The following is a 114,154-nucleotide window of genomic DNA, read 5'->3' as shown; positions in this document are numbered from 1 at the left end:
TGGCGCTGCTGGAAACGTGCCAGCCGGTCGCTGCACTGGCGGCCGGATGGGAGCAGGCCCGCGCCTGTTTCGCTGCATTGGCCCGCGAGAACGAGCCGGCCGCGCCGACGCTGGAAGAAATCCTGCAGGACGCCTACGAAATCGCCTGGCAGCGATCCTTCCTCGCCAAGCTCGCCGCACCGCGGCCATCCGTGATCGCCATGCGCCCGGCGGTGCAGGCCGTGTTCTGCATCGACGTGCGCTCCGAAACCTTCCGGCGTGCGCTGGAGAACGTGGCGCCCGGCGTGGAGACGCTGGGCATGGCCGGATTTTTCGGCATGCCGATGGAGTATGTGCCGCTCGCCCGGGGCCAGGGTGGTCCCCGCTGCCCGGTGCTGCTGGCACCCAGCCTGACGGTGCACGAGACCGCCAAGGGCGCGACGGCGCAGCAGCAGGCCGACATCGCCACGCGGCGGCGGCGCCGGCTTCGCGCCATCGGCCAATGGCGCTGGTTCAAGCTGGCCGCGGTGTCGTCGTTCACCTTCGTCGAAGCGATGGGATGGAAATTCGCCGGCAAGCTCATCGCCGACAGCCTGGGCTTCACCCGGCTCGAATCGCACCCGGCGGAGCGCGGTATCGACGACGCGGCACTCGCGCGCCTGGCGCCGGACATCACGCCCTCGACCGCGAACGACCGCGCCACCGGCATGCCACTGGAAACCAGGATCGCGCTGGCAGAGGGCGCCCTGCGCGCCATGTCGCTGCGGCAGCAGTTCGCGCGCGTGGTCCTGTTCGTCGGGCACGGCGCCAGCTCGGTCAACAACCCGCATGCCAGCGGCCTGGATTGCGGGGCCTGCGGTGGGCACGCGGGCGACGCCAATGCGCGGGTGGCGGCTGCCGTGCTGAACGACCGCCAAGTGCGCCAGGCCCTGGCACGACGCGGCACGGTGATTCCCGACGAGACGCATTTCCTCGGCGCACTGCACGACACCACCACCGACCAGGTGACGATCTTCGACACCGACGGCTTGCCGGCGACGCATGCCGACGACCTGGCCCGACTGCAGGCAGCGCTGGCCGAGGCTGGCCGGCTGACCCGGCAGGAACGCGCCGCCATCCTGACCCTGCACGACCGGCGCCCGGTCGAGCGCCAGCTCCTGGCGCGCAGCAGGGACTGGAGCGAGGTGCGGCCGGAGTGGGGCCTGGCCGGCTGCGCGGCCTACATCATCGCCCCGCGCAGCCGCACCGCGGGCATCGACCTGGCGGGGCGTGCCTTCCTCAATTCCTACGACTGGCAGCGCGATGACGGCTTCAAGACCTTGGAATCCATCATGACCGCGCCGATGATCGTGGGCGCGTGGATCAGCCTGCAGTATTACGGCTCGACGGTGGACAACCGGGTCTTCGGAAGCGGCAACAAGGTGCTCCACAACGTGGTCGGCAAGCTGGGCGTGCTGGAGGGCAATGGCGGCGACCTGCGCACCGGCTTGCCATGGCAGTCGCTGCATGACGGCGAGCGCTACGTCCATGAGCCGCTGCGGCTGTCCGTCGTCATCGCCGCTCCGCTGGACGCCATCAACGCCATCGTCGCCAGGCATGAAGCCGTGCGGCATCTGTTCGACCACGGCTGGGCCCACCTGTTCGCCTTCGGCGACAAGCCGGGCTCCATGCATCGCTACACCGGCCATCTGACCTGGGAGGACGCGGCATGAACATCAAGGATCGGGAAGACATCGGGCTCTCCGGGAGTGCTGGCGTGCGCGACGCGGTGGATGCGCTGCGCCGCGGCGCCCTGATCGCCCTACCGACCGAGACGGTCTACGGACTGGGCGCGGACGCCGGCAACCCCGCCGCGGTCGCGAAGATCTTCGCGGCCAAGCAGCGCCCGGCCGACCATCCGCTCATCGTGCACCTGCATCAGGCCGCCCAGTTGGCGCGATGGGCACGGGACATTCCCGCGCTCGCCTGGAAGCTTGCCGAAGCCTTCTGGCCCGGGCCGCTCACGCTGGTGTTGCCCCGCGCCGCCACGGTGAGCGACGCCGTGACGGGTGGCCTGGATACGGTGGCGCTGCGCGTACCCGCGCACCCCCTGGCTCTGGACGTACTGGAAGCCTTCGGCGGGGGGATCGCCGCGCCCTCCGCCAACCGGCACAAGAAGATCAGTCCGACCACCGCCCGGCACGTCCGGGAAGAGCTTGGCGACGCGGTCGAGGTGCTGCTGGATGGCGGCCCTTGCCGTGTGGGCATCGAATCGACCATCGTCGATCTTTCCACCGGTCTGCCGCGGCTGCTCCGACCCGGTGCGATCACCGCGCAGGACCTGGAACGGGTGACCGGCAAACCGGTCGAGTCGCCCATCGACACGTCGATACGCAGCCCCGGCCGCATGAAGCTTCACTACGCCCCCAACGCCCGCGTGGTGCTGGCATCGATGGAACAGGTGCCCGAGCGCATCGCCGAATACGCCGCGCTCAGCGCTCGCGTGGGCGTGCTCTCCGCGCGGCGCGCCGAGAGCTGGCCGGCACAGGTGCCCTGGTTGTCCATGGGTCATTCTCCGGACCAGCAGGCGCAGCAGCTGTACCGGCGGCTGCGCGAAGCAGACGACATGGATCTCGCCGTGCTGATCGTGGTGCCGCCGGATGGCCGCGGACTGAACCATGCCCTGCGCGACCGGCTGTGGCGGGCGGCGGGACTCGGCCATGCACTCGCGTGACGAGGATGCCTTCCCGGACACCAGCCATCTCGCGCACCTGGAGAACGAGGCCGTTTTCATCCTGCGCGAGGCCGTGGCGCAGGCACGCAAGCCGGTGCTCCTGTTTTCCGGAGGCAAGGACTCCACCGTGCTCGCCCATCTCGCGCTGCGCGCCTTCCACCCCGCGCCGCCACCCCTGCCGCTGCTCCACGTCGACTCCACCTGGGAGTTTCGCGATGTGCTCGCATTCCGCGACAGCTTCGCGCGCAAGCATGGGTTCCAACTGCACGTACACGCCAATGAACAGGGCCGCGCCGCCGGCGTGAATCCCTTCGACCATGGCGATGCCTACACCACGGCCATGCGCACGGATGCGCTGAAGCAGGCGCTGGACGACGGCGGGTACGACGTGGTCTTCGGCGGGGCGCGCCGCGACGAGGAAAAATCCCGGGCAAAGGAACGCGTGTTCTCGCTGCGCGAGCGTGGGCACACGTGGAACCCTCGCCGGCAGCGGCCGGAGTTGTGGAACCTCTACAACACCCGGTTGGCCGAGGGGCAGTCGTTGCGCGTCTATCCGTTGTCCAACTGGACGGAAGCGGACGTCTGGCATTACGCCATGCTGAGGAAGGTCGAGCTGGTGCCTCTGTATTTCGCGGCCTGGCGACCGGTGGTTCAACGCGATGGCGTGCTCATCGTGGTGGACGAACCCGAGCGCATGCGCTTCCTGGCCGGCGAGACGACGAGTCGCCGCCGCGTGCGTTTCCGTACCCTGGGTTGCTGGCCGGTGACCGGCGCCATCGAATCGACTGCGGCGGATCGTGGGGCGGTGTTGGCCGAGACCCTTGCTTCATCTGCATCCGAACGCCAGGGTCGGCTGGCTGGCCAGGATCCGGGCGCAAGCCTGGAAAGGCAGAAGCGCGAGGGTTACTTCTGATGCCGCCGGATCGCGTCGTGATCGCCACCATGCACGGCAAGGAGGCGGTGATTGCCCCTCTGTTGCAGCGGGCCCTGGGTCTGCAGCCACTCTTGCCGGCCGGATTCGATACGGACCGGTTCGGCACCTTCAGCCGAGACATTCCCCGCCTCGATTCCCCGCATGCAACGGCAAGGGCCAAGATCGCGGCGGCCCTGGAGTGCGTGCCCGAGGCGCATGCCGGTGTTGCCAGCGAGGGCAGCTTCGGCCCCCATCCACAAATCCCGTTCGTGCCGATCGACAGCGAGCTGGTGATGCTTGTGGATCGTCGCGATGGCGTCGAAATCGTCGGAACGCATGTCACGCCGCGCACCAATTACGCCCAGCGCGTGGTGGCGGATGCGCGCCTGGCCGTCGCCTTCGCCGAAGGCATCGGCTTTCCCCGGCATGGGGTGATCGTGACGGCTGCGGTTGACGGCAAGTCCCACCCGTCGCTCTTGCTGCGCAAGGACAACCTGAGCCGGGCGCAATTGCTGGCCAATGTCGCCGATGCGATTGCCATCAGCGGCGCGGCCTGCGTGGAAACGGACATGCGCGCATGCCGCAACCCGACGCGGATGCGTGCGATCAAACGCGCGACCATCGATCTCGTGCGGCGCTACCGATCCTGTTGCCCGCAATGCGGACGACGCGGATTCGTGCCCACCGAACGCATCGCCGGCCTGCCGTGCGGGGCCTGTCACGCACCCACCGACATGATCCGTGGCGTGGTCGCGATCTGCGCGGGCTGTGGTCATCGCCGCGAGCAATCGTTCGAGGCGGCGTGGGCCGATCCCGGGCGCTGCGATTTCTGCAATCCGTGACCCGCCACCCGGAGGTCGATGATCCGGAACGTGGCCTCTGGTGATGGTTTCTCCCGCATCCGGCCTGCTCGTGCCGTGGCGGGGATCAGCGCAATTCCTTCCTGCATCGCCTCAGGCATCCCTGAGGACTGGCGTGAGTTCAGCCCCCTCACGACCACGCCGGCATGCCCACGCCCGGAGCGATCCGCTTTTCACGAGCATGTCGCGCGATCCACAGCGTGCACATCGGTTCCGCACAAATTCAATCCAAAACTCGCGGCCAACCGTATAGACACTCGCGTCGGGGCATTTCCCAGCGCGAAGCAGGACTCTCTGCCCGAGGGTCCCGAACCGGTTTGTCCCCCTATTGGAGATGCCAACATGAAAGTTTTCCCCCTGATCGTCGCCGCTTGCGCCTTGGCTGTTGCCGGTGCCGGCAGTGCCCGGGCCCAGGATTACAGCGCGCCAGGCTTCTACGGCGCGGTGGGCTACAGCGGTGTCGCACCCAGGAGCAACAACGGCGTGCTGGCGGGCGCCTTCCAGTCCAGCATCGGCGATGACTGGGAGCCGACCCTCACGCTGGGCTATCGCTTCGCGCCGAACTGGGGTGCCGAGCTGTGGCTGCCGCTCGTGAAGTTCGAGCACGACGTGAAGCTCGATGGCGCGAAGTCGGCCACCATCAAGCACATGCCGCTGCTGCTCACCGCCCAGTACCACTTCCTCGCCGACCAGGCGTGGCAGCCCTTCGTCGGCCTGGGCTATGGCTGGGTGAACGTGAGCGACGAGCGCACCACGGGCCCCATCGCGGGCACGAACCTGGACGTGAAGGACGGCAGCGGTGTCGTCGGGCAGCTGGGCCTGGATTTCCACGCCACGTCGAACGTGTTCGTGCGTGCCGATGCGAAGTACTTCAACTGGAGCAGCGACGTGAGGCTCAACGGGGCGGGCATCGGCAAGGCGAAGGTCGATCCCTGGATCTACGGCATAAGCGTCGGCTACAGCTTCTGACGGTTCCGCTGCACGAAACCGCTCGACCCTGCACGCGCGGTGCACGCGAACGCACGTGGGGCATGGCCCGCACGCCGACCATTTCGCCGGCCGACTCCGACGCGCTGGTCGCCCGCGTCGTGCCGGCGGGCCGTTCCGGCGCGTAAATCCGCAAGCTGCCGCCGTCGCGGCCCGACAGCGCACCCGCAACACCAGGTCGTCGTCGGCGAATCGACGCCGACCTGGTGCGGGCCCGTCTTCACGGGATGCAGAGCCTCGCCGGCCGATGATGCAATTTTGCAACGGAGGAGAACTGTCGATGAACGTGAAATTGAGTCTGCTTGCGGCTGCCTGTGCGCTGGCGCTGGCCGCCTGCAGCGACAACTCGTCCTCGCCGAAGGCACCCGAATCGGCTCCGACGCCGTCCGCCACCACGGCCCCGGGCGAGGCACCGGTGACGATGGCGCCCGCGCCGGCGGCGACCGCCGGCATGGCCGCAGCGCCCGCCGTGTCCGCGATGGACACCAGCAAGGGTGCTGCGGTGGTCACCGATTGCGCCACCGAGATCGAGGGTTCGGATGCGATGCAGTACAACGTGTCGTCCATCGTGGTGCCGTCGTCGTGCAAGGACTTCAAGATCACCCTCAAGCACACCGGCACCATGCCGGTCACTGCGATGGGCCATGACGTGGTGATCGCCAGGCAGTCGGACCTGCAGGCCGTGGATGCCGACGGCGTGGCCGCGGGCGCAGCCGCCGGTTACGTCAAGGAAGGCGACTCGCGCGTGATCGCGCACACCAAGCTGATCGGCGGTGGCGAAACCACCTCGGTGAGTTTCCCGGTCAGCAAGATCCAGAGTGGCGGCCCGTACGCGTTCTTCTGCAGTTTCCCGGGTCACTCGGCGCTGATGAAGGGCACGATCAGCGTGCAGTGACGTGTCTGCGCCGGGTTCCGTGCGAACCCGGCGCGGTCAGCTCGCAGGGACTTGCCGCCCGTTCGCCATGGCGGCGTCCAGCGTCAGCGCGACCTCGCGTTCCGGCACCGCGCCGACGATCTCCGCGCGGCCGATGCCGCGCCACAGGATCAGGCGCAACCGGCCGGCGGTGTTCTTCTTGTCCAGCCGCATCCACTGCAGCAACTGCTCCGTATCCATGTCCGGCGGGATCGCCAGCGGCAGGCCGAGTGCGTGCAGCAGGCGTTGCAGTCGCGCGGTGTCGCGCGGCTCGCTCATGCCGGAACGTTCGGACAATTGCGCGGCCAGCAGCATGCCGATCGCCACCGCCTCGCCGTGCAGCAGGCTGGCGTAGTGGCCCGCGGTTTCCAGCGCGTGGCCGAAGGTGTGGCCGAAATTGAGCAGTGCGCGTTCGCCTTGTTCGGTCTCGTCGCGGGCCACCACGCCGGCCTTGTATTGCACCTTGCGCGCGATGGCCTCCAGCACGGTGTCGACGTCGCGTGCGGCCAGCGCGTCGGCGTGCTGTTCCAGCCACGCGAAGAACGCCTCGTCGCCGATCGCCGCGCCCTTGACCACCTCCGCGAGGCCGGCGCGGTACTCGCGCGCGGGCAGGGTGGCGAGCGTGTCGATGTCGGCGATCACCGCGCGCGGCTGGTGGAAGGCGCCGGCCAGGTTCTTGCCCACCGGCAGGTTCACCCCGGTCTTGCCGCCGACCGAGGAGTCGACCATCGCCAGCAAGGTGGTCGGCATCTGGATGAAGTCGATGCCGCGCATCCAGCAGGCGGCACTGAAGCCGGCGAGGTCGCCGACCACGCCGCCGCCCAGTGCGATCACGCAGGCGTCGCGGGTGGCGCCGAGCTGGCCCAGCGCGTCCAGCACGCGGCCGACGTTGGCGAAGCTCTTGTGCACCTCGCCGTCGTCCAGCAGGAACGACGACCAGTGCAAACCCTCCAGCCCCGCCTCGACCCGCGGCAGGTACAGCGGCGCCACCGTGGTATTGCTGACCACCAGCGCATGGCGCCCGCGCAGCAACGGGCGCCAGCGCGCGGGATCGTCGAGCAGCCCGCTGCCGATCCATACCGGGTAGCTGCGCAGGCCGAGCGAGACGTTGATGCTGTGCAGGGGCGGCTTGTTCATGCGTGGTGCGGGGGACAGGAAAGAGGGGCGCGTTGCCAGTGCGCATCGATCAGGGCAATGCAGCGCTCGCTGGCGGCGCCGACACTGCCATGGTGGCCGGGCACGGCGAGGTCGGCAAGTTCGCGGTAGATCGGCTCGCGCACGCTGGCCATCGCCTGCAGGCGCGCGAGGCGGTCGGGCACGGCCAGCAGCGGGCGACGATGGTCGCGTTCGAGGCGTTCGAGTTGCTGCTCCACGCTGGCCTGCAGCCACACCACGAAACCGCGCTGGCTCAGCCAGCGGCGGTTGTCGCTCGCCAGCACGGCACCCGCGCCGGTCGCCAGCAGCATGCCGCAGCGCTGGCTCAGCGCGTCGAGCTGCGCGCTCTCGCGCTGGCGGAAGCCGGCTTCGCCCTCGACCTCGAACACGGTGCTCACGTCCACGCCGCAATGCTGCTCGACCTCCTGGTCGAGATCGATGAACGAGAGCCCATAATGCACGGCGAGCCGCCTGCCGACCGAGGTCTTGCCGGCACCGGTCGGACCGACGATGAACAGGTTGCACGACGGATTCATGGCTTGATGCTAACAGGCGCCGGAGGAGGGCTGCGGTGAGCGAAAGGGTACTGCTGGCCGGTTGTGGCGATCTCGGTCTGCGCGTGGCGCAGCGGCTGCGCGGGCGCGGTGACGAGGTATGGGCATTGCGCCGGCACCCGCCTGTGGCAGGAAGCCCGGACATCCGCTGGCTGCAGGCGGACCTCACCCGGCCGGACAGCCTCGCCGCCTTGCCGCGCGCATTCACGCAGCTGGTTTACCTGCCCACGCCGGACCACCGCGACGCGGCAGCCTATCGCGCGACTTTCGTCGACGGGCTGCGCCATCTGCTGGCCGCGCTCGACGATGGCAGGTTGCAGCGTGTGCTGCTGGTTTCCTCCAGCGCGGTGTACGGCGCGCACGACGGCGACTGGGTGGACGAGGACACGCCGCCCGCCCCACCCGGTTTCAACGGCGCCACCTTGCTCGAGGCGGAGCACTGGCTGGCCGCGCAACCGGTGTGCTCGGTGGTGCTGCGCCTGGCCGGGCTGTACGGGCCGGGGCGAACCCAGCTGTTCGAGCGCCTGCGCGCCGGCACGGTGCAGGTGCCGCGGGCCGCGCCGCACTGGGCCAATCGCATCCATGTGGACGATGCGGCCGCGGCGATCGCGCACCTGCTGGCGCTGCCCGATCCGCAGGCGTGCTATCTCGGCGTGGACGACACCCCGCTGCCGCTCGACGTGCTGCACGATCATCTGGCGCGACTGCTCGGCGTACCCCCGCCGGCCGCCGGCGCGCCGCCGCCGGGCATCGGCAGCAAGCGGCTGAGCAATGCGCGGCTGCGCGCCAGCGGCTTCGTGCCGCGCTGGCCGGATGCGCGCCTCGGCTACGCCGCGCTGCTCGACAGCTGATCTTCGTTCCACCCGCCATCCAGGAGAGCGCCATGACTGCATCCATCCCGCATCACCAGGTCAGCACCGGCAACGACATCCCCGGTTGCCGCATCGTGCGCTCGTTCGGCATCGTGCGCGGCATTACCGTGCGTTCGCGCAGCGTGGTCGGCAACCTCGGCGCCGCGTTGCAGACCATCGTCGGCGGCAATATCTCCATCTACACGGAACTGTGCGAGAAGGCGCGTGAGGAAGCCTTCGAACTGATGCTGCAGCATGCCGCCGCGATGGGCGCCAACGCCGTGGTGGCGATGCGCTACGACGCCAACGACGTGGCCCAGGGCGTCACCGAAGTGCTGGCCTATGGCACCGCCGTGCAGGTGCAGCCCGCCTGAGCGCATGACGCGGTGCGGCTTGTGCCGCGTCGTGCGTGCGGGCCAGACTCGGGCTTCGGGACAGGGAGCGCCGCGTGCCGCTTGCACGCCCGGACGGGAGGTTCACGCCATGTCAGTAGCCAAGGTCATCGAGATCAACGCGTCGTCGAAGCAGGGCATCGAGGATGCCGTGCAGCACGGGTTGCGCAAGGCCGGGGAGTCGGTGAAGAAGATCAAGGGAGCCTGGATCAACGAGATCAAGGTGGTCACCGCCGACGACGGCAGCGTCACCGAGTGGCGCGTCAACATGAAGGTCAACTTCGTCGTCGACTGAGGGCGCGCGGCGTCAGGGCGGCGCCTCGACGCTGCCCTGTCAGCCGTGCGTGAGTCCGGTCACGTGGCGGTCGTCGTCGTACTCCACCACCGTGTCGGCCAGCGCCGGCAGCGTCGCCAATGCGTGGCGGCTGAGGCGTTCGAAGTGCATCAGGAAGCGGCCCATGCTGGCCGCGTCCATCGCCAGCGGGGCGTGGCGTGCGACCAGTTCCTCCTCCTGCTCGCCGCGCCAGCGGCGCACGATGTCCCAGTTCGGTGCCTGCAGCACGATCAGCGCGTCGAACTTGCGCCATAGCGGCTGGTATCCGCGCAACTGCTTGTTGACCCAGCGCCGCCAGGCGCCGTCCGGGTCCTCGTCGCGTTCCAGTGCATTGATCGGCCGGGCCAGCGCCGTCAGCGGCTGCGGCCGGATGCCCAGCGCCCAACCTTCCACGATCACCAGCGCGGGTCGCTTGGTGATCCGCGGCCAGCGCGAGGGCGGCAGGCGCGTGTCGCGGCCCTTGTCGAAGCGCGGATGGGTCACCGCCAGCCGCGCGGAGGCGTGCGGCACCGCCGCCAGCACCGACAGCAGCAGCTCGATCTCGTGGGTGCCCGGCACGCCGCGCGAACGCAGCAGCGGGTGCACGTCGCGCGCCAGCGCCTCGCGCTCGCTGCGGGCGTAGTAGAAATCGTCCAGCGAGAGCACCTCGGTGTCCCAGCCGCGCGCCTTGGCCTGCGCCTTCATGACTCGCGCCAGGGTGCTCTTGCCGCTGCCCTGCAGGCCCGACAGGCCCAGGATGTAGGGCCTGCGCGAGCGCGCAATGCGCCCGGCGTACTGGTCCAGAAGATGTCCGGCCAGCGCCTCGTTCTGCTGCTGCGCCAGCGACATCATCGGCGGCGACTCCCGGCCTGGCCCGGGCCGGCACGCCGGCAGGCCGGCGCATGGCCATTGCCGCCATTTTCACCTTGCGTGGAGAAGCATCGCGCCGTTGCCGCCGGGGGCGGGATGCGGGGTGCGGGGATCATTGCACTATCATCGGACAGTTTCATTCGCTCCATGATGGCGCGCTTTGGCCACGACGCAAAAGGGAAGTTTCACACATCATGCTCAAACCTGAAATCCTGGACACTTTCATCCGGCTGCTGGACGAGGCCAAGGCCAGCGGCGACCCCGAACCCACGGCGATGAACCTGGCCACCGCGGAAAGCGCCGGCCGGGTTGCCTCGCGCATCGTGCTCCTGAAGGGCGTCGACGAGCGCGGCTTTCGCTTTTTCAGCAACTACCAGAGCGACAAGGGCGGCCAATTGGAGGCGCACGCGCAGGTCGCGCTGTGCTTCCACTGGAAACACGTGCGCCAGGGCGTGCAGGTGCGCGTCGAGGGAGTCGCGCGGAAACTGCAGGAGGAGGAGTCCGACGCCTACTTCGCCAGCCGCCCGCGCGGCAGCCAGATCGGCGCCTGGGCCTCGCTGCAGTCGCAGACCCTGCCCGACCGCGAGACCTTCGAGCGGCGCGTGCAGCACTACGAGGAGGAGTTCGCCGGGCGCAACGTCAGCCGGCCGCCGCACTGGGGCGGTTACCTGGTGGAGCCGGACATGATCGAGTTCTGGTATGGCGCCGAGTTCCGCCTGCACGAGCGCGTGCGCTGGAGCCGCCACGGGCAGACCTGGACGTCCCGGATGCTGTACCCGTGAGCGCGTCGGCGGTGGTGGTGGCGCAGCGCGAGTTCGTGGTCGACACCCGCGGCCGCGGCTTCCACGACATCACCGCCGAAGTCGCCGATGCGGTCGCGGCCAGCGCGGTGCGCATCGGCACCGCGCTGGTGTTCACGCCGCACACCAGTTGCTCGCTGCTGCTCGGCGAGAATGCCGACCCCGCCGTGCGCGCCGACCTCGAGCGCTGGTTCGCCCGCGCGGTGCCGGACGGCGATCCGCTCTTCCGGCATGACGCCGAAGGCCCCGACGACATGCCCGCGCACGTGCGCTCGATCCTCACCGGGGTCAGCCTCGGCGTGCCGGTGCGCAACGCCGCGCCGACGCTCGGCACCTGGCAGGGCATCTACCTGTGGGAACACCGCCACGCCGCGCACCGGCGCCGGGTGGTGGTGACCGTGACGGGCATGCCGACGGACTGATCTCGCTCAGAGCAGCCGCATCAGTTCCTTCATCAGCGGCAACCGGCGCACGCGCACGGCGCTGGCGCGGAACACGGCATTGGCCAGCGCGGGCGCGACGCTGGGCATCGCCAGGAAGCTCGCGCCACTGGGGTCGCGGTCGCCGGGCACGGTGATCACTTCCACCTCGCGCGGCAGCTCGGTCATGGTGGCCAGCGGGTAATCCTTGTAGCCGTGCTGCTGGACCTGGCCATCCTTGAAGGTGATCGCCGGGTGCAGCGCGAGCGACAAGGCGTCCAGCGTGGCGCCGGCGATCTGTCCTTCCAGGCCCAGCGGATTCACCACGCGACCCACGTCGACGGCGCAGGCCACGCGGCGGACCACCAGCGTCTGGCCTTGCAGAGCGACCTCGATGGCGTGCGCCACGTAGGCGCCGTCGACGTGCCAGCAGGCGAGGCCCAGGCCGTTGATGCTGTGCAGCCAGTTCTTCCACACGATGCGGTCGGCGACCAGTTGCAGCACGTTGCGAAGGCGGCCGACATCGAGCACGGCGTCGCCGCCCAACGGCAGCTGGCGCGGTTCGCCGAGGATGCGCAGCCGCGTCTTCAGCGGATCTTCGCGCAGCTGGTGGGCGATCTCGTCGATGAAGCTTTCCACCGCGAACGCGTTGCTGAGATGCGGCATGCCGCGGAACGGTCCCCGCGGCATCGCCGAGGCCTGCGCGTACCAGTCGCTGCGGTAGTTCGGCACCAGGCCGGCGGGCAACTGGTCGGCGCGCAGCTCGGAGCGCCACAGTCGATCTTCCGGCACGCCGCGCAGGCTCGCCGCCGAGGCGCTGACCATGCGCTGGTTCCAGCCGATCAGCCGGCGCTTGCGGTCGACGACGGCGTTTAGCTGGTGCACGCAGCCGGAGCGGTAGAAGTCGTGGCTGAAATCCTCGTCGCGGGTCCACAGCAGGCGTATCGGCTTGCCGACCGCCTGCGCCAGGATCACCGCCTCGGCGACGAAATCGTGGTCCAGCCGGCGACCGTAACCGCCGCCCACGCGCGGCACGCGGATGTCGATCTGCGCCGGCTGCAGCCCGGTCAGGCGCTGCACCACCGCCCAGGCTTTCTGCGGCGCCTGGGTCGGCACCACCAGGCTGGCGCGATCCTTGTCCAGCCGCACCAGGCAGTTCATCGGCTCGGCGGTGGCGTGGGCCAGCCAGGGCTGCACGTAGGTGGCCTGCAGGCGGCGCGCGGCTTTCTTGCCGGCGGCGTCGACGTCGCCGTCGTCGCGCACGCGCGTGGTCGGCGCATCGGTGCCGGCGAGCGTGGCCAGCGCCTGTTGCTCCAGCCCGCTGCTGCTTTCGCCGCCGCCTGCGCCGGGCTTCCATTCGAGCTTGAGCTTGGCGCGGCCCCGCAGTGCCGCCCAAGTGTCGGTGGCCAGCACGGCGACGGCCGGGGCGATCACCGTCATGCCGCGCGGCTGGCCCGGCTCGGGCTTGAGCTGGATCACCTTGACCACGCCGGGCTGCGCCAGCGCGTCGCCGGTGTCGATGCGCGCCAGCGTGCCGTCCGGCCACGGGCAGTGCACCAGCACGGCGACCAGTGCATCGCCGAGATGCTCGTCGATCGCGTAGCGCGCCTGGCCGGTGACGATGGCATGCGCGTCCACGTCGCCGGCGGGCCGGCCGATCAGCTGGTAGCTGCTGGCGGCCTTCACCGGCGGCGCCTGCGTGGGCAGCGCGACCTGGCTGGCGTCGGCGGCGAGACTGCCGTAGGTGGCCCGGCGCCCGTCGGGCGCGATCACGGTGCCCGCATCGCAGCGCAGCCGGCTGGCGGAAACGCCGAGCCGTCGCGCCGCCGCCTGCAACAGCAGCCAGCGCGCCAGCGCGCCGACCTGGCGCAGGTCGCGCCACGCGGCCGGGATGGAATTGCCGGTACCGCCCACCTGGTGGCCGTAGGTCCACTTCGGCCGGCCGTTGTCGTTGCTGACGCCCAGCCCCAACGCAACCACGCGGACCCGCTCCCAGTCGGCGTCGAGTTCGTCGGCGATGATCCGCGGCAAGGCCGTGGCCACGCCGGTGCCGGTATCCGGGTCGCGCGCACCGATCAGCACCAGGCCGTCGGCGTCGATGCGCACATAGGCGCCGAGGTCGTGGAAATCGTTGCCGAGCAGCGCTGGCGGCAACGGAGCGTCGGCGGCGTCGGCCAGGCGGATGCCGACCACCAGCGCACCGGCGGTACCGGCCAGCACCTGCAGGAATCGACGGCGATCGAGGCGGATCGTGGAGTTGCCGCGCTCGCTGCTCACGACTGGCCCGCCTTGCCGGCCGCCGCCCGCTTGATCGCGCGGCGCACGCGGGTCTGGCAGCCGCAGCGGCACAGATTGGGCAACTGGTCGATGTCGTCGTCGCTCGGCTTGGGCTTGCGCCGCAGCAGCGCCACGCCGGCGATCAGCCAGCCCGGCGTGCAGTAGCCGCAGCCGATCGCGTCCTCGTCGATGAAGGCCTGCTGCAGCGGATGCAGGCTGTCGCCGCCGCCGGCCAGCCCCTCCACCGTGGTGATCGACTTGCCGGCCAGTGTCTGCATCGGCACCGTGACCGCGGAAACCGCCGCGTCCGCCACCAGCACGAGGTCGGCGCCGTTCTCGCCGTGCGCGCCGCCGTACTTGGTGCCGGTCAGCCGCAACACGTCGCGCAGGTACCACAGCAGCGGCATCTGCGGGTCGCCGGTGTGCCGATAATGCTCGCCGTTGATCTGCACATCGATGCCCTCGCGTGCCTTCTCCGGCACGATGGCGCTGGCCGGTTCGGCCGGCAGGATGTGGGATTGGAGCATCGGGACTTCTCCGCGGATCGTCTGCCTATTGTGGCATTGCCGTGTGGCCGCAGCAGCCCCGCAGCCACATGCCGTTCATCGTCGACGGCGGCGAGCGGGTGCGCCGGGCCGGCGTCACGCGCCGCGGTGCTGCTCGCCCAGGCGGCGCCAGATGCCGTACACCGGGATGCCCGCGGCCATGATCAGCAGGCCCATGCCCGCGTTGCGCGGGTTGTCGAGCAGGGTGGCCACCACCACCGCGCCAACCGTCGCGATGAACAGCCACGGCAGCCACGGGTAGCCGGGCACGCGGAAGCCGGGGTTGGCCGGATCGTGCCGGCGATACCAGAACAGCGTGGCCACGCCCACCGCGCAGGCCAGCCAGTCGCCGAAGGTGGCGTAGTCCAGCAACTGGCCGTAGCCGCCCGAAAGGGCCAGCACGATGGCCCAGCCGGTCAGCAGCAGCAGCGCGGTGTTCGGCGTGCGCCAGCGCGGATGCAGCCGCGCCACCGCGCGGAAGAACAGCCCGTCCTCGCCCATCACCTGCAGCACCCGCGCACCGGCGACCAGGGTGATGTTGCAGAAGCCGAGGGTGGAGATCGCCACGCCCAGCGCGATCACCTTCGCGCCGACCGGGCCGGCCACCTGCTGCATCACGTCCGCCGCCGGCGCACTGCTGGCGGCGAGCCCGGCGTGACCGAGCACGGCGAGGTAGGCCACGTTGACCAGCGCGTAGGCGCCGATCACCAGCAGCATGCCCAGGGTCAGCGCGCGCGGCAGCGTGCGCTGCGGGTCGCGCACTTCACCGGCGAGGTTGTTGAGGTAGGTGAAGCCGGAGTACGCGAACAGCACCGGCAGCGCCGCGCCCATGAAGCCGACGCCGCTGCGCGCCGGATCGGCGGCCAGCACCTGGCCGTGGCCGGCGCCGGCGAGGAACAGGCCGCACACCACCAGCACCGCCACCGCCAGCAGCTTGAGCAGGGCGAACAGGTTCTGGATCTGCGCGCCGAGGCGGATGCCGAACAGGTTGATGCCGCCGACGAACACCAGCGCGCCGACGGTCAGCGGCAGCGCCCAGGCCGGCGACAGCCCGAACAGCGAAGCGGCGTAGCTGGCGAAGATCGTCGCCACCGCCGCGCTGGAGCCGGAGTAGATCACCAGCAGCATGGTCCAGCCGAACAGGAAGCCGGCCAGCGGCCCGAACGCCTCGCGCAGGTAGACGTAGGTGCCGCCCGCGTGTGGCCGGCGCGCGCCGAGCTCGGCGTAGCACAGCGCGCCGATCAGAGTGAGCACGCCGGCGGCCACCCACATCAGCAGCAGCGCCAGCCCCGACTCGGTGCGCTGCGCCACGATGCCGGGGTTGAGGAAGATCCCGCCGCCGATGATGCCGCCGACCACGATCAGCGCGGCGTCCCATGGGCGCAGGCTGCGCAGGTAGCTGCCGGAGGGATGGGCTGAGGGCATCGGTCGGGTCATGTGGATGGCGGCGCGACAGCATGGCGGCGCGCCGCGCGTTCGGCAAGGCGGCGGTGATCAGTCCGCGGCCGGAAACAACAGCTCGCCGCGCACGCCGATGACGCAGGCTCCGCCGATGGTGACGGCGCCGGTGGCTGCGTCGCGCGCCACATCGACCAGGCCGTCGCGACCCACCTCGCGCCCCTGGCTGGCGCGATAGTTCAGGCCATGGCCGTCACGATCGCCGCGCGCGCCGAGCCAGGCCATGATCGCCGCATTGGCGCTGCCGGTGACCGGGTCCTCCGGGATGCCGTCGGCGGGACAGAAGGCGCGCACCGCCATGGCCGCGACACCGGAACGTTCATGCCCGAACACACTGACGCCGACCGCGTCGTGCCGGAGGCACAGCGCCGCCAGCGCCGCCATGTCCGGCAGCAGCGCGCGCACCGGTGCCGCCTCGCCCAGGTTGCACAGGATCCAGTGCGGTCCGTTGTCGACCAGGACGACGTCGTCGCGCGCAAGTTCCACCCGCAATGCAGATGCGAGCTGCGCGCGCAGGGCATCATCGATCTCGCCCAACCGGGCCGGCGGCGCCTGCACGTGGATGATCCGTGCCGGGCCGTCGCCGACCACCTGCACCGGCAGCAGGCCGGCCTCGCACTGCTGGGTCAGTCTGCGCTTGCCGGCATCGACCAGCCCCGCCTCGATCGCTGCATACGCGCTGCCCACACTGGGGTGGCCGGCGAACGGCAACTCCTGGCGCGGCGTGAAGATGCGCACGCGGTAGTCCGCCTGCGGCTCGGTAGGCGGCAGCAGGAAACTGGTTTCGGAGAGGTTGGTCCAGCGCGCGATGCGCTGCATCGCTGCGCCATCCAGCCCCTCGGCGTCCACCACGACGGCCAGCGGGTTGCCGTTGAGTAGACGGTCGGCGAAAACGTCCAGTTGCAGGAAACGGCGTGCTGGCATGGCGGTTCCGGGGGAGGGAGTCGCCGGAAGATCGCATTGATGGCGTTCGCCGACAAGCCGGCGAACCGGCCCGCGCATTCGGCGCGGGCCGGGGCGTTCGCTCAGAAGCCCACGCGCAGGAACGTGTCGAAATTGGCCACGTCCAGGGTGCCGATGCCGGCGCCCGGGTTGTAACGGCCATTGCCGGCGTAGAACCAGTTGTCGCCGGCACTGATGCGGTTGAACGCCGACCACTTGCCGTAGCCGAAGAGGTTCTGCAGCAGGTACATGTGCGGGTTCCACAGGCCGATGCGATGGCCCGTGCTCTGCCGCAACAGCGCGGTGATGCCGTTCAACTGCGGTGCGACGAAGCTGGTGCCGCCGGAGCTGTACAAGCCGCCCTGGAACACCAGCAGGTAGCCGGTTTCCGGGTCCGCGTTGAGCGAGATGTCCGGCAGGTTGCGACCCTTGAAGTTGCCGGGCAGCTTCAGGTAGGTGTACGGGCCAGTGGCCGGATCGTTGTAGGTCAGCTCCTGGTTTTTCTCGCTGCGCTCCATGCCGCTGGTGAAGAGCTGGTACATCGGCTGGCGCCAGTAGACGCTGACGCCACCGCCGCCGCCGACCGAGAACACATAGTCACGGCTGGGCACGAACGGCAGCAGGTAATCCCAGCCCCACACGCTCTCCTGGTCGATCGACAGCACCACCTGGCCGGAGGAGTTGACGAACTTCACCGGCACCGTGGTGCCGCCGGCAGCGGTGATGTACGGATCCGACGCCGGGGCATCGACGGTGAGCGGTGCGCTGAACTCGCCCGGCCCGTCGCCGGTGCCGAGGGCGCGTACCGTGTCGTAGGCGCCGGAGTCGCCGCTGGCGGCGAACATCGACTGCCCCTGCGCGGCTGCCTCCAGGAAAATCTGGTGATAGGCACGCAGGTCGCCGACGTCGGTGGTGTCGGTGTTGCGCGCGCCGTCCACGTTCAGCGCCGCGAAGTTGAAGATCTCGCCCAGGCCCCAACTGGCCGAGATGCTGTCCGCCCGGTTGTCGGAGACCGCGCGGGCGAACGCGTCGACGAAGCCGGAGCCGGCGTTCGGCGCGTCGTAGACGATGATGTTGGCCTGCGGCGCCAGCCCGCCGGCCTGCTGCACGTCGAGCGTGGTCTCGTCCGCGCCGTTGGTGCCGCCGCCGCCATCGACATGCACCTGGGTGATGCGGTTCGGTTTGGTGTCGAGCCCGATCGCGGTCCAGTAATCCTCCGCGTCAGACGGGTCGAAGGTGGCCAGGGTGACGATCGCCAGGGTCGAACCCTTGCCGGTGATGCCGCGCCGGTACAGCGGGTTGATGTTGTACAGGTTGGCCACGTCGCCCACGGTGTACTGGCCAGGCACCCCGGTGGCGGTGGGATTGCCGGTCGCTGCCGCACGTGCCTGCGCCGACAGCGTGGTCGGCGGGTTGGCCAGCCGCAGGTTGGTCACCGGCAGCTTCGACGTGTGGTGCGGCACGTAATGCCACTCGTTGCTGAGGCCGCTGGCCAGGATCACGTTGTCGCCCAGGCCGACCGGCATCACCAGCGGACGCGCCGGGCGATGGAAGCGCTGGCCCGTCTTGCGCGACACGTAGTTGTGCACCGGCGTGCCGAACAGCTGGCTGAACTGGCCGATCGTGCCGCGCACACTGATTACCAGGTGGCTGTCCAGCAGCTCGCCCTGCAGCCCATGCTGGCTCAGGTAGCCCTGCACTTTGGCGATTTGCGCATCGGTGGCGCCGTAGCGCTCGGCAAACTGCGCCGTGGTGAGGAACTTCTGGAAGTTCGCGCTGCCGGGCGTGGCCGTCTGACGAACGTAGTTTTCAAGCTCGGCCTCGTGGCGCAATCGCAGCACGAGGCTGACGGTGACGCTCTGGTCGGTGGGTGCCAGGCCCTGGTCGGTGACGGCCTGCAAACCCGCGGCGGAGACCGAGGTGGCCACACCGGCCAGCATGGCCGCAAGGCTGATAGCGAGAACTTTCCTGCGCAATTTGAAGTGCATGAGTGCTTCTCCCTGGAGTGGACAGGGCTGGCTGGAAAGCGGATGCACTTTCGGCAGGCAACGAACGGAAGGTGGCGGCGCTTTGAAGCTCAGCCCTGCGTTTCACGTGCGAATTGCAACTTCCCCAGCGACGTCGTCAGTTCCCCCTGACGACCGGCGTTGCGCCGCTCGCGCGAGATTAGTACCAAGTGCCTGCCGAGATAAAGACGCCCGGGTGCCTTCGTCCGCAGGCCGGCCTGCGCTGCGCCCGGCCGGGTTTTGCCGCCGGTGGCCGGTGCGGCACAATGGCGGTTTTCCCGGTCTGCCCACAGCGAATCCATGGCCTCCATCAAGCAAGAAGACCTGATCCAGTCCGTCGCCGACGCGCTGCAGTACATCAGCTACTACCACCCGGTCGACTACATCAAGAGCCTGGCCGCCGCGTACGAGCGCGAGGAATCACCCGCCGCCAAGGACGCGATGGCGCAGATCCTGATCAACTCGCGCATGGCCGCCGAGGGCCACCGGCCGCTGTGCCAGGACACCGGCATCGTCACCGTGTTCCTCAAGGTGGGCATGAACGTGCGCTGGGACGACGCCACCATGTCGCTGGAGGACATGGCCAACGAAGGCGTGCGCCGCGCGTACATGGACCCGGACAACAAGCTGCGCGCCAGCGTGCTGGCGGACCCGGCCGGCAAGCGCATCAACACGAAGGACAACACGCCGTCGGTGGTCAACATGTCGATCGTGCCCGGCGACACCGTCGAGGTGATCGTGGCGGCCAAGGGCGGCGGCTCCGAGGCGAAGTCGAAGTTCGCCATGCTCAACCCGTCCGACTCGATCGTCGACTGGGTGCTGAAGACCGTGCCCACGATGGGCGCCGGCTGGTGCCCGCCGGGGATGCTCGGCATCGGCATCGGCGGCACCGCCGAGAAGGCGATGCTGATGGCGAAGGAGGCGCTGATGGAGGAAATCGACATCCAGGAACTGATCGCGCGCGGCCCCGCCAATCGCGCCGAGGAGCTGCGCATCGAGCTGTTCGAGAAGGTCAACGCGCTGGGCATCGGCGCGCAGGGGCTGGGCGGCCTCACCACCGTGCTCGACGTCAAGGTGAGGGATTTCCCGACCCACGCGGCGAACCTGCCGGTGGCGCTGATCCCGAACTGCGCCGCCACCCGCCACGCGCATTTCGTGCTGGACGGCTCCGGCCCGGTGATGCTCGACCCGCCGTCGCTGGAAGACTGGCCCAAGCTCACCTACGACGCCTCCAAGGGCCGCCGGGTGAACCTCGACACGGTGACGCGCGAAGACGTGGCCAGCTGGAAGCCGGGCGAGACGCTGCTGCTCAACGGCAAGCTGCTCACCGGCCGCGACGCCGCGCACAAGCGCATGGTCGAGATGCTCAACCGGGGCGAGCCGCTGCCGGTGGATTTCAACGGCCGCTTCATCTACTACGTCGGCCCGGTCGATCCGGTGCGCGAGGAAGTGGTCGGCCCGGCCGGCCCCACCACCGCCACGCGCATGGACAAGTTCACCGAACAGGTACTGGCGCAGACCGGCCTGCTCGGCATGGTCGGAAAGGCCGAGCGCGGCCCCGCCGCGATCGAGGCGATCAGGAAGCACCGCTCGGTGTACCTGATGGCGGTGGGCGGCGCCGCGTACCTTGTCTCCAAGGCGATCAAGGCCTCGCGCGTGGTCGGTTTCGCCGACCTGGGCATGGAGGCGATCTACGAATTCACCGTCGAGGACATGCCGGTCACCGTGGCGGTCGACTCGGGCGGCAGCTCGGTGCACCAGACCGGTCCGCGCGAATGGCAGGCGAGGATCGGCAAGATCCCCGTCTTCATGCAGTAAAAGCAGTGCGCGCAGCGCACGCGTTTGCCTCCTTCCCCTCCGGGGGAGGATTGAGGAGAGGGAGTTTCAGGATCACCTCAGCTCTCCATCGAAACCCCGAACACCCCGCAGGGCGGGCACTGCCCGCCGCCCCGCACGAGGCAAGGAAGGGCCGGAGGGTACTGCCCGCATACGGCAAACAGCAGTCTAGACGTCCAAACGAGTCGTCCTCGAAAAACCATTTGCAATTCCAATGTCGCAGCGCAACACTGACTGAACAACCATCCCCTGACAGCGAACCCCCGTGACCTCGCCAACCTCCGCGCCGCTGCCCGCCGACGCTCCCTGGATCGTGATGAAGTTCGGCGGCACCAGCGTCGCCACGCTGCCGCGCTGGCAGAACATTCGTGAGCTGGTCGCCAGCCGCCGCGCCGAAGGCGCGCGCGTGCTGGTCGTCGTTTCCGCGCTGACCGGCATCACCGACGCGTTGAAACAACTGTGCGGCGAGGGCGGGCAGGACAAGCGCAAGGCGGCGGCCGGCGCGATCGCGCAGCGCCACTACGACCTGCTGGAGCACATGCAGCTGGCCTTGCCGGACACGCTCGGCGAGCGGCTGGGCGAGCTGGCGCGGCTGGCCGAGGACGGCCCCGCGGCGCGCGGCGAGCTGGCCTGGCAGGCGCAGGTGCAGGCCCACGGCGAGCTGATGTCCAGCGCGCTCGGCGCCGCCTTCCTCAGCCACAGCGGCCTGCCCACGCAGTGGCTGGACGCGCGCGACTGCCTGGCGGCGGTCGCGTTGCCGAACCAGAACGAGCGCACCCGGCTGCTGTCGGCGATGGTCGAGGCGAAGCCCGACCCGGCCTTGAACGCGCGCCTGGCCGCGCTCGGCGAGGTGTTCATCACCCAGGGCTTCATCGCGCGCGAAACGCATGGCCGCACCGTGCTGCTCGGCCGGGGCGGCTCGGATACCTCGGCGGCGTACTTCGGCGCGCTGCTGAAGGCGGCGCGGGTGGAGATCTGGACCGACGTGGCCGGCATGTTCACCGCCAACCCGCGTCAGGTGCCCGGCGCGCGCCTGCTGCAGCGGCTGGATTACGAGGAGGCGCAGGAAATCGCCTCCACCGGCGCCAAGGTGCTGCACCCGCGCTGCCTGTCGCCGCTGCGCGAGCCGCGTGTGCCGCTGCTGATCAAGGACACCAACCGGCCCGAACTCGACGGCACCGTGATCGGCCCGGAGGTGCGCGCGCACGCGCCCAGCGTGAAGGCGATCAGCGCGCGCAAGGGCATCACCCTGGTCTCGATGGAGTCGGTCGGCATGTGGCAACAGGTCGGCTTCCTCGCTGACGTGTTCGCGCATTTCAAGCAGCACGGCCTGTCGGTGGACCTGATCGGTTCGGCCGAGACCAACGTCACCGTGTCGCTCGATCCCACCGAGAACCTGCTCGACTCCGACGCGATCGCCGCGCTGGCCAGCGACCTGGCCAAGGTGTGCCGGGTCAAGGTAATCGCGCCGTGCGCGGCGATCACCCTGGTCGGCCGCGGCATGCGCTCGCTGCTGCACACCTTGTCCGGCGTGCTGGCCGAGTTCGGCCAGCTGCGCGTGCACATGATTTCGCAGTCGTCGAACAACCTGAATCTCACCTTCGTGGTCGACGAGGAAGTGGTCGATGCGTTGCTGCCGCATCTGCACGACTTGCTGATCGGCGCCGGCGCCCTGCGCACGGACGACAGCGCGCTGTTCGGTCCCAGTTGGCAGATGCTGTATGGCGGCGGCGAAGTCGTTCCCGCCGTGCCGGCATGGTGGCGCCAGGCGCAGCGTCCGCGCCTGCTGGAACTGGCCGCCGAAGCCACGCCGCGTTACGTCTACCACCTGCCCACGGTGCGCCAGCAGGCGCGCGAGCTGAAGTCGCTGGTGGCGGTGGATCGGCTGCACTACGCGGTGAAGGCGAACACGCATCCGGCGATCCTGCGCGCGCTGGCGGCGGAGGGCTTCGCGTTCGAGTGCGTGTCGCCGGGTGAATTGGACGCGGTCGCCGCGGTGGTGCCGGAATCGGTGCCGCTGCTGTTCACGCCGAACTTCGCGCCGCGCGAGGATTACGTCCATGCGCTGGGCACCCGCGCCAGCGTCACGCTGGACGCGCTGCATCCGCTGCAGCACTGGGGTGAGCTGTTCCGCGGCCGCGAGATCGTGCTGCGGGTGGATCTGGGCCGCGGCCTGGGCCATCACGAGAAGGTGCGCACCGGCGGCAGCGCCAGCAAGTTCGGCCTGCCGCTGGATCAGTTGCCGACATTCCTGCAGCTGGCCGATGCGCATGGCGTGGCCGTGCGCGGCCTGCACGCGCATCTTGGCTCGGGCGTGCTCGACGCCGCGCATTGGGGCGAGGTGTATGCGCAGTTGGCCAGCCTGGCCGAGCGCATCGCCAGCGTGGTGTTCCTCAACATCGGCGGTGGCCTCGGCGTGCCGGCGCACCCGGGCGAGGCGCCGCTGGACATCGCCGCGCTCGACCGTGCGCTGCGCGAGGTCAAGGCGGCCTATCCGCAATACCGGTTGTGGATGGAGCCGGGCCGCTACCTGGTCGCCGACGCCGGTGTGTTGCTGACGCGGGTGACCCAGCTGAAGGACAAGGGCGGTTTCCGCTACCTCGGCGTGGACACCGGCATGAACAGCCTGATCCGCCCCGCGCTGTACGACGCCTGGCACAAGATCGTCAACCTCACCCGGCTTGGCGAACCGGCCACCGCGCTTTACCAGGTGGTCGGCCCGATCTGCGAGTCCGGCGACGTGCTGGGCACCGACCGCCGATTGCAGGAGGCGGCCGAGGGCGACGTGATCCTGATCGCGCAGGCCGGTGCCTACGGCAAGGTGATGTCCTCGCATTACAACCTGCGCGACGAGGCCGACGAGGTGGTGATCGACGACTGATCCGGAGCGCGCCTGTCCCGCTCTTTGGCCGGCGAAAGCCATCGAACGGGCACCGCCTGAAGCTAGAATCAGCCTGTTCGCTCCCGACGATGCGGGCGATGGAGAAAGATGTGAGCAACACCATGCAACCGCGCCTCACCCGGGTCTTCCGCTTCGTGCGTGCGAGCTACACCGACGGCGTGGCCGAGCTGGCGTATGCGTTCGACGACGGCGAGGAACTGGTCGAGACGATCCGCTTTCCGCAGGCGCCGGCGGTTCCCGCCGAGCGGCGCGCGGCGTTCGATGCGGCGCTGAAACTGCTGCACCTGGTCGCCGGCGTCAGCTACTACAAGGCCGGCGTGCCGCCGAAGATCGAGCTGGCCGATGGTCCGCTCGACGATGCCACCGCCGAACTGCTGGAACAGCTGTACCTGCACGGGCTGGCCGAGTTCGCCTATCGCAACGGGCTGGACCTGCGCGGGCGCATAAGTTTTCCGCGAAGCACAGCGTCTCCCTTTCTCCAGGAGGGAGAGGGTCGGGGTGAGAGCACGGTCCCGTCGGAAGCCTCCTCGCTCGGTCTGCCCAAACGCACCCTGGTGCCCATCGGCGGCGGCAAGGATTCGCTGGTGGCGGTGGAGGCGATCAAGTCCATCGGCGGCGAGGCGACTGCGGCATGGGTCGGCAGCTCCGCGCTGATCGCCGGCTGCGCCGAGCGGACCGGCCTGCCCACCCTGAACATCCAGCGCGAACTGGCGCCGGGCCTGTTCGAGCTGAACCGGCTCGGCGCGTGGAACGGGCACATCCCGGTGACCGCGGTGAATTCGGCGATCCTCGCCGTCGCCGCGGTCCTGTACGGCTACGATTCGATCGCGTTCGCCAACGAGCGTTCCGCCTCGGCTGCCACGCTGGAATACGACGGCCAGCAGGTGAACCACCAGTGGAGCAAGAGCCTCGCGTTCGAGACGCTGCTGGGCGACTGGCTGCACAGCCACGTCGCCGCCGACCTCGACTACTGCTCGCTGCTGCGGCCGTACTCGGAGCTGGCGATCACCCGCGCGTTCGCGAAGCTGACGCCGTACTTCGACGTGTTCTCCAGCTGCAACCGCAACTTCAAGCTGCTCGGCCCGAAGCCGGTGGACCGCTGGTGCGGGCAGTGCCCGAAGTGCCACTTCGTGTTCCTCGCGCTGGCGCCGTTCCTGCCCAAGCCGCGGCTGCTGGCGATCTTCGGCCGCAACCTGCTGGATGACGAAAACCAGGCCGCCGGCTTCGACGCGCTGCTGGAATACCAGGACCACAAGCCGTTCGAGTGCGTGGGCGAGGGCGCCGAGGCGCGCGCGGCGATGCATGCGCTGAGCCAGCGGCCGGAGTGGCAGGAAGATGCGCTGGTCGAACGCTTCCGCAGCGAAATCCTGCCGCAGCTCGACGCAACGCAGCTGGCGCTGGAACCGTGGCTGCAGCCGTCGCCCGAACACCGCGTGCCGGCACGCCTGCAGCCGGCGCTGGCGGCGATCGGTTGATGCGCTTCGACGAGCTTCGCGATCGCCGCGTCGCGATCTGGGGTTTCGGCCGCGAAGGTCACGCGGTGATCAAGGCGCTGCGTTCGCGGCTGCCGACGCAGGCACTGACCTTGTTCTGCAGCGCCGCCGAAGTCGAGGCGGCGCGTGCGTTCGACGCGGCGCTGGATATCGTCGTCGGCGAGCCGGATGCGGTGGCGCTGGCCCGCTTCGAGGTGGTGGTGAAGTCGCCCGGCATCTCCGCCTACAAGCCGGCGTTGCTGGCCGCGCAGGCGCAAGGCACGCGGTTCACTTCCGGTACCGCGCTTTGGTTTGGCGAGCATCCGGATGCGCGCGTGATCGCGGTCACCGGCACCAAGGGCAAGAGCACCACCAGCGCGCTGCTCGCGCACCTGGCGCGCGCACTCGGCGTGCGCACCGCGCTGGCCGGCAACATCGGCCTGCCGTTGCCGGAGCTGCTCGACCAGCACGCGGACCTGTGGGTGATCGAACTGTCCAGCTTCCAGACCGGTGAAGCCGGTCCGCTGGAACTGGGCGTGGTCACCAGCCTGTACGAGGAACACCTGGACTGGCACGGCTCGCGCGAGCGCTACGTGGCCGACAAACTGAAGCTGGCCGACGTGTCGCGCACGCTGCTGGTCAACGGCCTGCAGCCGAATCTGCTGCAGTACACCGCCGCGCATCCGCATCGCCTGGTGTTCGGCACGCCGGAAGGCTGGCACGTGCGCGATGGCATGGTCTGCCGCGGTGCGCAGCCGGTATTCGACAGCGTCGCGCTGGCGGCGCCCGGCCTGCACAACGCGCTCAACGCCTGCGCCGCGCTGGCCGCGCTGGAAACGATCGGCATGGACGCGCTCGCCGCCGCGCCGGCACTGGCCACCTTCCGCCCGCTGCCGCACCGGCTGCAGCCGCTGGGCGAACACGACGGCTGGCACTGGGTCAACGACTCGATCAGCACCACGCCGCTGGCCACGCTGGCTGCACTGGAAAGCCTGCATGGCCGCACAGTGACCGTGCTGGTCGGCGGCCACGACCGCGGCCTGGACTGGACGCCGTTCGTCGAGGCGATGCGCAGCGCGCCCGCGCACGCGATCGTCTGCATGGGCGCCAACGGCGCGCGCATCGAGGCGGCGCTGCGCGAGGCGGAAGTACGTTGTCCGATCCTGCCTGTCGACGACCTCGCCGGCGCCGTCGCCGAGGCGAAGACGCACACCCCGCGCGGTGGCGTGATCCTGCTCTCTCCGGGCGCGCCGAGCTTCGACCAGTTCAAGGACTACGCCGAACGCGGCCGTCGCTTCGCCGCGCTCGCCGGGTTCGATGTGGCCATCACCGGCATCGAAGGCCTGGGCATCGACTGAGCCGGTCCACCATCCGCGTGGCATGTCGCGAAGGGCACCGGTCGACTTGTCGCGTCTGCAGGTGTCTGCCATTCGACCCGCTGCGCATGTTTCATGGATGACCTGCGCGGGGGAAACCGATGCAGAGGGGCGGGAGCAGGGAATTCACGATGGCCGTCCGTGGCACGGCGGATGTGTACAAGGGCTGGCATTTCGGCCTGACTGGCCCGCGCTGATCGGCGAGCGGCGATTCGCCGAGTCGGTGTCGGGGCGCTCTGAAATACTGCCGAGGGCAGGTGACACCTGGGCGCAGTCATCCCCGCGAGTTGTTCGACAACGAGGCTGGACAAGCTGGGACAGTGTTTCGGTTCGACCCGAGAATGACCGAGGACATCGGATTCCCACTTTCGCGGGAATGACGGAAAAGCGGGGCTTCAGCGCGCGCAGCGCTTACGCGGCTCGTTCACGCGCTTCTTGTCGTCGAGCTTGATGTGCTGGCGCAGCCAGGCGGCGAACTCGGCTTCGGCCAGGCTGCCTTAGGCGAGGGCCAGGTAGCGCGGGTACAGTGCGAGATCGTCGGCATCGAGGGTACCGCCGTTGAGCAGGACGAAGGTTTCGCAGAACACGGCGACCGTGCGCTTGTTGCCGTCGACGAAAGGATGGTTGCGCGCCAGGCCGAACGCGAGGCTGGCCGCGAGGTCGGCGAGATCCGGCGGTGGATCATCATGGGCGTGGCCTTGCTGCGGTCGGGCGAGTGCGGAGTCCAGCCGGCTGTCGTCGCGCACGCCGGCACTGCCGCCATGTTCCGCCAGCTGGCGTTCGTGGGTGGCGATGGCGAGCGGCTTTTCGATCCAGATGATGACGGTCATCTGCTACTGCGCCAGTTTGTGCAGCAAGGTGCGCCGCTTGCGCACGCCCTCCTCCGCCACCTCCATCTGCCTGGCCAGGGCCGGGTCGTAGGTAGTGAGGCGGATGCCGTCGGGGGGTTCCAGCGCGAACAGCTCGTCGCCTTTCTCCAGCCGCAGGCGGGCCAGCAGTTCGCGCGGGAGGATGACACCGGCGGAGTTGCCGATGGTGGTGATCTTCAGTTTCATGGCGGCCTCCGGAATGGTTATAACGTATGTCATACGCTCGATTTCCCGGCTGCAGCGCGTGGCACGTTGCGGCGCAGCCGCATTGCCGCCAGCGCGCGAGAATACGGACTTGGCATGGCAGGCATCGTTGCCGACCTTGCCGTGACGTCCGCCATGCCATGCTCGGGTATTTTCCGCTCATTCCGTTCCTGATCTAAGGAGTCATCCCATGCAATACCGTCGCCTCGGCCGATCCGGCCTGCAGTTGTCCGCGTTGTCGTTCGGCGCCTGGGTCACCTTCGGCAGGCAGGTCGGGCGCAGCGAGGCGCGCGACATGCTGGCGCTGGCGCACGATCGCGGGGTGAACTACTTCGACAACGCCGAGACCTACAACAACGGCGTGGCCGAGCAGGTGATGGGCGACGTGCTGGCCGATCTGCGCTTTCCACGCGACAGCTACTGCGTATCCAGCAAGGTGTTCTTCGGTGCCGTGGACGAGCCGCTGCCGACCCAGCGCGGCTTGTCGCGCAAACACGTGATCGAGGCCTGCCACCAGGCCATGCAGCGCCTGCGCGTGGACTATCTGGACCTGTATTTCTGCCATCGTCCCGATCCGGACACGCCGGTCGACGAAACCGTGGCGGCGATGGATACGCTGATTCGCCAGGGCAAGGTGCTGTACTGGGGCACCAGCGAATGGCCGGCCGAGGCGATCGAAGAGGCCCATCGGGTGGCGCGCGAGAATCATTTCTACGCGCCGGTGATGGAGCAGCCCCAGTACAACCTGCTGCACCGCGAGCGAGTGGAGCGCGAATATGCGCCGCTGTACGAGAAGTACGGCATGGGCACCACGATCTGGTCGCCGCTGGCTTCGGGCCTGCTGAGCGGCAAGTACGACCGGGGCATCCCCGCCGACTCGCGGCTCGCGCAACCGGGCTACGAATGGTTGCGCAAGAGCGTGCTGGGCGAGGGCGACGAGCGCCTGGTGCAGGTGCGCGCGCTGCAGCCGATAGCCGACGAGCTGGGCACCAGCCTGGCGCAACTGGCGATCGCCTGGTGCCTGCTGAACCCGCACGTATCCACCGTGATGCTGGGTGCGAGCAAGCGCGAGCAGCTGGCGCAGAACCTGGACGCGCTGGAGCTGCTGCCGCGACTGGATGCGGCGCTCGCCGGGCGCATGCGGCAGGCGGTGGGTGGCTGACCCGTCGCGCGTGGAGTCCGCGAGGGTGGTTGACTCTCAAATGAGAATGATTATTATTTGAGTATCCGCCACCGCAGGAACTCCGATGCCCGTCCTCTCCTTGCGTCCATCCCCGTTTCCCCCTTCTGCCGTGCACCGCGGCGCGGCGCCGCGGCTCGCCACCGCCACGCGCCGGGTCGCCAGCGATCTGCTGCTGGCCGGCGGGCGCGAGCTGGTGATCCAGCATCAGGGCAGCGAGTACCACCTGCGCCTGACCCGCAACGACAAACTGATCCTGACCAAATAGCCATGGGCATGCGGCTGGATCGTGCCGCCCTGTTGCGGCGGATGGCGGCGCAGTTCGCCACAGGCAGGCGAACCGGCATCTGCGGCTCGGAGGAGGCCGCCGCCACGTGCAGGTCGTGGTTGTGCCTGTCCACTGCGCGATGGCTGGCCGGACTGCCGGCGCTGGGCAACGTGTTGTATGCGCCGAGTGCGATGCCCTGCATGTTGCGCGGCAGGCCGTTGCCGGGCTTGCTGGTCGAATCCGCCGATCTCGCGCCGTTGCTGCATACGCGCACCCTGGCGTTCGCCAGCGCAGTCACTGCCGATGGCCCGCGCGAGTGGATGGAATGCCGCGATGCGCACGAGTGCCTGCTCGCCCGGCTCTACCTGTTGCCGGATACCGACTATCTGGCCTGGGACGCCTTGTGCGCCGGTGCCGACATCGCGGCGGCCGGCGCTCGCGCGGACGCGTTCGCATCGCCGCCGGCCGCGGTGCGGGTGCTGCGTTTCCGATTGCGCCGCTTTGCCGCCGGCCTGAAATTGCTGGGCGCAGATGCCGTGGCGTCCGCTTCGCCGCTGGGGCGCGACGTGGCAGCGCGCATCGCCCGCGACGCGGCCACGCTCCGTTGAACCCGCCGGTCGTCGCCAGCGGCGGCGTCCGGCTGTCCGTGCACTGTCCGCGGACACTGCACCATCGCCACGGGTGCGTCGCAACACATTGAAAAAACGGTGTTTTCGCGGCATCGCCTCGATGGCATGCGGATTGCTCTGTCTCCTGCGTAGCCGCCCTGCACGCGGCCGGGAACGACACGATGATTCGCGACACATCGGCACAGGACAAACTGGTAGAGGTCAAACCCAATCGCAAGCGGCAGCTGATCCTCGCTGCCGTCGGCGTGCTCGTGATCGGCCTGCTCGCCTGGCTGGCGCCGGGGATCGGCCGGCTGTTCTCCGCCTCCGGTTCGGTGAGCGCCTCGCGGCTGTCGTTCGCCACCGTCGAGCGCGGCCCGTTCGTGCGCGACATCGCCGCCGAGGGCAAGGTGGTGGCCGCGGTCAGCCCCACCTTGTACGCGACCTCCGGCGGCGCGGTGACGCTGCAGGTGCACGCCGGCGACACGGTGAAGAAAGGCCAGGTGCTGGCCACCATCGACAGCCCCGAGCTGACCAACAAGCTGGCGCAGGAACAGAGCAACGCCGACGCGATGCAGGTCGACTACCTGCGTGCTCAGGTCGACGCGCGCAAGCAGCGCTCCGCCCTGCAGAAGGCGTACGACAACGCCAAGATCGACCTGCAGACCGCGCAGCGCGATCTCGCCCGCTACCAGAAGGCGTTCGCCCGCGGTGCCGTGCCCAGCATGGACGTCGACCGCGCCAAGGACACCCTGGACAAGGCCAACATCGCCCTGGAACACGCGCGCAGCGACCTGGGCATGGACAACGCCAGTCTCAACTTCGACATCCAGTCCAAGAAGCTGGCGCATGACCGCCAGCTGCTGCTGGTGGCCGACCTCAAGCGCCAGGTCGACGACCTCCACGTGAAGTCGCCGGTGGATGGCCAGGTCGGCCAGTTGTTCATCGCCGAAAAGGCCACCGTGGCCAAGGATGCGCAGCTGCTCAGCGTGGTCGACCTGTCCGCACTGCAGGTGGAGATGCAGGTGCCGGAGAGTTTCGCCCGCGACCTCGGCATCGGCATGACCGGCGAGATCAGCGGCAACGGCCACACCTGGAAGGGCATCGTCAGCGCGATCTCGCCCGAAGTGGTCAACGGCCAGGTCGCCGCGCGGCTGCGCTTCGACGGCACCACGCCGAACCAGCTGCGCCAGAACCAGCGCCTGTCGGTGCGCGTGCTGCTGGACAAGCGCGACAACGTGCTCACCGTGCAGCGCGGCTCCTTCGTCGACGAATCCGGCGGCAGCTACGCCTACCTGGTGCACGACGGCATCGCCACGAAGACCCCGATCCGCATCGGCGCCTCCAGCATCGACAAGGTGGAGATCCTCGAAGGCCTGAAGGAAGGCGACAAGATCGTGATCTCCGGCACCGACAGCTTCAAGGGCGCAGCCACCGTCGCGATAAGCAACTGACTATTTTCCTTCTCCCCCGGGAGACAAATCGGCAGGAGAGCCGATTTGCACGGCGAAAGCCGCCCGAAGGGTGAGGCACATGGATGTGCCGAATGAAGGTGCCCGAAGGGCGGATGAGGGTACGGGGCCTGCGCAGACTTTCTCGCGATAGCCGAACCCTCTCCCCAACCCCTCTCACCCGCAAGGGGACTCCCAAGGTCGCCGATGGGAGAGGGGCTCAAGATCACCACCACCGAGGAACCAGCATGCTCAAGATGACCCACCTGTCCAAGGTCTACCGCACCGAAGTGGTGGAGACCTATGCGCTGCGCGATTTCAACATCGACGTGAAGGAGGGCGAGTTCGTGGCCGTGACCGGGCCGTCCGGTTCGGGCAAGACCACCTTCCTGACCATCGCCGGCCTGCTGGAGACGTTCACCGGCGGCGAGTACCACCTCGACGGCGTGGAGGTCAGCAACCTCAACGACAACGCCCGCTCGAAGATCCGCAACGAGAAGATCGGCTTCATTTTCCAGGCGTTCAACCTGATCCCCGACCTCAACGTGTTCGACAACATCGAGGTGCCGCTGCGCTATCGCGGCATGAAGTCGGCCGAGCGCAAGCAGCGGATCATGGACTCGCTGGAACGCGTGGGCCTGGCCTCGCGCGCCAAGCACTACCCCGCCGAACTCTCCGGCGGCCAGCAGCAGCGCGTGGCGATCGCCCGCGCGCTGGCCGGCTCGCCGCGCCTGCTGCTGGCGGATGAGCCCACCGGCAACCTCGACACCCAGATGGCCCGCGGCGTGATGGAGCTGCTGGAGGAGATCCACCGCGACGGCGCCACCATCGTGATGGTCACGCATGATCCGGAGCTGGCCGCCCGCGCCCAGCGCAACGTGCACATCATCGACGGCCAGGTGGTGGATCTGGCCGAGGAGCCGCGCTTCCACGCGGTGAAGCAGGGGGCGGGAACCCGGGAATAGGGGAATCGGAAAGGCTCGCGTACCGCGTCGGCCTTGGCGAATCCCGCACCCGGCTCCAGGGAACCACATGTTCAGCTACTACCTCCAACTCGGACTGCGCAGCCTGCGCCGCAACCCCGCCCTCACCGCGCTGATGGTGATGGCGATCGGTTTCGGCGTGGCCGCGTCGATGATCACGTACTCCGTGTTCCGGGCCGTGTCCGGCAACCCGATACCTGGCAAGTCGGCGCAGCTGTTCACGCCGCAGGTGGACGGCTGGGGGCCGCAGCAGAACCTGAAGGGCGAGCCGGCCGAAGCACTGGCTTACATCGACGCGATGGCGCTGATGCGGGCGCACGAGGCGAAGCGCCAGACCCTGTTGTATCCGGTGCAACTCTCGGTGATGCCGGGCGGCAACCGCGACCTTCCCCTGAACGCCAACGGCTATGCCGTCACCGCCGACTTCTTCACCATGTTCGAGGTGCCGTTCCGCTTCGGCAGCGGCTGGAGTGCGCAGGACGACGACGCGCGAGCCAGCGCCGTCGTCATCAGCGGCGAACTCAACCGGAAGCTGTTCGGCGGCGCCAACAGCGTGGGGCGCACGTTCAACCTTGGCGGGCATGACTACCACGTGGTGGGCGTCACCAGCCACTGGAATCCGCGCCCGCGTTTCTACGACCTGTTCAGCACCAGCGGGTTTGCCGACGAGCCGGACATCTACATGGTGTTCAACCGTGCACTGGACTTGCAGATGCGCTCGGGCGGCCGCAACAGTTGCCGCGGTTCGATCACCTACACGAGCTGGCAGGGTTATCTGCAGAGCAACTGCGTGTGGATCACGCCGTGGGTGGAACTGGACAGCGCCGCCGAAGTCGCCGCCTATCGCCGTTTCCTCACCAACTATGCCGCCGACCAGCAGCGCGCCGGTCGCTTCGGCTGGGCCGCCAACGTGCGTCTGCGCGACGTGATGCAGTGGCTCGAATACGAACACGTGGTGCCGCCGGAAAGCCGCATCTCGCTGGCGGTGGCGCTGGGCTTTTTCCTGATCTGCCTGGTCAACACCATCGGCCTGCTGCTGGCGAAGTTCATGCGCCGCGCCGGCGAGATCGGCGTGCGCCGCGCCCTGGGCGCAACGCGGCGCGAGATCTACACCCAGTATCTGGTCGAGGCTGCCACGGTAGGCCTGGCCGGTGGCGTGCTGGGCTTGCTGCTCACGGCCGCGGGCGTGTCCGGCGTGGGCATCCTGTTCCAGCCGGAGATCGCCCGGCTGGCCCGGCTCGATCTCTCACTGGTGGGCCTGACGTTCGTCGTCGCCATCATCGCCACCGTGCTGGCGGCGTTCTACCCGGCGTGGCGCGCGGCACACGTGCAACCCGCCTGGCAACTGAAATCGAGCTGAGGAGAGCGCCATGAATTTTCAGGTCAGGCCCATCCTCACCGCGCTGCGCCAGCACAAGGCAGGCACCTTGCTGATCGCGCTGCAGATCGCGTTGACGCTGGCCATCGTGTGCAACGCGCTGTTCATCATCCACCAGCGACTGGGCAACCTCTCCGCGAGCAGCGGCGTGGACGAGGCCAACGTGTTCGTCATCACCAACATGTGGGCCGACATGGGCCAGTCGACGTCCCAGGTCGATGCGCAGGTGCGCGCGGACCTGATCGCGCTGCGGCAGTTGCCCGCCGTGCGCGACGCCACGCCGGCCAGCGGGTATCCGCTCAGGGGCGGCGGCTGGGACAACTTCGTCACCATGACGCCCGAGCAGGTCAAGCCGACCACGGATGCCGCGGTGTACACCGGCGACGAGCACTTCATCGACACGCTGGGCCTGAATCTCGTCGCGGGCCGCAACTTCCGCCCCGATGAGGTGATGGTGATGGGCACCCAGGAAGCCGTCACCCCGCCGACGGTGATCGTGAGCAAGGTGCTGGCCGACCGCCTGTTTCCCGACGGCGACGCGCTGGGCAAGAGTTTCTATGCGATGGGCGCCACGCCGACCACCATTGTCGGCATCGTCGATCCGCTGCACCGGCAGGGCGTGGACTCGTGGAGCAACGGCTATGCCGGCCAGGCGCTGATCTGGCCGTTGCGGGCGGATGATTCGCGCGGCGTGTTCTACATCGTGCGCGCCAGGCCCGGCCAGCTTGCCGACGCCATGCGCGAGGCGCCCAAGGCGCTGTACGCGCAGAATCGCCTGCGCATCATCGATTCGAAGGACGGCATCCAGGACTACGCCACCATCCGTCACAAGGTCTACGACCGCGACCGCGGCATGGCGATCCTGATGGGCATCATCAGCGTGGTGCTGCTGGCGATCACCGCGGCTGGCATCGTGGGCCTGACCAGCTTCTGGGTCGGCCAGCGCCGCAAGCAGATCGGCGTGCGCCGCGCCCTGGGTGCCCGGCAGCGCGACATCCTCGCCTATTTCCTCACCGAGAACTTCCTGATCAGCGTGTCGGGCACGGTGCTGGGCATCGTGCTGGGCTTCGCCTTCAACTTGTGGACGGTGACCCGCTTCGCGATGGACCGGATGTCGCTGGCCTACGTGGGCGCGGGCGTGCTGGTGCTGGTGCTGCTCGGCCAGGCCGCCACGCTGGCGCCGGCGCTGCGCGCCTCGCGCGTGTCGCCGGTGGAGGCGACGCGGAGCGTGTGATTTTTCCCTTCTCCCTCCGGGAGAGGGGGCCCTGAAGGGGTGGGTGAGAGTACGGGCGGAGCGAAGTGTTCTCGTTCACGCCGAACCCTCACCCCAACCCCTCTCCCGACGGGAGAGGGGCTCAAACGACGGAGAGACAGAATGTTTGCCTACTACCTCGAACTGGCGATGCGCAGCCTGAAACGCAGCCCTGGCCTCACCATACTGATGGTGCTGGCGATCGGCTTCGGCGTGGCTGCGTCGATGACCTCGTGGTCGGTGTTCCGTGCGGTGTCGGGCGACCCGATTCCGTGGAAGTCGTCCAAACTCTTCGTGCCGCAGATCGACATGTGGGGGCCGAACGGCCGCAGTCCCGACGGCGAGCCGCCGAACGCGATGGACTACACCGACGCGGTCGCCCTGATGCGCGATCACCGCGCCAAGCGGCAGTCGGCGATGTACCAGATTTCGCCCTCGATCGTGCCGACCGACGCCAGCAAACATCCGCTCAACGTCAGCGGGCATGCCGTGTATGGCGAGTTCTTTCCGATGCTGGACGTGCCGTTCCGGTATGGCCGCGGCTGGAGCGCCAGCGACGACAGCAACCGCGCGCAGGTCGTGGTGATCAGCAGCAAGCTCAACCAGAAGCTGTTCGGCGGTATCGACAGCGTCGGCCGCATCGTCAATGTCGAAGGCCGCGATTACCGGGTGGTTGGCGTGCTCGACCAGTGGAACCCGCAGCCGCGCTTCTACGACGTGGTCAACAGCGGTGGCTTCTCCACCACCGACGCCGACGTGTTCCTGCCGTTCCAGACCGCGATCCAGACGGGCATCACCAACGACGGCAATACCAACTGCAACGCGGTGCCGGACGAACCGGGCTTCGTCGGCCTGCAGCATTCGCCCTGCGCGTGGATCGCGTTCATGGCCGAACTGGACGATGCCGCGGCGGTGACGGCGTATCGCGCCTATCTCGACGGCTATGCCAAGGATCAGCAGTCCGCCGGGCGCTTCCGCTGGGCGCCGAACAACCGTCTGCGCGACGTGCCGGCGTGGCTGGAAAACCAGCACGTGGTGCCCAGCGACACCAGGGTGTCGTTGCTGGTGGCACTCGGCCTGCTGCTGGTGTGCCTGGTCAATACGGTGGGCCTGCTGCTGGCCAAGTTCCTGCGCCGCAGCAGCGAGATCGGCGTGCGTCGCGCGCTCGGCGCGCCGCGTGCGGCGATCTACACGCAGTTCCTGGTCGAGGCAGGCATCGTCGGTGCGGCCGGCGGCGTGCTCGGCTTGCTGCTGACCGGCGCCGGCGTGGCCAGCGTGGGCTGGGTGTTGCCGCGCGACATCGCCTCGCTGGCGCGGATCGACGTGTCGCTGCTGGTGCTGACCCTGCTGGTGGCGGTGGTCGCCACGATGCTGGCCGGCCTGTATCCCACCTATCGGGCTTCGCGGGTGCAGCCCGCCTGGCAACTGAAGAGCAACTGATGCGCTTTCCCTGCGCGAGAAAGCGGCCATCCATGGCCGCACTCCTCAAGAAAACCCGTTCCATTTGACGGTGCGACAAGGAACTACATCATGAAACTGCATCCCATCCTCGCCGCCCTGCGCAAGCACAAGGCCGGCACCGTGCTCATCTCGCTGCAGATCGCGCTGACCCTGGCGATCGTGTGCAATGCGATCTTCATCATCGGCCAGCGCATCGAGCGGGTGAACCGGCCTACCGGGCTGGACGAGAGCAACCTGTTCCTGGTCACCCAGCAATGGGTGGGCGCGCCCAGCGCCGACACCGCCGACGGCGTGGAGAAGCTCGACGCGATGCAGCGCGAGGATCTCGCCGCGTTGCGCAACCTGCCCGGCGTGACGTCGGTGGCGCCGATCAATTCGCTGCCGCTGCTCAACTCGTCGTGGACGGGCTCGATGTCGCCCGATCCGGGCGCCAAGCTCGGCGGCAAGGACAACACCCGCACGGCGTACTACTTCACCGACGACCAGGCGCTGGATACGTTGGGCCTGAAGCTGGTGGCCGGCCGCGCGTTCACCGCCGGCGACGTGCAGCACCAGGGCTTTCGCGACCAGCCGCCGCGTCCCATCGCGATCATCACCAAGGCGCTGGCCGACAAGCTGTTCCCGAACGGCGGCGCGGTGGGCAAGGTGATCTACAGCGACGGCAGCAATGCGCCGACCACCATCATCGGCGTGGTCGAGCGCATGCAGACGCCCGCCAGCGGCAGCTGGGGCAACGATTTCGCGTGGTACTCGACGCTGATCCCGACCCGGCTCGACGCCAACTTTGCCCGCTACGCCGTGCGTACGCGGCCGGGCCAGCTCGACACGGTGATGCGCGCGGTGACGCCGCTGCTGTACAAGGTCAATCCGCTGCGCGTGCTCGATGACGACAGCGTCAGGCCCTTCAGCGAGATCCGCGCCAAGGCGTATCGCGCCGACGTGGGCATGGCGATCCTGATGGGGGTGATCTGCCTGATCCTGGTCGCGGTCACTGCCGCCGGCATCGTGGGTCTGACCAGCTTCTGGGTCGGCCAGCGTCATCGCCAGATCGGCGTGCGCCGCGCGCTGGGCGCACGCAAGATCGACATCCTGCATTACTTCCAGATCGAGAACCTGCTGATTGCCGGCATCGGCGTACTGCTCGGCATCGCGCTGGCGATAGCCCTGAACCTGTGGCTGATGACGCGCTACGAGATGACCCGCCTGCCGGTGTCCTACGTGCTCGTCGGCGTGCTGGCCATGCTGGTGATCGGCCAGGCCGCCGTGTTCGTGCCCGCGCGGCGCGCGTCCAACGTGCCGCCGGTGTCGGCGACGCGGGCGGCGTGATTTGGGCCGGGAATGGGAAACAGGGAACAGGGAATCGGCAAGAGCAACCACCGGGCGCCACGGCTTTTCCCATTCTCGACTCCCCATTTCCTGTTCCCTCCTCCGAAGGAGACACCGAAGGTGCTTGCCTACTACCTCGACCTGGCCCTGCGCAGCCTCAAGCGCAATAAGGCGCTCACCGCGCTGATGGTGCTGGCGATCGCGCTGGGCATCGGTGCGTCGATGACCACGCTCACGGTGCTGCACGTGCTGTCGGGCGACCCGCTGCCGGGGCGCAGCGGCACGCTGTACTACCCGCAGATCGACCCGCGCGACAACAGTGGCCAGCTGCCCGGGGTCGAGCCGCCGGAGCAGGTCACCCTGATCGATGGCCTGAACCTGCTGCACGCCGGGCGCGCCGATCGCCAGGCGCTGATGACCGGCGGCTCCGTGCCGATCCAGCCCGACTCCTCGGCCGTGGACCCGTTCTACGTGGAGTCGCGTTACACCACTGCCGACTTCTTCCCGATGTTCGGCACGCGGTTTCGCTACGGCCGCGGCTGGAACGCCGCCGACGACGAGGCCAAGGCGCGCGAGGTGGTGATCAACGGCGAGCTCAACGAGCGCCTGTTCGGCGGCGCCGACAGCGTGGGCCGCAACCTGCGCATCGCCGACGCCAGCTTCCGCATCGTCGGCGTGCTCGACGACTGGGAGCCCAATCCGCACTTCTACGATCTCAACACCGGCTCCTACGGCCGTGCCGAGCAGGTATTCGTGCCGTTGCAGACGGCGCTGGACCTGAAGATGGAGCACAACGGCTCCAACGACTGCTGGGGCAGGGGCGCCGGTGGCGTGGGCCGGATCTACCCCTCGGAAAGCTGCGTGTGGCTGCAGTTCTGGGTGCAGCTGGACAGCTCGTCCAAGGCGGCCGACTACCAGCAGTTCCTGGTGCATTACTCGCAGGAGCAGAAGGCGCTGGGGCGTTTCGCGAAGGCGCCGAACGTGCGCCTGCGCAACGTGATGCAGTGGCTGGCCCATGAACGGGTGGTGCCCGACGACGTGCGCCTGCAGACCGGTCTGGCGTTCGGCTTCCTGCTGGTGTGCCTGGTCAACACGGTCGGGCTGATGCTGGCCAAGTTCATGCGGCGCGCCGGCGACCTCGGCGTGCGGCGCGCGCTGGGCGCCTCCAAACGCTCGCTGTTCGGACAACTGCTGGTCGAGTCCGGCGTGATCGGCGTGGTGGGCGGCGTGGGCGGCCTGCTGCTGGCGGGACTGGGCCTGTGGGTGGTGCGCCAGCGTCCCTCCAGCTATGCCGCGTTGGCGCACCTGGACGGCACGATGCTGCTGACCACCTTCGCGCTGGCGCTGGGTTCGACCCTGCTGGCCGGCATGCTGCCGGCGTGGCGCGCCTGCCAGGTGCCGCCGGCCCTGCAGCTCAAGAGCAACTGAGGGTTACCGACATGGAACTGCGACCGATCCTCTCCACGCTGCGGCGGCACAAGACCACCGCCTGGCTGCTGATCCTGGAGATCGCGCTGACCTGCGCGATCGTGTGCAACGCGGTGTTCATGATCAACCACCGCCTGCAGCACATGGAGATGCCCACCGGCATCGACGAACATGCGCTGGTGCAGATCCAGCTGGCCGAGGTGACGCCATCGCCGGACATCTACGCGCGGGCAAGGGAGGATCTTGCCGTGATCCGGCAAGTGCCCGGCGTGCTGGACGTGGCGCTGGTCAACCAGTTGCCGCTGGGCGGCTCCTCGTCCAATGCCAGCATCAAGCTGGACCCGGAGCAACGCCAGCCGACCCTCAGCGCCGGCACCTATTTCGGCGGGAACCTGGCGCAGACGATGGGTCTGCGCCTGCTGGCGGGGCGCCACCTGCAGCCCGAAGAGGTGCTCGACGCCGACGTGGTGCTCAAGGCGCTGGCCACCGGCGACACCAAGGTCATCGCACCGGTCACGGTCATCACGCAGGCCATGGCGCAACGGCTGTGGCCGGGCGCCGACGCGCTCGGCAAGACGATCTACGTCGGCCCGGTCGGCGTGCGCGTGGTCGGCGTGGTCGCCGACCTGGCGCGCGCCAATGCCTACGATGACGCGACCGCGCACTACTCGATGATCCTGCCGATGTTCATGGGCGCCGGCAAGGACCAGAGCTACCTGATCCGCACGCGCCCGCAGGATCGCCAGGCCGTGCTGAAAGCCGCCGTGGCGGCGCTGAAGAAAGCCGACCCGCGGCGGGTGGTGACCGAGCAGCGCACCTACGACGAAGTGCGCGACAAGTTCTTCGAGAACGACCGCTCGATGGCCGGCATCCTGGTGGGCGCGATCGCCGCGCTGCTGATCGTCACCGCGCTGGGCATCGTCGGCCTGGCCAGTTTCTGGGTGGCGCAACGCCGGCGCACCATCGGCGTGCGCCGCGCGCTGGGCGCAACGCGCCGCAACATCCTCAACTATTTCCAGACCGAGAACCTGCTGCTGGCCACGATCGGCATCGTGCTCGGCATGGTGCTCGCCTACGCCATCAACCTGTTCCTGATGCTGCACTACGAGCTGCCGCGATTGCCGGCGATCTATTTCCCGGTGGGCGCGATCGCGCTGTGGCTGATCGGCCAGCTCGCCGTGCTCGGTCCGGCGCTGCGCGCCGCGGCGGTGCCGCCTGTCGTGGCAACGAGGTCGGTGTGACGCAGGAGCCCGCTCGCGGGCGATGCCCTTGATTTGATCTGCGTCGCGCATTTGAGCAGGAGCATCGCCCGCGAGCGGGCTCCTGCGAAAGAACGAGTCAACAGGAGTAATTCGGACGTGTTCACCTATTACCTCGATCTCGCCCTGCGCAGCCTCAAGCGCAACAAGGTGCTCACCGCGCTGATGGTCATCGCCATCGCGGTGGGCATCGGCGCCAGCATGACCACGTTGACGGTGATGCATCTGCTCTCCGGCGACCCGGTGCCCACGCGCAGCGGCACGCTGTTCTATCCGCAGGTGGACGGCAACCCGACGCCCGGCGATTTCAAGCAGCCGCTGGACGTGATGGATTACCAGTCGGCAGTGGACCTGTGGGGCGCGCATCGGGCCGATGCCCAGACGCTGGTGGTGGACAGCCCGGTGCGGCTGAGCGCGCCGGGGGTCAACCTGCCGACCTTGATGCCGAGCATGCTGTCCACCACCAGCGACTTCTTCCCGATGTTCGACGTGCCGTTCCGCTACGGCAGCGGCTGGAGCGCGGATGACGATGCCCGGCACGCGCGGGTGGCGGTGATCTCCGACGATCTCAACCACAAGCTGTTCGGCGGCCGCGACAGTGTCGGCCAGGTGCTGCGCCTGCGCGACACGGACGTGCGCATCGTTGGCGTGCTGCGTCCATGGCGCCCGTCGCCGGTGTTCTACACCGTGGCCGGCGGCCGCTTTGCCAATGGCGACACCGCGGACTTCTACGGCAAGACGCAGGACGTGTTCACGCCGTTCTTCACCGGTCTCGAACTCAACGACGGCAACTTCCAGCAGTTCACCTGCTGGCACATGCCCGAGCGGCCCGGCCATCTGCAGAACTCGCCGTGTGCCTGGGTGCGCCTGTGGGTGCAGCTTGGCGACGCCGGCAAGGTCACCGCGTACAAGCAGTTCCTGGATGGCTACGCGGCGCAGCAGGCTGCGCTGGGACGCATCGTGCGGCCGCAGAACACGCGCCTGCGCAGCCTGATGCAATGGCTGGACTACAACGGCGTGGTGCCCGGCGACGTGCGGCTGCAGACCTGGCTGGCGTTTGCGTTTCTCGCCATCTGCCTGTTCAACATGATCGGCCTGCTGCTGGCGAAGTTCCTGCGCCGCAGCGGCGAGATCGGCGTGCGCCGCGCGCTCGGCGCCAGCCGCGGCGCGGTGTTCGCGCAATGCCTGGTGGAGGCCGGGCTGGTCGGCCTGATCGGCGGCATCGGTGGCCTGGGCCTGACCCTGCTCGGCCTGTGGCTGGTTCGCCGGCAGCCGGTGGCGTACGCCGATCTGGCGCACCTGGACGTGTCGATGTTCGTCGCCACCTTCGTCACCGCGATCGCCGCCAGCCTGCTGGCCGGGGTCCTGCCGGCGTTCCGCGCCAGCCGGGTGGCGCCGGGCCTTCAGCTAAAGACTTTGTAGTGCGCTGTTCCTGCGCAGGAGCCCGGCCATTCCTGGCCGGACATCTCAGACAGGCACCGTTTTCACCAGGCATCAGGTAACGAGACATGCAGATTCGACCCATCCTCGCCGCGTTGCGCCGCCATCGCATGGCCACCGTGCTGATCGCGCTGGAGATCGCGCTGGCCTGCGCGGTGCTGTGCAACGCCTGTTTCCTGATCGCCGGCCGGATCGACGCGATCCAGGTCGACAGCGGCGTCGACGAGGCCTCGCTGGCGACGGTGCAACTGGCCGGCTACGAGAACGCGCACGCGGTCGACCTCAACGCCCGGGTGCTGGCCGGGCTGGGCAGCATTGCGGGCGTGCAGTCGGTGAGCCTGCTCAACTCCATCCCGTTCGGCGCGCGCCGCGGCACCGCGGGCATCACCACGGACATGGCCGGCAAGCACTTCGGCGGCGTGGTCGAGTTCTACGTCGGTGGCCCGGGCAGCCTTTCGGCGTTGGGCACGCGGCTGGTTGCCGGGCGCAATCCGCAGCCCGACGATTTCCGTCCGTTCACCGCCTTGATGCCGGACGACGCCTCGGTACAGGTGACGCGGGCACTGGCCGAGCACCTGTGGCCGGGCGCCGATCCGCTGGGCAAGGAATTCTGGCTGGACAAGTCGCACTTTCGCGTGGTCGGCGTGATCGATCACCTGGTGCGACCCGACCCGGGCGGCTGGCCGGGCGACAGCCGCGACTGGTCGGTGTTCGTGCCGGCGCAGTCGAGTGTCTATCTCTCCGGCAGCTACCTGCTGCGCGCCGCGCCGACGGACCTGCCGCGGGTGTTGCGCGATGCCCGCGCCGCGATCGCGAAGATCGCCCCGGATGCCGTGCTCGACCAGGACGGCACGCAGACCGTCAGCGACCTGCGCACCCGCAGTTTCCAGAAGGACCGCGCGATGATCGGCATGCTGGTGGGCGTGATCGTGGCGCTGCTGCTGGTCACCGCCCTGGGCATCGTCGGCCTGGCCAGTTTCTGGGTGGCGCAGCGGCGCCGGCAGATCGGCATCCGCCGCGCCATCGGCGCCACCCGCCGCGACATCCTGCACTACTTCCAGACCGAGAACTTCCTGATCGTCAGCTTCGGCATCGTGCTGGGCATGGTGCTGGCCTATGCACTCAATCTGTTGCTGATGACGCACTACGAACTGCCGCGCCTGCCGCTGGCCTACCTGCCGATCGGCGCCGTCGCACTGTGGCTGCTCGGCCAGCTCGCCGTGCTCGGTCCTGCGCTGCGCGCCGCGGCCGTGCCGCCGGTGGTGGCGACGAGGGGGTAGCGGTGCCGGGAATGGAGGGTCGGCAATGGGAAACGGGAAAGACCAGAGCGTGAAGCGTCACGGCCTTGCGATTCCCCGATTCCCCCTTCCCGGCTCCGTGCATTCCGGCACGGGCTGACCGCCCCTCGACGCGATCACAATCCACCGTATCGATTCACCACGACCCAAAGGACGCTGCCGATGAAAACCCTGCCGTTGTTGATCTGTCTGGCCCTCGCGGGCTCGGTGACCCTGGCCGCTCCGCTGCAGGCGGCGCCCGCGGCGCAGTCCGTCGCCAAGGGCGACGTGGCCACTCGCGTGCAGGCGCTCAACGCGCTGCTGGCGGAGCAATGGGAGTACACGCTGAAGAACAGCCCCGAGTTCGCCACCATCCTGGGCGACTTGCGCTACAACGATCATTGGAGCGATGTCTCGCTGGCGCACATGCGCGCGGACCATCAGGCGACGCAGGATTTCCTCAAGCGCTTCGAGGCGATCGACACCAGCGGTTTTCCCGACAGCGACAAGCTCAACCAGCAGTTGATGGTGCGCCAGCTGAAGGATTCGCTGCGTTCCTACGACCTCAAGCTCTACGAGATGCCGCTGGACCAGATGAGCGGCGTGCACATCGCGCTGGCCGGCTTCGTCAGCTCGATCCCGTTCAACAGCACCAGGGAATACGACGACTACCTGGCGCGCCTGAAGGCAGTGCCGAAGCTGTTCGACCAGGTCACCGCGGTGGCGCGGCAGGGCATGGCCGACAAGATGATGCCGCCGAAGTACCTGCTGGAAAAAGTGGTCAAGCAGATCGCCAGCATCGAGCAGCCGGCCGGCATGGACAGCGTGTTCGCCGAGCCGCTGAAGCATTTTCCCAAGTCGGTCTCGGCGGCCGACCAGAAGCGCCTGCATGACGCCATCGTCGCCGCGATCGACCACGACGTGCGCCCGGCCTACGCAAAGCTGGGCAAGTTCGTGGCCGACGACTACGCCCCGCACGGGCGCAGCCAGCCCGGCGTGTGGGATCTGCCCAACGGCGAGGCGATCTACCGCTTCCAGGTCGAGCAGATGACCACTACCAGGGAAACCCCGCAGCAGATCCACGAGATCGGCCTGGCCGAGGTCAAGCGCATCGAGGGCGAGATGACGAAGATCGCCCACGCGCAGGGCTTCAAGGACCTGGCCAGTTTCCGCGCCTCGCTGAAGACCAACCCGAAGACGCACGCCACCTCGCGCGAGGACATCCTCAATCGCTATCGCGGCTACATCGCCGGCATGGAGCCGGAGCTGCCCAAACTGTTCGGGCGCCTGCCCAAGACCGAGGTGGTGGTCAAGCCGGTGGAGAAGTTCCGCGAGAAGGAGGCCGCGGCGGCCGAATACCATCAGGGCACGCCGGACGGCTCGCGGCCCGGGCAGATCTTCGTCAACACCGGCGATTTCGCCAACCGCAGCGTGCTGACCATCGAATCCACCGCCTACCACGAGGGCATCCCGGGCCATCACCTGCAGATCTCGATCGCGCAGAGCCTGCCCAAGCTGCCGCCGTTCCGCCAGCAGGCCGGCTACACCGCCTACGTCGAGGGCTGGGCGCTGTACGCCGAGCAGCTGGGCAAGGAGGTGGGCTTCTACAAGGACCCGCTGTCCGACTACGGCCGCCTGTCCGATGAGCTGCTGCGCGCCGATCGCCTGGTGCTCGACACCGGTGTGCACTACAAGCACTGGACGCGCCAGCAGATGGTCGATTTCTTCCACGCCCATTCCAGCGAGGACGAGCCGGACGTGCAGGCCGAGACCGACCGCTACATCACCTGGCCCGGGCAGGCGCTGGCGTACAAGACCGGCGAGCTGAAGATCCTGGCGTTGCGCGCGCGGGCCAAGCAGGCGTTGGGCGACCAGTTCGACATCCGCGCCTTCCACGACGAGATCCTCGGCGGCGGCGCGCTGCCGCTGGACGTGCTGGAGGACCGCGTCAACGACTGGATCGCCGCGGTGAAGGCCGGCAAGGCGCCGGCGCATCCGGCGGCGATCTGATTGGAAGGGCGCTTGTGCAAACCCCGTTTGTCCTGGGCGTAGGCCGAAGGCCGAAGTCGAAGGACGTTCCAGTGATGGCTTGGCTGCGTCGGTGGGCGCTTCGACTCCGCCCGCTGCGCGGGCTACGCTCGGCGGGAACGCAGGGGAGGTCTGAGTGGATTGCCGCCCCCGGTTCGCCGGGGCGGCAATCCGGTGCTTGAATAGTTCGTTAGTCATGGCAACCTTGCGGACACGAGCGGCATCCATGTCCGCATGTGCAGAAAACGAATGACCCGAACCGTACTCATCATCGACGACAATCCCGCCGTGGGCGAGGCGCTCTCGCTGGCGCTGTCGCTGCACGAGATCCTCCCGCTGACCGCGCTGACCCCGGAAGACGGCCTGGCCATGCTGGAGCGCGACACCGTCGACGTGGTGATCCAGGACATGAACTTCACCGCCGACACCACCTCGGGCGAGGAGGGCGTGGAGCTGTTCCGCGCCATCCGCGAGCGCCATCCCGACCTGCCGGTGATCCTGCTCACCGCCTGGACGCACCTGGAAACCGCGGTGGAGCTGGTCAAGGCCGGCGCGGCCGATTACCTGGCCAAGCCCTGGGACGACCACAAGCTGCTGGCCACGGTGGAGAACCTGCTGGAGTTGTCCGAATCCAGCCGCGAGCTGACCCGCAGCCGGCGCGAGCGGCGCCAGCGGCGCGAGCACCTGCGCAGCAAGTACGACCTCGACGGGCTGGTATTCGCTTCCGAGGCAATGGGGCGCACGCTCAACCTGGCCTGCCAGGTCGCCCGCTCCGACGTGCCGGTGCTGATCACCGGTCCCAACGGCACCGGGAAGGAGCGCATCGCGGCGATCGTGCACGCGAACTCCGCGGTGAAGCGCGGGCCGTTCGTGGCGGTCAATTGCGGCGCACTGCCGGGCGAGCTGATCGAAGCCGAGCTGTTCGGTGCCGAGGCCGGCGCCTATACCGGCGCCAACAAGGCGCGCGAGGGCCGCTTCGAGCTGGCCGACGGCGGGACCCTGTTCCTCGACGAGATCGGCAACCTGCCGCTGCCCGGCCAGATGAAGCTGCTGCGCGTGCTGGAAACCGGCCAGTTCGAGCGGCTCGGTTCGGGCAAGACGCGCCACGCCAAGGTGCGCGTGCTCAGCGCCACCAACGCCGACCTCAAGGCGATGATCCAGGCCGGTACCTTTCGCGAGGACCTGTACTACCGGCTCAACGTGATCGAGGTGAACCTGCCGCCGCTCACCGAGCGCACCGACGACATCCTGCCGCTGGCGGAATTCTTCCTCGACGGCCGCGCGGAACTGGGCGACGCCGCGCGCGAGGCGATGCAAAGCTATCCGTGGCCGGGCAACGTGCGCGAGCTGAAGAACGCGATCGAGCGCGCCGCCCTGCTGGCGGGCGGCAACCCGATCACGCCGGAGCTGCTCAACCTGCCGCAACATGCGGCAGCGAGCAACCGCAACCTGGACGAACCCAGCCGCGACGCCGTGGAGGACGCCTTGCAGCATGCCGGCGGCGTGGTCAGTCGCGCCGCGCAGCAGCTTGGCCTGTCGCGCCAGGCGCTGTATCGGCGGATGGAGCGCTACGGGCTGGCCACCTCGGGCTGACCGGAGCGGGCTTGCCGCCGCGCGTGCGGCGGACAAAGATGCGCGATCGAGAAGGGAGGTGTGCGATGAAGTTTCGAGGTCTGTTGATCCCTTGCGCGATGTTGCTGGCCGGCGCCGTGGCCGCGCAGTCGGCCGCGCCGCAGAGCGACTCCCGCGACGATCGCTGGGATGCCGCACCGCCGGCGGCCGGCTCGACGAATTACCGCAGCGTACCGGTGCTGCCCGGCAACGACGCCCATGGCGTGTTCCAGTTCAGGCAGGCGAAGCATCAGGGCCCCGCCTATGAGCCGCCGCCGCAGGCCAACGACAAGGCCGCCGTGATGGGCAAGTCGCGGCCGTGGCAGAACGGCCGGCCGCCACTCGATTGCGCGATGCATCCGAGGGCGCCGGGATGCCGCTGATGCGGTGGACGCGCGGGCCGGGGTCGGGGTCGGTGCCTGCCGCCGTGCGCAGCGGCCGGAGCGGCGCCCCATGTGGCAACTGCTGAACTCGCTGCGCGCGCGGCTGAGTCTGCTGCTGGTCGCCGCCGGCGTGGTCGGCGCACTGATCCTTGTCGGCGTCACCCGCTGGCCACTGCCGCAACTGCTCGCGTGGTTGCATGGCGGCGCGGCCGGCGCCGACGAGGCGGCATCGGCCGCGGTTGCCGCGACGCCGCCGCCGCAGGATGTCTACATCGCACTGGCCGTGGGGCTGGTGTTGCTGATGCTGGCCGCGATCTGGCTGGCCGGGCGCGCGCTGGACCCGGTGAGCCGTCTGCTGCGGGCGCTGGAAGGCGCGGTGGCCAGTTGTCGCGACGGTGATTTCAGCTTCTCCATCGCAGCCAACCGCCGCGACGAACTGGGCAAGCTGATCCGCATGCACAACGAGCTGGGCCACACCTTGCGCGAGCAGCGCCAGCACCTGGCGCAACGCGAGCTGCTGCTGGACACGGTGGTGCAGAACACGCCGGTGGCGCTGGTGCTCACCGATGCCGCGGGCCGCGTGGCCTACGCCAACATCGCCTCAAGGCACCTGTTCAATGAGGGGCGCAGCCTGGCCGGGCTGGATTTCGCCGAACTGCTGGCAGAGGCGCCGCAGGTGCTGCGCCAGGCGGTGGAGAGCGGCGAGGATGCGCTGCTCACGGTGGACATGGACGGCAGCGACGAAACCTTCCACCTGTCGCAGCGTGCGTTCCGCCTGCAGGGGCGGCCGCATCGCCTGCATTCGTTCCGGCGCATGACGCGCGAGCTCTCGCGGCAGGAGGTGGCGACCTGGAAGCGGGTGATCCGGGTGATCAGCCACGAGCTCAACAACTCGCTGGCGCCGATCTCCTCGCTGGCGCACTCTGGCGCGGAGCTGGCGCGGCGCGGCGACGTCGATCGCCTGCCCAGCGTGTTCGCCACCATCGGCGAACGTGCCCGCCACCTGCACGGCTTCATCGCCGGCTATGCCAGCTTCGCCAAGCTGCCGACACCGCGACCGGTCGCGGTGGAGTGGGCGGCCTTTCTGGAAGGCCTGTCGCTGCACTGCCGCTATCGTCTGGCCTCGGCCGTTCCGGAGCGGCCGGGCTGGTTCGACGCCGCGCAGGTCGAGCAGGTGTTGATCAACCTCATCAAGAACGCGCACGAAGCCGGCGGCCCGGACGACGAGGTCACGCTGTCGATCCACGATGTCGGCGCCGAGATGCGCGTGGAGGTGGCCGACCGTGGCCCGGGCATGAGCGAAACCGTGCTGGCGCAGGCGCTGCTGCCGTTCTATTCGACCAAGCGCTCCGGCACCGGCCTGGGCCTGGCGCTGGCGCGCGAGATCGCCGAGGCGCACGGCGGGCGCGTGTTGCTGGCCAACCGCGAGGGCGGCGGCCTGCGCGTGACCTTGCTGTTGCCGACCGCCAAGGCGCCGCCGCGCGGCTGATCACGGGCGCGCGGGCTTGTCCCCCGATCCGGCCAGGCCGGAAAAGTCCGCGCTGGAGGTCTGGTCGAGTTTCCTGCGCTGCGATTGCAGCGGTTCGCCGGTGACCTGGAACCACACGTTCTCGGCGATGTTGGTGGCATGGTCGCCGATGCGCTCGATGTTCTTGGCCATGAACAGCAGGTGCGTGCACGGGGTGATGTTGCGCGGGTCTTCCATCATGTAGGTCAGCAGCTGGCGGAAGTAGCCGGTATAGGCCTCGTCCAGCACGGTGTCGTTCTTCCACACCGCGTGCGCGCGCTCGGCATCGCGCTCCTGGTAGGCCGCGAGCACCTCGCGCACGCCGGTGGCCGCCAGCCGCGCCAGGTGTTCCAGGCCCCTGGCCGGCTGCACCGGGGCCACCATCGACAGGGGGATCGAGCGTTTGGCCACGTTGGCGGCGTAATCGCCGATGCGCTCGATGTCGGCCGCCGTGCGCAGTGCCGCGAACACGTTGCGCAGGTCGCCGGCCATCGGCGCGCGCAATGCCAGCAGACGCACCACGTCGTGGCTGATGTCGTGCTCCATCTGGTCGATCGTGTCGTCGTTGTCGACCACGCGCTGGGCGGCGCGCTCGTCGCGCCGCTCGACCACGTCGATCGCCGCCTCCAGCTGTTTCACCGACAACTCGCCCATGCGCACGATCTCGGCGGTGAGCCGGCTCAGTTCGGTGTCGTAACTCTTGATGATGTGGTCTGTGCCAGTGCTCATGATGTGCCTCTGCTTGTTCCTTCTGCCTTTGGGAGAAGGTGCCCCGAAGGGGCGGATGAGGGTTCGGGCGGAGCGGGGCGCCGAGGCCCCGCCCGTACCCTCACCCCACCCCCTCTCCCGGAGGGAGAGGGGCTTTCAATCGTCTAGCCGAATCGCCCGGTGATGTAATCCTCGGTCTGCTTCTTGTCCGGCTTGGTGAAGATTTTCTCGGTCTTGTCGAACTCGATCAGCTCGCCCAGGTACATGAAGGCGGTGAGGTCGGAGACGCGGGCGGCCTGCTGCATGTTGTGGGTGACGATGACGATGGTGAACTGGCTTTTCAGTTCCTCCACCAATTGCTCGATGCGGCCGGTGGCGATCGGGTCGAGCGCCGAGGTGGGTTCGTCCAGCAACAGCACTTCGGGTTTCAGCGCGATCGCGCGGGCGATGCACAGGCGCTGCTGCTGGCCGCCGGAGAGGCCGAGCGCGTTGTGCTTGAGCTTGTCCTTCACCTCGTCCCACAGCGCCGAACTGCGCAGTGCCTGCTCGACGCGGCCTTCCATGTCGGACCTGGACAGCTTCTCGTGGTGGCGGATGCCGTAGGCGACGTTCTCGAAGATCGTCATCGGGAACGGCACCGGCTTCTGGAACACCATGCCGATCTTGCTGCGCAGGCGGTTCATCGAATAGCGCGGGTCGAGGATGTTCTCGCCGTCGAGCAGGATCGAGCCGGTGGCCCGCAGCTTCGGATAGATCGCGTAGATGCGGTTGAAGATGCGCAGCAAGGTGGACTTGCCGCAACCGGACGGCCCGATGATCGCAGTGACCTGCTTCTCGGGGATATCCATGTCGATGCCTTTCAGCGCATGGAAATCGCCGTAGTGGAAGTGCAGGTCGCGCACGGTGAACTTGGGCGACGCCACCGGCAACGGCCGGGCGGCGAGGGCGGGATCAATCATGGGACACCTTGGTGCGGGAAAGGATCAGGCGCGAGGCCAGGCTCAGCAGCAGCACGAACATGGTGATCACGAACGCGCCGGCCCACGCCAGCGCGTGCATCGATTCGCCCGGGTCGTTGGCGTACTGGTAGATGATCTGCGGCAGGCTGGACATCTTCTCCATTGGGTTGATGGCCATGTAGTTGTTGCCGAACGCGGTGAACAGCAGCGGCGCGGTCTCGCCGCTGATGCGCGCCAGCGCCAGCAGCACGCCGGTGATGATGCCCGAGCGCGCGGCGCGGATCAGGATCTGCACGGTCAGCTTCCACTGCGGCACGCCCAGCGACAGCGCGGCTTCGCGCAAGGTGGAGGGCACCAGCCGCAACATCTCGTCGGTGGTGCGCACGATCACCGGCAACGCGATCAGCGCCAGCGCCACGCCGCCGGCGAAGCCGGAGAAGGTGGTGTTGCCGTGGGTCAGCGCCGTGCTGGGCAGCACGATGATGGTGTAGACGAACAGGCCCATCACGATCGACGGCGCCGACAGCAGGATGTCGTTGAGGAAGCGGATCGACTCCCCCAGCTTCGTGCGGTTGGCGTACTCGGCCAGCCAGGTGCCGGCCAGCACGCCGATCGGCGTGGCGATGCCGATGCCGATGAAGTTGATCACCAGGCTGCCGACCATCGAGTTCAGCAGGCCGCCGTCCTCGCCGTAGGCGGTGATTTTGGTGAACAGCTTCAGGTCCAGCGCGCTGATGCCCTGGCGCAGCGTTTCCCAGAGAATCCAGGCGAGGAAGGCCAGCCCCACCAGCGTGGCCAGCATGCTCATGGTCATGGCCAGCGCATTGGTGATCCGCCGGCGCAGGTAGAGCGCGTTCATCAACGACCCTCCTTGCTCGCCAGGCGGCGCAGCATCAGGCGGGCGATCAGCAGCACGATGAAGGTGACCACGAACAACAGGAAGGCCAGCGCCATCAGCGCGGACTTCTGCAGGCCGGCGGCTTCGCTGAACTGGTTGGCGATGGTCGAGGCAATCGAGGTGCCGGGATCGAGCAGCGAGGCCGACAGCTGCATCGCGTTGCCCAGCACGAAGGTCACCGCCATCGTCTCGCCCAGCGCGCGGCCGAGGCCGAGGAAGATGCCGCCGATCACCGCCGAGCGGGTGTACGGCAGCACGATGTCCCACGACACCTCCCAGGTGCTGGAACCCAGCGCATAGGCCGATTCCTTCAGCCGCGTCGGCACGGTCTGGAACACCTCGCGCATCACCGAGGAGATGAACGGGATGATCATGATCGCCAGCACGATGCCGGCGACCAGGATGCTGGCGCCGAACGGATAGCTGCTGCCGAACAGCTTGCCCACGAAGGGCACGTGCTCGGCCACCCACGACAGCTGGCCGTCGTCGGGCTGGTTGCCGAGGTTGTTGGTCAGCCACGGCTTGACGTGTTCGGCGAAGAACGGGGCGAAGATGAAAAGCCCCCACATGCCGTAGATGATCGAGGGGATGCCGGCCAGCAGTTCGATGGCCGAGGCCACCGGCGTGCGCAGCCAGGCCGGCGCCACTTCGGAGAGATAGACCGCGATGCCGAAACTCACCGGCACGGCGATCAGCAAGGCGATGAAGGAGGTGGCCAGGGTGCCGTACACCGGCACCAGGGCACCGTAGACCTCGTTGCCCGGGTCCCATTCGGAGCTGACCAGGAAGTGCCAGCCGAACGTGGCGAACGCGTCGCGCCCGCCCCACAAGGTGGCCGCGGCGGCGCCGAGCAGGGATGCCAGCACCAGCAGCGCGCAGGCCTTCAACAGCCAGCGGAACAGCCGCTCGTGACGGGCGTCACGGCGGCTGCGCTGTTCCAGGATGTCGGTGGTGATGGCTGTCGTCATGCGGGACTCGGTGACCGGCTTGTGATTGAACAAACCCCATTCGCCCCGAGCGTAGCGCAGCGGAGCCGAAGGGCAGTCTCCTTCGGCTCCGACCCTGCGCCACGCGCTCGGGGCGAACGGGGCGGGCGGCGGGTTCGATCAAGCCATCAATGCTTGAACTCGGACGTCCAGTACGCCTCGATCTGGCTGACCAGCGACGCCGGCAGCGGCACGTAGTCGAGTTCGCTGGCGGCTTGCTGGCCATGCTCCAGCGCGTACTTGAAGAAGTCGAAGGCGACCTTGCTGTTGCCCGCGTTCTTCGGCGACTTGTACATGATGATCCAGGTGGTGGCGGTGATCGGCCACGCCTTGGCGCCCGGCGCGTTGGTCATGATCAGGTTGAAGTCCTTGGCGCTGGCCCAGTCGGCGGTAGCCGCGGCGGCCGCGAAGCTCTCCGCTTCCGGCGCAATCACGTTGCCGGCGGCGTTCTTCATGTTCACCCAGCTGATCTTGTTCTTCACCGCGTAGGCGTATTCGACGTAGCCGATCGAGCCCTTGATCTGGCGCACGTACTGCGACACGCCCTCGTTGCCCTTGCCGCCCACGCCGGTCGGCCATTCCACGGCGGTGCCGAACTTGGCCTTGCCGGCCCACTCCGGGCTGACCTTGGACAGGTAGTTGGTGAAGTTGAACGAGGTGCCCGAACCGTCCGAGCGATGCACCACGGTGATCTTGCCGGCCGGCAGGGCCAGGCCCGCGTTCAGCGCGGCGATCTTCGGATCGTTCCAGTTCCTGATCTTGCCCAGGAAGATGTCGGCCAGGGTGGCGCCGTCCAGCTTGATCTGGCCGGCCTGCACGCCGGCGATGTTGACCACCGGCACGATGCCGCCGACCACGATCGGGAACTGGCCCAGGCCGTACTTCTTCAGGTCCTCGGCCTTCATCGGCGCGTCGGAGGCGCCGAAGTCGATGGTGCCTTCCTTGATCTGCGCGATGCCGGCGCCGGAACCGATCGACTGGTAGTTGAGGCGGTTGCCGGTCTTCTCGGCATACGCGGCCGACCACTTGGACATGACCGGGTAGACGAAGCTGGAGCCGGCGCCGGTGATGTCGGTGGCGTGGGCGGCCACGCCGAAGGTCGAGGCCGCGGCGAACGTGGCGACGGCGGCGAGCCGGACTGGCAGTTTGCGGAGGGTCAACATGGAAGCTCCTTTCGAGTGGGGTCGGATGCGACCCCGCCATTTCAGGCTTTTCGTGTTGCCATTGAATGAAATGAATGTTGCAGCAAGATGACAGCCCCTGCGACAGTGCCGGCGGGCCACGCGCGGGAGTGTCTCGAATCTGTCATGTCAGTGGCATCCAGCCGTAAAAGTCCGTCTGCAAACTTTTAACCAATCGCCGGCCAGGCCCCTCCGGTTCGGGCGGCGACCCAGCGATTTCCCACCCACTTGCGGAGAAAGACATGCGTTCCAAACTGATTGCGGTGGCGATTGCCGCCGGCCTCGGGGTTGCCAGCTTCACGGCCGCGGCCGCGCCGCAGAACCGGACGTCGGCGACCACCAGCGCCGAGGTCGAGTCGCTGAAGGCCCAGCTCGCCGCACTGCAGGCCAAGGTGAACGAACTGGAACAGCGCACCGATGCGCAGTCCGACATCAACGTCAGCACCGGCCAGGCGGTGGAGAAGGCGACGGCGGTGACCACCGCCAGCGACAAGAAACTCGAGTCGCTGGAGAAGCTGGTCAACAACACCAAGTTGTCCGGCCGCATGTACTTCGACTTCACCAACATCGACCAGAAGGACAGCGACAGCGGCAAGACCGACAAGTCCGGCATCGGCATGGACGTCAAGCGCTTCTACCTCGGCGTCGACCACAAGTTCAACGACATCTGGTCGATGAACCTGACCACCGATTTCAACTATTCCAGCAGCGACGGCCAGACCAGCCTGTTCGTCAAGAAGGCCTACGTGCAGGGCAAGTTCGACGACGCGGCGATGCTGCGCATCGGTTCGACCGACATGCCGTGGATTCCGTTCGCCGAGCAGTACTACGGCTTCCGCTACGTCGAGAACACCATCACCGACCGCCTGAAGTACGGCAACTCGGCGGACTGGGGCCTGCACCTGGGTGGCGAGCTGGGCGCCGGCAAGTCGTTCAACTACGCGGTGTCGGTGGTCAACGGCAACGGCTACAAGAATCCGGGCCGCAGCAAGGGCGTGGATGTCGAGGGCCGCCTCGGCTTCGTGCCGTTCGAGAACATGGTGGTGGCGATCGGCGGCTACCGCGGCCATCGCGGCCAGGAGACCGAGAACGTCAACGCCGTGAACACGGCCGAGCGCGGCGACATCATGGTCGCCTATGCCAGCGACGCGTTCCGTCTCGGCGCCGAGTACTTCACGGCGAAGAACTGGAACAACGTGCTCACCACGGCCACCGACAAGGCCGACGGTTACTCGCTGTGGGGCAGCGTGGCGGTGGCCGACGACGTGAGCCTGTTCGCCCGCTACGACAACGCCAAGCTCAGCAAGACGCTGGATGGCGCCAACAAGAACGTCTACTACAACGCCGGCGTCGAGTACCAGGTGACCAAGGGCTTCAAGCTGGCCGGCGTGTGGAAGCACGAGAAGGCCGACAAGTCCGTCAGCACGCCGGTACCGCCGCACGTGCGCAACGTCAAGACCAACGAGATCGGCGTGTTCGGCGAAGTGCGCTTCTGAACCCGTGCCGCCGCGGCAGTCCGCGGCGGCGCGGCGGGGCAAACGGTTATCGTGAGGGAGTTCCACCCAGGGATGGAGAGCGGCGGGCCAGGATGCCCGCCGTTTCTTTTTTTGCGCGGATGATGGCGATGACGCTGCGCGCGCGTCCGCCGAGGCGTCAGGTCCTGTACCGGTCCAGCAGCCAGCCCTGCGCCGCATGCGCCGGTGCGTCGCCCGGCGTGGCGCGGCGATAGTGGCCATCGGCGTCCAGCAGCCAGGCCTGCACGTTGTCGTCCAGGTAGTTCTGCAAGGTTTCGCGGAAGACGCGTGTCGCCAGGCGCGGGTCGCGTATCGGGAAGCACGCCTCCACCCGGCGCAGCAGATTGCGCTCCATCCAGTCGGCCGAGGAGCCGTAGATCTCGGCGTGGCCGTCGTTGGCGAACCAGTACACGCGGCTGTGCTCGAGAAAGCGGCCCAGCACCGAGCGCACGCGGATGCGCTCGGAGACCCCGGGCAGGCCCGGGCGCAGGATGCACGCGCCGCGCACGATCAAGTCGATCTCGACGCCGGCGCAGGAGGCGCGGTAGAGCGCGGCGACCATGGAGGGTTCGTTCAGCGCGTTCATGCGCGCGATGATCCGCGCCGGCTTGCCGGCGCATGCGTGCGTGATCTCGCGCTCGACCAGGGCGAGCAGGCCGCGATGCAGGCTGAAGGGCGACTGCAGCACGTGCTCCAGCTCCACCGCCGGTCCGAGGCTGCACAGCTGCTGGAAGATCCGGCCCACGTCGGCGCAGATGCCCGGGTCGCGGGTCATCAGGCCGATGTCGGTGTAGAGCCGGCTGGTGGCCAGGTGGTAGTTGCCGGTGGACAGGTGCGCGTAGCGGCACAGCACGCCCCGTTCGCGGCGCACGATCAGCAGCATCTTGGCGTGGGTCTTGTAGCCGACGACGCCGTACACGACCTGCACGCCGGCCTCCTGCAGACGGTCGGCCAGGCGGATGTTCGCCTCCTCGTCGAAGCGGGCGCGCAACTCGATGACCGCCGTCACCTCCTTGCCGGAGCGGGCCGCATCGGCAAGGTAGCCGACCAGCGGCGAGTCCTCGCCGACCCGGTACAGCGTCTGCCGGATCGCCAGTACGTCGGCGTCCGTGCTGGCCTGGCGCAGCAGTTCGAGCACGGGCGTGAACGAATCGAACGGGTGATGCAGCAGCAGGTCGCCCTGGCTGATGGTGTCGAACATGCCGGCGTCCGCCGTGAAGGCGCGAGGCACGGCCGGCACGAACGGCGGATATTTCAGATCCGGGCGATCGACCATGTCATAGACTGCCGACGCGCGATGCAGGTTGACCGGGCCGCTGCACAGGTACACGTCGGCATCGGTCAGGCCGAAGTTCACCAGCAGCATCTGCCGCACCTCGGGCGTGCAGCCCTCGCCGAGTTCCAGCCGCACCGCGTCGGCGTAAGCCCGCTCGCGCAGTTCCATGCTCAGCACGCGCGCCAGGTTCTCGGTGTCGCCTTCTTCCAGCTCCAGTTCGGAATCGCGCGTCACGCGGAACTGGCAGGCGCCGCGGATCGTCATGCCGGGGAACATCGCGTCGGCGAAGCGCTCCAGCAGCGTGGAGAGGAACACGAACTGGTGTGGCGCGCCGGCGACCTCCGGCGGCAGGCGGATCACGCGCGGCAGCGAGCGCGGCGCACGCACGACCGCGACATGGCCCTCGCGACCGAAGGCGTCCTCGCCGTCCAGCACCACCGCGACATTGAGGCTCTTGTTGAGTATCCGCGGGAACGGGTGGGCCGAGTTCAAGCCCAGCGGCGAGAGCACCGGCAGGATCTCGCGCTCGAAGTGCGTGCGCGCCCAGCGCGTCTGTGCGGGCGACCAGGGCGCGCCGTCGATGAACACGATGCCCTCGCGCGCCAGCGCCGGGCGCAGCTCGTCGTGCCACGTTTCGTACTGGGTGTGCATCAGCCGGGTGGCGTTGTCGCGCACCTGCGCGAGCACCTCGGCCAGGGGCATGCCGTCCGGGCCCGGGCGCGCGTCGCCGTAGGCGATCCAGTGCCTGAGGCTGGCCACGCGCACCTCGAAAAACTCGTCGAGGTTGCGCACCGAGATGCACAGGAAGTGCAGCCTTTCCAGCAGCGGTACCGTGGCGTCGCGCGCATGGGCCAGCACCCGGGCATTGAATTGGAGCGCCGAAAGTTCGTGGTTGAGGCAGAGGTTCGCCGCGCGGAAACCGACGCTGGCCGGCTCCGGCTCGACGTGCTGCGGCGCGCTTGCGATGGTCATGGGCGGAGGGTCGGCGGGTGAGGGCGGTTCAACCCGCCAGGGTGCCGACGAGTGCGGCGTCGAGCCCGCGCGAGCCGAGGCCGAGCAGCGCGCCGAGTGCGGCACCGGCGAGCACGTCGCTGGGGTAGTGCAGGCCCAGCACCACGCGCGACATCGCCACCAGCACGGCGAACAGCGCCAGCGGAAGGGCCAGCACGGGAAACCAGCCGGCGGCGACGATGCCGAAGCTCACCGCGTGCAGCGTATGCCCCGACGGGAAGCTGAACTCGTCCAGCGGCGGTGCGCGCGCGATCACTTCGCGGTGCACACGGAACGGCCGCGGGCGACGCGTGCGGCGCTTCAGCGTGCGGTAGAGCAACCACGCCACGATGCCGGTGCCGGCCATCTGCAGTGCGGCGTGCCGACCGCGGTCACCGCCGCCGATGGCCAACGCGGCGATCAGGCCGTACCAGAGCCAGCCATCGCCGAGGCGGCTGGCCGCGCCGAAGATCCGTTGCACCGCGCGACGCGCGCCCCAGCGGCTGGCCGCGCGGCACAGCAGCGCGTCCAGCGACAGAGTTGCCGGTTCAGGCGACGGCGCGGAGACGGTCATCGGGATGGCCATGCAGCAGCGAGACCAGCAAAGTCTCGAATTCCGCGATCACCATGTCCGGCGGGCACCGCAGCGCGGCGCGCCGCGCATTGGCGCCGAGCCTGCGGCGGGTCGTCGGGTCGACGCCGAGCTGATAGGCCGAGGTGATGAAACTGCGCGCGTCCGAGGGCGGCACAATGCGCCCGGAGATGCCGTCGACGACGTGCTCCTGCGCCGCGGCATGGTCGAACGCGACCAGCGCCAGCCCCGAGGCCATCGCTTCCAGTACCACGTTGCCGAAGGTTTCCGACAGGCTCGGGAACAGGAACACGTCCGCGCTGGCGTAGTGCGCGGCCAGATCCGCGCCGTGCCTGGTGCCGACGAACAAGGCCTCCGGGCAGGCGCTGGCGAGCGCCGCGCGTTGCGGACCGTCGCCGACCATCACCAGGCGCGCGGCGGGCGTGCGTGCCTGCAACGCGCGGAAAGCCTGCACGGCGAGGCCCAGGTTTTTCTCCGCGGCGATCCGGCCGACGCACAGCAGCACCGGCGTCTCGTCATCCACGCCCCAGCTGCGGCGCAGCGCCGGATCGCGCCGCTCCGGCGAGAACAGCCGGACATCGACGCCGCGGCGCAGCTTGCGCACGTGGTCGACACCGGCATCCGTCAGCTCGGCGTGCAGCGCGTTGGTCGGCACCAGGGTCATCTGCGCGCGACGGTGGAAGCCGAGCAGGTGGTTGCGTACCAGCGGCGCCAGCAGGCCGACGCCATAGTGGGCGGCGTAGTCGTGGAAGCGCGTGTGGAACCCGCTCACCACCGGGACCTGCAGCGCGTTGGCCACGCGCAGCGCCGACGCGCCCAGCGGACCTTCCGTGGCGATGTACACCGCATCGGGCCGCTTCGCATGCCAGCGCCGGCGCAGCGCACTGCCGGCGGGCAGGCCGAACTGCATGCCCGGGTAGCGCGGCAGCGCCACGCCGCGTGCGCGTACCAGTTCGACCTTGCCGTCGCGGCCGTCGCCGCCGGGGCGGACCACGTCGACGCCCAGCCCGCGTGCGGCCAGCCCGGCGGCAAGCGTGCGCACGGTGAGGGCGACACCGTTCACCTGGGGCGGCCAGGTTTCCGTGACGAAGCTGACGCGCATCGCTGTTCTCCGATCGGAACTGGCACCGATCGTGGCGCCGCCCTGTTGCACGCGAACGACGGCTGCATGACGCTTGTGTGCTTGCCGACTTGCGCGCGCCGCGGGAGGGCATCGCGCCCAGCCGTCGTGACAAAAAAGCGAGTCCCGCATGTCATCGGCTTGTCACGCGGCGTTGCGACAATGCCTGCGCCTGCCAGGCACTCCCCTCCATGGCAGGCATCTTCGAGATGCCGCTCCCCCTCCTGAATCGGCTCCCGGCGTGGATTTTCTCCACGCCGTTTTTTTTGCGACAAGGGGGTTGCGCGCAGGCGCGGCTCAGTTGGCCGGGGTCTCGGCGCGGAAGATGCCGCCGCGGTCCGGCGGCAACACGCGCGAGGCTTCCATCACGCAGGAGAAGGTCGAGCCGCGGCCGGGCTCGCTCTCGATCACCAGGCGCCCCTGGTGCAGGTTCAGCACGTGCTTGACGATGGACAGGCCCAGGCCGGTGCCGCCGGACTCGCGCGAGCGGCTGGACGACACGCGGTAGAAGCGCTCGGTGAGTCGCACCAGGTGTTCGGCGGAGATGCCCAGCCCGCTGTCGCGCACGGAGAAGATCGCGCCGCCATCGGCGGTCTGCCGCCAGCCGATCACGATCTCGCCGCCGCTGGGCGTATAGCGCACGGCGTTGCTGGTCAGGTTGGAGAACGCGCTGTGCAGGTGATGGATCGAGCCGCGCAGGCGCACCGCAGTGGTCGCCTCCACGCTGATGCGGTGCCGGCCCTGGCTGAGCGCCACCGCCTCGCGGCGCAGCGTCTCCAGCAGCGGAATCATGGCCACTTCCTCGTCCGGCAGGGCCTCGCGCGTTTCCAGCCGCGACAGGGTCAGCAGATCCTCGACGATCTGCTGCATCCGCTGCGACTGCATGCGCATCTCGCCGAGCACCGGCGCCAGCTCGGGCACGTCCACGGGGTCCAGCAGTTCCAGGTAGCCGTGGATCACCGTCAACGGAGTGCGCAGTTCATGCGAGACGTTGGCCACGAAATCGCGGCGCACCTGCTCCAGCCGGCTCAGCGTGCTGATGTCACGCGCCAGCAGCACCTTCAGCTGCTGGCCGAAGGGGATGATCGTCGCGGCCAGGCGCAGCGACGCATCCGCCGGCGCCGGCAGGTCGGTGGCCGGCTGCGTGGCATTCGTGCGCAGCCACGTGCCCAGCTCGCTGCCGTCGAGCCATTGCGCGAGCGGCTGTCCGACGTGTTCGCGCCGCACGCCGAGCAGACGGGTAGCGGCCGCGTTGAACCAGCGCACGCGCCCCTGATCGTCGAACAGCACCACGGCATCGGCCAGTGCGCCCACCGCGTCGCGCACGTCGTGCAACTGCGCGCGCAGGCGCGACTGGCGCAAGGCGCGTGCGGCGCGGAGTTGGCCAAGTGTATCGGGTCGCGTCCGGCGTGCACGGCGTGCGCGCAGCCACCACCCCAGCGCGACGGCTTCACCGCCCAGGGCGACGCCGAGCGCCCACCATGGCGACGCCCACAGCGCGGCGACGATCGCGCCGGCCATCGAGCCGATCACGATGACGAGGAAGCCGGTGTCGAAGGAGGTGCGGATGCTGCGCATGCGCCGGCCGGAGCTGCTCAGGGCCGCACGGGTGCGGGCTGGGCGGAGAAGCGGTAACCGGTGCCGCGCACTGTCTGGATCAGGGCATCCAGGCCCCATGCCTCCAGGGTCTTGCGCAGGCGCCGGATGTGCACGTCGACGGTGCGCTCCTCCACGTAGACGCTGCCGCCCCAGACATGATCGAGCAGTTGCGCGCGGGAATACACGCGCTCGCTGTGGCTCATGAAGAAGTGCAACAGGCGGTATTCGGTGGGGCCCAGGTGCACCGGCTCGTCGCCGGCGAACACCCGGTGCGCCTGGCCGTCCAGACGCAGCCCGCCCAGCTCGATCATGCCGGCGCCGTCCTCGCCCTGGCTGCGGCGCAGCACCGCCTTGATCCGCGCCACCAGCTCGCGGGTGGAAAACGGCTTGACCACGTAGTCGTCCACGCCGGCATCCAGGCCGGCCACGCGGTCGGTCTCCTCGCCGCGGGCGGTCAGCATGATGATCGGCAGGTCGCGGGTCAGCTCCTCGCGGCGCAGTCGCCGGGCCAGGTCCATGCCGCTGATGCCCGGCAGCATCCAGTCGAGCAGGATCAGGTCGGGCACCGCCTCGGCGATGGCCAGCTGCGCTTCACCGGCATCGGCGGCGCAGACCGGCAGCATCTCTGCGCGGCGCAGCGCGAACGCCACCATGTCGCGGATCGGCGCCTCGTCTTCGATGATCAGGATGCGTTTTTGCATGCATATGCCCAGTGGCAGCCGGCGCCATGGAATCACGGCCATGTTACGCGACGATGACAGCGCCGGGCTGCCCGGCCGCGGTCGTGATGATCGTTCCATGACGCCGTGGTCCGGCCCGCTCGACGGCGCTGCGCTCGCCTATACTGACATCTTCACGGAAAGGGGAGAGCTTCATGGGTATCGCACAACTGCTGGCGCTGGTCATCCTGGTCGTGGTCGTCATCGGCATCGTCAAGCTGGTGCGCATCGTGCCGCAGGGTTACGAATGGACGGTGGAGACGTTCGGCAAGTACACCGGCACGTTGAGCCCGGGGCTGCATTTCCTGATCCCGATCTACCAGGCGATCGGGCACAAGATGAACATGATGGAGCAGGTGCTGGACGTGCCCTCGCAGGACGTCATCACCAAGGACAACGCGGTGGTGCGTGTCGACGGCGTGGTGTTCTACCAGGTGCTGGATGCGGCCAAGGCGGCCTATGAAGTGGCCAATCTGGAGCAGGCCTCGCTGGCGCTGGTGATGACCAACATCCGCACCGTGCTCGGCTCGATGGATCTGGACGAAAGCCTGAGCAAGCGCGACGAGATCAACGCCCGCCTGCTGCGCGTGGTGGACGAGGCGACCCACCCGTGGGGCGTCAAGGTCAACCGCATCGAGATCAAGGACATCTCGCCGCCGCGCGACCTGATCGACGCGATGGCACGGCAGATGAAGGCCGAGCGCGAGAAGCGCGCCAACATCCTCGACGCCGAGGGCTTCCGCCAGGCGGCGATTCTCAAGGCCGAGGGCGAGAAGCAGTCGGCGATCCTCTCTGCCGAGGGTGAGAAGGAGGCCGCGTTCCGCGCCGCCGAGGCGCGTGAGCGCACCGCCGAGGCCGAGGCCAAGGCCACCACGATGGTCTCCGACGCGATCGCCGGCGGCAACATCAATGCGCTGAACTATTTCGTCGCCAACAACTACATCGGCGCGCTGAAGGAAATGGCCAATTCGCCCAACCAGAAGATGCTGCTGCTGCCGATCGAGGCCACCGGCGTGATCGGCGCGATGGCCGGCATCGCCGAACTGGCCAAGGAATCCCTCACCCAGCAGCAGCGCCCGGCGGCCGCGCCGGTGCCGCCGCTGCGCTGAGTGGAGTCCTCGACCATGTGGCAACTTGCCGTGCATTACCTGTGGTGGATCCTGGCGCTGCTGCTGATTGCCGGCGAGCTGCTGCTGCCGGGCTATTTCCTGCTGTGGATCGGCCTGGCCGCGGCGGCGATGGGCGTGCTGCTGTGGGCCGTGCCGACGCTGGGCCTGCTGGCGCAGGCGATCGTGTTCGGCCTGCTCGCATTCGCCTTCTGCGTGGCCTACGCGCGCTGGCTGCGGCCGAAGCTGGAGCGTCGCGTGCCGGGCAGCGAACGCCTCAACCGTCGCGCCGAGCAGATGATCGGCCAGCGTTATGAGCTGATCGAGGCGATCGTCAATGGTCGCGGCAAGGCCCGCGTGGGCGACGGCCAGTGGCTGGTCAACGGGCCGGACCTGCCGCTGGGCGCCACCGTGGAAGTGGTTGCCGTCGATGGTTCCACCCTGCAGGTGCGCGCGGTGGCATGAGCGGCACCATCAGCCAGCAGCAATTCGCCACCACCGCGCTGAACACGCGCATGGCGTTCGTGCTGGAGCTGGCGCGGCGCCTGCACCAGTACGGCACCACCGCGCCGCGACTGGAGATGGCCGTGGCCGGCGTGGCGCAGCGGCTGGGCTTGTCCGCCGACGTGTGGTCCAGCCCTACCGCGGTCATCATTTCCTTCGCCGACCTCGCCCAGGGCGAGGAGCGCGTGGCGACGACCACCCAGGTGGTGCGGCTGCCGCCGGGCGAGGTGAACCTGGAACGGCTGTGCCAGGCCGACGACATCGCCGACCGCGCGATCGCCGGCGAGCTGGGCCTGCGCGAAGGCTTTCGCCTGCTGCGCGAGCTGGGGCGGCCGGACAGCCGACGCGAGAAAATCGGCCTGATCGCCAGCTACGGCTTGTCCGCGGCTTCGATCGCGGCGCTGTTCCTGCACAGCTCGTGGGTGGACCTGGTGGTCGCGGCGGTGATCGGCACGATCATCGGCTGCATCACCCTGGCGGCTGCCGTGCGGCCGCAGCTGGCGGCGGCCAGCGATGCAATCAGTGCGCTGGTGGCGACCATGGTGGCGATCCTGGTCAGCGCCTTCATCGTGCCGCTGGCGATCAAGTCGGTGGTGCTGGCCAGCCTGATCATCCTGATCCCCGGCATGTCGCTGACCACCGCCGTGCGCGAGATCTCCAGCCAGCACCTGGTTTCCGGCATGGCGCGCATGGGCGGTGCGATGGCGACCCTGCTCAAGCTCACTTTCGGGGTCATCGCCGCGACCGAGTTGTGCAGCGCACTCGGCATCACTGCGCGCGATTTCGCCTTGCCGCCGCTGCCGTCATGGACCGATTACCCGGTGCTGCTGGTCGCCGCGATCGCCTTCGCGATCCTGTTCCGCGCCGCCCGGCGCGACTGGCCGGCAGTGATCGCGGCGGTGGTGGTGGGTTATCTGGCCACGCGCTGGGGCGGCGAGATCTCCACCTCGTTGCCGGGCGCGCCGGTAGGCGTGTTCCTGGGCGGCTTGCTGCTGGGCGCGCTGGCCAACGTCTACGCGCGCTATGCGCATCGGCCCGGCGCGGTAATCCGCGAACCGGGCATCCTGTTGCTGGTGCCGGGCAGCGTGGGCTTCCGCAGCATGTCGTTCCTGCTCGAACGCGACACCTCGCTCGGCCTGGACGCCGGCTTGCTGCTGGTCACCCTGCTGGTGTCGCTGGTGGCGGGGCTGATGTTCGGCGACTTGCTGATTTCGCCGCGGCGCTCTCTGTAAAACAAAAGCGACCGGGCTAGCCGGACTTCACGCCACCCGGTTCATCACGGGAGACGAACCCGCGCGGCACCTTCGCCTCCTCCCCTTTGAAGCAGGGGAGGATTGAGGAGGGTGCTCCTGGCCCCGGCAAGATCAAGAGCCGCGCCTTCCTGACCTACCTTTTCGTTGCGTCCGCATGAGCCTTGCGCGGCGAATGGACGTCGCATGGTTCAAGCCAAAAAAAAGCGCCGGCGCGAGGCCGGCGCTGTTTCCATGGCGTGGAGACGGCGATCAGATCGTCAGGTCCTTTTCCTTCTTGCCCGCCTTCAGCGCGTCGTTGAACCAGTGCGGACGCTTGCCGCGGCCGGACCAGGTCTGCGCCGGGTTGGCCGGGTTGCGATACTTCGGGGCAACCTTGGCGCCGGCGCGCTTGCTCTTGCGGGCACCGCCGAAAATGTCCTCGAACGAATAACCCTCGGCCTTGATCAGCGCGTGGACCTTCTCGCGCAGCTTGACGACCTTCTCCTTGCGCAATTCGTCCTGACGGATTTGTGCCTTGCTGATGAGATCGTTGAGCTGATTGTGGTTGAGATTCTTGATATCGACGGCCATGGACGGACTCCGGTGAGGGTGACGAATCATGCCCCATTATCGAGGCAATGCGGGCATGGTGAATGCCGGCCAGTCCGGATTCTCCATGATCGGACAAACATTTGTAAAGCGCCAAACTCCCCGACGCGCGTCACAGTTCATATTCGAAACGATTATGAAACAGGGTTGCAAGGGCAAATGTACCGATATTCGAAACCCGCCGGTTTCATTAATCAGGCCAGCAGTGCGAACAACTCATCCTGGCTCAACGTGCGGCTCTCGCTGTCCTCGCGGCCGCGATATTCCAGCGTGCCGGCGGCCAGCCCGCGTTCGCTCACCACCACGCGATGGGGGATGCCGATCAACTCCATGTCGGCGAACATGTTGCCGGGACGCAGGCCGCGATCGTCCAGCACGGTTTCGATGCCGCGCTGGACGAGTGCCTGGTACAGCGCCTCGGCGGCCTCGTTGACCGCGGCGGAGGCGTTCTTCGGGTTGATCACGCACACCGCCACCCGCCACGGCGCCATCGCCTCGGGCCAGATGATGCCCGCGTCGTCATGGCGCTGCTCGATGGCGGCGGCGACGATGCGGCTGATCCCGATGCCGTAGCAACCCATGGCCATCACCTGGGCCTTGCCGCCTTCGTCGATCACGGTGGCGCGCAGGGCGTCGGCATACTTCGTCCCCAGCTGGAACACGTGGCCCACTTCGATGCCGCGGGCCAGGTGCAGTTCGCCGTGGCCGTCGGGCGAGGCATCGCCCTCGACCACGTTGCGCAGGTCGGCGATGCGGCTGATGCGCGCGTCTCGCTCCCAGTTGGCGCCGGTGCAGTGCACGCCGTCGGCATTGCCGCCGCAGACGAAGTCGGCCAGTACGGCAGCGTCGCGATCGACGATCACCGGGATGGAATCGGGCAGGCCGACCGGGCCGATGAACCCCGGGCGCGTGCCGCAGGCGGCGCGGATTTCCTCTTCGCCGGCCAGCACCATCTCGCCCGGCAGCTCGGCCAGCTTGCCGGCCTTGACCTCGTTGAGTTCGTGGTCGCCGCGCAGGCACAGCGCGACCAGCCCTTCGACGCCGCGCACCAGCAGGGTCTTCACGCATTGCCGCGGCTCCACTTTCAGGAAGGCGGCGACGTCGGCGATGGTTTTCTGGGTCGGCGTGTCCGCGCGCTGCAGGCCGGCGGCGGGCGCAGGGCGTTCGACGGACGGGGGCAGCGCTTCGGCTTTCTCGAGGTTGGCGGCATAGTCGGAGCCGTCGGAAAACGCGATCGCGTCCTCGCCCGAATCGGCCAGCACCTGGAATTCATGGCTGGCATTGCCGCCGATGGCGCCGGTGTCGGCCTGCACCGCGCGGAAGCTCAGGCCGAGGCGGGTGAAAATGCGCACATAGGCCTGGTACATCGCGGCGTAGGTTTCCGCCAGCGACTCCTGCCCGAGATGGAATGAATAGGCATCCTTCATAAGGAATTCGCGCGCGCGCATCACGCCGAAACGCGGGCGGATCTCGTCGCGGAACTTGGTCTGGATCTGGTAGAAATTGACCGGTAGCTGCTTGTAGCTTTTCAGCTCGTTGCGGGCGTAATCGGTAATCACTTCCTCGGCGGTCGGCGCATAGCAGAATTCCTGCTCCTTGCGGTCGCGGATCTTCAGCAACTGCGGGCCGAATTTCGCCCAGCGACCGGTTTCCTCCCAGAGTTCACGCGGCTGGATGGTCGGCATCAGCAATTCGATCGCGCCGGCGCGATCCATTTCCTCGCGCACGATGCGCTCGACCTTGCGCAACACGCGCAGGCCCAGCGGACTCCAGCTGTACAGGCCGGAAGCCAGCCGGCGGATCATGCCGGCGCGCAGCATCAGGCGATGGCTGGCGATCTCGGCGTCGGCAGGGACTTCCTTGACGGTGGCCAGGTGGAATTGGCTGAGGCGCATGCGGGCGATTCCGGCGTGTAAAGCGCCCATTGTAGCGGCGCCACCGCCGCCGGAGTGCGGCCCGGGGGCTCACTTGCCCTGGCAGTACTGGTCGTACTGGGCCTGGGCGGTGGCGATCTGTTGCTGGCGTTGCGAGGCGTCCAGTGCGTTGGGCTTGCCATCCTTCTCCATCACCACTGGACCGCTGCCCTGCAGGGTCGCCAGGTTGGACTGCAGCGAGGCGCACAGCGATTTGCGGTTCTCCGGGGTGTCGGCCATGGTCTTCGGCGCGACGGCGGGCTCGTTGCTGCCGCCCGCGACGTCCTCCGGATTGCTTCGTTCGGCCGGCTTGACCAGCGGCTCCACCGTGCCGGTCGTGGTGACCTTGCTGTACTTGACCCCCTGCGTCGGCGGCGCCTCGGAGTAGTGCACGGTGCCGCTGGCGTCGGTCCACTTGTAGACCTGCGCGGCACACAACGGGGCAAACAGCAGCAGTGCCACGACAATCAGCGAACGGCGCATGGGGGTCTCCGGACAGGGGAAAATCAGTCGTTCCTTGTTATCACTCCGGCGCCCCGGACTCAAGCAGGCAATGGTTTACACTGCGCCTACTCCGTCACGATCCTGCTTCATGAGTCCACCCATGCCCGTTCAACCGCCCCGGCACCGCGGCATTTACCTGTTGCCGAACCTGTTCACCACGGCGGCGATGTTCGCCGGGTTCTACGCGATCATTTCAAGCATCGGCGGCCATTACGTCGAGGCGGCCATCGCGGTGTTCCTGGCGGCGGTGCTCGACGGCATGGATGGGCGCGTGGCGCGCATGACCGGCACGCAGACCGAGTTCGGCGTGCAGTACGACTCCTTGTCGGACCTGGTCAGCTTCGGCCTCGCGCCGGCGCTGGTGATGTACACGTGGTCGCTGTCGGCGCTGCGCGACGTGGGGCCGCTGTGGGGCAAGCTGGGCTGGGCGTGCGCGTTCATCTATGCCGCCTGCGCCGCGCTGCGGCTGGCGCGCTTCAATACCCAGGCAGGGGTGGCCGACAAGCGCTATTTCCAGGGCCTGGCCAGTCCGGCCGCGGCGGCGGTGAACATGTCGTTCGTGTGGACCATGGAGAAGGCCGGCTGGAGCGGCGCCGAGCTGGCCTTCGCCAGCGCGGCGATCGTGGTGGTCACCGGCCTGCTGATGGTCAGCCGCTTCCGCTATTTCAGTTTCAAGTCGCTGCCGATGGGCGAGCGCGGCAACGTGCCGTTCGCCTGGATGGTGGTGGCGGTGCTGCTGCTTGCCTTGCTGTATCTGGCGCCGGCGCGGGTGCTGCTGGCGGGTTTCACCGTGTACCTGTTGTCCGGGCCGGTGTGGACCATCGCGGCGCGGATCGCGCATCGGCGCCGTGCACGGCACTCCGCCAGATGAACGCGCCCATGCCTGCCGCCCACCGCGCCCGCGTCCTGCACGCGCTGGGGCTGACGCCGTGGGTTCGCCGCGTGGCGAAAGTTGTGCCGGCCATGGCCGAGCCGGAGCTGGGCGACGCCGACGTGGCCTGCGTGGTGATCCTGCCGGCGTCGTGCAACGCCCGCGAGCTCGACCTGCTGGGCCGCGCGCTGCGTGCCGGCGGTGCGGCGCTGGCGCGCGCGGCGCGCATCAGCGTGCAAGGTGGCCAACTGGCGTCATCGGTGCCGGCGGCGCGCGCCTACCTGGTGTTCGGCGATGCGCAGGCGCATGCACTCGGCCGCGTCTTGCCGGCGGCAGTGATGAGCCAGGCGCTGATTGTGCTTGCCGATGAGCCGAAGCTGGTGCTGGCCGACGCGACGGCCAAGCGTCGGCTGTGGAACGCGCTGCGCAGCGTGCGCCGCGCCCTGGCCAGCGCGGGAGCCTGAACGATGGTCGCCGTGCCGAAGGCGGCGATCCAGGTGCGCGGCATGTACCTGGATGATCTGGCCGCAGTCAGCGCGCTGGAGAACGCCTCGTACGAATTCCCGTGGTCGCCCGGCATCTTCGGCGATTGCGTGCGGGCAGGGCATTCGTGCTGGGTTCTGTGTGTGGATGGCAGCGTGGCCGGCTACGGCATTCTCTCGACCGGCGCCGGCGAGGCGCACTTGCTCAATTTGTGCATCGGCCCGGAGCATCGCGGCCGCGGTCTCGGCCGGCATCTGCTGATGCGCCTGCTCGACGTGGCGCGCTGGAACCGGGCCGAGCGACTCTTCCTCGAAGTGCGCCCGTCCAACCCGGGCGCGAAAGCCTTGTACGAGTCGGTGGGCTTCCACGAAATCGGAAGGCGCCCGCGCTATTACCCGGCACGCGACGGACGCGAGGACGCGATCGTGATGGCGCTCGATATGGCCGCAGGCCATATCGAGAAATAAGCAAGAACCCGATCGCCAAAAAGCCCGGGACGGCATGCGGCGGTGCCCGCCCTACAGCTTGCCGGCCTGCTCGCGCAGCGCGCCCAGCGTGGTGTTCCAGTCGGCGATGCGCTGGCGCTCTTGTGCCACGACCTCGGCCGGCGCATTGGCGACGAAGTTCGCGTTGCCGAGCTTGCCTTCGCATTTCCTGATCTCGACCTCGATGCGACCGATTTCCTTGGCCAGGCGCGCTTTCTCGGCGGCCACGTCGATCAGCCCGGCCAGCGGGATCAGCACGCGCAACGTGCCGACCACGGCGGCCGCGGCGGCGGGTTCGTCGGCGCCAGCAGCGATCCACTGCGGAGTCTCGACGCGGGCGAGGAAGGCGATTTGTGCGGCAAACTTTGCCACCCGCGCACGATCGCCGGCGTCGCCGTCTGCGAGCAACAGCGGGATCGTCTTGCCGGGCGGGATATTCATCTCCGAACGGATCCGGCGGATGCCGGAGAGCACGTTCTTGAACCATTCGATCTCGGTCGTGGCCGCATCGTCGGCGGTGATGTCTTCGGCGCGTGGCCAGGGTCGCTGCAGCAGGCTGCTTTCGCTGAGGCCGAGCACCGGCGCCACTGACGCCCATATTTCCTCGGTGATGAACGGGATCACCGGATGCAGCGCACGCAGCACGCTTTCCAGCACCACCAGCAAAGTGTGGCGGGTGGACGCGGCAGCCGCCGCGTCGTCACCGCTGAGCGCCGGCTTGGCCAGTTCCAGGAACCAGTCGCAATACTCGTTCCAGACGAACTCGTACAGCGCTTGCGCCAGATGATCGAAACGATAGCTGACAAAGTGCCGCTCGACCTCGTCCAGCGTCTGCTTGAGCCGCGTCAGAATCCACCGCTCCGCCTCGGTCACCGGCTTTTGATCTCTCCGATTCCCGATTCCCGATTCCCCGTTCCCCGCGTTCAAAAGAACAAACCGCGCCGCATTCCACAGCTTGTTGCAGAACGCCTTGTAGCCCTCGGCGCGCTTGATGTCGAAGTTGATCGTGCGGCTGTAGCTGGCCAGCGCGGCGAAGGTGAAACGCAGCGCATCGGTGCCGATCGCCGGGATGCCGTCGGGGTAGTCCTTGCGGATGCGCTTCTCGACCTTGGCGCGCACCTGCGGAATCAGCAGTGACTTGGTGGATTTCTCCACCAGCGGTTCCAGCGCGATGCCGTCGATCAGGTCCAGCGGGTCCAGCGTGTTGCCCTTGGACTTGGACATCTTCTGGCCTTCGGCATCGCGCACGATGGCGTTGATGTACACCTCGCGGAACGGTATCTGGCCGGTGAAGTACTTCGTGGTCATCACCATCCGGGCGACCCAGAAGAAGATGATGTCGAAGCCGGTGACCAGCACCGCGCTGGGCAGGAAGATCTTGTCCTGTGCCCAGTTCGCCACGACCTCGCCGCGCTCGTTCTTCACCGGGCCATCGGCCGGCCAGCCCAGCGTGGAGAACGGCCACAGCGCGGAGGAAAACCAGGTGTCCAGCACGTCGTCGTCCTGACGCAGGGCGCCGACCGGCACGGTCGCGGCATGTGCGCGTGCGTCGGCCTCGTCCTCGCCCACGAAGATGTTGCCGGCCTCGTCGTACCACGCCGGGATGCGATGGCCCCACCACAGCTGGCGGCTGATGCACCAGTCCTGGATGTTGTCCAGCCATTGTGTATACGTGTTCGCCCAGTTTTCCGGCACGAACCTGATATCGCCCGAACGCACGGCATCGAGCGCCGGCTCGGTGATCGCCTTGCGGCCGCCCGGGCGGCCATCCGCCTGGACGTCCGAAGTGAGGTCGACGAACCACTGGTCGGTCAGCATCGGCTCGATCACCGCGTCGGAACGCTGGCTCACCGGTACCTGCAGCTTGTGCGCCTTCGTTTCGACCAGCAGGCCGGCGGCTTCGAGATCGGCCAGCACGGCCTTGCGCGCGTCGTAGCGATCGAGTCCGCGATACTTCTCCGGCGCGTTGTCGTTGACCTTCGCGTCCAGCGTGAAGATGGTGATCGGCGCCAGCCCGTGGCGCTGGCCGATGGCGTAGTCGTTGAAGTCATGCGCCGGAGTGATTTTCACGCAGCCGGTGCCGAAATCCTTGTCGACGTAGTCGTCGGCGATCACCGGAATCTGCCGACCGGTGAGCGGCAAATGCAGCGTCTGGCCGATCAGGTGCGCATAACGCTCGTCCTCCGGATGCACGGCCACGGCGACGTCGCCCAGCATGGTCTCCGGACGCGTGGTGGCGACCACCAGCGACGCGGCGCCGTCGGTGGTCATGTAGCGGATCGACCACATGTGGCCGTCGCGCTCGACGTTGTTCACTTCGAGATCCGACACCGCCGTGCCCAGCACCGGGTCCCAGTTCACCAGCCGGTTGCCGCGATAGATCAGGCCCGCGCGATACCAGTCGATGAACACCTTGCGCACCGCGGCCGACAGGCCTTCGTCCATGGTGAAGCGTTCGCGCGACCAGTCGGCCGCGGCGCCGATGCGGCGCATCTGGTGGGTGATGGTGGAGCCGGACTCCTCCTTCCACTGCCAGACCCGCTGGATGAACGCATCGCGGCCCAGGTCATGCCGGGTCTTTTCCTCGACGGCGAGCTGGTTCTCCACGATCTTCTGGGTGGCGATGCCGGCGTGATCGGTGCCGACCTGCCACAGCGTGTTCATGCCGCGCATGCGCTGGTAGCGCACCAGCATGTCCATCACCGTCTGCTGGAACGCATGCCCCATGTGCAGCGTGCCGGTGACGTTCGGCGGCGGCAGCAGGATGCAGTACGGCTCGCCCTGGCCGCTCGGCTTGAACGCGCCGCTGGCTTCCCAGCGCTCGTACCACTTCGACTCGATCCGGGCCGGCTCGAAACTCTTTTCCATCGGGAAACGCTCGCTGGCGCGCAGGCGCGCGCGTGGGTGTCGGGTAAAGATGTGATTGTACGGTGCGGGCCGGGGCCAGCCCAAGGCGGGGCGCGATGATTGCGCCGCGCGAGGTGGGCGGGCAGTCGTCTGCGTGGCGCAGGGCGGGTACTGCCCGCCGCCCGGGACAGGCCAGCCTCAGCCGCCCACGGCCAGCCCGGCGCCAAGATCCAGCAGCGGCGCGGCGATCAGCATGCGGGCGAGAAACAGCACGATGATCACCGCCATCGGCGCGAAGTCGATCTGGCCGAACACCAGCTTGCCGTCCAGCGGACGCAGCAGCGGGGCGACGATCTTCTCCACCAGTCGCAGCATCGGCTGGCGGCGATCGACGGAAAACATGCTCAGCAGCGACCAGCCGAAGATGAGCACGATGTAGAACAGCAGCACGAAGTCGAACAGCTCGGCAAGCGACAGCACCAGCAGACCGGCAAGGTTGGGCATCGCCCCGACCAGCGCGAACAGCAGCAGGCGCTTGAGCAGCATCGCCAGCCACGCCAGCAGCAGGCCGGCAAGGTTGATCCTGCTCCAGTTCGGCACCACGCGGCGGATCGGCGCCAGCACCGGGTTGGTGGTGCGGTAGATGAACTGGCTCAGCGGGTTGTTGAAATCGGCGCGGCAGGCTTCGGCCGTCACCCGCAGCAGGAACAGGATCACCACGGCGTCGAACGCCAGGCCGATCAGCATCGAGAGTGCGTTGAACAGATAGCTCACGGCTGCGCGTCCAGTTCGGCGGCGAGCTCGGCGCCGCGGCGGGTGGCCGCGGCCACGGCCCTGGCCACGATGCGCGGCAGTCCGTCCGCGCCGAAGCTCTCCAGCGCGGCCTGGGTGGTGCCGTGCGGCGAGGTGACGCGCTGGCGCAGCACGGCCGGGTCGTCGCCGCTCTCGGTGAGCATGCGGCCGGCGCCGAAACAGGTCTGCGCGGCCAGTGCGCGCGCGGTGTCGCGCGGCAGGCCCTGGGCCACGGCGGCTTCCTCCAGCGCTTCCACCAGGGCGAAGAAATAAGCCGGCGCCGAACCGGAGATCGCGGTGACGGTGTCCATCAGGGCTTCGTCGTCGATCCAGCGGGTGAGTCCGGCAGCGTCCAGAATGTGCTGCGCCTGCGCCTTCTGCGCGGGGCTGACGCGCGCGTTGGCGCACAGACCCGTGGCGCCGGCGCCGATCAGCGCAGGCGTGTTCGGCATGCAGCGCACGATCGGCAGGCTCGCGCCGAACCAGCGTTCGAGCTGGTCCAGCCGCACGCCGGCGGCGATCGAGATCAGCAACGGGCGCTGGCGCTGCAGGATGTCCTGCAACTCGCCATGGACGGAGGGCAGCACCTGCGGCTTGACCGCCAGCACGATCACCTCGGCGTCGGCCGCCGCCAGCCGGTTCTCCGCGTAGCAGGCGATGCCGAAATCGCGGCCCAGCTCCTGGCGCCCCTCGGCGCGGGGCTCGGCGACGCTGATCGTGGCGGAGGCGACGCCCGTCTTCAGCAGGCCGCCGATCAGGCTGCGCGCCATGTTGCCGCCGCCGATGAAGGCTAATCGTGTCATGCAGGACTCCTTGATCGTTGCAGCCGCCTACCTTACCGGAAGCCGGCGCGCCGGCGCGCGGACGACGCGCCGCCGCCGCCGCGACGAGGCCGACGGCGGGGCAACCTCGCGTTTTTCGACGGGATGCGCAAATCCCCGTTGCGGTTGCGGCATGATAGGCGGGAAAGGCTGGCCGCACAGCCGCTTGCGCGAGTAGTATCGACGCGGCTACAGGGGGATTCGGGTTGCCGGTCCGCAGGGTTCCAGGGGCAGCGGTTGCGTGCCCGGGCGGCGGCTGGCGGCGACGGTCCGGACCCCTGTGCATCCGCATTCATGCCACCAGACGATCGGTTGAGGGGAAACGACTTCATGGACATTGCCGAACTGCTTGCCTTCTCGGTAAAGAACAAGGCCTCGGATTTGCACCTGTCCGCCGGCCTGCCGCCGATGATCCGCGTCGACGGCGACGTCCGCCGGATCAACATCCCCGCGCTCGAGCACAAGCAGGTGCACTCGCTGATCTACGACATCATGTCGGACAAGCAGCGGCGCGACTACGAGGAGTTCTTCGAGACCGATTTCTCGTTCGAGATCCCCGGCCTGGCGCGCTTCCGCGTCAACGCGTTCACCCAGAACCGCGGCGCCGGCGCAGTGTTCCGCACGATTCCGTCCGAGGTGCTGACGCTGGAAGACCTGGGCGCGCCGCGCGTGTTCAAGGAGCTGATCGAGCAGCCGCAAGGCCTGATCCTGGTGACCGGCCCGACCGGCTCGGGCAAGTCGACCACGCTGGCGGCGATGGTCGACCACATCAACAAGAACGAATACGGGCACATGCTCACGATCGAGGACCCGATCGAGTTCGTGCACACCTCGCAGAAGTGCCTGGTCAACCAGCGCGAGGTGCATCGCGACACGCATGGTTTCAACGAGGCGCTGCGCTCGGCGCTGCGCGAGGACCCGGACTACATCCTGGTCGGCGAGCTGCGCGACCTGGAAACCATCCGCCTGGCGCTGACCGCCGCGGAAACCGGCCATCTGGTGTTCGCCACCGTGCATACAAGTTCGGCGGCCAAGACCATCGACCGCATCATCGACGTGTTCCCCGCCGGCGAGAAGCCGATGGTGCGCTCGATGCTGTCCGAAAGCCTGCGCGCGGTGATTTCGCAGTCACTGCTGAAGAAGGTCGGCGGCGGCCGCATCGCGGCGCACGAGATCATGGTCGGCATCCCGGCCATCCGCAACCTGATCCGCGAGGACAAGGTGGCGCAGATGTACTCGTCGATCCAGACCGGCCAGCAGTTCGGCATGCAGACCCTGGACCAGTGCCTGCTGGACCTGGTCAAGCGTGGCGTCGTGACGCGCCAGCAGGCGCAGAGCTACGCCAAGAACAAGGACAGTTTCAAGTGAGCGTCGGGATTCGGGATCGGGGATTCGGGATTGGCAAGAGCCAAGGCCCGGTCTCGATTTCCGACGGCCGGTTTTGACGAATCCCGAATCTCGAATCCCGAATTCCTGAGGTAAAGCCATGAGCGACTTCGATTTCACCTCGTTCCTGAAACTGATGGTGCACAAGAAGGCATCGGATCTTTTCATCACGGCCGGCGTGGCGCCGTCGATGAAGGTGCAGGGGCGCATCGTGCCGATCACGCAGAGCCCGCTCAGCGTGCAGCAGGCGCGCGACATGGTGCTCAACGTGATGACGCCGGGCCAGCGCGAGGAGTTCGAGAAGACCCACGAGTGCCAGTTCGCGATTTCCGCGCAGGGCGTGGGCCGTTTCCGCGTGTCGTGCTTCTACCAGCGCAACTGCGTGGGCATGGTGTTGCGCCGAATCGAGTCGAAGATCCCCACCACCGAGGAGCTGAACCTGCCGCCGGTGATCAAGCAGCTGGCGATGACCAAGCGCGGCATCATCATCTTCGTCGGCGCCACCGGTTCGGGCAAATCGACCTCGCTGGCGGCGATGGTCGGCTACCGCAACCTCAACTCGACAGGGCACATCATCACGATCGAGGACCCGATCGAGTACGTGCACAAGCACGAGGGCTGCATCATCACCCAGCGCGAGGTCGGCATCGACACCGACAGCTGGGACGCTGCCCTGAAGAACACCCTGCGCCAGGCACCCGACGTGATCATGATCGGCGAAATCCGCACCCGCGAGGGCATGGACCACGCCATCGCGTTCGCCGAGACCGGCCACCTGGTGCTGTGCACGCTGCATGCGAACAACGCCAACCAGGCGATGGACCGCATCCTGCATTTCTTCCCGGAGGATCGCCGCCAGCAGTTGCTGATGGACCTGTCGCTGAACCTCAAGGGCATCGTGGCGCAGATGCTGATTCCGACGCCGGACGGCAAGGCGCGTCGGGTCGCGGTGGAAGTGCTGCTGGGCACGCCGCTGGCGCAGGACTACATCCGCCAGGGCGAGATCCACAAGCTGAAGGAGCTGATGAAGGAGTCGACCCTGCTCGGCATGAAGACCTTCGACCAGGCGCTGGTCGAGCTCTACCACGCCGGCGAGATCAGCTACGAGGATGCGCTGCGCTACGCGGACAGCTCCAACGAGGTGCGCCTGCGCATCAAGCTGGCCCAGGGTGGCGACGCGCACACCTTGTCGCAGGGGCTGGACGGCGTCGAACTGGAAGAAGACCCCAACGACAAGAGCTTCGGCGGCAGCAACCTGCTCAACCGCTGAGCAGATCCTGCGGCAAGGAAAAAGGAGCCTCGCGGCTCCTTTTTCCGTTCACGGGTTGTCGCGATCGATCAGTGGCTGCTCATGCTGGACGAGGGCCGGTCGTGGTGTTTCGTGGCGGCGGGGGTGATCGCCAGCGCGGAGGCGTCGACGCTCTTCACGCCCTTGACGCCCTGCGCCACGCGCACCGCGTTCATCTTCTCGCTGGCGCTGTCGACGTTGCCGGTCAGGGTTACCACGCCATCGTTGGTGGTCACGTTGATGTCGGTGGCGCTCACGCCCTTGGTGGTGCCGAATTCGGTCTTCACCTTGGTGGTGATCCATGCGTCGGCGGCCTTGTCCGGCACCGTCTGGTTGTCCGATGCCTGCGCGGCGGCCTCGCTGCTCTGCGCTGCCACGGCCTGGCTGAGTGGCACGGCGGCGAAGGCGAGCGTCAGGGCGGCGGCGATCATGCTGCGGCGAATCACGGGATGGTTGTGCATGGCAATCTCCTTGGAGAAGGGGTTGTCGGTGGTGACAACGGGGTCGCCGGGTTTGCGATCCTTGTGGCCATGACAGCAGCGGCGGAGTGAACGCCATGTGCGCGGGCGCCGCCGCGATTCAGGTGCCGCCACGGTTTGCGAAGGCGAGGTCACGAGCATGTTGGCGGTACGTTGCGTGCGCAAAAAAAGGCCGGGGTGCGCGCGGCGCCCCGGCCTGGAGTGGAACGACTTGCCCTGGCGTCGCTTATGTCACTTCAGCGTCGTCTGGCTGGTGATCACCATGCCGCCGGCCTCGACATGCATCTCGGCGTGGATGTCTTCCACGCGCTGCGCCTGCTGCTTCATCGCCTCGAACTGCGCCTTGGAACGCGCCGCCGCCTCTGCCGCCTGGGCGGCGCTGTCGTCGGGCTTGTCCGCCGATGCATCACCGCTGTTGTTCATCGCGCTGGCCGCGGCGGTGAGCGCGTCGACCTTGTCCTGCATCAGCTGCACCCAGGACAGGTACATCGCGCCGCTCAGGTGCATCCGCGCCATCTGGCCCGCGTTGCCGCCGGCTTCCTTCAGGGTGTCGGCCAGCTTGGCGTCCTCGCCGGCGCCCACGCCCAGCGCCAGCGCCTTGTCGCTCATCGCCACCCAGCCGGGCTGGCCGAGCATGCCGGCCATCTGCTGCGGCAGCGCCACCGGCTTGCCGTCATTGGTCAGCTTCAGCTGCGCCAGTGCGGGCACCATCATCTGACCCATCGCCAGCAGGCCGGTCGGGTTGCTGGTGGCCAGCACCAGCCGGCCGCTGAAGGTGGGCAGGCTGGAGGTGGGGTTGTCAGTGAGCGTATCCAGCGCCAGGCGCACGCCCAGCAGGTCGCCGAACGGCGGGATCGCGGCTTTCTGCGTGGCCGGGCCGAGCTTGGCGAAGCCCTCGTTGAGATCGCTCAGCGCCGGGCAGGTGAACGGCTTGGCCGCCACTGCATCGGCCTGGGCCATCCAGAACGTGCGCAGGTTCGCGATCGGCAGCGCCAGGCCCACGTCGAATGGCGCGGTACCGGCCTGACCCAGCCCGGGCAGTTCGACCTTGAGCCCGGAGAACGCCTTGCTGATGTCCTCGGCCAGCGCGATGTCGAGGCGGCCGTCCTGATGACCGGCGTCGAGCCGGGTGTAGCCGAAGCTGATCGTCGGCACCCGCGCGGCGATGCGAGCGGCATCGGTGCTGCACGACGGCGGGACCTGCAACTGATTGGCCACCGGCTCGCCGGTCTTGGCCGACTCGGCCACCGCATGCGCCTTGCGCATCGCATTGGCCAGTGCGTCCGTGCCGCCGATTGCCAGCGGCAGCACGCGGGTCAGGTCGAGTTCGCCGACCAGCCACTTCTTGTAACCGTTGGCCTTCGCCAGGTCGGCCAGACGACCGTCGTCCTGCATGCTCTTCTGCGGCCGATCCAGTCCCAGCGCCTCGCGCAGCATGGTTTTCGGCGCGTCGATCGGCAGCAGCGCGGCCACCGCCTGCTTGTCCACCGTGGCCAGGATCACCTCGGTGCCCGATTCGGTGGACGCGTAGCGGCGGTAGCTCTGCTTGCCTTCGCTGGCCACCTCGAACTTCTTGCCGTAGGCGGTCTCCAGGCGGCCCACGAACGCGTCGAAGGCGGCCGCGTCGGCGAGCTGGAAGCGCAGCACGGGCGCCAGGCCCAGGCCGTAGAGGGCCGAGTAGCCCTTCAGGTCGAGGCCGGCGGACTGGGCGAAGCCCTCCACCGTCTTGCCGTTGAACTCGGCGCGCAGCGCGCGCAGCAGGCGGGCGCCGTCAGGGTCCTTCTCGGCGAGCCGGTCGGCCGCGGCGTCCATCTGTTCCAGTTGCGACGGCAACTGGGCGTCGGCCTGGGCCAGCAGCGCCTTGCGGGTGTCGTCGTCGAGCACGTCCAGGTTGGCCACGACGTACGGCGTATCGGCCGGCACGAACGCCAGCGGTGCATCCTTGTCCTTGTGCGAACAGGCAGCCAGCAGGACGCTGGTCAGTCCCATCGCGAGATAGCGGGTTGTCGCGCGCATGTTGATCCCCGTGGTGAGCAGCAGCGGCCATTATGCCCGCTGGGAGCGTGGGCGGCAGAAACTTCGGAGACGAAAAAAAGGCTGCGCGAGGACGGGGTATCGACGGTTCGCCGACCCATGGTGGTTCCATGGCTCAAGAAGCGGCGAAGCGCTTTACAACAGCGAAGCTGGTCAAATGCGGACCGCGCAGCCGCTTTTGCAGCCCGGAAGATTTCTGCCGCCCTCGCTCCCGGGTTGCGTCCGTGGCGGGCGCGGCGCCGGCGCTGCAGCGGGCATTCAGCGCGCAAGCACCTCGTTGAGCACGGCCATGCGCACGAATACCCCGTTGCCGACCTGTTCGAGGATGCGTGACTGTGCGCCGTCGGCCACCTCCGAGGCGATCTCGATGCCCCGGTTGATCGGCCCCGGATGCATGACCAGGCAACCCTTGGCCGCGCGCGCGAGGCGGCGACGGTCCAACCCGTAGCGGGTGAAGTAGGCGGCCTCGTCGGGCAGTTCGATGCGCGCCATGCGCTCCTTCTGCAGGCGCAGCATCACCACCGCATCGGCGCCTTCGATGGCCTGGTCGAAGTCGGTGAAGCGCTGGCCTTCGACGACTTCGTCGGTGGCCGGCATCAGCTCGGGCGGGGCGCACAGGCGGATCTCCTTCACGCCCAGCGCGGTGAAGGCATTGACGTCCGAGCGGGCCACCCGCGAGTGGCTGATGTCGCCGCAGATCACCACCGTCAGATTCTCGAAATCGGGCCGGTGTTGGCGAATGGTGAGCGCATCCAGCAGGCCCTGGGTGGGATGCGCGTGGTTGCCGTCGCCGGCGTTGATCACCGACACGCCGCTCATTGCATGGCGTACCAGTTCGTCCGGCGTGCCGGACTGCTTGTGGCGCACGATGATCGCGTCCAGGTGCATCGCCTCGAGCGTATGCAGGGTGTCGAACAGCTCCTCGCCCTTGCTGGTGGAGGACAGCCCGATGTCGAAGTTGACCACGTCCGCACCGAGCCGCCGCGCCGCCAGTTCGAACGAGGTGCGGGTGCGCGTGGACGGTTCGAAGAACAGGTTCAGCACGGTGCGCCCGGCCAGCACGTCCAGCTTGCGGGTGCCGTGGGCGCAGGCATCGCGCAGCGCCTCGGCGCGGTCGAGCAGGCGCTCGATGGTCTCGCGCGGCAGGTTTTCCAGGGTGGTCAGGTGGCGCAGGCGAGGGCTCATGGGGGTTCGCGGATTGGGGAGGAAGGTGCTGATCAGTGCGGGGTGGCGTCGTGCGGGATCACGGCGGCCTCGAGCAGCCAGCGTTCGAGGATCACTGCCGCCGCCTCGGCGTCGATGGCGGCGCCTTCGCGGCGTCGCCGCAGGCCGGCGGCGCGTCCGGCGGCGAAACGTTCGGCAGCTTCGTGCGAGCTGTGGCGTTCGTCGACCAGCACCACCGGCAGGCGGTAGCGCTCGGTCAGCTTGCCGGCGAAGGCGCGTGCGCGCCGACTGGCGGGTTGTTCGGCGCCATCGAGGGTCAACGGCAGGCCGACCACCAGGGTGTCGGGCTGCCATTCGCGCTGCAGGGCGTCGAGCCGGTCCCAGTCGGGCCGATCGTCGCGGACGGCGACCACGGCGAGCGCGCGCGCGGTGGCGGTCAGGCGGTTGCCGATGGCCACGCCGGTGAGGCGACTGCCGACATCGAAGCCGAGCACACAGCTCATGCGTGGCCCGCGTAGCCGGACAACTGGCGCGGGTCCACCCCGACCAGGCCGGCGGCGGCGCTCCAGCGCTCCTCCAGCGGCGTGTCGAAGACGACCCGGCCGTTGGCTTCGGCGGTGAGCCAGGCGTTGGCCATCAGTTCCTGTTCCAGCTGGCCGGCATCCCAGCCGGCGTAGCCGAGCACCATGATGGCCTGGCGCGGGCCTTCGCCGGCGGCCATTGCCACCAGGATGTCACGCGAGGTCGTCACCGACCACTCGGCGTTGATGCGGTAGGTCGATTCCCAGTCGCCCGGTTCGTGATGCAGCACGAAGCCGCGCTCCTGCTGTACCGGGCCGCCGATCAGCACCGGTGCGTCAGCCAGGTCGGCGTCGGCGCATTCGAGTTTCATCTGCGCCAGCACGTCGCCGAAGCGGTATTCGGACAGCTGGTTCACCAGCAAGCCGACCGCGCCGTCCTCGTCGTGCTGGCACAGCAGCGCCACGCCGCGCGAGAACGGCGGCTCGGCCAGGCCCGGCATGGCGATCAGGAAGTGACCGGTGAGGGTCGCGGGTTGCATGGCAGCCATGGCGCCATTGTAGTCGCAGCCGAATCGCGGCGCTCCTAGCGCGTCTGCAGCACGTTGTTGGGCTGGAACTGCCAGGTGCGGGTGATGTTCAGCTCGTCGACGTGCTCGCCGGCCCGCGGTGCCGGCGGAAACGGTGCGGCCAGGCGCACGATGCGTTCGGCCGCGGCGTCGAGCACCGGCTGGCCGGAACTCTGGATCACGTCGATGCTCTTGATGCTGCCGTCGAGGTTGAGCACCACGGTGAGCAGCACGTTGCCGTGCAGGCCGCGGCGACGCGCCTCCTCGGGATAGTTCAGGTTGCCGACCCGCTCCACCCGATCCGACCATCCGCGCATGTAGGCGGCATAGGCGTATTCACGGGTGCTGGCGGTGAGGTATTTCACCTTCGGCCGCTTGGCGTAATCCACCTTCTTGCGGCGCAGTTCGGCGGCGAGCTGGGCGATTGCCTGCTGGCGCTTCAGTTCGGCCGCGCTGGGCGTGGCGTGTTGCGGGTCGACTTCGGTCTGCGCGGTATCGCTGGCGACGCTGAAATCGCTGCGGCCGCTGGTGGTGACCATGCGCGCGGGGGTGGCCGGGTGCGGCAGCGGCGTGGATTCCTGCACCGGTTGCGCCGCGACCCCGGGATCAGGTCGGGGCAACGCGCCGGAGAACAGCTGCGAGGGGCGCGCGGCACGGTCACTCTGGCCGCCGCCGCGGTTGTTGGCCTGGGCCAGGAAATCGGCCTTGTCCGGCGCCTCCTGGTTGGCCACGTTGACCAGCGCGACGTCGAGCGTGGGCAGGCTTGGATCAGGCTTGGCGAAGTGGAAGGTGATGCCCAGCAGCAGCACGCCGTGCAGCAGCAGCGAGAACAGCATGGTGGCGCCGATCGGCTCGGGTCGGGCGGTAACGGTTGCGGTTGCACTCACGCAGGACGATTTCCACTGGCGTGCCGCTCGATGACGTCGAACAGCTGGCCTGCAATGTTAAGCCCGAACTGTGCGTCGAGTTCACGTACGCAGGTCGGGGATGTGACGTTGATCTCGGTCAGGTAGTCGCCGATCACGTCCAGGCCGGTGAACAGCAGTCCGCGGCGACGCAGTTCCGGTGCCACCTGTGCCACGATCCAGCGGTCGCGGTCGGACAGCGGCACGCCTTCGCCGCGGCCGCCGGCGGCGAGGTTGCCGCGAAAATCGCTGCCCTGCGGAATGCGCGCGAGCGCGTACGGCACCGGTTCGCCGTCCACGACGAGGATGCGCTTGTCGCCGGCGCTGATCTCCGGCAGGTATTTCTGGGCGATCGCCAGTTGCCGGTGCGCGCCATGGCCGTCGCCACCGAGCAGGGTTTCCAGCATCGAGTTCAGGTTGCTGTCGCCGTGGCGCACGCGGAAGATGCCGCGCCCGCCCATGCCGTCGAGCGGCTTGAGCACCACCTCGCCGTGTTCGGCGGCGAACCGGCGCAGTTCGGCCGGGTCGCGTGCCACCAGGGTGGGCGCGATGCACTGCGGAAACTCGAGCGCGAACAGCTTCTCGTTGCAGTCGCGCAGCGAACGCGGATCGTTCACCACCAGCACGCCGCCGCGCTGGGCCGCTTCCAGCACCATGGTGTCGTAGACGAACTGCGCGTCGACCGGCGGGTCCTTGCGCATCAGCACCATGTCCAGCTCGCGCAGGTCGTGCCAGCGCGGCTGGCCCAGCGTGTACCAGTCGCGCGGATCGTCGCGCACCTCAAGCGGGGCGCTGCGCACCCACGGCGCGCCGTCGCGCAGGGCGAGGTCGCCCTGTTCGAAATAATGCAGGGCGTGGCCGCGTCGGGCGGCCTCCAGCAGCATCGCCAGGGTGGTGTCCTTGGCCACTTTGATGGCGTCGATGGGGTCCATCAGGACGCCGACGGAGAAGGTCATGCGGGGTGCTCCGCGGATTGCCGGGTTTGTGCGGTCGCGCCGGCAGGGGCGCGACGACTGCCGGCTATACTAGCCGCGTCGTTCATGTTGTGCCGGTCGTGGTGCGCGCGGCATGAGGTGCCAATATGCGTCAATTAGTGCGATCGGCGGGCATCGCGTCGCGGCGGTCGCTTGACAGTTTCGACGGGCAGGCAGTAAACAGCAAAGCTTCGGGGATGCCGCCACGGTGCGGGTTTGCAGCAGCCGGATCACCGGGATTTCCACACGCGTACCATTGGGCACAACAGTTGCATGTCCTGATACTTGTCCTGAGCTCGTGGCGAGCCACAGGGGGGAGTGAGTGAATTTGAACGTGAGCGTTACCGATTTGGCGGGCCTCAAGGTCATGGTGATCGATGACTCCAAGACCATCCGCCGCACCGCCGAGACCCTGCTGAAGAAAGAGGGCTGCGAGGTGCTGACCGCGGTCGACGGGTTCGAGGCGCTGGCCAAGATTTCCGACCAGAAGCCGGCGATCATCTTCGTCGACATCATGATGCCCCGCCTCGACGGCTATCAGACCTGCGCCCTGATCAAGAACAACCCCGAGTTCCGCGCCACGCCCGTGATCATGCTCAGCTCCAAGGACGGACTCTTCGACAAGGCGCGCGGCCGCATCGTCGGCGCCGAACAATACCTGACCAAGCCGTTCACCCGTGACGAGCTGCTTGGCGCAATCCATCGACATGTCAGTACTGCAGCAAGTCACTGACTGCAGACCCTGAGGGGGAGCTGTGGCAAACATTCTCATCATCGACGACTCACCCACCGACGTACGCGTGTTCACCACGCTGCTGGAGCGGGCCGGGCACCACGTGGCAGCCGTGAGCACGGCCGAGGAGGGCATCGAGCGCGTGCGCGCCGAACAGCCTGACCTGGTCATCATGGACGTCATCATGCCCGGCATGAACGGCTTCCAGGCCACCCGTACGCTCACCCGCGACCCCAAAACCCAGCACGTGCCGGTGGTGATGATCACCACCAAGTCGATGGAAACCGATCGCGTCTGGGGCATGCGCCAGGGCGCGCGCGCCTTCATCACCAAGCCGGTGAACGAAAAAGACCTGCTGGCCTGCATCAACGATCTGCTGTCGAGCGGCTCATGAACCAGAGCGCCAACCGTACCCCGTTCGAGATTCTGGCGCGCTACGAGCGGCTGTCGCTGGCGCATGCCTCCGATACCCAGGACAAGTTCGAGGCACCGGGCCTGTGGCGCGGCATCGGTTTCCGGGTCGGTTCCAGGCTGCTGGTCAGCGGCATTGACGAGATCAACGAGCTGCTCGCCGTGCCGGTGCTGACTCCGGTGCCGGGCACCCAGCCATGGCTGCTCGGCGTGGCCAACGTGCGCGGCAACCTGGTGCCGGTGGTGGACATCGGGCGCTTCCTGTTCGGCGAACGCACCCAGCATTCCGATCGGAGCCGGTTGCTGGTGGTGCGCCAGGGCGGCGGCAGCGTCGCCTTGCTGGTGGACGAGGTGCTCGGCCAGCGCACGGTGGACGCGGAGCAGCGCCAGCAGGCGCAGGAAGAAGCCGATCCGCGGCTGGCGCGTTTCGTGGACAACCGGGTGGGCGAGCAGCAACTGGCGATTTTCAGCATGAACCGGCTCGTGCGTGCACCGGATTTCCGTCAGGCGGCTGCCTGACGACCGGGTGAAGCCGGCAGGGGATGCCGTGCGGTTGGAGCGGGGAGACCGGAAGGCCGGCACCCGCTTCGGGGCAGCGCGGCAGGGGCCGGTGCGTATGGGCGGCACATATCAGTTAGACCGATGAGGTGAACATGAGTACTACAGGGGGCGTCAGCCGGGAACGCGGATATACCGCACTCATTGTCCTGCTGCTGATCGCGATCGGTTTCGCGGCACTCGACTTCTTCATGCTCAACCAGAAGAACGGCGAGGATCGCCAGGCGGTCGCGCTGACCACGCAAATCCAGGTGCTGTCGCAGCAGACGGCGAAGTTCGCGCTGGAATCCGCCGACGGCAACGTGGACTCCTTCAAGGAACTCGAGTCCACCCGCAATGCCATCGACTCGGCGGTCAAGCGACTGGACAAGGGTGACCCCGACAGCGGCATGCAAGCCTATGCCGACGGCAACAAGTCGCCGGCTGGCCGTGCCGTGACCGCGCTGGACGCGGCCTGGGCGCAGCTCGACGCCGATATCGGCAAGATCCTTTCGAACAAGGCGGTGGTGCTCGACTCGGGCCAGCGCGCGGCGACGATTTCGCAGCAGATGCCGCTGCTCAACTCCAGCATGGAGCAGGTGGTCAACATCCTGCAGCAGCGCAACGGCAGTTCCGAACAGATGCTCGGTACCTCGCGCCAGATGCTGTCCGCCGACCGCATCATCCGCCGCGTGCAGGAGGTGCTGCAGGGCGGCGACAACGCCCAGTCCGCGGCCGACGGTCTGTCGCGCGACGCGCAGTTGTACGGCAGCGTGCTCAAGGGCCTGATCGAGGGCAACCCGGACAGCGGCGTGCGGCCGATCTCCGACGCCAATGCGCGCAAGATCCTTACCGAGATGGACGCCAGCTGGACGAAGCTGGCCGACCCGGTGGCCAAGCTGTCCGCCGCTGCCGCCAACATCGCCGACGTGAAGCGCGCCGGCAACCAGGCCTCGCTGGATTCGCAGACCGTCCTGCTGCGCGCCAACGACCTGTCCGACCAGATCGGCAAGCTGCCGCTGCGCCGGTTGTTCCCGAACGTGTGGTGGGGCCTGTTCGGCGCCATCGCCGCGGTCGCCTTCGCCCTGCTGCTGGTCATCGCCCTGGTCACCGACCAGCGCAAGCGTTTCGCCCAGAGTACCGAGCTGAACCAGCGCAACCAGGAGGCGATCATGCGCCTGCTGGACGAGATGGGTTCGCTGGCCGAAGGCGACCTGACCGTGAAGACCACGGTGTCGGAGGACATCACCGGCGCGATCGCCGACTCGGTGAACTACGCCATCGACGAGCTGCGATCGCTGGTGACCACCATCAACGAGACTTCCGAGCAGGTGTCGTCCTCGGCGCAGGAAACCCAGACCACCGCCCGCCACCTGGCCAACGCGGCCGAGCAGCAGGCGCAGCAGATCACCTCGGCGACCTCGGCGATCAACCAGATCGTGAGCTCGATGGACGTGGTGTCCAAGGATTCCGCCGAATCCGCCGACGTGGCCGAGCGTTCGGTGAAGATCGCCTCGCGCGGCGCCGAGGTGGTGCGCGAGACGATCTCCGGCATGGACTCCATCCGCGACCAGATCCAGGAGACCTCCAAGCGCATCAAGCGCCTGGGCGAATCCTCGCAGGAGATCGGCTCGATCGTGGAACTGATCAATGACATCGCCGAGCAGACCAACATCCTGGCCTTGAACGCGGCCATCCAGGCGGCCTCGGCCGGCGAGGCGGGTCGCGGTTTCGCGGTCGTGGCGGACGAAGTGCAGCGACTGGCCGAACGCTCCACCAGCGCGACCAAGCGCATCGAGACGCTGGTGCAGACGATTCAGTCCGATACCAACGAAGCGGTGAACTCGATGGAGCAGACCACCGCCGAGGTGGTCGCCGGTGCGCGACTGGCCGAGGACGCCGGCAGCGCGCTGGGCGACATCGAGCGCGTCTCGCACGATCTGTCCGCGCTGATTCAGAACATCTCCACCGCGGCGCGCGAGCAGTCCGCGGCGGCAACCGATATCTCGGTGTCGATGAACGCGATCCAGGAAATTACCTCGCAGACCTCGCAGGGCGCGAGCCAGACGGCCGACTCGATCGGTACCCTGGCGCAACTGGCAAGCGACCTGCGGCGTTCCGTGGCCCACTTCAAGCTGCCGGGATGATTTTGCTCGACGTGGGCAGCAGCCGGATGAATACACGCACAGTACGGGGGGCAGTCTCGCTGGTTTCGCAATGCCCGCATGGCGTGACCGCTGAGAGAGGCGCATGAGACTTCAAGACCACATCGATTTCACCACGCTGCAGTGGGTCAAGCCGGAACTCGACGACACCTTGTCGATCGCCCGCGAGGCACTGGAGTCGTACGTCGACAATCCGGGGAAGCGCGATTTCATGCGCACCTGCACGGATCATCTGCATCAGGTGCACGGCACGCTGAAGATGGTCGAGCTGTACGGCGCGGCGGCGGTCACCGCGGAGATGGAGGCCCTGGTCGGCGCGCTGTTGAACGACCAGGTGCTCCAGCGCGAGGAAGCCTACGCCGCCCTGATGCGTGGCCTGATGCAGCTGCCGGACTACCTGGAACGGCTGTCCAGCGGCCATCGCGACGTGCCGGTGGTGCTGCTGCCGCTGCTGAACGATCTGCGTGCCACCCGCGGGCTGGAGCCGCTGCCCGAGTCGTCGATGTTCCATCCGAACCTCGACGCCTTCCTGCCGGAGCAGGCTCCGGCGGCGATGAGCGAGGCTTATGCCGCGGCGCACCGCGTGGAGCTGGCCGGTTTGCGCCTGCGTTTCCAGCAGCAGTTGCTGGCGTGGTTCCGCGGCCAGGATGCGGCCCAGCAACTGGTCGCCATGCGCAAGACCCTGCTGGCGATCACTGCGCGTTGTTATCACGTGCATGGCCGGCGCCTGTGGTGGATCGCCGCCGGGGTGCTGGAAGGTCTCGAACAAGGCATGCTCAAGGGGCACGCCCCCGAAGTGCGCCAGCTGATCGGCAAGGTGGATCGCAACATCCGCCTGCTGATCGAACATGGCGAGAACAGCCTGCGCGCGAGCGATGCCGACGAGGTGGCCTGCAAGCTGCTCTACATCGTGGCCCAGGCCAAGCAGCGCAGCCCGCACATGGAGCTGTTGCGCAGCACCTACGCGCTGGACAGCCTGCTGCCCGATGCCGGTGAACTGGAACACGCCCGCGGCTCGATGGCCGGGCACAACCGCGCCCTGCTCGATTCGGTGTCGCGCGCGCTCAAGGACGACCTGCTGCGCGTCAAGGAAGCGCTGGACCTGTTTCTGCGCGAGCAGGACGGCGATCCGGCCCAGCTTGCCGCCCAGGGCGAAGTGCTCGAACGGGTCGGCGACACGCTGGGCATGCTGGCGCTGGCGGTGCCGCGCCGCGTGGTCGGCGAGCAGCGCCGCGTGCTCGACGAAATCGCCAACCGCCTGCGTCCTGCCGACGAGGAAACGCTGCTGGATGTCGCCGGCGCGCTGCTCTACGTGGAGGCGTCGCTGGACGACCACATCGAGAGCCTCGGCTCCGAAGGCGAACCTGCCGCTGCCGCCGACCCCACGCAGGGGTTGCCGCGCAGCGAAGCGCTCGGCGTGGTCTCCACCCTGATGCAGGAAGCGATCGGCAACACCGGCAAGGTGAAGGACGCGATCGTTGCCTTCGTGGAGTCGGGCTGGCAGCACGATCGCCTGGCCGGTGCGCCGCCGTTGATGGACGAGGTGGCCGGCGCCATGCGCATGCTGTCCTCGCCGCGTCCGGCCGAACTGGCCCAGGGCGTGGGCCGGTTCATCGACTACGAATTGCTGCAGGACCGTCGCGTGCCCAGCGGTGCGCAGATGGATCACCTGGCCGACGCGCTGGCCGCGCTGGAGTACTACCTGGAGGCGGCGCGCGAGCACCGTGGCGGCCTCGAACACATCCTCGACGTGGCCGAGCACAGCCTGGCCCAGCTTGGCTACTGGCCGGTCCCGGCGCAGCGCGCGGCCGTGGAGGAGCCCGCGCCGGTCGCCGAGGCACCGGCTTCCGCGTCGCTCGAAGCCGAGCAGCACCCCGACCTCTCCGAGTCCGTCAGCCTGCTGCCCGGCGCCGATCTCGGCAGCCTGTTCGTCGGCGACGCGCAGGCTTCGCCCGAACCCACGCATGACCTCGACGGGCTGCGACTGGCGGAGACCGGCGCACCGGCGAGCCCGGCCAGCGCCGTCGGCGAGGACTGGGTCGAGATCGAGGAGCAGGTCACCGAACAGGTGCCCGTCGCCGATCCGCTGGCGGCAAACACCCGCTTCAACGCCGATGCCGAAGGCATCGACGACGACATCCGCGACATCTTCCTGGAGGAAATGCAGGAGGAGATCGACAACCTCGCGGTGGCCCAGAAGGATTGGCTGGCCGACCCGGCGCAGACGCCGGCGCTGGTCGGCATCCGCCGCTCGTTCCACACCCTGAAGGGCTCCGGCCGCCTGGTCGGCGCCGGCGTGCTGGGCGAGTTCGCGTGGAAGGTGGAGGACATGCTCAACCGCGTCCTCGACCATACGATCGAGCCGGACCAGAACGTGCAGGACGTGGTCCGCCACGCCATCGACGCGCTGCCGCAACTGCTGGCTGCGCTCAAGGGCGAGGGCGATCCGCAGGTGCCGCTCAGCGCGATCATGCAGGCCGCCGAGCGGCTGGCCGCAGGCCAGCCGGCACGGGTGGAAGACTTCATGCAGCGCGGTACCGAAACGGTCACCCGCACGGTGGTCCGCCGCGTGCCGCGCGCCACCGTCGACGCGGCCGACGTGCCGCGGGCCAGCCTTACCGATGCCGACGTGGCAAGCGCGGCCGCCGCCGAGCCCGTGCCGGCCGAGCCGGAACCGCTGGTGGACATGCCGGCGATGCCGCCGATCGATCCGGTGCTGCTGGAGATCCTGCGCAGCGAAGTTGCCCAGTACCTGCAGACCATCCGCACCGCGATCCAGCGCAGCGAAGGCGCGTTGCCGGTCAGCGAGGAGCTGCTGCGGGCCGTGCACACCTTGCACGGCGCGATCGCGATGGTCGACATCCCGCTGCTGACACAGTTGCTATCGCCGCTGGAAGGCCTGTTCAAGCGCCTGCGCGCATCCGGCCAGCCGCTGCCCGCGTCGGGCGTGCGCCTGCTCGGCCAGGCGGCCGACGTGGTCGACCAGGTAATGGCCCAGTTCGACGCCCCGGCGTTGCCGTTGCCCAACGTCGACGCGCTCACCGCGCAGATCACCGAGATGCGCGACGACTACCCCGAGTCGCAAGTCGCGCATGTGATATTCGAGCCGCAAGCGGGCGATGATGCGGTGGACGAGCCGGCCATCGAGGCCGACACCGCCCGCGAGTCGACTCCGACCCTCGCCGAGCCGTCCGCGCCGGAAGGCGTCGATGCGGAAACCGGTCACGACGAGCACATGGATGCCGCTGCCGAGATGACCGCTGCGCTGCGCGCCTTCGAGCCCGACGCGGCCATCGCCGCGGCCAACGCCGCCGCCGAAGCTGCTCGCCAGGCCGCTGCCGAGCAAGCCGCTGCCGAGCAAGCTGCGCAGGAGGAGGCCGCACGCGAGCGGGCGGCTGCCGAACAAGCTGCCGCGGAACAAGCCGCGGCAGAGCAGGCGGAACAACTGGCGGCGGCGCAGGCCGCCGCGGAACAGGCGGCAGCCGAACAAGCTGCGGCCGAGCAGGCTGCCAAGCAGGCCGCCGCCGAGCAGGCCGCCGCCAGGGCCGCCGCGACTCGGGTGGAACCGGCGCCCGCGTTCGTGCTGCCCGACGGTAGCCGCATCGACGCCGACCTGCTCGAAGTGTTCATCGACGAGGCGCGCGAGATTCTCGACAGCGCCGACGGCGTGCTCGCCAAGTGGCACGCCGATCCCGCCGATACGTCCTGCGTCGGCGAACTGCAGCGCGACCTGCACACGCTCAAGGGCGGTGCGCGCATCGCAGGCCTGGTGTCGGTGGGCGACCTCGCCCACGCGATCGAGACGGTGCTGGAAAAACCCATCCGCGACGCCGACAAGACCGGCACGCTGATCAGTGCGCTCGAGGCGAGCTTCGATCAGCTCAACACGATGGTCCAGCGCGTGTCGCAGGGCCACATGCCGGAGTATCCGCAGGCCGCGATCGACCACCTGCTGCAGCTTGCCGGCGCCACCGCGCTGGTCGGCGAGGCCGAACCCGCGACGGACGCGTCGCACGCGCCGGTGGAGGAGGCGCCGCAACCCGTCGCCCATGAGGACGAGCACAGCCTGCCCGAGCTGCTGCCCGAGACGGCGCGCGAGACGCACTCGCCGCAGGAGCAGATCCGCGTCCGCGCCGACCTGCTGGACAACCTGGTCAACCATGCCGGCGAAGTGGCGATCTACCGCTCGCGACTGGAACAGCAGGTGGCCGGCTACCGCTTCAACCTGGTCGAGCTGGAACAGACCGTGGCACGCCTGCGCAGCCAGCTGCGCATGCTGGAAATCGAGACCGAGGCGCAGATCATCGCGCGCTTCCAGCGCGAGCATCGCGAGGCGGGCCTGACCGCGTTCGATCCGCTCGAGCTCGATCGCTACTCGCAACTGCAGCAGTACTCGCGAGCGCTGGCCGAGTCGGTGTCCGATCTGGTGTCCATCCAGAACATGCTGGATGAGCTGACCCGCCAGGCCGAAACCTTGCTGATCCAGCAGTCGCGGGTCAGCACCGAACTGCAGGACGGCCTGCTGCGCACGCGCATGCTGCCGTTCGACACGATGGTGCCCAATCTGCGCCGCACCCTGCGCCAGGCCGCGCAGGAAGAGCACAAGCAGGCCCAGCTCTACGTCGACGGCGCGCACGGCGAAATGGACCGCAACCTGCTCGACCGCATCAAGGCACCGTTCGAGCACATGCTGCGCAACGCCATCGCGCACGGCATCGAGAGTCCGGCCGAGCGGCGCAAGCTGGGCAAGCCGGCCGAGGGCGCGGTGCGCATCAAGGTGGCCCGCGAGGCGACCGAGGTGGTGGTGCGGGTCAGCGACGACGGTCGCGGCCTCAATCGCGAGGCTATCCGCAAGCGCGGCATCGAGCGCGGCATGCTGCGTCCGGAAACGCGGCCTACCGACAATCAGCTGCTGTCGCTGATCACCCAGCCCGGCTTCTCCACCGCCAGCCAGGTCACCCAGCTGGCCGGTCGCGGCGTCGGCATGGACGTGGTCGCCAACGAGATCAAGCAGCTCGGCGGTTCGCTGTCGATCGAGTCGGAGGAAGGCCAGGGCACCACCTTCGTGCTGCGCCTGCCGTTCACCCTCGCCGTCACCCAGGCCATCCTGGTGCGCATCGGTGAGGCCACGTTCGCCATCCCGATGACCTCGGTACAGGGCGTGGCGCGAGTCAACCCGGAAGACCTGGCTGCACTGCTGGCCACCGACGAGCCCTCGTTCCAGTACGGCAACGAGGACTACGGCGTCCACGACCTGGCCGAGCTGCTCGGCCTGCCGCCCGGCCTCGCCACCGAGGACGAACAGCAGCCGCTGCTGCTGACCCGCGCGGGCGACCTGCGCGCGGCCATCCGCATCGACGCCGTGCTCGGTTCGCGCGAGATCGTGGTCAAGTCGGTCGGCCCGCAGATCAGCTCGGTGCCGGGCCTGCTCGGCGCCACCATCATGGGCGATGGTTCGGTGCTGATCATTCTCGACCTGGCGCCGCTCGTACGTCACGGCATGATCCGCCGCGAGCAGCGCCTGGCCGAAGGCCTCAGCGCGGTCAAGGCGCCGGTCATCGAGGAGGTGCTGGTACGTCCGCTGGTGATGGTGGTCGACGACTCGATCACCATGCGCAAGGTCACGGGTCGCGTGCTGGAACGCCACGAGTACGAGGTCAGCACCGCCAAGGACGGTGTCGACGCGCTGGAGAAACTGCACGAGCGCGTACCCGACCTGATGCTGCTGGACATCGAGATGCCGCGCATGGACGGCTACGAGCTGGCCACTCACATGAAGGCCGACCCGCGGTTGCGCGACGTGCCGATCATCATGATCACCTCGCGCAGCGGCGACAAGCACCGCCAGCGCGCGTTCGACATCGGCGTGGATCGATACCTCGGAAAGCCCTACCAGGAGGCGGAACTGCTGCTGCAGATCGCCGAGGTGCTGGAGCAACGTGCCGCGGAGCCGATTCATGACTGATACGCCACCCGCGGTCGCGCTGCTGTTCGACGACAGCGAACTCGGTGGGCATTTGCGCGATGCGCTGCACGAGCGCGGCGCGCGGATCGTCCACGAGGGCGGCGTGGCCGGGCTGAACCGCGAACTGCTGCAGCAGGTGGGCGCGGACGTACTGGTGATCAACCTGGACGACGACGCCGACGATGCGCTCGACCAGTTGTACGACATCATCGACGGCGACCGGCCGCGGGTGGTGTTCAACGATGCCCAGGCCAGCCGCGCGCTGTCCGGCTGGGATCGTGCGCGCTGGGCGCGCCACCTGGCGGTGAAAGTGCTGGCGATGGGCGACATCGACCCGCCGCGGCCCGAGGATGCGCGCGAGGTGCAGGTCGCGCCTGCGCTGGTCGCAGCGGTTGCGCCGGTGGTGACGGAGACCCTTGGTCGCGACGCGGTCGACGAGTCCGCGATCTTCGCCACGCCGGCAGAAGACGATCTGGCAGCGCCGATCGCGCAGGACGCGGCGACGCCGGTGACGGCAGACGAGCCGCCGCCGGACCTGCCCGCCGACGAGCCGCTGCAGACCGCGGCCAGCGAAGACGACGCTCCCGGCGCTGCGTTCGATGCGCACGCCGGCATTCCGTTCGATGACGAGATCGAGCCGGCGGCCGACCCCGGCATCACCGCCGAATCGGATGACCTGGCTGCCGAACTCGAGGCGCTGCTCGCCTCCGGCGAATTGCCGGACGAAGAGGACGAGCAGACGGTCGGCGCGGGCTTGCGCTTCACCGGCGACGAGGAACTGCCGCCGCTGCACGACGGCGACTTCGGCGTGGTGGAACTGGCCGATTCCGACGACGACGGCATCGCACTGGACGAAAGCGCGCCGTCATCCGCGGTCGATGAGCTGGACTTTTCGGCGCTGGATGCCCCGGACCTGACCGCCGAGGCGATGGATGCCGCTGCGTCGGTCGTGCCCGCCGCACCCGAGACGCCGGTGCGCGCGCCGGACAACTGGGCCTTGCTCGACGAGGAGGCGCCGGTCGAATCAAATGACAAGCCCGACGCCGCCGCGTTCGGCATCGAGAAACTCAGCGCCGCGGAATTCCTGGCGCCCGACGTGGAGCCGGTCGCCGCCGATCTGCAGCCGACCATGAGCCTGGAACTGGTCTCGATGGAGGAGGCGATTGCGCCGCAGGCCTTCGTGCCGGATCACGAGATGGTGCTGGATGAACTCGGCTCGGCGCTGAGCCGGATCGTGTTGCTCGGCGCGGCGGTCGATGGCGTCGACTCGGTGTGCGAGTTCATGCGCAGCTTGCCCGCCAGCACTCGCCTGACGTTCCTGCTGACCCAGCACCTGGGCAGCCACACCGAGCAGGAAATGCTCGCGCGGCTCGCCGAAAAGAGCCCGCTGCCGGTACGCGTGGCCGAAGCCGGCCGTCGCGTCGGCATGGGCGAGGTGCTGATGGTGCCCGCCGGCCAACAGGTTCGCCTGCGTCGCGACGGCAGCGTGGAGCTGCTTGCCGACGCCGCGCCGGAACCGTCGATCGACGCCAGCCTGAGCATGGCCGCGAACGGCTTCGGCCGCGATGCGGTGGCGATCGTCTTTGCCGGGCGCGGCAACGACGCGATCGCCGGCTCGCAGGCGATCCATGATCGAGGCGGCCAGGTCTGGGTCGAATCGTCGTCCGGGGATCATTTCGCCGACATGGTCAGCGGGATCTTCGCCGAGCGACTGGTCAGTTTCTCCGGTACGCCGTCCGAACTGGCGGCGCACCTGATCGAGGTGTTTCCATGAGTGATCCGTTGCCGCGTGAAATCCGCTGCGTGCTGGTGCCGGTCGGCGAAGCGCGCATGCTGCTGCCCAATGCCACGATCGCGGAGGTGGTGACGTACAGCGCGCCCGAGCCGGTCGAGGGCGCGCCGCACTGGCTGCTTGGCCGCATCGCCTGGCGTGGCTGGCGCGTGCCGCTGGTGTCGTTCACGCAGCTCGCCGGCACCGCCGAGGGCGACAGCGAGCTGGTGGTGCGCGTGGCCGTGCTCAAGGCGCTGGGCGGCGATCCGCGCCTGCCGTTCATCGCGGTGCAGACCCAGGGTTTCCCGCGCCTGACCACGCTCAATGCCGAGCTGATCATCCCCACCCACGACGGCAAGGGCTTGCCCGACGGCGTGCGCGCGCACGTGCTGGTACGCGACGACGTGGCGATGATCCCCGATCTGGAGTGGATCGAGGCGCATCTGCTCGACCTGCTCGATGCCGGCCAGGATGACGCTGCCGCCGGCGAGATGCCGCCGGACGCACCCGGCGCGGCCGACATCCTGCACTGAGTCCACGGCATCGGCGCGACTGCGCGTCGGTGGCGGGCCGTGTACATCCTGGTGTGCAACCTCCGGATGGCGAAATTTGACGCGTTGTGCACCTTGTTGGGGTGATCGTTCGCCCCGGCGAACTCGCTCGGGCCACCGGGCAGGGGGCTCGCCTGTGGGGTCCACTTCGAGGAGCCGTTGCCATGCCGAGTTCGTGCCTGTCGTTTCCTGCTGCTTTGCGTCTGGCCCGCCGTCACCCGGCGGGCCTGTTTTTGGCGGCCTTGACCTTCGCGCTGACGCCACTGCCTGCCGGCGCCGCGACGCCGCAGGACAGCGCCGGGCCGGCCAGCGCATCGAGCACGCCGCCACCGGCGGATGCGACGAATCCGCGCCTGCCGGTGAAGAACCTGCAGCGCGTCGTCGTCACCGGCATCCGCGGCAGCATCGAGAAATCGCTGCAGGTCAAGCAGCAGTCCAACGAGATCGTGGAGGTCGTCTCGGCCGAGGACATCGGCAAGCTGCCCGACCCGAGCATCGCCGACAGCCTGTCGCGCCTGTCCGGCCTGGCCACCCAGCGCGGGCTGGACGGGCAGGCCAACCAGATCTCGATTCGCGGCCTGTCGCCGGATTTCACCGCCACGCTGTTGAACGGCCATGAACAGGCCTCGACGGGCGAGAACCGCGGCGTGGAGTTCAACCAGTATCCGGCCGAGCTGATCAACCAGGTGGTGGTCTACAAGACACCCGATGCCAGCCTGCTGGGCCAGGGGCTGGCCGGCACCGTCGACATGCACACCATCAAGCCGCTGGACTTCGATGGCATGAAGCTGGCCGCGAACCTGCGCGGGCAACGCGGCAGCAACGGCTCGCTCAACCCCGGCTCCGGCGTGGGCGACTGGGGGAACCGCTTCAGCCTGTCCTGGATCGACCAGTTCTTCGACCACACGCTGGGCATCGCGCTCGGCGCGGCGCGCGAGGACGCGCCGATCCAGCAGCGGCAGTACCAGGCGTGGTGGTGGAGCGTGGACAACGGCACGGCCGGCATCGACCAGAACTGGGGCGGGCCGCATACGCCGGGCATGCCCGACAACGTGATCTCGCAGGAAGGCATGCAGTTGCGCGCGCTGTCGCAGGACCAGGTGCGCGACGGCGTGATGGGCGTGCTGGAGTGGGCGCCGAACGACACCTACTACTCGACGCTGAATCTGTTCTACTCCCGCTTCGACAAGCGCTCGTACAAGAACGGCCTGCAGTGGTCCAGCAGCCCGTACGACAACGTGTCCTACGCCAACGTCGGCACCGTGCCGCTGCAGCCCTATCCGCTGGTTACCTCGGGCACGCTCATGGGCATCGCGCCGATCCTGCAGAACGGCTACAACCGCGAGCGGGATTACCTGTTCTCCGCGGACTGGAGCAACCAGATCCATTTCGGCGACGACTGGGTCGTCAGCGGCGACGTGGCCTATTCCTCGGCGCGGGTGAAGCTGCTCGATGCCTACACCTTCACCGGCCTGCCCGGCGGTGCGCTCGGCGACGTGCAGTTCACCATGCCGCGCGATTTCGGTTTCCCCGACTTCCGCACCTCGTTCAACCCCGGTGACCCGGCCAGCCTGGTGTTCACCGACCCGGACAACTACAGCTACAACGGCCGCCAGGAATTCGACCGGCAGAAGGACCACCTGAAATCCGCGCGGCTGGCGATCTCCCATCCGCTGGGCTGGATATTCTCCAGCGTCGAGGCCGGCATCGCCTGGTCCGACCGCGAGAAGACCAAGCAGGCCGACGTGTTCTTCGCCTACCTCAACGGCAACGGTTCCGACCCCGGCACCTACGACCACGCCTACGGCGTGCCGATCGACCCGGCGGTGCTGCGCGGCAGCACCTCGCTGGGCTATGGCGGCATCGGCCCGATCGTGGACTACGACGTGCTGGCCGCGCTGGAGCGGCAGTTCTACCTTACCCAGCGCAACGGCGCCGGCGACTACGACCGCAACTACACGGTACGCGAGAAAGTGCCGGTGGCCTACCTGAAGTTCAACCTGGACACCACGCTGGGCAGCATTCCCCTGCGCGGCAACGCGGGCGTGCAGGTGGTGCGCACCGAACAATCCTCGCAGGCATTCCAGACCACCGGTGACGACAAGGTCGGCACGCTCACCGGCGGCGCCACGTACACCAAGGTGCTGCCCAGCCTCAACCTGGTGGCCGAGCTGGGCGACAAGCAGTACCTGCGCTTCGGCTTCGCCAAGACGCTGACCCGCGGGCGCATCGACGACGAAAAGGTGGCTTCGTCCGCCTCGGTCTCCGAAGTCCAGAACGGTCCGGGTGCCGGCCAGGTGCGCTGGTCGGGCAGCGGCGGCAACCCGAAGCTGCGCCCGTACATCGCCGTCGGCACCGACCTGGCGTGGGAGAAGTATTTCGATGACGCCACCTATGTCGGCATCGACGTGTTCAACAAGAACATCCTCAATTACATCTACACCCGCACCGTGGCCGATTACGATTTCAGCGGCTACACCAACAACAACCCGCTGCTGACGCCGAGCAGCAATATCGGTACGTTCTCCACCCCGCAGAACGGCACCGGCGGCCGCATGCAGGGCGTCGAGCTGGAAGGGGCGCTGTCCGGGGCGCGGCTGTCGCCGGCACTGGCCGGGTTCGGCGTGCAGGCCAATTTCGCGCTGACCAACAGCACCATCCCCGACAGCACCATCTCGAACATTCCAGGTGGGCCGAAATCGCTGCCGGGCCTGTCGCGCAAGACCGCCAACCTGCAGATCTACTACGAGGCCCACGGTTTCGCGCTGCGGGTGGCCGAGCGCTACCGCTCCAGTTTCACCGGCGAGGCCGTGGCGCTGTTCGACCAGATCGGCTACACGCGCATCCGCGCCAACAAGGAGACCGACCTGCAGGCCAGCTACGAGTTTCCGGACGGACGGCTGAAGGGTTTGTCGCTGCTGCTGCAGGTGTCCAACCTGACCAACGAACCGTTCGAGTCGGAACAGGTCAGCGGCCTGCCCAACGGCGTGGAAGTCGCCCGCCCGCTGGAGTACGACACCTGGGGTCGCACCGTGCTGCTCGGCGTCAACTACGCCTTGTAGCGCGGCTCACGCGCCGGCGATCGCCAGATCGCCGTGGCAGGCCTGCAAGGCGCTGAGCGCCGCCAGGCCTGCCGTCTCGGTGCGCAGGATGCGTGGGCCCAGGCGCAGGCCGAGGAAGCCGTGCTGCGCCAGTGCGCGGGTGTCGGCTTCACCCAGGCCACCTTCCGGCCCGATCACCAGCACGCCGCCGGCGGCACCGAAGCGCAGCGCGCCGATCGTCTTCTCGGCGCCCGGCAGCAAGGCCAGTCGCAGCGCGCCATCGTCAGCCAACCCGCCCAGCCATGCCGCCAGCGGCTGGATCGGCGCGATGCGCGGAATGCGTGCGCGGCCGCTCTGCTCGCAGGCGCTGATCGCCACCGACTGCCAATGCGCCAGCCGCTTGGCGGCCCGTTCCGCGTCCAGGCGCACTTCCGATCGTTCGGTCAGCAGCGGCACGATGCCGGTCGCGCCCAGCTCGGTGGCCTTCTGCACGATCAGGTCCATCTTGTCGCCGCGCGCGATGCCCTGGGCGAGCAGCAGCGGCAGTGGCGACTCGTTGTGCACGGGGCTGCACGCCGTCACCTGTACCCGCACCGCGCGCTTGTCGATGCTGCCGATGGTGGCCGCGTAGTCGCAGCCGTCGCCGTTGAACAGCACCACCGGCGCGCCTGCGGGCAGCCGCAGCACCCGCGTGGCGTGCTCGGCCGCGTCGGGCGGCAGCACCAGGTCGGCGCCCACGGCAAGCGGCAGGTCGGCGTGGAATCGGATGGTGCGCATGCGTCAGGGTCGCAAAAATCCAAGCATAACGGAGCGCGTGGACGGTGTCGGTCAGCCGGCCACGGCGTGCTCGATGCCCTGGATGGCGGTGTCCACCAGCAGGTCGATCTCCTGCTCCGTGACCACGTACGGCGGCATGAAATAGACGACATTGCCCAGCGGGCGCAGCAGCACGCCGTGCTGCAGGCCGTGCAGGTAGACGCGCAGGCCGCGGCGCTCGTCCGCGGGGTACGGGCGTCGGCTGGCCTTGTCGGCGACAAGTTCGACGGCAGCGATCATGCCGGTCTGGCGCACGTCGGCGACCTGCGGATGCTCGCGCAGCGGCGCCAGCCGGCGCGCCAGGTGCGCGGCCAGCTGCCGATTGCGTTCCAGTACCGGCTCGTCGCGGAAGATCGCCAGCGTCTCCAGCGCCACCCGGCAGCCCAGCGGATTGCCGGTGTAGCTGTGCGAATGCAGGAAGGCCTTGCCGGCACGGTACTCGGCGTAGAACGCGGCATAGACCTCGTCGGTGGTGAGCACCGCCGACAGCGGCATGAAGCCGGCGGTGAGTCCCTTGGACAGGCACATGAAGTCCGGCGACACGTGGCCCTGCTCGCAGGCGAACAGCGTGCCGGTGCGGCCGAAACCCACCGCGATCTCGTCGGCGATGAAGTGCACCGCGAACTCGTCGCACAAGGCGCGCAGTCCGGTCAGGTAATCCGGGTGATACATGCGCATGCCGCCGGCGCACTGCACCAGCGGCTCGACGATCACCGCGCAGGTTTCGCGGGCGTGGCGTTCCAGCAGCGTGCGCAGCTCGGCGAGCCGGCGCGCCGCTATCTGTGCCGGTGTCTCGCCCGGTTCGCCTTCATAGGTGTCCGGCGAGGGCGCCAGCAGTGGGGTCAGCAGCAGCGGTGCGTAGGTCTTGCGATACAGCGCCACGTCGCTGACCGACAGCGCACCCAGGGTTTCGCCGTGATAGCTGCCGCTGAGCGCGATGAAGCGGGTCTTCTCGCCATGACCGCGGTTGAGCCAGTAGTGGAAGCTCATCTTCAGCGCCACTTCGATCGCGGACGAGCCGTTGTCGGCGTAGAACACGCGCTCCAGTCCGGGCGGCGTGATGCGCACCAGTTCCTCGGCCAACCGGATCGCCGGTTCGTGGGTGAAACCGGCAAAGATCACCTGTTCCAGCGTGCGGGCCTGGTCGGCCAGTGCGGCGGCAATGCGCGCATTGGCGTGGCCGAACAGGTTGACCCACCACGAGCTGACGCCGTCGAGATAGCGCCGGCCCTCGGCATCGACCAGCCAGGCGCCTTCGCCGCGCACGATCGGCAGCATCGGCACCGCGCCTTCGCCGTGGTCGTGCATCTGCGTGCATGGATGCCAGACGTGCCTCAGATCGCGCTCGGCAAGCGCGGCGTTGTTGTTTGCGGGAATGGTCATCCGGCTATGATCGACGCTGCGCCCGGGATGCTCAAGCGGTGCGCGGGACATTCGGAACTGGACGCTTGATTCGACTTCGAAAAATTCTCGTCGCCCTGGCGGTGCTCGCGGCAGTCGTGCTGGTGCTGGCGTGGTTTCTGCCGGCGCGCTGGGTGATGCCGTGGGTCGAGCCGCAGTTGCACGGGCTGCGGCTGCAGCAGGTGCAAGGCACGGTTTGGAACGGTGTTGCCGGTGACGTCCTGGGTGCCGATGGGCGACGGTTGGGACAGGTGCGCTGGCAGTTGTCGCGCCGCGCGCTGCTCGGCCGGCTGCAGATGCAGCTGGCCTTCGACGGACCGCAGGCGGATTTCTCCGGAACCGTGCGGCGCACGGCGCAGGGTCGCGTCGAGGGCGAAGGCTGGCGGCTGCATGCCGATCTCGCCGCGACGGATGTTCCGCTTCCGGTCGACTGGGGCGCGCCGCTGGGCGAGCTGCAACTGACGGTCGATCATGTACTGCTGCAAGGCGGCTGGCCGCTGCAGTTGCAGGCGCAGGGCCGGTGGCAGCGGGCCGCCGTGCGCACGACCGAAGGCGAGCTGGTGCTGGGTGAATTGCAGGGAAGCGCGCAGGCGCAGGGCGGCGTGATCCACGCGCAATGGCACGATCAGGGCGACGGGCCGCTGCAGGTGCGCGGCGAATTGCAGCTGAGCCCGCTGGGCTGGCGTCTGGACAGCACGTTGCGCGCCCGCCATGGCGATCCGGCGTTGCAGCGCTGGCTGGCCCGGCTCGGGCCGGTCGCGCCGGACGGCAGCGTGCACATCCGGCAGGCCGGTGGCCTGGCCGCCAACCCTCCATCGAACCGCCAGGACGCCACGCTGCCATGAACCCCGAGACTACCGCCATCGCGCTCGCCGCGGCACGCGAGGCTGCCGCCGCCGCCGCCGAAATCATCACGCACTACTGGCGTCGCGGCGTCGAGGTGGAGCTGAAGGCCGATGCCACGCCGGTGACGGTGGCCGATCGCGAGGCCGAGCAGGCGATTCGCCGCGTACTGCAGGCCGCGCTGCCGCAGGCGGCGATCTACGGCGAGGAGTTTGGCCTGCAGGGCGAACGAGACGCTTTGCTGTGGCTGGTCGATCCGCTCGACGGCACCAAGAGCTTCGTGCGCCGCACACCGTTCTTTTCCACCCAGATCGCGTTGATGGACCGCCACGAACTGATGCTCGGCGTATCCAGTGCGCCGATCTACGGCGAGACGATGTGGGCCAGCGCCGGCGGCGGCGCCTGGTTCGAGGGCGAACGCGTGCGCGTGGCGGACACCACCGACATGGCGCAGGCGGCGATCTCGACCGGCAACATCAGGACGCTCGCCGGCGACGCCCGCTGGGCGGCGCTGGGCGGGCTGATCCGTGACAGCAACCGCATCCGCGGCTACGGCGATTTCTGCCACTACCACCTGCTGGCGCGCGGCAGCCTGGACCTGGTGATCGAGTCGGACGTGAACATCCTCGACATCGCCGCGCTCGCGGTGATCGTGCGCGAAGCCGGCGGGGTGTTCACCGATCTCGACGGCGCCCCGCCGACGCTGGATACCACCAGTGTGCTGGCCGGCACGCCGGCGCTCCACGCGCAGGCCTTGCAACGCCTGCGGCGCTGAGGCGCAAAGGTTAGAATCGCCGGATGCGCAAACTGCCGATCATCCACGCCATCCGCGACGTCACCGACAGCCGATTCCTGCAGGTCGAGCAGCTGGACCTGGAATTCTCCAACGGCGTGCGGCGCACCTACGAACGACTCAAGGGCAGCGGCCTGGGCGCCGTGATCATCGTGCCGATGCTCGATGACGAGACCGTGCTGCTGGTGCGCGAGTACGGCGGCGGCGTCGGCCGCTACGAGCTGGGCCTGCCCAAGGGCCGGCTCGACCAGGACGAAACCGCCGAGCAGGGCGCCGAGCGCGAGATGAAGGAAGAAATCGGCTACGGTGCGCGCAAGCTGAAGATCCTGCACAACCTGTCGCTGTCGCCGTCGTACATGACGCACATGGCGCACGTGGTGCTGGCGCAGGATCTGTATCCGGAGAAACTCGCCGGCGACGAACCGGAGGAACTCGAAGTGGTGCCGTGGAAGATGTCCGAGCTGCACACCCTGCTCGGTCGCGACGACGTCACCGAGGGGCGCTCGATCGCCGCGTTGTTCATGGCCCGCGAATACCTCGCCGGGCGCTTCCAGAGGACCTGAGCTTGCCCCCCGAATTGGCACGGCAGGTGGGCGCGATTGCCCGCGCGGCGGCGGCGGCGATCCTGCAGGTGTACCACGGCGACTTCGCCGTGCAGACCAAGGGCGACGACTCGCCGTTGACCGCCGCCGATCTCGCCGCGCAGCGGGTGATCGTGGCCGGCCTGGCCACGCTGCAGGAGCAACTGCCGGTGCTGTCGGAAGAGGCCAAGGCCCTGCCCTGGTCCGAGCGCCGGCACTGGACGCGCTACTGGCTGGTCGACCCGCTCGACGGCACCCGCGAGTTCGTCAAGCGCAATGGCGAGTTCACCGTCAACATCGCGCTCATCGACGACCACCGCAGCGTGCTGGGCGTGGTGCTGGCCCCGGTCACCGGCGAGCTGTACGCCGCCGCTCAGGGCCAGGGTGCGTGGCTGCAGGAGCGCGAGGGTGGCCCGTGGCGGCGCATCCGCACGCGGCCGCTGGGCGATCCGCCGCGGGTGGTCGGCAGCCGTTCGCATGGCGGCGCGCAGGGTGGGCTGCTCGAACAATTGATCGGCAACGACTACGACCATGTGCCGCTCGGCTCCTCGCTGAAGTTCTGCCTGATCGCGCGCGGCGAGGCGGACATCTACCTGCGCCTTGGCCTCACCAGCGAATGGGACACGGCCGCGGCGCAATGCGTGCTGGACGAAGCCGGGGGCGCGGTGCTCGATCTCGCCGGCCGGCCGTTCCGCTACAACCGCGGCGAGTCCCTGCTGAATCCGGAGTTTGTCGCGGTCGGCGACCTCTCGATCGACTGGACCGCGCGACTGACCAGGAGCGAGGAGTGAGTGAAGAGGAGTGAGAGATGAGAGGGGTTCGTCCTCCGCCCGCTCCACCCTCGCACGCTCCTGCTTTCTCTCACGTCTCACTCCTCTCCACTCACTCCCGTCTTATGACCCGACACAGTCTCGACGACCTCCTCGCCATCATGGCGCGCCTGCGTGACCCGCAGCATGGCTGCCCGTGGGACGTGCAGCAGGATTTTTCCTCGATCGCCGCCTACACGATCGAAGAGGCGTACGAGGTCGCCGATGCGATCGACCGGCGCGACTGGACCGACCTGTGCGACGAACTCGGCGACCTGCTGCTGCAGGTGGTGTTCCACGCGCAGATGGCCGCCGAGCAGGGCCTGTTCGAATTCGCCGACGTCGCCCACGCCATCAGCGCGAAGATGCTGCGCCGCCATCCGCACGTGTTCGGCGACACGCGTTACGCCGACCTGACCGAGCAGATGCAGGCGTGGGAGCAGATCAAGTCCGCCGAGCGCGTGGCGAAGGGTCGGACCGCCGATGACAGCGCGCTGGCCGGCGTCTCCACCGGGCTGCCGGAGTGGAAACGCGCCCACAAGCTGCAGCAGCGCGCTGCCGCCACCGGTTTCGAGTGGCCCGGCCCGCAGCCGGTGCTGGAGAAGCTGGCCGAGGAAGTGGAGGAGGTGCGCGTCGAGTTTACCCACGGGGCCGACCCGGCGCGCCTCGAGGACGAGATCGGCGACGTGCTGTTCGTGATGGTGAACCTCGCACGCCATGCCGGCGTCGATTTCTCGCAGGCGCTGCGGCATGCCAACGCGAAGTTCGAACGGCGCTTCCGCCGCATGGAGCAACTGGCTGCGGCCGATGGCGCGGCGTTTGCCGGGCGCACGCTGGAGGAGCAGGAACAGTTGTGGCGGCGCGCCAAGCAGGACGAGGCCGGCCACTGACAGACGCGGCGGCCGTGGCCGCCGCGTCATCCCGTTTTTGCTGTCGCGACTACTTCGCTGGAGCTGTCGCGTCGCTGGCGGCGCGCGGCTGCCAGGACGCACGCATCTTCTCGCGCTCGGCGCGCATCTTCGCCTCGTTGGCCAGGTTTTCGTCCAGCCCCTTGCGCAGCGTGGCGATCGCCTGGTCGACATTGGTCGGCTGTGCCTGCAGGCGGGCCAGTCGCTGGTAGACGTAGTCGCGCACACGCGGGTCCTGCGACTTGGCCAGCACGTCGTTGTAGACCGCCGCCATGTCCTTGCTGCGGCCGGCCTGCTGGTACAGCCGTTCCAGCGCGCGCAGGTCGCCGATCACGCCACTGCGCTGGTGGTGCATGTGATGGCCGGCCATGCCGTGGTCGCGGTCGCCGGGAAGGATGCGTGCCTGCTTGGTGACGACCATGTGCGGATTGGCGGGCGACGCCGGCGCGTTCTGGGCCATCGCGAACGTGGCCGACCCGGCCAGCAGGGCGACGAGGGCGGAAGCGAGGAGGGTCTTGCGTTGCATGGGCTGTCTCCGTGGGTAGTGGGATGATCAACGCGCCGGCCGCGCAGGAGTTGACTGCGGCGTTCAGACTGCTGTCATCCTTGCAACCCTTTTGCGATCCGCTGCATCCAAGCCTGACCGACTACCGAGGAGAGTCCCATGCGCCGTCTTTTCATCGCCGCCATGCTGTGTGCCCCGTTCGCCGCGTTTGCCGCCGGATCGTGCGAGTTCGAGGCCCCGCGCAACCTGCAACTGGACCTGGCTGGCGTCCGCAGCGTGCAGATCGACGTCAACAGCCACGACCTGCACCTGATCGGCGGCGCCGACACCAGGGGCCTGACCCTGGTCGGACGCGCCTGTGCGTCGAAGAAAGCCGCGCTGGACAAGCTCACGGTCACCCAGCGACGCGACGGCGACCAGCTGTTGATCGACATCGGCGGCGACCACCAGGGTTTCAATTTCAACCTGTTCGGCGGCAACGTCAGCATGAGCCTGGACGTCACCGTGAACCTGCCGGCGAACGTGCCGGTCACCGTGCGCGTGGGCTCCGGCGACGCCGACGTGCGCGGCGTGCAGGAGCTGCGCAGCACGGTCGGTTCCGGCGACCTGCACGTGCGCCAGATCGCCGGCAAGTTCGCCACCAGCGTGGGCTCGGGCGATGTCGACGCCAGCGATGTCGGCAGCCTGCAGCTGGGTTCGGTGGGCTCGGGTGATTTCAAGATCGATGGCGTCAAGGGCGACGCCAGCATCGGCAGCATCGGCTCGGGCGACGTCACGCTGCGCAACGTCGGCGGCAGCGTGCACGCCGACACGCTGGGCTCCGGCGACCTCACCGTGCACGATGTCGGCGGCGATCTCACGCTCGGCGCCAAGGGCAGCGGCGATGTCGACCACTCCGGCATCAAGGGCAAGGTCAGCGTGCCGCACGACGACGATTGATACGCCCCTTGTGTGGGAGCGCACCTTGTGCGCGATGCTTTTCGTTACGCGACCGAGAGCATCGCGCACAAGGTTGAAGTGGCCGGCTTTTTTCAAACCACGAGATAGGAGCGTCAAGCCGCTATCGCCTCAAACTCGGCGGGCGGGCGGTAGCAGAGTGTCGAGTGTAAGCGTTGATGGTTGTAGTAGTTGGCGACGTAGTCGATGACGTCGTGGCTGGCGTGCTTTCGTGTGGCATACGGCTCGTCGACCCATTCCTGTTTCAGGCTGCGAAAGATGCGCTCGACCACGGCGTTGTCCCAGCAATTGCCCTTGCGACTCATGCTCTGCACGGCGCCGTGCTGCTGCAGATGGGTGACAAAGAGGTCCGAGGTGTACTGGCAACCCTGGTCCGAATGCATCATGACGCCAGCGCCGGGCATGCGGGTGGCAAACGCCAGCTCGCTCGCTGCCAGCGCGAGGCGGGTGTCGGCGACGGCGCTCGTGGCCCAACCGATGATCCGGCGGGAAAACAGGTCGACCACGATGGCCAGGTAAAGCCAGCCCTGACGCGTCGGGATGTAGGTGATGTCGCCCGCCCATACCTGGTTCGGACGGCCCGGGTCGAACTGGCGGTTCAAGAGGTTCTCGGCCGGGGCCGGCTTGGTGTTGCGGCTGTAGTGTTTGAAGCGCTTCTTCTTCGCCGTGAGGTTCATCAGGCGCATGACCGTGGCCGCCCGCTCGCGGCCCACGTCCAGGCCGGCTCGGCGAAGCCCATGCGACAACGTGCGCGCGCCGCAGCTGCCACGGCTACGGCGACGGATGCGCTGCACCTCCTGCGCCACGGTGTCGTCCACTACCGCTGGCGGCGGCGTGGCGGCGTAATAACGGCTGCGTGGCCAACCCAGCAACGCATGGGTTTGCCGAACCGACAGTTCCCCTCTCACCGCGTCGAGCGCTTGCGTTGAAACAGCGCGACGAGGTGAGAGGGCAACGATTTTTTTAGCAGGTCGCGCTCCTGTGTCAGGGTGCAACGCGCTTCTTCGGACGCTTTCAACTGCGCCTGCAACTGCTCGATGAGGAGCCGCTGCTCGGCCACGGTGGTCGGCATCCGCGCCTCCCGCTCGCGCCAAGCCTCGACCCAACGGCGTAGCGCCGTGGGGCCAACTCCCATGATCTGGGCGGCGCGCGGCGTCGAATAGTCCGCCTCCACCACCAAACGCACGGCCTCCGCCTTGATGGAAGCCTCTATTTTCCGATGTCCCATGATTCACCTCGAAGGAGAGTTTCGCTCCTATCGGGTGGTCCGGAAATACCCGGCCACTTCAGGTGCGCTCCTACAGGTAATGCGAAACCAGATACACCAACGGCGCGCACACCAGCAGGAACGGGATCGACACCCGGTGCAACTGCCGCAGGGCCTGCGGCTGCCGGGCCAGGCGCAGGGCGATCAGGTTGGCCAGCGAACCGATCGCCACGCCGAAGCCGCCCACATTGACCGCCACCGCCAGCGCGATGGCATCCGGCGCTCGCTCGAGCAGCAGCACGGTCGCCGGCACGTTGCTGATCAGCTGCGCGGCGACAATGCCGCTGGCGAACAGCACCATCGGTTGATCGAGATGGAGCCCGTCGAGCACGCGCTGCATCAGCGGCAGCTCGGCGAAGTGGCCGAGGCCGAGGAAGATCGCGGCGAAGGTGAGCAGCAACAGCCAGTCGATCCGCACCAGCGAGGCGCGGGCCAGCGCCCCGAACAGCACCAGCAGCGCCACGGCGCCCAGCGGCGCCAGATCGTATTCCATCGCCACCACCATGCCGACCAGCGCAATCATCGACCACGCGCCGAGGCGGCCCGAGTGCACCGCGCCGTCGATGTGCCGGGGGCTCAATGCCACCCGATCGCGCGGCAGCCAGTACCAGGTGAACGCCGCCACCAGTGCCAGCATGACGGCCGCGGCCGGCAGCATCGCCAGCGCGAAATCGAGGAACGACAGCCGCGAGTGCTGCCACAACAGCAGGTTCTGCGGGTTGCCGATCGGGCTGAGCGTGGAGCCGGCGTTCACCGCCAGCGCCTCCAGCACCACCATGCGCAGCACCGGCAGGTTGGAGATCGCGCCGATGGACACGGTCAGCGGCACGATCAGGAACAGGCTCACGTCGTTGGTCAGCACCATCGAGAGCAGCGCGCTGGCGGCCACCAGCAACAGCCCCAGGCCGCGCAGCGAGTGCGCCCGCGCCAGCGAAGCGGCCGCTGCGTGCTGCACCAGGCCGCTGTCGCGGATGCCCTGGATCGCGATCAGCAGGCCGGTCAGGCCGGCCAGCGTGGGCAGTTGCAGCCAGTGCCGATAATCGTCGACCGGACGCGGATCGAGCAGCGCCAGCAACAGCACCAGCGCGGCGAACACCAGCAGCAGCCATTCGTGCTGCAGGCGTTTGCGCCAGCCGGTGGCGGGTGACGACGCGGCAGGTTCCACGCGCGCTCAGCCCTCGCGCAGCAGGCGCATCGGTGGCGTGCGGCTGACCCGGCGCGTGCCGGCCAGTCCCAGCAGCATCACCACCAGCGCGGCGGCGGCCGCGCTGGCGACCAGCGGCCACGCCGGCGGCACGAAGCCCTCGATGTGGAATACCGCCCGACCCAGCCACCAGCCGCCGCCGGCGGCACCCAGCGCGGCGGTCAGGCCGGCGACCAGGCCCAGCATGGCGAATTCGCAGGCGGCGGCCACGCGCAGCTGTGCACGGCGCGCGCCCAGCGTGCGCAGCAGCGCGGCCTCGTGGCGCCGCTCGGCCGCGCTGGCGGCCAGCGCCGCGGCCAGCACCAGGATGCCGGCCAGCAGGCTGAAGCCGAGGATCCAGCGCACCGCGCTGCCCACGCGGTCGATGATCTCGCGCACCCGATCGAGCAGCGAGTCGACGTCGACCAGGCTGAGGTTGCCGTATTCGCGCGACAGTTGCGCCAGTTCCGCCGCGTGTCCGGACGACAGGTGGAAGCTGGCCAGCCAGGTGTGCGGCAGCTCGCTGGCGTGGGCCGGGTCGAGCAGCAGGAAGAAGTTGACCCGGAATGAGCTCCAGTCGACCTTGCGGATGCTGCCCACCCGCGCCTCCAGGCTGCCTTCGCCGACGTCGAAGCGCATCGTGTCGCCGAGCTTCAGGCCGAACATGTCGCGCCACATGGTGTCGATCGACACCTCGGGCCGATCCGGCGCAGCCCCATGCCAGTGGCCGGCCACCACCTCGTTCGCCGGCGGCAGCGCGGCGGACCACGACAGCCGCAGCTGGCGATCGGTCCACTCCTTGGCGCGCGGGTCCGCGAACTGCAGTCGGTCGATGGCGTGGCCGTTGATCGCGGTGAGCTTGCCTACCGCCAGCGGCAGCATGTTGAGCTGGTCGGCGCCGATCCGCGCCAGCGATTGCGAAAAGCCGGCGCGCTGGTCGCTTTGCAGGTTCAGGGCGAACCAGTTGGGCGTATCCGCCGGCAATTCCTGGCGCCAGCCTTGCAGCAACGCCGGTGCCACCACCGCAAGCAGCAACAACGCGCACAGACCCAGGCTGAGCGCGGTTGCCTGGATCACGCTCAGCGCCGGTCGTCGTGCCAGCGCCGCCAGGCCCAATCGCAACGCCGGATGTGCGCCCGGGGCGATGCGCCGGGCAAGCCACAGCAAGGCGCCGGCCAGCAGCGCCGCGAGTACGCTCACGCCGAGCAGGCTGCCGGCAAGGATGCCGGCCAGCTGCAGCGAACCGCTCTGGCCCCAGATCAGGCCCAGCGCCACCAAGGCGGGGATCAGGTACAGCGCATCGAAACGCCGCACCCGTCGCGACAGGCTCTGCCGGAACACCGCCACCGGCGGCACTTCGGCCAGCCGTGCCAGCGGCGGCAGCGCGAAGCCCACCAGCACCGCGATGCCCATGGCCGCGGCAGCGAATGCCGGCGCCAGCGGCAAGACCGTGGGCACGTTGCCGAACAGCTGACTGGCCAGCAACCACGCCAGCTGCGCCATTCCCAATGCCAGCGCGACGCCCAGCGCCGCCGCCGGCACGGCGAGCGCACCCAGGGTGCCCAGCAGCAGGCCGAGCACGCGCCGGCGCGAGGTGCCCAGCGCGCGCAGCAAGGCCACTTCGGCAGTCTTGCGCCGGGCGTAGCGCTGGGCGGAAAGGGCGATCGCGATGCCGGCGAGCAGGGCCGACAGCAGCGCAGTCAGCCGCAGGAATGAACCGGCGCGGTCGAACGCACTGCGCATGCGTTCCCGGGTCTGCTCCGGCGTAATCAGTTGCGCACCCGAGGGCAGCGCGGTCGTCTCGGCCCAGTCGCGCCAGGCGCGCACCGCATCCGGCGAGCCGGCCAGCAACAGCCGATGGCGCGCGCGGCTGCCGCGCCCGAGCAAGCCGGCCTGCTCGGCATCGGCCAGGCTCATCAGCGCGCGCGGCGCCAGCGCGAGCAGTTCGCCGCCGTCGGGCTGGCGCAGCAGTTCGGCGCCGATGGTGAGCATGCGCCCGCCCAGTTGCAGGCGGTCGCCCACCGCGAGGCCCAGCGCGACCAGCGCGCGATGATCCAGATAGACCTCGCCGGCGACCGGCGCGCGGCTCGGCGGCAGCGCATGGCCGTTGCGATCGCGCAGCTCCAGCGTGCCGCGCAGCGGATAGTGCGCATCCACTGCCTGCACGTCGAGCAGTTGGGTGCGTTCGTGGGCGAACGCCACGCTGGGAAAGCCGGCGGTGCGCGTCAGCTGCAGGCCGTCCTGGCGTGCCTTGTCGGCGAAGGCGGCAGGCAGGGCCTGCGGCGCGGATACGCCGATGTCCCCGCCGATCAACTCCGCGGCGCTGGCCAGCATGCCACGCTCGATCCGGCTCGCCAGCGTGGCGACCACGCCCAGCGCCACCACCGCCAGCACCAGCGAGGCGGCCAGCGTGCGCAGTTCAGGCAGGTGCCATTCGCGACGCAGGCTGCGCAGCGACAAGCGCAGCAGGCTCATGCCGGCACGCCCGCGTCGGTCGACGCCACGCGCCCTTCCTCCAGCTCGATGCGGCGATCGCAGCGCGCGGCCAGGCCGGCGTCGTGGGTGACCAGCACCAGGGTGGTGCGGTGGTCGCGGTTGAGCGCGAACAGCAGGTCGCAGATGTGGTGGCCGGTGCGCTGGTCCAGGTTGCCGGTGGGCTCGTCGGCGAACAGCACGCGCGGGCCGTGCACGAAGGCGCGGGCGATCGCCACGCGTTGCTGCTCGCCGCCGGAAAGCTGCGCGGGGTAGTGCCGCCGCCGCGCGCTCAGGCCCACCGCCTCGAGCGCCTCCCGCGCACGGCTGCGCGCCGCGCTGCTGCCCTCCAGTTCCAGCGGCAGCATCACGTTCTCCTCGGCAGTGAGCGCCGGCAGCAGGTGGAACGACTGGAACACGAAGCCGACCAGTCGCCGCCGCAGTTCGGCGCGGGCTTCCTCGTCCAGCTGCTCCAGCGCATGGCCGTCGAGGGCGATGCTGCCGCGGTCGGGCGTGTCCAGCCCGGCCAGCAGGCCGAGCAGGGTGGTCTTGCCCGAGCCGGAAGCGCCCACGATGGCGAAGCTCTCGCCGGGCATCACGCGCAGGTCCACGCCGTCGAGGATGTCGAGCCGCCCCTCGGGGCCGTTGACCGACTTGCTAACATCACGGGCTTCGAGGACGGGACGGGAAGAATCATTCATGCGGCGCTGCCTGTGGTTGCTGGTTCTGCTCTGCGGTTTCGGCGTCGCCCACGCGGCGGCGCCGAAGACCGTCCTGGTGCTGGGCGACTCGCTGTCCGCCGCGCACAACATTCCGGTCGAAGCCGGGTGGGTGCATCTGCTGGATGTCCGTCTGGGCAAGATGGTGCCGAAGTGGCGTGCGGTCAATGCCAGCATCAGCGGCGAAACCTCGCTGAGCGGCCGACACCGCTTGCCCGCCTTGCTGCAGACCTACCAGCCGGCGGTGCTGGTGATCGAACTGGGCGCCAATGACGGCCTGCGCGGGTTGCCGCTGCCGGCCTTGCGCGACAACCTGACGGCGATGATCGAGCTGGCGCAAAAGCACAAGACACGCGTGCTGCTGCTGGGCATCGAGCTGCCGGTGAACTACGGCCCGCAGTACCGCGACGGCTTGCGCGCGATCTACGCCGACCTGGCGCGCCAGCGGAAGGTCGCGCTGCTGCCGTTCCTGCTCGACGGCGTCGCGCTGGACCCCGGCCTCATGCAGGCCGACGGCCTGCACCCGGTGGCCGCCGCCGAGCCGCGCGTGCTGGAAAACGTGTGGAAGGTGCTGCAACCGCTGCTGCAAGCGCCCAACGTCCACTGAACGGCGCCGCGGCCAGTTCACGCCGTCGTCACCGTGGCTCCGGGTATACCTTCACAAATGTGAAACCGGACCACAGCGAGGCAAGACATGACGACTCATGACGAGCAAGCGGGCCTGATCCTGCTGGTTGAAGACAACCGCCAGATCGCCGAGATGGTGGGCGAGTTCCTTGAAATGCGGGGTTATTCCGTCGATTACGCGGCCGACGGCGTGAGCGGGTTGCACCTGGCCGTATCCAACAGTTACGACGTGATCGTGCTGGACCTGATGCTGCCCGGGCTGGACGGCCTGGAGCTTTGCCGCAAGCTGCGCAAGGAGGCGAAGAAGTCCACGCCCGTGCTGATGCTCACCGCGCGCGACACCCTGGAAGACAAGCTGGTCGGCCTGGAGGCCGGCGCCGACGACTACCTGGTCAAGCCGTTCGAGGTGCGCGAACTGGTGGCGCGGCTGCGCGCGCTGATCCGCCGCGACCGCCGCCAGGTATCCACCGAAGTGCTCACCGTGGGCGACATGACGCTGGACACCGCCACGCTGCGGCTGACCCGCGAGGGCCAGGATCTGGTGGTGTCGCCGATCGGCCTGAAACTGCTCGCGATCCTGATGCGCGAATCGCCGCGCGTGGTCAGCCGGCGCGACATCGAGCGCGAGATCTGGGGCGACACGCTGCCCGATTCGGACACGCTGCGCTCGCACCTGTACAACTTGCGTCGCGTCATCGACAAACCCTTCGCACGACCTTTGCTACATACCATCCATTCCGCTGGCTACCGGCTGGCCGACCTGGAATCGGAAATGGCGTCGGCGCAGCAACCTGCGTGATGGCGAGGCGGCGAGGGCAATGAACAGCAGGGTGTCGAACGCGATCACATTCCGCACGGGAGCCTTCAAGCGACGCATCGCCTGGGTGTTCGGCTTGCAGTTCGTGGCCCTGCTGATCATCGGCGCGATGGGCATTTTCAACGTCGCGCCGTGGGAAGCGGTGATCGTGCTGATCCTCATCACCACCGTGCTGGCGTGCCTGGCCGCCCAGCACGAGTGGGTGCAGATCCGCTCGCTGGCGCGATTGATGGCCGGCTGGAACGATGCCCGGCCCGACCCGGAAGCGTTCCACCCGCAACGCCTGTCACGCCGCACGGATGCGGACGTGGCGTCGCTGGCGCGCGGCCTGCACGGCTTCGCCACGCGCATCGCCGGTTACGGTCAGCGCGAGCGCAACTTCACCCGCGACGCCAGCCACGAACTGCGCAGTCCGCTGACGGTGATCCGCATGTCGGTCGACATGCTGGTCGACGAGCAGGGCCTGAGCGATTTCGGCTCGCGCTCGGTGCGCCGGATCAAGCGTGCCTCGCGCGAACTGGAAATGCTGGTCGAGGCGCTGCTGGTGCTCGCACGCGATGCCGGCACGCCGGTGGATACCGAGCGCTTCGTGGTGAACGACGTGCTGCAGGGCGAACTTCAGGCCGCGCGCGAAATGCTCTGCGGCCGGCCGATCGAGTTGCGCCTGGAACAGCCGGCGACCTTTGCGCTGGACAGCTCGCCACGGGTGTTCTCGGTGCTGTGCTGGCAGCTTCTGCGCAATGCCTGCCAGCAGGCCGAGCGCGGCAGCGTGGTGGTCAGCGTCGAACCCGGCATGGTAAGCGTGCGCAACCTCGCCCCGGCGAAAGACGCTGGCGCTGGCGATGCCGATGCCGTTGCCGATGTCGATGCGGGCGCGCCCGGTGCCGATCGGCACGGATTCGAGCTGGCGATCGCGCGGCAGATCAGCGACCGCTTCGGCTGGCCGCTGGAGCTGCAGACGCATGCAGGAGGCGAAAGCATCGCGCGCATCCGTTTTCCCGACGCCCTGCCGGCGGGCGGGCAAAGCCCGAACGCGTAGGCGCCCGGCAACGCGCAACGCCCCGTCGTCGCGTGACGGGAGGCATCGCGCGCAAGCGCGCTCCTGCGCGAATCAGCCGGCTTGCAGCGCCGGCGCCACGGCGAACGCGCAGCCGGTCTTCGCCTTCACGTCGCCCAGGCTCACGCCGTCGTTGAGCTCGATCAGGGTCAGGCCCTTGCCCTTCTCCACCGAGAACACGCACAGGTCGGTGATGACGAGGTCCACGCATTCCTTGCCGGTGATCGGCAACTCGCATTGCTGCTTGATCTTCGGCGAGCCGTCCTTCGCGCAGTGCTCCATCAACACCACCACGCGGCGCACGCCGCTGACCAGGTCCATCGCGCCGCCCGGGCCCTTGACCATCTTGCCGGGTACCATCCAGTTGGCGAGATCGCCGGTGGCGGAGACTTCCATGCCGCCGAGGATCGACAGGTCGATGTGGCCGCCGCGGATCATCGCGAAGGAATCGGCGCTGGAGAAGAACGCCGAGCCGGGCAGGGTGGTGATGGTCTGCTTGCCGGCGTTGATCAGGTCGGGGTCGACCTGATCCTCGGTGGGGAACGGGCCGATGCCGAGCAGGCCGTTCTCCGACTGCAGCACCACGTTCACGCCGGCCGGGATGTGGTTGGCCACCAGGGTGGGGATGCCGATGCCGAGGTTCACGTAGTAACCGTCGCGCAATTCCTTCGCGGCGCGCTGTGCCATCGCGGTGCGCGTCGGGTTTTCCTTGCCGGTGTTGGCGCCGGCGAGGGTGCGGATCTCGATGCGCTT

At 68.4% G+C, this 114,154-nt stretch carries 100 protein-coding genes and 1 pseudogene (2 of these 101 only partly in view); 58 read left to right on the top strand and 43 right to left on the bottom strand.

The annotated features are described in order from the left end of the window. The 6 genes from ACVCMG_RS06110 to azu all read left to right on the top strand — a co-directional run. Positions 1-1,691: the 3' portion of a YbcC family protein gene (locus ACVCMG_RS06110; protein WP_395116876.1), read on the top strand. 826 nt of this gene lie to the left of the window's left edge; the window shows 1,691 of its 2,517 coding nt (coding positions 827-2,517); the start codon falls outside the window, past its left edge; it ends in the stop codon at positions 1,689-1,691. After that, positions 1,688-2,692, top strand: coding sequence for an L-threonylcarbamoyladenylate synthase (locus tag ACVCMG_RS06105; RefSeq protein ID WP_447115118.1), 1,005 nt, complete (start codon positions 1,688-1,690; stop codon positions 2,690-2,692). Before ACVCMG_RS06110 ends, ACVCMG_RS06105 begins: the two co-directional genes overlap by 4 nt. Further along, positions 2,637-3,605, top strand: coding sequence for a sulfate adenylyltransferase subunit CysD (gene cysD / locus ACVCMG_RS06100; RefSeq protein ID WP_447115117.1), 969 nt, complete (start codon positions 2,637-2,639; stop codon positions 3,603-3,605). The genes ACVCMG_RS06105 and cysD overlap by 56 nt, the downstream gene beginning before the upstream one ends. Positions 3,606-3,622: 17 nt before the next feature. Further along, on the top strand, positions 3,623-4,447 hold the full coding sequence (locus ACVCMG_RS06095; protein ID WP_447115116.1) for a DUF6671 family protein: 825 nt from the start codon (positions 3,623-3,625) through the stop codon (positions 4,445-4,447). 360 nt (positions 4,448-4,807) lie between these two features. Continuing rightward, the gene (locus tag ACVCMG_RS06090; RefSeq protein ID WP_447115115.1) at positions 4,808-5,434 is read left to right on the top strand and encodes an OmpW/AlkL family protein; all 627 of its coding nucleotides are present in this window, start codon (positions 4,808-4,810) and stop codon (positions 5,432-5,434) included. A gap of 298 nt (positions 5,435-5,732) precedes the next feature. Beyond that, complete coding sequence (gene azu / locus ACVCMG_RS06085) at positions 5,733-6,347, top strand: azurin (RefSeq protein ID WP_395116886.1); 615 nt, start codon at positions 5,733-5,735, stop codon at positions 6,345-6,347. 36 nt (positions 6,348-6,383) lie between these two features. Here the strand turns inward: azu and aroB are convergent, their stop codons facing one another. Both aroB and ACVCMG_RS06075 read right to left on the bottom strand, forming a co-directional pair. Further along, a complete protein-coding gene (gene aroB / locus ACVCMG_RS06080) occupies positions 6,384-7,502 on the bottom strand; it encodes a 3-dehydroquinate synthase (RefSeq protein ID WP_395116888.1) in 1,119 nt (372 codons plus the stop codon). Then, positions 7,499-8,056 (bottom strand): shikimate kinase, encoded by a 558-nt coding sequence (locus ACVCMG_RS06075; protein WP_447115114.1) that lies wholly within the window; start codon positions 8,054-8,056, stop codon positions 7,499-7,501. The genes aroB and ACVCMG_RS06075 overlap by 4 nt, the downstream gene beginning before the upstream one ends. A 35-nt stretch (positions 8,057-8,091) precedes the next feature. Between ACVCMG_RS06075 and ACVCMG_RS06070 the strand changes: the two genes are divergently transcribed. The 3 genes from ACVCMG_RS06070 to ACVCMG_RS06060 all read left to right on the top strand — a co-directional run bounded on the left by ACVCMG_RS06070 (position 8,092) and on the right by ACVCMG_RS06060 (position 9,612). After that, complete coding sequence (locus ACVCMG_RS06070) at positions 8,092-8,925, top strand: NAD-dependent epimerase/dehydratase family protein (protein WP_447115113.1); 834 nt, start codon at positions 8,092-8,094, stop codon at positions 8,923-8,925. Positions 8,926-8,957: 32 nt separating this feature from the next. Next, positions 8,958-9,299 carry a YbjQ family protein gene (locus tag ACVCMG_RS06065; RefSeq protein ID WP_395116893.1) on the top strand — a complete coding sequence of 114 codons (342 nt, stop codon included), beginning with the start codon at positions 8,958-8,960 and terminating at the stop codon, positions 9,297-9,299. Between the two features lie 109 nt (positions 9,300-9,408). After that, a complete protein-coding gene (locus ACVCMG_RS06060; protein WP_395116895.1) occupies positions 9,409-9,612 on the top strand; it encodes a dodecin family protein in 204 nt (67 codons plus the stop codon). Positions 9,613-9,651: 39 nt separating this feature from the next. Here ACVCMG_RS06060 and ACVCMG_RS06055 read toward each other — a convergent pair whose 3' ends face one another. Further along, positions 9,652-10,482 (bottom strand): kinase, encoded by an 831-nt coding sequence (locus ACVCMG_RS06055; RefSeq protein WP_395116897.1) that lies wholly within the window; start codon positions 10,480-10,482, stop codon positions 9,652-9,654. A 212-nt stretch (positions 10,483-10,694) separates the two neighbouring features. Here ACVCMG_RS06055 and pdxH point away from each other — a divergent pair, with 212 nt between their 5' ends. Both pdxH and ACVCMG_RS06045 read left to right on the top strand, forming a co-directional pair. Continuing rightward, a complete protein-coding gene (pdxH, locus tag ACVCMG_RS06050) occupies positions 10,695-11,282 on the top strand; it encodes a pyridoxamine 5'-phosphate oxidase (protein ID WP_395116899.1) in 588 nt (195 codons plus the stop codon). Beyond that, complete coding sequence (locus tag ACVCMG_RS06045) at positions 11,279-11,722, top strand: secondary thiamine-phosphate synthase enzyme YjbQ (RefSeq protein ID WP_447097050.1); 444 nt, start codon at positions 11,279-11,281, stop codon at positions 11,720-11,722. The genes pdxH and ACVCMG_RS06045 overlap by 4 nt, the downstream gene beginning before the upstream one ends. Before the next feature lie 6 nt (positions 11,723-11,728). Here ACVCMG_RS06045 and ACVCMG_RS06040 read toward each other — a convergent pair whose 3' ends face one another. The 6 genes from ACVCMG_RS06040 to ACVCMG_RS06015 form a co-directional block, all read right to left on the bottom strand. Beyond that, a complete protein-coding gene (locus ACVCMG_RS06040) occupies positions 11,729-13,996 on the bottom strand; it encodes a molybdopterin cofactor-binding domain-containing protein (RefSeq protein ID WP_447115112.1) in 2,268 nt (755 codons plus the stop codon). Continuing rightward, a complete protein-coding gene (locus ACVCMG_RS06035) occupies positions 13,993-14,523 on the bottom strand; it encodes a (2Fe-2S)-binding protein (RefSeq protein ID WP_395116905.1) in 531 nt (176 codons plus the stop codon). Before ACVCMG_RS06035 ends, ACVCMG_RS06040 begins: the two co-directional genes overlap by 4 nt. Before the next feature lie 114 nt (positions 14,524-14,637). Beyond that, entirely contained in the window at positions 14,638-15,966 is a 1,329-nt protein-coding gene (locus ACVCMG_RS06030) for an APC family permease (RefSeq protein ID WP_447115111.1), read from the bottom strand. Between the two features lie 69 nt (positions 15,967-16,035). Further along, on the bottom strand, positions 16,036-16,923 hold the full coding sequence (locus tag ACVCMG_RS06025; RefSeq protein WP_447115110.1) for a PhzF family phenazine biosynthesis protein: 888 nt from the start codon (positions 16,921-16,923) through the stop codon (positions 16,036-16,038). A gap of 101 nt (positions 16,924-17,024) precedes the next feature. Continuing rightward, a complete protein-coding gene (locus ACVCMG_RS06020) occupies positions 17,025-18,929 on the bottom strand; it encodes a S53 family peptidase (RefSeq protein WP_447115109.1) in 1,905 nt (634 codons plus the stop codon). Positions 18,930-19,018: 89 nt separating this feature from the next. Then, entirely contained in the window at positions 19,019-19,249 is a 231-nt protein-coding gene (locus tag ACVCMG_RS06015; RefSeq protein WP_395116913.1) for a hypothetical protein, read from the bottom strand. Between ACVCMG_RS06015 and ACVCMG_RS06010 the strand changes: the two genes are divergently transcribed. The 4 genes from ACVCMG_RS06010 to murD all read left to right on the top strand — a co-directional run bounded on the left by ACVCMG_RS06010 (position 19,248) and on the right by murD (position 26,515). Further along, positions 19,248-20,765, top strand: a complete 1,518-nt coding sequence (locus ACVCMG_RS06010) for a fumarate hydratase (RefSeq protein ID WP_395116915.1) — start codon at positions 19,248-19,250, stop codon at positions 20,763-20,765. The genes ACVCMG_RS06015 and ACVCMG_RS06010 overlap by 2 nt on opposite strands. A gap of 334 nt (positions 20,766-21,099) precedes the next feature. Then, positions 21,100-23,664: a bifunctional aspartate kinase/diaminopimelate decarboxylase gene (locus ACVCMG_RS06005; RefSeq protein WP_447115395.1), complete on the top strand. Its 2,565-nt coding sequence runs from the start codon at positions 21,100-21,102 to the stop codon at positions 23,662-23,664. 122 nt (positions 23,665-23,786) lie between these two features. Beyond that, positions 23,787-25,160, top strand: a complete 1,374-nt coding sequence (murL, locus tag ACVCMG_RS06000) for a UDP-N-acetyl-alpha-D-muramoyl-L-alanyl-L-glutamate epimerase (protein ID WP_447115394.1) — start codon at positions 23,787-23,789, stop codon at positions 25,158-25,160. After that, positions 25,160-26,515, top strand: a complete 1,356-nt coding sequence (gene murD, locus ACVCMG_RS05995) for a UDP-N-acetylmuramoyl-L-alanine--D-glutamate ligase (RefSeq protein ID WP_395116919.1) — start codon at positions 25,160-25,162, stop codon at positions 26,513-26,515. Before murL ends, murD begins: the two co-directional genes overlap by 1 nt. A 413-nt stretch (positions 26,516-26,928) precedes the next feature. On the opposite strand, the pseudogene ACVCMG_RS05990 reads toward murD, so the two are convergent. Next, positions 26,929-27,363, bottom strand: a pseudogene (locus ACVCMG_RS05990) (type II toxin-antitoxin system death-on-curing family toxin). Between the two features lie 3 nt (positions 27,364-27,366). Next, positions 27,367-27,588, bottom strand: coding sequence for an AbrB/MazE/SpoVT family DNA-binding domain-containing protein (locus ACVCMG_RS05985; protein WP_447115108.1), 222 nt, complete (start codon positions 27,586-27,588; stop codon positions 27,367-27,369). Positions 27,589-27,796: 208 nt separating this feature from the next. Here ACVCMG_RS05985 and ACVCMG_RS05980 point away from each other — a divergent pair, with 208 nt between their 5' ends. From ACVCMG_RS05980 to ACVCMG_RS05900, 17 genes are all read left to right on the top strand, one after another. Beyond that, positions 27,797-28,768 carry a potassium channel beta subunit family protein gene (locus tag ACVCMG_RS05980; RefSeq protein ID WP_447115107.1) on the top strand — a complete coding sequence of 324 codons (972 nt, stop codon included), beginning with the start codon at positions 27,797-27,799 and terminating at the stop codon, positions 28,766-28,768. An 85-nt stretch (positions 28,769-28,853) separates the two neighbouring features. Beyond that, positions 28,854-29,054 carry a hemin uptake protein HemP gene (hemP, locus tag ACVCMG_RS05975; protein WP_447100788.1) on the top strand — a complete coding sequence of 67 codons (201 nt, stop codon included), beginning with the start codon at positions 28,854-28,856 and terminating at the stop codon, positions 29,052-29,054. A gap of 2 nt (positions 29,055-29,056) precedes the next feature. Next, on the top strand, positions 29,057-29,662 hold the full coding sequence (locus ACVCMG_RS05970) for a hypothetical protein (RefSeq protein WP_447115106.1): 606 nt from the start codon (positions 29,057-29,059) through the stop codon (positions 29,660-29,662). Positions 29,663-29,844: 182 nt separating this feature from the next. After that, positions 29,845-31,116, top strand: a complete 1,272-nt coding sequence (locus ACVCMG_RS05965) for an efflux RND transporter periplasmic adaptor subunit (RefSeq protein WP_395116929.1) — start codon at positions 29,845-29,847, stop codon at positions 31,114-31,116. 245 nt (positions 31,117-31,361) lie between these two features. Continuing rightward, on the top strand, positions 31,362-32,078 hold the full coding sequence (locus ACVCMG_RS05960) for an ABC transporter ATP-binding protein (RefSeq protein WP_395116931.1): 717 nt from the start codon (positions 31,362-31,364) through the stop codon (positions 32,076-32,078). Positions 32,079-32,145: 67 nt separating this feature from the next. Continuing rightward, positions 32,146-33,456 carry an ABC transporter permease gene (locus ACVCMG_RS05955; protein WP_395116933.1) on the top strand — a complete coding sequence of 437 codons (1,311 nt, stop codon included), beginning with the start codon at positions 32,146-32,148 and terminating at the stop codon, positions 33,454-33,456. A 10-nt stretch (positions 33,457-33,466) separates the two neighbouring features. Continuing rightward, a complete protein-coding gene (locus tag ACVCMG_RS05950) occupies positions 33,467-34,708 on the top strand; it encodes an ABC transporter permease (RefSeq protein ID WP_447100784.1) in 1,242 nt (413 codons plus the stop codon). 141 nt (positions 34,709-34,849) lie between these two features. After that, the gene (locus ACVCMG_RS05945; protein ID WP_447100783.1) at positions 34,850-36,166 is read left to right on the top strand and encodes an ABC transporter permease; all 1,317 of its coding nucleotides are present in this window, start codon (positions 34,850-34,852) and stop codon (positions 36,164-36,166) included. A gap of 90 nt (positions 36,167-36,256) precedes the next feature. Beyond that, positions 36,257-37,513, top strand: a complete 1,257-nt coding sequence (locus ACVCMG_RS05940; RefSeq protein ID WP_447115105.1) for an ABC transporter permease — start codon at positions 36,257-36,259, stop codon at positions 37,511-37,513. 120 nt (positions 37,514-37,633) lie between these two features. Continuing rightward, positions 37,634-38,941, top strand: coding sequence for an ABC transporter permease (locus ACVCMG_RS05935; protein WP_395116941.1), 1,308 nt, complete (start codon positions 37,634-37,636; stop codon positions 38,939-38,941). 11 nt (positions 38,942-38,952) lie between these two features. Continuing rightward, positions 38,953-40,182: an ABC transporter permease gene (locus tag ACVCMG_RS05930; RefSeq protein ID WP_447105742.1), complete on the top strand. Its 1,230-nt coding sequence runs from the start codon at positions 38,953-38,955 to the stop codon at positions 40,180-40,182. Between the two features lie 117 nt (positions 40,183-40,299). Continuing rightward, entirely contained in the window at positions 40,300-41,622 is a 1,323-nt protein-coding gene (locus ACVCMG_RS05925) for an ABC transporter permease (protein ID WP_447115104.1), read from the top strand. An 86-nt stretch (positions 41,623-41,708) separates the two neighbouring features. Then, a complete protein-coding gene (locus tag ACVCMG_RS05920) occupies positions 41,709-42,920 on the top strand; it encodes an ABC transporter permease (protein WP_447115103.1) in 1,212 nt (403 codons plus the stop codon). Between the two features lie 180 nt (positions 42,921-43,100). After that, positions 43,101-44,927 carry a DUF885 domain-containing protein gene (locus ACVCMG_RS05915; RefSeq protein ID WP_447115102.1) on the top strand — a complete coding sequence of 609 codons (1,827 nt, stop codon included), beginning with the start codon at positions 43,101-43,103 and terminating at the stop codon, positions 44,925-44,927. 267 nt (positions 44,928-45,194) lie between these two features. Then, on the top strand, positions 45,195-46,538 hold the full coding sequence (locus tag ACVCMG_RS05910; protein ID WP_395116947.1) for a sigma-54-dependent transcriptional regulator: 1,344 nt from the start codon (positions 45,195-45,197) through the stop codon (positions 46,536-46,538). A gap of 65 nt (positions 46,539-46,603) precedes the next feature. Continuing rightward, entirely contained in the window at positions 46,604-46,939 is a 336-nt protein-coding gene (locus ACVCMG_RS05905; protein ID WP_395116949.1) for a hypothetical protein, read from the top strand. A 70-nt stretch (positions 46,940-47,009) separates the two neighbouring features. Then, a complete protein-coding gene (locus ACVCMG_RS05900; RefSeq protein WP_447115101.1) occupies positions 47,010-48,428 on the top strand; it encodes a sensor histidine kinase in 1,419 nt (472 codons plus the stop codon). Here the strand turns inward: ACVCMG_RS05900 and phoU are convergent, their stop codons facing one another. From phoU to pstS, 5 genes are all read right to left on the bottom strand, one after another. Continuing rightward, positions 48,429-49,175: a phosphate signaling complex protein PhoU gene (gene phoU / locus ACVCMG_RS05895; RefSeq protein WP_395116953.1), complete on the bottom strand. Its 747-nt coding sequence runs from the start codon at positions 49,173-49,175 to the stop codon at positions 48,429-48,431. A 143-nt stretch (positions 49,176-49,318) separates the two neighbouring features. Continuing rightward, positions 49,319-50,113, bottom strand: coding sequence for a phosphate ABC transporter ATP-binding protein PstB (gene pstB / locus ACVCMG_RS05890; RefSeq protein WP_447115100.1), 795 nt, complete (start codon positions 50,111-50,113; stop codon positions 49,319-49,321). Then, complete coding sequence (gene pstA / locus ACVCMG_RS05885) at positions 50,106-50,972, bottom strand: phosphate ABC transporter permease PstA (RefSeq protein ID WP_136256896.1); 867 nt, start codon at positions 50,970-50,972, stop codon at positions 50,106-50,108. Before pstA ends, pstB begins: the two co-directional genes overlap by 8 nt. Beyond that, positions 50,972-51,979: a phosphate ABC transporter permease subunit PstC gene (gene pstC / locus ACVCMG_RS05880; protein WP_395116957.1), complete on the bottom strand. Its 1,008-nt coding sequence runs from the start codon at positions 51,977-51,979 to the stop codon at positions 50,972-50,974. The genes pstA and pstC overlap by 1 nt, the downstream gene beginning before the upstream one ends. A 146-nt stretch (positions 51,980-52,125) precedes the next feature. Further along, positions 52,126-53,160, bottom strand: a complete 1,035-nt coding sequence (pstS, locus tag ACVCMG_RS05875; RefSeq protein ID WP_447115099.1) for a phosphate ABC transporter substrate-binding protein PstS — start codon at positions 53,158-53,160, stop codon at positions 52,126-52,128. Positions 53,161-53,420: 260 nt separating this feature from the next. Between pstS and ACVCMG_RS05870 the strand changes: the two genes are divergently transcribed. Next, positions 53,421-54,674, top strand: a complete 1,254-nt coding sequence (locus ACVCMG_RS05870; protein ID WP_447115098.1) for a porin — start codon at positions 53,421-53,423, stop codon at positions 54,672-54,674. A 157-nt stretch (positions 54,675-54,831) separates the two neighbouring features. On the opposite strand, the gene ppk1 is transcribed toward ACVCMG_RS05870, so the two are convergent. The 5 genes from ppk1 to phoB all read right to left on the bottom strand — a co-directional run bounded on the left by ppk1 (position 54,832) and on the right by phoB (position 60,970). Then, positions 54,832-56,940 carry a polyphosphate kinase 1 gene (ppk1, locus tag ACVCMG_RS05865; RefSeq protein WP_447115097.1) on the bottom strand — a complete coding sequence of 703 codons (2,109 nt, stop codon included), beginning with the start codon at positions 56,938-56,940 and terminating at the stop codon, positions 54,832-54,834. 28 nt (positions 56,941-56,968) lie between these two features. Further along, positions 56,969-57,532, bottom strand: coding sequence for a phosphatase PAP2 family protein (locus ACVCMG_RS05860; protein WP_447115096.1), 564 nt, complete (start codon positions 57,530-57,532; stop codon positions 56,969-56,971). Beyond that, complete coding sequence (locus tag ACVCMG_RS05855) at positions 57,507-58,652, bottom strand: glycosyltransferase family 4 protein (RefSeq protein ID WP_447115095.1); 1,146 nt, start codon at positions 58,650-58,652, stop codon at positions 57,507-57,509. The genes ACVCMG_RS05860 and ACVCMG_RS05855 overlap by 26 nt, the downstream gene beginning before the upstream one ends. Before the next feature lie 315 nt (positions 58,653-58,967). Continuing rightward, positions 58,968-60,248 (bottom strand): phosphate regulon sensor histidine kinase PhoR, encoded by a 1,281-nt coding sequence (gene phoR / locus ACVCMG_RS05850; protein ID WP_447115094.1) that lies wholly within the window; start codon positions 60,246-60,248, stop codon positions 58,968-58,970. 17 nt (positions 60,249-60,265) lie between these two features. Continuing rightward, positions 60,266-60,970 (bottom strand): phosphate regulon transcriptional regulator PhoB, encoded by a 705-nt coding sequence (gene phoB / locus ACVCMG_RS05845; RefSeq protein ID WP_395116970.1) that lies wholly within the window; start codon positions 60,968-60,970, stop codon positions 60,266-60,268. 173 nt (positions 60,971-61,143) lie between these two features. Between phoB and ACVCMG_RS05840 the strand changes: the two genes are divergently transcribed. From ACVCMG_RS05840 to ACVCMG_RS05830, 3 genes are read left to right on the top strand one after another with little or no spacing between them, the layout of a single operon-like run. Then, entirely contained in the window at positions 61,144-62,097 is a 954-nt protein-coding gene (locus ACVCMG_RS05840; RefSeq protein WP_210772072.1) for an SPFH domain-containing protein, read from the top strand. 15 nt (positions 62,098-62,112) lie between these two features. Beyond that, positions 62,113-62,559 carry an NfeD family protein gene (locus ACVCMG_RS05835; RefSeq protein ID WP_395116972.1) on the top strand — a complete coding sequence of 149 codons (447 nt, stop codon included), beginning with the start codon at positions 62,113-62,115 and terminating at the stop codon, positions 62,557-62,559. Further along, complete coding sequence (locus ACVCMG_RS05830) at positions 62,556-63,830, top strand: threonine/serine exporter family protein (RefSeq protein WP_395116974.1); 1,275 nt, start codon at positions 62,556-62,558, stop codon at positions 63,828-63,830. The genes ACVCMG_RS05835 and ACVCMG_RS05830 overlap by 4 nt, the downstream gene beginning before the upstream one ends. A 270-nt stretch (positions 63,831-64,100) precedes the next feature. Here the strand turns inward: ACVCMG_RS05830 and ACVCMG_RS05825 are convergent, their stop codons facing one another. The 3 genes from ACVCMG_RS05825 to ACVCMG_RS05815 form a co-directional block, all read right to left on the bottom strand. Further along, on the bottom strand, positions 64,101-64,421 hold the full coding sequence (locus ACVCMG_RS05825; RefSeq protein ID WP_395116976.1) for an H-NS histone family protein: 321 nt from the start codon (positions 64,419-64,421) through the stop codon (positions 64,101-64,103). 212 nt (positions 64,422-64,633) lie between these two features. Beyond that, a complete protein-coding gene (locus ACVCMG_RS05820) occupies positions 64,634-66,334 on the bottom strand; it encodes a proline--tRNA ligase (RefSeq protein WP_447115093.1) in 1,701 nt (566 codons plus the stop codon). Between the two features lie 69 nt (positions 66,335-66,403). Continuing rightward, complete coding sequence (locus ACVCMG_RS05815; protein WP_395116980.1) at positions 66,404-66,835, bottom strand: DUF4124 domain-containing protein; 432 nt, start codon at positions 66,833-66,835, stop codon at positions 66,404-66,406. A 109-nt stretch (positions 66,836-66,944) separates the two neighbouring features. Here ACVCMG_RS05815 and ACVCMG_RS05810 point away from each other — a divergent pair, with 109 nt between their 5' ends. Genes ACVCMG_RS05810 through rimI form a run of 3 tightly spaced genes read left to right on the top strand, consistent with a single transcriptional unit; the run spans position 66,945 to position 68,677 of the window. Beyond that, the gene (locus ACVCMG_RS05810; protein ID WP_395116982.1) at positions 66,945-67,727 is read left to right on the top strand and encodes a CDP-alcohol phosphatidyltransferase family protein; all 783 of its coding nucleotides are present in this window, start codon (positions 66,945-66,947) and stop codon (positions 67,725-67,727) included. Positions 67,728-67,735: 8 nt separating this feature from the next. Next, entirely contained in the window at positions 67,736-68,191 is a 456-nt protein-coding gene (locus ACVCMG_RS05805) for a hypothetical protein (protein ID WP_447115092.1), read from the top strand. Between the two features lie 3 nt (positions 68,192-68,194). Beyond that, complete coding sequence (gene rimI, locus ACVCMG_RS05800) at positions 68,195-68,677, top strand: ribosomal protein S18-alanine N-acetyltransferase (RefSeq protein ID WP_395116986.1); 483 nt, start codon at positions 68,195-68,197, stop codon at positions 68,675-68,677. Between the two features lie 51 nt (positions 68,678-68,728). On the opposite strand, the gene ACVCMG_RS05795 is transcribed toward rimI, so the two are convergent. The 3 genes from ACVCMG_RS05795 to proC all read right to left on the bottom strand — a co-directional run bounded on the left by ACVCMG_RS05795 (position 68,729) and on the right by proC (position 73,137). After that, positions 68,729-71,563 (bottom strand): valine--tRNA ligase, encoded by a 2,835-nt coding sequence (locus ACVCMG_RS05795; RefSeq protein WP_447115091.1) that lies wholly within the window; start codon positions 71,561-71,563, stop codon positions 68,729-68,731. A 177-nt stretch (positions 71,564-71,740) separates the two neighbouring features. Further along, positions 71,741-72,316, bottom strand: a complete 576-nt coding sequence (locus tag ACVCMG_RS05790; protein ID WP_447115090.1) for a YggT family protein — start codon at positions 72,314-72,316, stop codon at positions 71,741-71,743. After that, positions 72,313-73,137 (bottom strand): pyrroline-5-carboxylate reductase, encoded by an 825-nt coding sequence (gene proC, locus ACVCMG_RS05785; protein WP_447115089.1) that lies wholly within the window; start codon positions 73,135-73,137, stop codon positions 72,313-72,315. The genes ACVCMG_RS05790 and proC overlap by 4 nt, the downstream gene beginning before the upstream one ends. A gap of 348 nt (positions 73,138-73,485) precedes the next feature. Here proC and ACVCMG_RS05780 point away from each other — a divergent pair, with 348 nt between their 5' ends. Both ACVCMG_RS05780 and ACVCMG_RS05775 read left to right on the top strand, forming a co-directional pair. Next, entirely contained in the window at positions 73,486-74,523 is a 1,038-nt protein-coding gene (locus ACVCMG_RS05780; RefSeq protein WP_447115088.1) for a type IV pilus twitching motility protein PilT, read from the top strand. Positions 74,524-74,641: 118 nt separating this feature from the next. Further along, a complete protein-coding gene (locus ACVCMG_RS05775) occupies positions 74,642-75,811 on the top strand; it encodes a PilT/PilU family type 4a pilus ATPase (protein WP_136256917.1) in 1,170 nt (389 codons plus the stop codon). A 68-nt stretch (positions 75,812-75,879) separates the two neighbouring features. On the opposite strand, the gene ACVCMG_RS05770 is transcribed toward ACVCMG_RS05775, so the two are convergent. From ACVCMG_RS05770 to gshB, 7 genes are all read right to left on the bottom strand, one after another. Next, positions 75,880-76,290, bottom strand: coding sequence for a BON domain-containing protein (locus tag ACVCMG_RS05770; RefSeq protein WP_447115087.1), 411 nt, complete (start codon positions 76,288-76,290; stop codon positions 75,880-75,882). A gap of 249 nt (positions 76,291-76,539) precedes the next feature. Further along, positions 76,540-78,324, bottom strand: coding sequence for a hypothetical protein (locus ACVCMG_RS05765; protein ID WP_447115086.1), 1,785 nt, complete (start codon positions 78,322-78,324; stop codon positions 76,540-76,542). Between the two features lie 276 nt (positions 78,325-78,600). Further along, a complete protein-coding gene (locus ACVCMG_RS05760; protein WP_447099427.1) occupies positions 78,601-79,527 on the bottom strand; it encodes an aspartate carbamoyltransferase catalytic subunit in 927 nt (308 codons plus the stop codon). A gap of 32 nt (positions 79,528-79,559) precedes the next feature. Next, positions 79,560-80,009, bottom strand: coding sequence for a Holliday junction resolvase RuvX (gene ruvX / locus ACVCMG_RS05755; protein ID WP_395117001.1), 450 nt, complete (start codon positions 80,007-80,009; stop codon positions 79,560-79,562). After that, positions 80,006-80,575 (bottom strand): YqgE/AlgH family protein, encoded by a 570-nt coding sequence (locus ACVCMG_RS05750; RefSeq protein ID WP_395117003.1) that lies wholly within the window; start codon positions 80,573-80,575, stop codon positions 80,006-80,008. The genes ruvX and ACVCMG_RS05750 overlap by 4 nt, the downstream gene beginning before the upstream one ends. Before the next feature lie 35 nt (positions 80,576-80,610). Next, positions 80,611-81,480, bottom strand: a complete 870-nt coding sequence (locus ACVCMG_RS05745) for a TonB family protein (RefSeq protein ID WP_447115085.1) — start codon at positions 81,478-81,480, stop codon at positions 80,611-80,613. Next, entirely contained in the window at positions 81,477-82,454 is a 978-nt protein-coding gene (gene gshB / locus ACVCMG_RS05740) for a glutathione synthase (protein WP_447105757.1), read from the bottom strand. Before gshB ends, ACVCMG_RS05745 begins: the two co-directional genes overlap by 4 nt. 385 nt (positions 82,455-82,839) lie before the next feature. On the opposite strand from gshB, the gene pilG reads away from it, so the two are divergent. The 8 genes from pilG (at position 82,840) to ACVCMG_RS05700 (ending at position 97,667) form a co-directional block, all read left to right on the top strand. Continuing rightward, positions 82,840-83,205 carry a twitching motility response regulator PilG gene (gene pilG / locus ACVCMG_RS05735; protein WP_395121350.1) on the top strand — a complete coding sequence of 122 codons (366 nt, stop codon included), beginning with the start codon at positions 82,840-82,842 and terminating at the stop codon, positions 83,203-83,205. Between the two features lie 22 nt (positions 83,206-83,227). Next, positions 83,228-83,599, top strand: coding sequence for a response regulator (locus ACVCMG_RS05730; RefSeq protein WP_395117009.1), 372 nt, complete (start codon positions 83,228-83,230; stop codon positions 83,597-83,599). Further along, on the top strand, positions 83,596-84,135 hold the full coding sequence (locus tag ACVCMG_RS05725; protein ID WP_395117011.1) for a chemotaxis protein CheW: 540 nt from the start codon (positions 83,596-83,598) through the stop codon (positions 84,133-84,135). Before ACVCMG_RS05730 ends, ACVCMG_RS05725 begins: the two co-directional genes overlap by 4 nt. A 134-nt stretch (positions 84,136-84,269) precedes the next feature. Further along, positions 84,270-86,300, top strand: coding sequence for a methyl-accepting chemotaxis protein (locus tag ACVCMG_RS05720; protein ID WP_395117013.1), 2,031 nt, complete (start codon positions 84,270-84,272; stop codon positions 86,298-86,300). A 103-nt stretch (positions 86,301-86,403) separates the two neighbouring features. Continuing rightward, on the top strand, positions 86,404-92,283 hold the full coding sequence (locus ACVCMG_RS05715) for an Hpt domain-containing protein (protein WP_395117015.1): 5,880 nt from the start codon (positions 86,404-86,406) through the stop codon (positions 92,281-92,283). Continuing rightward, positions 92,276-94,057: a chemotaxis protein CheB gene (locus ACVCMG_RS05710; protein ID WP_447105758.1), complete on the top strand. Its 1,782-nt coding sequence runs from the start codon at positions 92,276-92,278 to the stop codon at positions 94,055-94,057. Before ACVCMG_RS05715 ends, ACVCMG_RS05710 begins: the two co-directional genes overlap by 8 nt. Then, positions 94,054-94,587 carry a chemotaxis protein CheW gene (locus tag ACVCMG_RS05705; RefSeq protein ID WP_395117019.1) on the top strand — a complete coding sequence of 178 codons (534 nt, stop codon included), beginning with the start codon at positions 94,054-94,056 and terminating at the stop codon, positions 94,585-94,587. The genes ACVCMG_RS05710 and ACVCMG_RS05705 overlap by 4 nt, the downstream gene beginning before the upstream one ends. A gap of 182 nt (positions 94,588-94,769) precedes the next feature. After that, positions 94,770-97,667: a TonB-dependent receptor gene (locus ACVCMG_RS05700; RefSeq protein ID WP_447105759.1), complete on the top strand. Its 2,898-nt coding sequence runs from the start codon at positions 94,770-94,772 to the stop codon at positions 97,665-97,667. 6 nt (positions 97,668-97,673) lie between these two features. Here the strand turns inward: ACVCMG_RS05700 and ACVCMG_RS05695 are convergent, their stop codons facing one another. Both ACVCMG_RS05695 and ACVCMG_RS05690 read right to left on the bottom strand, forming a co-directional pair. Then, positions 97,674-98,423 (bottom strand): 16S rRNA (uracil(1498)-N(3))-methyltransferase, encoded by a 750-nt coding sequence (locus ACVCMG_RS05695; RefSeq protein WP_447105760.1) that lies wholly within the window; start codon positions 98,421-98,423, stop codon positions 97,674-97,676. Positions 98,424-98,474: 51 nt separating this feature from the next. Further along, positions 98,475-99,845 (bottom strand): adenosylmethionine--8-amino-7-oxononanoate transaminase, encoded by a 1,371-nt coding sequence (locus tag ACVCMG_RS05690; RefSeq protein WP_447105761.1) that lies wholly within the window; start codon positions 99,843-99,845, stop codon positions 98,475-98,477. A gap of 65 nt (positions 99,846-99,910) precedes the next feature. On the opposite strand from ACVCMG_RS05690, the gene ACVCMG_RS05685 reads away from it, so the two are divergent. From ACVCMG_RS05685 to mazG, 5 genes are all read left to right on the top strand, one after another. Next, positions 99,911-100,708: a type II secretion system protein N gene (locus ACVCMG_RS05685; RefSeq protein WP_447115084.1), complete on the top strand. Its 798-nt coding sequence runs from the start codon at positions 99,911-99,913 to the stop codon at positions 100,706-100,708. Continuing rightward, positions 100,705-101,481: an inositol monophosphatase family protein gene (locus ACVCMG_RS05680; protein WP_447115083.1), complete on the top strand. Its 777-nt coding sequence runs from the start codon at positions 100,705-100,707 to the stop codon at positions 101,479-101,481. Before ACVCMG_RS05685 ends, ACVCMG_RS05680 begins: the two co-directional genes overlap by 4 nt. Positions 101,482-101,504: 23 nt before the next feature. Further along, the gene (gene nudE / locus ACVCMG_RS05675; RefSeq protein ID WP_395117031.1) at positions 101,505-102,062 is read left to right on the top strand and encodes an ADP compounds hydrolase NudE; all 558 of its coding nucleotides are present in this window, start codon (positions 101,505-101,507) and stop codon (positions 102,060-102,062) included. Positions 102,063-102,064: 2 nt separating this feature from the next. Continuing rightward, positions 102,065-102,871, top strand: coding sequence for a 3'(2'),5'-bisphosphate nucleotidase CysQ (gene cysQ, locus ACVCMG_RS05670; protein WP_447100756.1), 807 nt, complete (start codon positions 102,065-102,067; stop codon positions 102,869-102,871). A 104-nt stretch (positions 102,872-102,975) separates the two neighbouring features. Then, positions 102,976-103,779: a nucleoside triphosphate pyrophosphohydrolase gene (gene mazG, locus ACVCMG_RS05665; RefSeq protein ID WP_447115082.1), complete on the top strand. Its 804-nt coding sequence runs from the start codon at positions 102,976-102,978 to the stop codon at positions 103,777-103,779. Positions 103,780-103,828: 49 nt separating this feature from the next. Here the strand turns inward: mazG and ACVCMG_RS05660 are convergent, their stop codons facing one another. Beyond that, a complete protein-coding gene (locus ACVCMG_RS05660; RefSeq protein ID WP_447105766.1) occupies positions 103,829-104,323 on the bottom strand; it encodes a hypothetical protein in 495 nt (164 codons plus the stop codon). Between the two features lie 138 nt (positions 104,324-104,461). On the opposite strand from ACVCMG_RS05660, the gene ACVCMG_RS05655 reads away from it, so the two are divergent. Then, positions 104,462-105,241 carry a DUF4097 family beta strand repeat-containing protein gene (locus tag ACVCMG_RS05655; RefSeq protein WP_395117038.1) on the top strand — a complete coding sequence of 260 codons (780 nt, stop codon included), beginning with the start codon at positions 104,462-104,464 and terminating at the stop codon, positions 105,239-105,241. 113 nt (positions 105,242-105,354) lie between these two features. Here ACVCMG_RS05655 and ACVCMG_RS05650 read toward each other — a convergent pair whose 3' ends face one another. The 5 genes from ACVCMG_RS05650 to ACVCMG_RS05630 form a co-directional block, all read right to left on the bottom strand. Beyond that, the gene (locus ACVCMG_RS05650) at positions 105,355-106,167 is read right to left on the bottom strand and encodes an IS3 family transposase (RefSeq protein ID WP_447114654.1); all 813 of its coding nucleotides are present in this window, start codon (positions 106,165-106,167) and stop codon (positions 105,355-105,357) included. Next, on the bottom strand, positions 106,164-106,487 hold the full coding sequence (locus ACVCMG_RS05645) for a transposase (protein WP_447114653.1): 324 nt from the start codon (positions 106,485-106,487) through the stop codon (positions 106,164-106,166). The genes ACVCMG_RS05650 and ACVCMG_RS05645 overlap by 4 nt, the downstream gene beginning before the upstream one ends. A 70-nt stretch (positions 106,488-106,557) precedes the next feature. After that, entirely contained in the window at positions 106,558-107,691 is a 1,134-nt protein-coding gene (locus tag ACVCMG_RS05640; RefSeq protein WP_447115081.1) for an SLC13 family permease, read from the bottom strand. 6 nt (positions 107,692-107,697) lie between these two features. Beyond that, positions 107,698-110,184 carry an ABC transporter permease gene (locus ACVCMG_RS05635; protein ID WP_447115080.1) on the bottom strand — a complete coding sequence of 829 codons (2,487 nt, stop codon included), beginning with the start codon at positions 110,182-110,184 and terminating at the stop codon, positions 107,698-107,700. Further along, complete coding sequence (locus tag ACVCMG_RS05630; protein WP_395117044.1) at positions 110,181-110,882, bottom strand: ABC transporter ATP-binding protein; 702 nt, start codon at positions 110,880-110,882, stop codon at positions 110,181-110,183. Before ACVCMG_RS05630 ends, ACVCMG_RS05635 begins: the two co-directional genes overlap by 4 nt. Between ACVCMG_RS05630 and ACVCMG_RS05625 the strand changes: the two genes are divergently transcribed. The 3 genes from ACVCMG_RS05625 (at position 110,881) to ACVCMG_RS05615 (ending at position 113,383) form a co-directional block, all read left to right on the top strand. After that, positions 110,881-111,507 carry an arylesterase gene (locus ACVCMG_RS05625; RefSeq protein WP_395117046.1) on the top strand — a complete coding sequence of 209 codons (627 nt, stop codon included), beginning with the start codon at positions 110,881-110,883 and terminating at the stop codon, positions 111,505-111,507. The two genes, ACVCMG_RS05630 and ACVCMG_RS05625, sit on opposite strands and share 2 nt — an antisense overlap. Positions 111,508-111,594: 87 nt before the next feature. Further along, entirely contained in the window at positions 111,595-112,326 is a 732-nt protein-coding gene (locus ACVCMG_RS05620; protein WP_395117047.1) for a response regulator transcription factor, read from the top strand. Between the two features lie 19 nt (positions 112,327-112,345). After that, positions 112,346-113,383, top strand: coding sequence for a sensor histidine kinase (locus ACVCMG_RS05615; RefSeq protein WP_447105771.1), 1,038 nt, complete (start codon positions 112,346-112,348; stop codon positions 113,381-113,383). A gap of 72 nt (positions 113,384-113,455) precedes the next feature. Here ACVCMG_RS05615 and ACVCMG_RS05610 read toward each other — a convergent pair whose 3' ends face one another. Beyond that, positions 113,456-114,154, bottom strand: the 3' portion of a protein-coding gene (locus ACVCMG_RS05610; protein WP_447099411.1) for a 3-oxoacid CoA-transferase subunit B. The gene runs 663 nt beyond the window's last position; only the last 699 of its 1,362 coding nucleotides appear in the window; its start codon lies beyond the right edge, outside the window — the gene reads right to left on this strand; the stop codon is at positions 113,456-113,458.

The organism is Rhodanobacter sp. UC4451_H18 (genome assembly GCF_052978225.1).
The sequence above is the reverse complement of the archived record's forward strand: the minus strand, read 5'-3'. Positions and strand labels throughout refer to the sequence as shown.

Excerpts from the sequence above, each read along its gene's own strand:
- ACVCMG_RS05835 (WP_395116972.1), top strand. The coding sequence starts at position 62,113 with ATGTGGCAACTTGCCGTGCATTACCTGTGGTGGATCCTGGCGCTGCTG.
- ACVCMG_RS05985 (WP_447115108.1), bottom strand. The coding sequence starts at position 27,588 with ATGAAACTGAAGATCACCACCATCGGCAACTCCGCCGGTGTCATCCTC.
- murD (WP_395116919.1), top strand. The coding sequence starts at position 25,160 with ATGCGCTTCGACGAGCTTCGCGATCGCCGCGTCGCGATCTGGGGTTTC.
- aroB (WP_395116888.1), bottom strand. The coding sequence starts at position 7,502 with ATGAACAAGCCGCCCCTGCACAGCATCAACGTCTCGCTCGGCCTGCGC.
- ACVCMG_RS05700 (WP_447105759.1), top strand. The coding sequence starts at position 94,770 with ATGCCGAGTTCGTGCCTGTCGTTTCCTGCTGCTTTGCGTCTGGCCCGC.
- pilG (WP_395121350.1), top strand. The coding sequence starts at position 82,840 with ATGGTGATCGATGACTCCAAGACCATCCGCCGCACCGCCGAGACCCTG.
- ACVCMG_RS05750 (WP_395117003.1), bottom strand. The coding sequence starts at position 80,575 with ATGGCTGCCATGCAACCCGCGACCCTCACCGGTCACTTCCTGATCGCC.
- ACVCMG_RS05620 (WP_395117047.1), top strand. The coding sequence starts at position 111,595 with ATGACGACTCATGACGAGCAAGCGGGCCTGATCCTGCTGGTTGAAGAC.
- ACVCMG_RS05900 (WP_447115101.1), top strand. The coding sequence starts at position 47,010 with ATGTGGCAACTGCTGAACTCGCTGCGCGCGCGGCTGAGTCTGCTGCTG.
- ACVCMG_RS05770 (WP_447115087.1), bottom strand. The coding sequence starts at position 76,290 with ATGCACAACCATCCCGTGATTCGCCGCAGCATGATCGCCGCCGCCCTG.
- pdxH (WP_395116899.1), top strand. The coding sequence starts at position 10,695 with ATGCTCAAACCTGAAATCCTGGACACTTTCATCCGGCTGCTGGACGAG.
- ACVCMG_RS05915 (WP_447115102.1), top strand. The coding sequence starts at position 43,101 with ATGAAAACCCTGCCGTTGTTGATCTGTCTGGCCCTCGCGGGCTCGGTG.
- pstA (WP_136256896.1), bottom strand. The coding sequence starts at position 50,972 with ATGAACGCGCTCTACCTGCGCCGGCGGATCACCAATGCGCTGGCCATG.
- pstC (WP_395116957.1), bottom strand. The coding sequence starts at position 51,979 with ATGACGACAGCCATCACCACCGACATCCTGGAACAGCGCAGCCGCCGT.
- ACVCMG_RS05920 (WP_447115103.1), top strand. The coding sequence starts at position 41,709 with ATGCAGATTCGACCCATCCTCGCCGCGTTGCGCCGCCATCGCATGGCC.
- ACVCMG_RS05775 (WP_136256917.1), top strand. The coding sequence starts at position 74,642 with ATGAGCGACTTCGATTTCACCTCGTTCCTGAAACTGATGGTGCACAAG.
- ACVCMG_RS05940 (WP_447115105.1), top strand. The coding sequence starts at position 36,257 with ATGAAACTGCATCCCATCCTCGCCGCCCTGCGCAAGCACAAGGCCGGC.
- ACVCMG_RS06030 (WP_447115111.1), bottom strand. The coding sequence starts at position 15,966 with ATGCCCTCAGCCCATCCCTCCGGCAGCTACCTGCGCAGCCTGCGCCCA.
- azu (WP_395116886.1), top strand. The coding sequence starts at position 5,733 with ATGAACGTGAAATTGAGTCTGCTTGCGGCTGCCTGTGCGCTGGCGCTG.
- ACVCMG_RS05860 (WP_447115096.1), bottom strand. The coding sequence starts at position 57,532 with ATGACCGTCTCCGCGCCGTCGCCTGAACCGGCAACTCTGTCGCTGGAC.
- rimI (WP_395116986.1), top strand. The coding sequence starts at position 68,195 with ATGGTCGCCGTGCCGAAGGCGGCGATCCAGGTGCGCGGCATGTACCTG.
- hemP (WP_447100788.1), top strand. The coding sequence starts at position 28,854 with ATGCCCGTCCTCTCCTTGCGTCCATCCCCGTTTCCCCCTTCTGCCGTG.
- ACVCMG_RS05960 (WP_395116931.1), top strand. The coding sequence starts at position 31,362 with ATGCTCAAGATGACCCACCTGTCCAAGGTCTACCGCACCGAAGTGGTG.
- ACVCMG_RS05780 (WP_447115088.1), top strand. The coding sequence starts at position 73,486 with ATGGACATTGCCGAACTGCTTGCCTTCTCGGTAAAGAACAAGGCCTCG.
- ACVCMG_RS05970 (WP_447115106.1), top strand. The coding sequence starts at position 29,057 with ATGGGCATGCGGCTGGATCGTGCCGCCCTGTTGCGGCGGATGGCGGCG.
- ACVCMG_RS05795 (WP_447115091.1), bottom strand. The coding sequence starts at position 71,563 with ATGGAAAAGAGTTTCGAGCCGGCCCGGATCGAGTCGAAGTGGTACGAG.
- ACVCMG_RS05910 (WP_395116947.1), top strand. The coding sequence starts at position 45,195 with ATGACCCGAACCGTACTCATCATCGACGACAATCCCGCCGTGGGCGAG.
- ACVCMG_RS05635 (WP_447115080.1), bottom strand. The coding sequence starts at position 110,184 with ATGAGCCTGCTGCGCTTGTCGCTGCGCAGCCTGCGTCGCGAATGGCAC.
- ACVCMG_RS05690 (WP_447105761.1), bottom strand. The coding sequence starts at position 99,845 with ATGACCATTCCCGCAAACAACAACGCCGCGCTTGCCGAGCGCGATCTG.
- ACVCMG_RS05840 (WP_210772072.1), top strand. The coding sequence starts at position 61,144 with ATGGGTATCGCACAACTGCTGGCGCTGGTCATCCTGGTCGTGGTCGTC.
- cysD (WP_447115117.1), top strand. The coding sequence starts at position 2,637 with ATGCCCTGCGCGACCGGCTGTGGCGGGCGGCGGGACTCGGCCATGCAC.
- ACVCMG_RS06015 (WP_395116913.1), bottom strand. The coding sequence starts at position 19,249 with ATGGATTCGCTGTGGGCAGACCGGGAAAACCGCCATTGTGCCGCACCG.
- phoU (WP_395116953.1), bottom strand. The coding sequence starts at position 49,175 with ATGAGCACTGGCACAGACCACATCATCAAGAGTTACGACACCGAACTG.
- ACVCMG_RS06025 (WP_447115110.1), bottom strand. The coding sequence starts at position 16,923 with ATGCCAGCACGCCGTTTCCTGCAACTGGACGTTTTCGCCGACCGTCTA.
- ACVCMG_RS06035 (WP_395116905.1), bottom strand. The coding sequence starts at position 14,523 with ATGCTCCAATCCCACATCCTGCCGGCCGAACCGGCCAGCGCCATCGTG.
- ACVCMG_RS06055 (WP_395116897.1), bottom strand. The coding sequence starts at position 10,482 with ATGATGTCGCTGGCGCAGCAGCAGAACGAGGCGCTGGCCGGACATCTT.
- murL (WP_447115394.1), top strand. The coding sequence starts at position 23,787 with ATGCAACCGCGCCTCACCCGGGTCTTCCGCTTCGTGCGTGCGAGCTAC.
- ACVCMG_RS05720 (WP_395117013.1), top strand. The coding sequence starts at position 84,270 with ATGAGTACTACAGGGGGCGTCAGCCGGGAACGCGGATATACCGCACTC.
- ACVCMG_RS05820 (WP_447115093.1), bottom strand. The coding sequence starts at position 66,334 with ATGCGCCTCAGCCAATTCCACCTGGCCACCGTCAAGGAAGTCCCTGCC.
- ACVCMG_RS05765 (WP_447115086.1), bottom strand. The coding sequence starts at position 78,324 with ATGCGCGCGACAACCCGCTATCTCGCGATGGGACTGACCAGCGTCCTG.
- ACVCMG_RS05645 (WP_447114653.1), bottom strand. The coding sequence starts at position 106,487 with ATGGGACATCGGAAAATAGAGGCTTCCATCAAGGCGGAGGCCGTGCGT.
- ACVCMG_RS05815 (WP_395116980.1), bottom strand. The coding sequence starts at position 66,835 with ATGCGCCGTTCGCTGATTGTCGTGGCACTGCTGCTGTTTGCCCCGTTG.
- ACVCMG_RS05810 (WP_395116982.1), top strand. The coding sequence starts at position 66,945 with ATGAGTCCACCCATGCCCGTTCAACCGCCCCGGCACCGCGGCATTTAC.
- ACVCMG_RS05615 (WP_447105771.1), top strand. The coding sequence starts at position 112,346 with ATGAACAGCAGGGTGTCGAACGCGATCACATTCCGCACGGGAGCCTTC.
- ACVCMG_RS05625 (WP_395117046.1), top strand. The coding sequence starts at position 110,881 with ATGCGGCGCTGCCTGTGGTTGCTGGTTCTGCTCTGCGGTTTCGGCGTC.
- ACVCMG_RS06075 (WP_447115114.1), bottom strand. The coding sequence starts at position 8,056 with ATGAATCCGTCGTGCAACCTGTTCATCGTCGGTCCGACCGGTGCCGGC.
- proC (WP_447115089.1), bottom strand. The coding sequence starts at position 73,137 with ATGACACGATTAGCCTTCATCGGCGGCGGCAACATGGCGCGCAGCCTG.
- phoR (WP_447115094.1), bottom strand. The coding sequence starts at position 60,248 with ATGCGCAGCATCCGCACCTCCTTCGACACCGGCTTCCTCGTCATCGTG.
- ACVCMG_RS05760 (WP_447099427.1), bottom strand. The coding sequence starts at position 79,527 with ATGAGCCCTCGCCTGCGCCACCTGACCACCCTGGAAAACCTGCCGCGC.
- ACVCMG_RS05680 (WP_447115083.1), top strand. The coding sequence starts at position 100,705 with ATGAACCCCGAGACTACCGCCATCGCGCTCGCCGCGGCACGCGAGGCT.
- ACVCMG_RS05805 (WP_447115092.1), top strand. The coding sequence starts at position 67,736 with ATGCCTGCCGCCCACCGCGCCCGCGTCCTGCACGCGCTGGGGCTGACG.
- ACVCMG_RS05930 (WP_447105742.1), top strand. The coding sequence starts at position 38,953 with ATGGAACTGCGACCGATCCTCTCCACGCTGCGGCGGCACAAGACCACC.
- ppk1 (WP_447115097.1), bottom strand. The coding sequence starts at position 56,940 with ATGACCATCGCAAGCGCGCCGCAGCACGTCGAGCCGGAGCCGGCCAGC.
- ACVCMG_RS05710 (WP_447105758.1), top strand. The coding sequence starts at position 92,276 with ATGACTGATACGCCACCCGCGGTCGCGCTGCTGTTCGACGACAGCGAA.
- ACVCMG_RS06005 (WP_447115395.1), top strand. The coding sequence starts at position 21,100 with ATGAAGTTCGGCGGCACCAGCGTCGCCACGCTGCCGCGCTGGCAGAAC.
- pstB (WP_447115100.1), bottom strand. The coding sequence starts at position 50,113 with ATGATTGATCCCGCCCTCGCCGCCCGGCCGTTGCCGGTGGCGTCGCCC.
- ruvX (WP_395117001.1), bottom strand. The coding sequence starts at position 80,009 with ATGAGCTGTGTGCTCGGCTTCGATGTCGGCAGTCGCCTCACCGGCGTG.
- ACVCMG_RS05945 (WP_447100783.1), top strand. The coding sequence starts at position 34,850 with ATGTTTGCCTACTACCTCGAACTGGCGATGCGCAGCCTGAAACGCAGC.
- ACVCMG_RS06060 (WP_395116895.1), top strand. The coding sequence starts at position 9,409 with ATGTCAGTAGCCAAGGTCATCGAGATCAACGCGTCGTCGAAGCAGGGC.
- mazG (WP_447115082.1), top strand. The coding sequence starts at position 102,976 with ATGACCCGACACAGTCTCGACGACCTCCTCGCCATCATGGCGCGCCTG.
- ACVCMG_RS06090 (WP_447115115.1), top strand. The coding sequence starts at position 4,808 with ATGAAAGTTTTCCCCCTGATCGTCGCCGCTTGCGCCTTGGCTGTTGCC.
- ACVCMG_RS05705 (WP_395117019.1), top strand. The coding sequence starts at position 94,054 with ATGAGTGATCCGTTGCCGCGTGAAATCCGCTGCGTGCTGGTGCCGGTC.
- ACVCMG_RS05855 (WP_447115095.1), bottom strand. The coding sequence starts at position 58,652 with ATGCGCGTCAGCTTCGTCACGGAAACCTGGCCGCCCCAGGTGAACGGT.
- ACVCMG_RS06105 (WP_447115118.1), top strand. The coding sequence starts at position 1,688 with ATGAACATCAAGGATCGGGAAGACATCGGGCTCTCCGGGAGTGCTGGC.
- ACVCMG_RS05630 (WP_395117044.1), bottom strand. The coding sequence starts at position 110,882 with ATGAATGATTCTTCCCGTCCCGTCCTCGAAGCCCGTGATGTTAGCAAG.
- ACVCMG_RS05660 (WP_447105766.1), bottom strand. The coding sequence starts at position 104,323 with ATGCAACGCAAGACCCTCCTCGCTTCCGCCCTCGTCGCCCTGCTGGCC.
- ACVCMG_RS05980 (WP_447115107.1), top strand. The coding sequence starts at position 27,797 with ATGCAATACCGTCGCCTCGGCCGATCCGGCCTGCAGTTGTCCGCGTTG.
- phoB (WP_395116970.1), bottom strand. The coding sequence starts at position 60,970 with ATGCAAAAACGCATCCTGATCATCGAAGACGAGGCGCCGATCCGCGAC.
- pstS (WP_447115099.1), bottom strand. The coding sequence starts at position 53,160 with ATGTTGACCCTCCGCAAACTGCCAGTCCGGCTCGCCGCCGTCGCCACG.
- ACVCMG_RS05825 (WP_395116976.1), bottom strand. The coding sequence starts at position 64,421 with ATGGCCGTCGATATCAAGAATCTCAACCACAATCAGCTCAACGATCTC.
- ACVCMG_RS05655 (WP_395117038.1), top strand. The coding sequence starts at position 104,462 with ATGCGCCGTCTTTTCATCGCCGCCATGCTGTGTGCCCCGTTCGCCGCG.
- nudE (WP_395117031.1), top strand. The coding sequence starts at position 101,505 with ATGCGCAAACTGCCGATCATCCACGCCATCCGCGACGTCACCGACAGC.
- ACVCMG_RS05695 (WP_447105760.1), bottom strand. The coding sequence starts at position 98,423 with ATGCGCACCATCCGATTCCACGCCGACCTGCCGCTTGCCGTGGGCGCC.
- ACVCMG_RS05725 (WP_395117011.1), top strand. The coding sequence starts at position 83,596 with ATGAACCAGAGCGCCAACCGTACCCCGTTCGAGATTCTGGCGCGCTAC.
- ACVCMG_RS06020 (WP_447115109.1), bottom strand. The coding sequence starts at position 18,929 with ATGCACTTCAAATTGCGCAGGAAAGTTCTCGCTATCAGCCTTGCGGCC.
- ACVCMG_RS05870 (WP_447115098.1), top strand. The coding sequence starts at position 53,421 with ATGCGTTCCAAACTGATTGCGGTGGCGATTGCCGCCGGCCTCGGGGTT.
- ACVCMG_RS06010 (WP_395116915.1), top strand. The coding sequence starts at position 19,248 with ATGGCCTCCATCAAGCAAGAAGACCTGATCCAGTCCGTCGCCGACGCG.
- ACVCMG_RS05965 (WP_395116929.1), top strand. The coding sequence starts at position 29,845 with ATGATTCGCGACACATCGGCACAGGACAAACTGGTAGAGGTCAAACCC.
- ACVCMG_RS06065 (WP_395116893.1), top strand. The coding sequence starts at position 8,958 with ATGACTGCATCCATCCCGCATCACCAGGTCAGCACCGGCAACGACATC.
- ACVCMG_RS05715 (WP_395117015.1), top strand. The coding sequence starts at position 86,404 with ATGAGACTTCAAGACCACATCGATTTCACCACGCTGCAGTGGGTCAAG.
- ACVCMG_RS05905 (WP_395116949.1), top strand. The coding sequence starts at position 46,604 with ATGAAGTTTCGAGGTCTGTTGATCCCTTGCGCGATGTTGCTGGCCGGC.
- ACVCMG_RS05830 (WP_395116974.1), top strand. The coding sequence starts at position 62,556 with ATGAGCGGCACCATCAGCCAGCAGCAATTCGCCACCACCGCGCTGAAC.
- ACVCMG_RS05955 (WP_395116933.1), top strand. The coding sequence starts at position 32,146 with ATGTTCAGCTACTACCTCCAACTCGGACTGCGCAGCCTGCGCCGCAAC.
- gshB (WP_447105757.1), bottom strand. The coding sequence starts at position 82,454 with ATGACCTTCTCCGTCGGCGTCCTGATGGACCCCATCGACGCCATCAAA.
- ACVCMG_RS05950 (WP_447100784.1), top strand. The coding sequence starts at position 33,467 with ATGAATTTTCAGGTCAGGCCCATCCTCACCGCGCTGCGCCAGCACAAG.